Consider the following 115,032-nt stretch of genomic DNA (forward strand, 5'->3'; position numbering starts at 1 on the left):
AAACCCCCCCCCCCCCCCCCCGCGGGGGGCCCCCCCCCCCCCCCCCCCCCCCCCCCCCCCGCCCCCGCCGCCTAGACCGCGAGCATCCGGCCGACCCGCTCGTCGCGCAGGTCGTCCTTCTCGCCCGCGTGGACGACCGAGCCGCCCTCCAGGATCACGAACCTGTCCGCCAGCCGCAGGGCCAGCTCCAGGTACTGCTCGACGAGCAGGATCGCCAGGCCGCTCGCGTGCAGCCGCTCGATCGCCTCCTCGATCTCCAGGACGATGTTGGGCTGGATGCCCTCGGTCGGCTCGTCCAGGATGAGCATCTTCGGCCGGGTCACCAGCGCCCGCGCGATCGCCAACTGCTGCTGCTGGCCGCCCGACAGGAAGCCCGCCTTGCGCTTCAGCAGCGGGACCAGCCTCGGGAACGCCTCCAGCGCCTCGTCCAGCGCCTTCCGGTCCCGGTGCCGGGTCGCCTCCAGCGTCACCTGGAGGTTCTCCTGGACGGTCAGCTGCGGGAACGTCTCGTGGCCCTGCGGGACGTAGCCCATGCCGAGCCTGACCCGCTCGTGGGTCCTGAGCCGGGTGACGTCCTCGCCCTGGAAGGACACCTTGCCCGCCGTCGGGGACAGCACGCCCATCACCGAGTTGAGCAGCGTGGTCTTGCCGACGCCGTTGCGGCCCATCACACACATGAGCTGCCCGGCGTCCACCTCGAAGTCGACGCCGAACAGGACCCTGGCCCGGCCGTAGGCGGCCTCCAGGCCCTCGACCTTGAGCATCACGCGGCGTCCTCCTTCTTGCGGCCCAGGTAGACCTCCTGGACGCGCGGGTCGGCCTGCACGGCCGCCACGTCGCCCTCCACCAGGACGGTGCCCTCGTGCAGGACGGTGACGGTCGAGGCGTACCTGCGCAGGAACTCCATGTCGTGCTCGATGACGATCACCGTGTGGTCGCGCGCGATCTCGGTGAGCAGCTCGCCGGTGCGCTCCCGCTCGTCCTTGCTCATGCCCGCGACGGGCTCGTCGAGCAGCAGGAGCTTGGGGCCCTGCGCGATGAGCATCCCGATCTCCAGCCACTGGCGCTGGCCGTGCGACAGGATGCCCGCGGGCCGGTCGGCCAGGTCCTGGAGGCCGATCGTCTCCAGCGCGGCCGCGACCTCGTCGGAGACGCCCCTGCGCCGGCGCAGCAGCCGGACCAGCGGGCTGCGGAACGTCGCGGCGAGGTCGATGTTCTCCAGGACCGAGAGCTCCTCGAACACCACCGAGGTCTGGAACGTCCGGCCGATGCCCATCCGGACGATCTGGTGCTCCTTGCGGCCGATCAGCGACGTGCCCGCGAACGTCACGGTGCCCGACGTCGGCTTGGTCAGCCCGGTGATCACGTCGATGAGCGTGGTCTTGCCCGCGCCGTTGGGGCCGATGAGGAACCGCAGCTCCCCCTCCCCCACGGTCAGGTTCACCCCGTTGATCGCCTTGAAGCCGTCGAACACGACCATGAGGTCGCGCAGCTCCAGCAGCCCGGACTTCGGCGCGTCCCCGACGGTCTCGGACGCGACGGTCTCGGCGCCGCCGATCTCCGTCTCCCCGGTCTCGGCGCTCATACGGGCACCTCCTCCTTGACTCCCGGCTCCGGCGCGGGGGCCGGGGCCGTCCTGAGGGCGCGGCGGCGGGCGACGAGGTCGCCGATCTGCCCGGCGAGGCCCGCGATGCCCTTGGGCGCGACCAGGATCACCAGGATGAACAGGCCGCCCTGGATGTAGATCCAGCCGTCCGGCATGCTCTCGGAGAACGTGGTGCGCGCCCAGTTCATGAGCACGCCGCCCAGCAGCGCGCCCGCCAGCGAGAACCGGCCGCCGATGGCGACCGCGACGAGCAGCTCGATCGACGGGACGACGCCCAGCAGCGCCGGCGAGATGATCCCGACGACCGGGACGTACAGGGCGCCGGCGATGCCCGCCATGGCCGCCGACGTCGCGAAGACGATGGTCTTGACCGTCGCCGGGTTGTAGCCGAGGAAGCGGACCCTGTCCTCGCCGTCGCGGATCGCCACGAGCAGGCGGCCGAACCGGCTGCGGACGATGTGCCGGGCCACCAGGTACAGGACGCCGACCGCGATGACGACGATGAAGTAGAACGTCGTCTTGGTCGAGTCCTCCTCGGGGTACATGCCGAAGATGTCGTAGAAGTTGGTGAGGCCGTTGGTGCCGCCGGTGAGGCCCTGGTTGCCGACCAGCCAGATGACGAACGCCGCGGCGAGCGCCTGGCTGAGGATGGCGAAGTAGGCGCCGCGCACCCGCTGCCGGAACACCAGCACGCCGAGCGCGGTCGCCACCACGACGGGCAGCACCACGACCATCGCGAGCGCGAACACCGGGTTGCGGAACGGCTCCCAGATCGCGGGCAGCTCCTCGACGCCGCTCCACGTCATGAAGTCCGGCAGGCCGTTGTCGCCCGCCTCCGTCAGCTTGAGGTGCATGCCCATGGCGTAGCCGCCGAGGCCGAAGAAGACGCCCTGGCCGAGCGTCATCATGCCGCCCTGGCCCCAGGCGAGGCCGATGCCGAGCGCGGCGATGGCCAGGCACAGGTACTTGGCCAGGAGGCTGAGCCGGAACGGGTCGAGCGCGGCGGGCGCGACGGCGAGCAGCAGCAGCGCCACCGAGACGAACACCACGTAGCCCCGGTACTTGCCGGTGAGCAGGGCCTTGCCCCGCGTCAGGGCGCTCATGTCAGGGCCCGGGAGCGCATGACGAACAGGCCCTGCGGACGGACCTGGAGGAAGGCGATGATCGCGGCGAACACCACGACCTTCGCGGCGCTGGCGTCCGTCCAGAACTCGACGTAGGACTGGAGCATGCCGAGCGCGACGGCGGCGAGCACCGCGCCGCGCAGCTGGCCGAGGCCGCCCGCGACGACGACGAGGAAGGCGTCGACGAGGTAGTTGGTGCCGAGCGTCGGGCCGATCGGGCCGGTGAGCGTGAGCGCCACGCCCGCGACGCCCGCGAGGCCGGAGCCGATGAAGAAGGTCAGCTGGTCCACCCGCTCGGTGACCACGCCGGAGCAGGAGGCCAGTTCGCGGTTCTGCATGACCGCGCGCATCCTGCGGCCCTGCTTGGAGCGGTTCATGTAGGCCCAGATCGCCACGACGCAGGCGACGGCGAGCGCCATGATGAACAGCCGGGTGTAGGGGATGGCGACGGAGCCGAGGGTGAGCCGCCCGTCCAGCCATGACGGCGCGGTCACGTTGACGTTGGGGGCGCCGAAGATGTCGCGCGCGACCTGCTGGAGCACCAGGCTGACGCCCCAGGTGAGCAGCAGGGTGTCGAGTGGTCGGCCGTAGAATCTTCGGATCGCGAAACGTTCCAACACGAGGCCCATGAGGCCGGCGACGAGGAACGCGACGGGCAGGGCGGCGAGCACGGCCTGGCCGCTGAAGACGCCCTGGAGCATGTACGCGGTGTAGGCCCCGGCCATGATGAACTCGCCGTGGGCCATGTTGATGACGCCCATCTGGCCGAAGGTGAACGTCAGGCCGAGGGCGATGAGCAGAAGCGCCCCGGCGATGCTGAGTCCGATCGGCAACTGGCTGAGCATGGTCCCCCTCCTTTCCTTTCTCCCTGCGGAGTCTTTGTCCATGCGGAAGGCCACCCGGCGTCGGTGCGCCGGGTGGCCCCGTGTTCAGGTGACCTCGCTGTGGGGCCTAGGAGAGACCGGCGGCCCAGGGGTAGTCCTTGAGGTACGGGTCCGGCTTGATCGGCTCACCGGAGTTCCACACCTCCTTGATGAGGCCGTCCGGCTGGATGACGCCGATCCGGGCGGTCTTGTAGACGTGCTGGGTGGCGCCGTCGATCGTGACCTTGCCCTCCGGCAGGTCCAGCGCGATGCCGTCGGCCGCCTTCTTGACGGCCTCGACGTCGGTGCTGCCCGCCTTCTCGACGGCCGCGGCCCACAGGTAGACGGCGTTGTAGCCGGCTTCCATCGGGTCGGAGGTGACCTTGTCGGCGCCGTACTTGGCCTTGAACGCCTCGACGAACTTGGTGTTCACGTCGCCTTCGGTCGTCTGGTAGTAGTTCCAGGCGACGGGCTGGCCGACGATGTTGTCGACGCCGATGCCGCCGACCTCCTCCTCGGCGATGCTCACCGAGAGGACGGGCAGGGTCTTGGCGCTTCCGCCGGCGGCCTTGAACTGCTTGAAGAAGGCCACATTGCTGTCACCGTTCAAGGTGTTGAAAACGGCGTCGGGCTTGGCCGCCATTACCTTGGAGACGAGCGTGCCGTATTCGGTGTGGCCGAGCGGGGTGTATTCCTCGCCCAGGACCTCCAGGCCGTTGGCCTCGGCGTAGGCCTTGATGATTTTGTTCGCGGTACGCGGGAAGACGTAGTCGCTGCCGACCAGGAAGATCTTCTTCTTGCCCTCGGACTTGAGGTAGTCCAGGCCCGGGATGATCTGCTGGTTGGTGGTCGCGCCGGTGTAGAAGATGTTCGGCGAGGACTCCAGGCCCTCGTACTGCACGGGGTACCAGAGCAGGCCCTTCTCCTGCTCGAAGACCGGCAGCATGGCCTTGCGGCTCGCGCTGGTCCACCCGCCGAAGACGGTGGCGACCTTGTCGCTGCGGATGAGCTTGCGGGCCTTCTCGGCGAAGGTGGGCCAGTCGGAGGCTCCGTCCTCGATGACGGGCACGATCTTCTTGCCGAGCACGCCGCCCTTGGCGTTGATCTCTTCGATCGCCATGAGCTCGGAGTTGTGCACCGTGACCTCGCTGATGGCCATGGTGCCGCTCAGGGAGTGCAGGATGCCGACCTTGATCTCATTGGCGTTCGCGCTGCTGCCGGACTCTTCCTCGGTGCCGCCGCAGGCGGTCAGCGCGAGTGCGGAGGCGGCCATGAGCACCGCCATTTTCCGCAGGGGGGTAATGCGCACTTGCTCTCCTCGGGCGTGGTTCCCCGTTGTTTGTCGGGAACAACCTCTGGGACCCGTATTTCGAGCATCCGGTCATCATGTTAATTGCGCATTACCGAAGTACCACCATGTGAACAAACGGTGAATCATGGCGCGTTGAGGAGTCTCACCCTGCGGGAAGTACTGAAAGGTTACTTTTCAGATGAGGATGGAAAGGCAGGTCACACTGCCTTCGCGCGCCTCGAACTGGCCGATGTCAAGAACCGTGACTCGCCAGCCGTCGGCGCGCAGCCGGGCCGCGGTGCGCGGCGCGCTCGCCGCGACCATCACGTGGTCCTCGCCCAGGACCAGCACCCGCGCGCCCGCGGCCTCGGGCGCGACCCGCAGTCCGGGCAGGCCGGAGGTGTCCACGAAGTCGGGGGCGCCGATGAGGCTGCCGTCGGGCAGCGCCGTCATCGCGGTCTTGAGGTGCAGCGCGCCGGTGACCTTGACGCCGACGACCCTGCGGCCCGGCATCAGCGGCGCGAACCGGCACAGCGCCTCGTCGTCGGTGCGGCCGGAGCGGCCCACGTACCAGGTGTCCCCGGCCAGGAGCACGTCGCCGCCGTCCAGGGTGCAGCCCTCGCCCAGGGCGCGCACCTCCACGCCCAGCTCGCGCAGCGCCCGCTCGGTCCCGGCGACCTCGGGACGGCGCTCGGGCGCGCCCGGATTGGCCAGGATCGCGGTGTCGCCGCAGACGACGGCGGTGTCCTCGACGAACACCGCGTCCGGGCAGTCGTCGGCGGGCTCCACGTAACGCACGTCAAAACCGGCGGCGTCGAGCGCGGCGACGTAGGCGTCGTGCTGGGCCCGCGCCGCGTCGAGATCCACCGGCGCGCGGCCGATGTGCGTGACCAGGCCCTCGGCCAGCCGCGGGCCCGGCGCCCGTACCAGGGCCGTCCGTCCCCGCCGCGCCGGGGCCGCGATCATCGGGACGCGCCCTCGGTGGTGGTCAGGATCACGCCGAGCGCGTGCGCGTGGCTCATGCCGAGCGCCTCGGCGACCCGGTGCAGGGCGTCCCGCTGCGTGCCCGACAGGGGGTCGCCCGAGGCCAGCGCCACCCTGACGACCTGGGCCAGGAACCACTCCTTGGCCTCGACCGCGAGCTGGGCGCCCGTCGTGGCGATCTCCTCGCGGTGGAAGGACTCGGGCATCTCCAGGTCGCCGACCAGCTCGTCGGGGCCGTAGGCGTCCTCGCCGTAGCCGCGCACCACGTCCACGGCGCGGATCCGGGCGGCGGTGGACGTCGGGTCTCCGGCGGCGAGGGCGAGGCAGCAGGCGGCGCGGGCGGCGGCGGGCAGCGCCGCCTCCATCCGGGCGGCCGTCGGCGTCCGCAGCGCCCCGGTGTTGAACCGGGTGCGGCAGGAGCGGCACTCCACGGTCTGCCCGAGCCTGGCCAGCGGGATCACCGGCAGGAAGAACACGGACACGTACCTGCGGCCCGCCCTGCGGCGGTAGCGGCGGTCGCCGCCGCACGACGGACAGTGGAACATGCCCTCACCGACGGTCCGGAAGCAGACCGACACACCGAGCAGGACGACCATCGGGCTCTCCCTTTCCGAGGGGTGCGGATTTCAACGTACAGAGGGACCCGGCACCATGTGGGCGATATGCCCACAGACGTACCGAGGCGCCAGGGTATCCGTGGCGAACGGCTGCTCCCGCCCGTCCGCGAAGATGACCAAGGACGGCCACCGGACCGGGGGGCGGGCACCCCCGGCGAAGCGGGGTAGATCGCCTCGAATCGCCCGCACGAGGCGTCCACCGGTAGCCTCCTTCCGCGATGAAGACCCGCCTCCCGCTCTCCGCCGCAGCGCTGCCGCTGCTGACCGGCCTCGCGGCGTTCGCCGCCGTCTGCTGGCGGCTCGGCACGCCCTCGCTGTGGCGGGACGAGGCGGTCACCGCCGAACTCGCGGGCAGATCACTGCCGCAGCTCGCCCGGGTGCTCGGCGAGATCGACGCCGTGCACGCCGCCTACTACGTGCTCATGCAGGGCTGGACCGCCGTCGCGGGCGACTCGGTGATCGCGCTCCGGCTGCCGTCGGCGCTGGCCGCCGCCGTCGCGGCAGGGCTGACCGCCGCGCTGGGCCGCGAACTGGCCTCACCACGGGCGGGCGTGATCGCCGGGCTGCTGGTCGCGGCGTCCCCGTTCGTCGCGCGGCACGCACAGGAGGCACGCCAGTACGCGCTCGTCATGGCCCTCGCCGTCCTGGCGACCTGGCTACTGCTGCGGGTTGGGAGCCGCATCGGGTGGGCCTGGTATGCGGTGGCGGTGGTGCTGCTGGGGGCGGCGCATCTGTTCTCGCTGCTTCTGCTGCCCGCCCATCTGATCACCGTCCTGCTGACGCGTCGGGCGGACTGGCGGTCGTGGGTGGTGGCGACGGGGGCGGCCCTGGTGCCGCTGGCGGGCCTCGCCTACGTGGCGGCGGGGCAGCGCTACCAGGTCGGCTGGATCACGGAGCCCACCTGGAAGAACGTCAGCAACCTGCTCGAAGGGCTCGGGTGGGGGCCCTACTTCATGGCGCCCGCCCTGCTGTTGGCCGTCTACGCGGTGGCGAGGCGGTCACCCGTGGCTGCCGTGGCGGTGCCGTGGCTGGTGCTGCCGCCCGTCCTGCTGCTCGGGGTCTCCCTCGCCTCTCCGCTCTACGTGCAGCGGTACCTGCTGTTCTGCCTGCCCGCGGCGGCCCTGCTCGTCGCCGCCGGGCTCGACCTGCTGCCGTGGCGGCCGCTCGCCTACGCGGGCCTGGCCGCCGCCGTCCTCGCCGCGGGACCCGCCAACCTCGACGTCCGGCGACAGCAGGCGCGGGTGGACGACCTGCGCACGCTCGCCGACGTCGTCACCGAGCACCGGCAGAAGGGCGACGGCCTCGTCTTCACCGACGTGCGGTTCCGGCCCCTCCTCGCGACCTACCCCACGGCCTGGGAAGGGCTGCCCGACGTCCTGCTGCGCCGCTCCCCCGTCAGGACCGGCGACCTCAAGGGCGCGGAGATCGCCAAGGCCGCCTACCCGGACGCGCTCGCCCCCTACGCGCGGGTGTGGCTCGTGGACAACCGTGTGGCGTTCCTGCCCGGCTCCAAGGCGGCGGCGCCCGCCAAGCGCGCGGCGCTGGACGAGGCGGGCCTCACCCTCGTCCGCGAATGGAAGTACAAGGGAGGCAAGGTCGGGCTCTACGAGCGGACCGGGCCGCCCGCCGAACTGCCGGAACTGCACGAGCGCACGGCCGTGCCCCCGGCCGCCGACCAGTAGCGCTCAGGCGTGCTCAGTCGTAGAAGCCGAGGCGGCGGAGCTGCTTGGGGTTGCGCTGCCAGTCCTTGGCCACGCTGACCTGGAGGTTCAGGTACACGCGGGTGCCGAGCATCGCCTCGATCTGCTTGCGGGCGCGGGTGCCGACCTCGCGCAGCCGCTCGCCCTTGCGGCCGATGAGGATGGCTTTCTGGCTGGGCCGCTCGACGAAGACATGGGCGTAGATGTCGGTCAGGTCGGTTCTGCCGGGCCGGATCCCCATCTCGTCCACCACCACCGCGATCGAGTGCGGGACCTCCTGCTGCACGCCCTCCAACGCCGCCTCCCGGATGAACTCGGCGGCGAGGATCTGCTCGGGCTCGTCGGTGAGGTCGCCCTCGGGGTAGAGCGGCGGACCCTCGGGCAGCCTCCCGATGAGCACGTCGGCGACGACGTCGAGCTGGTACGGGTCGGGCGAGGCGCCGCCCAGCCCCGCGACCGCCGAGACCGGCACGATCTCGGCCCAGGAGCCGAGCGCGTCCACCGCCATGAGCTGCTCGGCCAGCGCCTGCGGGGCCACCTTGTCGGCCTTGGTGACGATCGCGACGACCGGTGTGTCCTTGATCTGGGCGAGTTCACGGGCGATGTACCTGTCGCCGTCGCCCACCTTCTCGTCGGCGGGCACGCAGAAGCCGATCACGTCCACCTCGGTGAGGGTGCCGCGGACCAGGCTGTCGAGCCGCTCGCCCAGCAGCGTGCGCGGCCGGTGCAGGCCCGGCGTGTCCACGATCACGAGCTGGGCGTCGGGGCGGTGCACGATGCCCCGGATGGCCCGGCGCGTCGTCTGCGGGCGGTTGCTGGTGATCGCCACCTTCGCGCCCACCAGCGCGTTCATGAGCGTCGACTTGCCCACGTTGGGCCGCCCGACGAAACAGGCGAAACCGGATCTGAACTCGGGCTGGTCTGACGTCGTCACGTTCCGATTCTCCCGTATCCGGACCGGTGGCCCGACCGTCGCCCGGCCCGCCGCCCGGCAAGCGGCCCGCAAGAGCGCCGCAAGAGGGCGCGGCGACAGTGGTGCCATGACACCCGACCGACCCCACCGACCCGAACGACCCGACAGCGCCGCCGCGCCGGACCTGCGGACCCTGCGGATCGTGCACCGGGCGATGCGCGCCGAGACCCGTCGGCTCGCCGCGCTCGCCGCCGAGCAGGGCGACCTGCCGTTCCCGCCGGAGCGGGAGGCGGCCCTACGGCGTCACCTCGGGCACCTGCTGGCCGAGGTGCACGGCCACCACACCAAGGAGGACACCGTCCTGTGGCCCGTGATCGCCGCGGCCGCGGGGGCCGCGATCGACCTCGGGCCGCTCACCGACGACCACAACGCCATCGAGCCGTGCCTGGCCGCCGTCCGGGACGGCCGGGGCGTCGCCCGCGCCAAGGCGCTCGCCGACCTCCGGGACCTCCTGGACGAGCACATCACCGACGAGGAGGCGACCGTCTTCCCGGTCGTCCGGCGCTACGTCACGGCCGCCGACTGGAAGCGGTGCGAACAGCGCATGGCCAGGGGCGCGAGCCTCGCCCAGCTCCGCTGGACGCTGCCCTACCTGGCCTCGCACTGCGCCCCGGACGACCTCGCCGTCCTCACCGCCCAGGCCGGGCCCGTCTTCCGGCTCCTGCTCCGCCTGACGCGGCCGTCCTACGAGCGGCTCCAGCGGGCCGTCTACGGGGCCGGCTGAGCCAGGCACCTCTCCTCCCAGTACCGCGACCCGGCCTTGCGCGCGGCCTCAGCGCCGCGCGCGTACAGGTCGGACGCCGACGGCAGGCCGAGGAAGGCGGCCGCCTCGCCGAGCACCCATCCGGCGGGGCAGAGCGCGACGGCCCCGGTGCTCGTGCCCACGTACAGGTCGGCGTAGGACAGCAGCCGCGTGTAGGCGGTCTCGACGGCCGCCCTGTCCTTCACCGCCATCGCGGCCAACAGCCGGAGCGCGCCGCTCAGGTCCTCGATGTAGTCGGCGCGGATCTCCTCGGCGGGGTCGAACACCGCGCGCGCCTCGTCCACCCTGCCGTTCTCGGCGAGCGTGAGCACGTACGCGTCACGGGCGGCGCCCGCCGGGATCATCGCGTACAGGACCGCCGCGTCGTCCACGAGTTCGGCGATCCGGCCCTGGGTGAGCCGGATGCTGAGGCGGCCCGCCCAGGCCATGCCGATCTCGCCGCCGAACAGGCTGTGCTTGACCATGCTCGCGAGGACCGTCTCGTAGGCCGCCTCCGCCTCGTCCAGCCGTCCGGCGAGGGCGAGGTCCATGCAGGGCGCCCAGGCGGCGATGCCGACGAGCAGCGCCATCTGGTACCGCTCGGCGAGCCGCAGGCCCTCGTCCAGCTGCTGCCGTGCCGTCGCGAAGTCCAGCTTGCCGAGGGCGACCTTGTGCAGGCACAGGTGCGCGAGGGCGAGATGCTGGCCGAGCCCGTGCGCCCGCGCCACGTCGATCGCCTCCCGCGCGATCTCCTCCCGCAGGGCGAGGTCGGCGGCGCCGCGGTGCCGGTTGGTGTAGAGGCTGTGCAGGGCGGAGGCGAGCAGCTCCCCGCCGCCCAGTCCCCGGGCGAGCGCGACGGCGAGCACCGCCGTCTCGCCGCCCCTGTCCTCCGGGTGGCTCTCCAGCTCGAACGCCAGCGACGTGAGCAGCCTGACCTTCGTCTCGCCGTCGGGCAGCCGCTCGATCGTCTTGTCCATGAGCGCGACGAGTTCCTCGTCGCGCTGCCCGTAGCGGCGGATGTTCCACAGCGGGAACGCGTCGAGGGAGCCGAGGACGCGGGCGGTCAGCTCCGGGTCGTCCAGCTCCCGCAGGGTCGGCAGCGCGCCCTGCCTCAGCTCCCGGGCGGGCATGAACTCCCCCGACAGGACGAGCGCGCGCACGAGCCGCGCGGTCAACTCCATGCCCTGGCGCGGGTCGCCTTCGGCGCGCGTGTGCGCGTCCAGGGCCGACGTCCACAGTTCGACGGCCGTCGGGTGGGCGAACCTGCGTTCGGCGGCTTCCGCCGCGCGGGCGGCGTGGTGGGCGGCGCGGGCGAGGTCGGTTCCGGCGGCCAGGTGGTGGTGGGCGAGGGCTGAGGCGTCGGCGGAAGGCAGGTCCTCCAGGACCGCCGCGACCCTTCCGTGGAGGCGGGCCCTGCGCAGGCCGGACAGCTCGGCGTACAGGGTGTCGCGGACCAGGACGTGCGCGAACCTGACGCGGGAGCCGTCCTCGGCCAGCAGGCCCGTCACCAGAGCGGCCTCCAGCGCTTCCAGGACCGTCTCCTCATCGACGGCGCAGACGGCCGTGAGGAGATCCGGGTCGACGTCCCTGCCGATGACCGAGGCGGTGCGCAGGACCGTCCCGGCCGTCGCGGGCAGCCTTGAGACGCGGCGGCGCAGCACGTCACCGACGCCGGAGGGCACCTCGCGCAAGGCCGCCTCGGGCCCTTCGGCGTCGAGCAGGCGGGCGGTCTCCCTGACGAAGAACGGATTGCCGCCGGTGCGCTCGGCCACGGCGGTGAGCACGTGCGGCGCCACCTCCCGGCCGCAGACCCGCGTGACGAGGTCCGCGACGGCGTCGGCGGAGAGCCCGTCGAGCTCGACCCGGACGGGCTCGTGCCGGGCCAGCGACGCGAGCGTGTCGGTGAGCGCACCGGTCTGCTCCGTCGGCCGGTAGGTGCCGACGAACAGCACGTCCGGCGCCTGCTCGGGCAGGCCCGCGAGCAGGCCCAGGGTCTCGGCGTCGGCCCGGTGCAGGTCCTCCAGCACGACGACGAGCGGCGTCTCGGCGGACAGGCCCGCCAGATACCGCGCGACGGCACGGTGCAGCCGGAACCTGGCCACCGACAGGTCGCCCGCCGGGACGAGCGCGTCGTCGTCCAGGAGCGGGGCGAGGGCGTCGGCGAGCGCGTCCGGCACCGGGTGCCTGGCGTGCAGCGCGCGCAGCAGCTCGGCCCACGCCCACGCGGCGGGCGCGCCGTCCACCTCGGGCGCGCGGCCCCACGCCTGGCGCCTGCCGTCGGCGGCGAGGTCACGGCACAGCCGTTCGGCGAACGCCGTCTTGCCCGCGCCCGCCTCGCCCGTCAGCAGCACGACCCGCCTTCCCGCCCGGACGGCGGCCAGCACCTCGGCGAGTTCGCTTTCGCGGCCCAGGAGGGGTTCGCCCTCGGGCTCCGGCTCGTGTGCGCGCGGCGTCCGCCGGACCAGCGAGACCGGCTCGCCCACGGTCAGCTCCGCGGCCTGCCGCAGGATGTCCTGTTCCAGCCGTTGCAGGGGCGGGCCCGGATCAACGCCCAGCTCGTCGGCGAGCAGCGCGCGCACCTTGCGCAGCGCGGCGAGCGCGTCGGCCTGGCGGCCCGCCTGGTAGAGGCCGAGCGCCAGCAGCCGCCAAGGCTCCTCGCGCAGGGGGAAAGCCGCCGTGTGCGCCTCAAGGTCGGGCAGCGCCTGCGCGGCCGCCCCGGCCCGCAGCATCGCCGCCGCCCTGCGCTCCACCGCCGTCAGCCGCAGCTCCTCCAGCCTGACGCCTTCGGCCTCCGCCCACGGCAGGTCGGCGAACTCGGCGTAGGCCGGGCCGCGCCACAGGTCGAGCGCGGCGTCCGCGCACTCCCACGCGGCGCGCGGCTCGGCGCTGCGCCGCACGAGGTCCTCGAACCGCCAGACGTCCACCGCCGCGTCGTCAAGGCGCAGCGCGTAGCCGGGCGGCCGGGTGACGAGCACCGTGGCGGGCGTGCGCGGCGGCCTGTCCGGCTCCAGGGCGCGGCGCAGGTGCGACACAAAAGCCTGCACCCCGGCCAGCGCCCGCGCCGGGGCCTCGCCCGGCCACAGGTCGTCGATGAGCCGCTCCACCGGCACCATCCGGCCGCGCGCGGCGACCAGCCGGGCGAGGACGGCGCGCTGCCGGGTGCCGCCGAGGTCGGCGGGCCGGCCCGCCACGCGGGCTTCCAGTGCGCCCAGGGCGCGGATCTGAACCATCTCGCGGGCATCATAAAACGCCACGGGGTCCGGGCGCTCACGAGCGCCAGGACCCCCGACGAACCCACTCACCCGACGAGCTCCAGCTCGTCCTTGCGGGCGCTCTCACCGTGCGCGTCAACCTTCGGCAGCACCCGGTCGAGCGAGGCGGGCAGCCACCAGTTCCAGCGGCCGAGCAGGGCCATCGCGGCGGGCACCAGGACCAGCCGGACCAGCGTCGCGTCCACCGCGACGGCGACGGCCAGGCCCACGCCCATCTGCTTGATCACCACGCCCGGATCGAGCACGAACCCGGTGAACACCGCGATCATGATCAACGCGGCGCTGGTGATGATCCGGCCCGTCGCGGCCAGGCCCGACACGACCGAGCCGCGCGCGTCGCCCGTCCGCAGGTATTCCTCGCGGATCCGGGACAGGAGGAACACCTCGTAGTCCATCGAGATCCCGAACAGGGCGGCGAACATCAGCGGCAGCACAAAGCTGGACACCGGGACGCCGTGCGGCAGGCCCATCAGGTCGGTGCCCCAACCCCACTGGAACAGCGCGGTGACCACACCGTAGGCGGCGCCGATCGAGAGCAGGTTCATCGCGGCCGCCTTGAGCGGCACCACGATGGACCGGAAGACGAGCAGGAGAAGCACACACGACGTGCCGACGACCACCAGGATGACGATCCACAGGCGAGACGTGACGATGTCGTCCACGTCGGCGTAGACGGCGGTGAGCCCGGTGACGTCGCCTCCGTGCGGGCGGACGGCGGCGCGGACGTCCTCCAGAAGCGGGATGATCCGCTCATCCTGCGGGCCGAACTCGGGCACGACCGCGATGGCGGCGGCGTCACCGCCCGGCGAAAGCACCGGCTCGGCCACCGACGCGACGCCTTCCAGGCCCGCGAGCCGCTCCTTGACGGCCGCCGGGTCGGCCGCCTTGTCCTTCAGGTCGAGCGCGACGATGAACGGGCCGTTCGCGCCGGGACCGTAGGCGTCGGCGATGAGGTCGTACGCCTGCCTGACCGTCGTCGAGGACGGCTCGGAACTCGCGTCGCTCGGCCAACTGCGCATCGCCAGGGCGGGCGCGCAGAGCGCCAGCAGCAGGGTGAGCGCGGCCAGCAGCCACGGCACCGGGCGGGCGCCGACCCGCCGCGCCCACGCGGCGACCTTCGGCGACGCGACCGCGACGGGCGCGCCCGCCCGCTCCCGGCGGCGCAGCACCCGCCGTCCGGCCAGACCCAGCAGCGCGGGCAGCAGCGTGACGGCCGAAGCGACGGACGCGGCCACCACGAGCCCCGTCGCATACCCCATGCTGACGAACGCGGGCAGACCGGCGAAGACCAGCCCGCACAGGGCGAACAGCACGGTCATCCCCGCGAACACCACGGACTTGCCCGCCGTGGCGTTCGCCGACGCCGCCGCCTCCGGCACCGCGTCGCCCGCCGCGAGGTTCTCCCGGAACCGGGTCAGCACGAACAGCGCGTAGTCGATGCCGACGCCAAGACCGATCATGATCGCGAGCGTCGGCGTTGTGGTGCCGACCTCGGTGACGGCCGCGAGCAGCGTGATCCCCGAGACGCCCACGCCGAGCCCGGTGAGCGCGACGGCGAGCGGCAGCCCCGCCGCCGCGACCGACCCGAACGCCAGGAACAGGATCACCAGCGCGGCCGCGACCCCGACCGCCTCGGACGTGCCCGACGGCGCCGACACGTTCTCCGGCAACTGCCCGCCGAACTCCGTCCGCGCGCCGGGGACACGCGCGGCGTCCTCCAGCGCGGCCAGGCTCTCCTTCGGCTCCAGATCCGTGACCGGCAGGTCGTAGCGGACCGTCAGGAGCGCCGTGCGGCCGTCGGGGCTGGGCGCCGGGCCCTCGACCCCCGCCACGTGCGGCAGCGCCGCCAGACGCGTCCTGACCGTCGCCAGCTCGGCCGCGTCCAGCGGGCCCGCGCCGTGCACCACGACCCGCGCCTCGGCCCCGGCCATCGCCGGGAAGCGCTCGGTCAGCAGGTCGGTCGCCCGCTGCGAGCCGCTGCCCTCCAGCCGGTAGTCGTCCTGCAGCGCACCGCCCAGCGCGGCCGCGAGGCCCGCGAAGACGGCCACCGCGAGGACCCACAGACCGATCGTCCGCCAGGGCCGCCGCGCGGCCGACCCTCCCAGGCGGTACAGCAAGCGTGACATCTCTGCCCTTTCTCCAAGGTGGTCTTGTCCTGATCACCTTGGAGAAAGGCCCTTGCGCACCGGTTGCCCCCGACTTGCGTGTTCACTTGGCCCGGAGGCCAGGCGCATGTCAGAGGGTGACGCGTACCGTGCCGTCTGGGGCGGCGACCAGCACCGGGGCGGTGGCGCCCAGGTCGCGGACGGCGGTGATGTCCGGGTCGGCGCCCGCGGTGACTACGGCGGCCGCCTCCAGGGACTCGGCGCCGCTCGCCACGGCCATGGCGACGGCCGTCTGGAGCGCGGTCAGGTTCAGGCTGGGCAGCGCCACCGTGGAGGCGGTGTAGGTGCGGCCCGTCTCGTCCCGCACCGCGGCGCCCTCCGCGGCGCCGTTGCGCGCGCGGGTGGCGCGCGCGAGCTTGATGAGCTTCTCGTCCTCGGGGTTCACGGGCTCACCTTAGCGGCGCGTTCCAGCCGGACGGCGGCCGCCTCCGCGGCCGTCGCGGCCGGGCCCTCCTGGCCGGGGCGCAGCAGCGCCGGCCCCGCCACCAGCAGCAGATCGCCGCCCACCCGGTGCACGACCACCTCGTAGCTGATCCGCATGCCCTCCGGCGTCTCCTGCCGGTAGGCGACCGCCGCGGTGTCGGCCGCCGCGAGCCGGGGCTGGCGGGCGTGCGCCCGGCCCAGCCTCAGCACCCCCTGGCCCGCCGCCGCCTCCACCACCTGGCATCCCGCGATGAACCGCCGCGCGTCGGCGACCGCCTTGCGGGCGTCGGCCTCACCCAGCCGCAGCACCCGCTGGCTGAGCGTCGCGCTGGGCTCGGCCCGGTAGAACGCCGTCTGCGCGCGCGGCGCCGAGATCCGCTGGCCCCTGCCGTCGGCGAGGGCGAAGAGGTCGGCGCAGTCGCGGTCGAACGGGACGACGCCGCGGAACACCTCCTGCGGCTCGGCGGGCAGGAACCCGTGCGGCGCCTCGGCCGCCGTCAACAGGGCCGCCTCAGGCCCCTGCGGCGGCGGCGCGGGCGCCGCCTCCCGCGTCCCGCAGCCCACGACGGACGCCGCGACGGCGACGCACACGGCACAGCACATGACGCGCCCCATGGAACCCCCCCGAACTCCCCGCCGTCGGCAGAGACGTTCCCGTGGCCCCGGCGCGTCAACCCTCGGCGGCCTCCGGCGGCAGCGGCTCGACCAGCACCGTGGAGATCCGGTTGCGCCGCCCGGCCAGGCTCTCGGCCGTCAGCCGCAGGCCCGCCACCTCGGCCGTGGACCCGGCGATCGCGACCCTGCCGAGCGCGTGCGCGAGCAGACCCCCGACCGTCTCGACGTCCTCGACCTCGATGCGCGCGCCCGTCAGCTCGGCCAGCTCCTCCACGCCCATCCGCGCGGTGACCCGGATCGAGCCGCCCTCCAGGCGCTCCACGCGGGGCGCCTCGTTGTCGTACTCGTCGGCGATCTCCCCGACGATCTCCTCAAGGATGTCCTCGATCGTCACCAGGCCCGCGGTGCCGCCGTACTCGTCGATGACGACGGCGACGTGGGTGTGCTCCGCCTGCATCTCGCGCAGCAGGTCGTCCACCGGCTTGGAGTCCGGCACGAAGGTCGGCTCCCGCATCAGCGCGGCCACCCGCTCGCCCGACGCGTCCTCGGTGGACTCGTGCAGCCGCCGCACGACGTCCTTCAGGTAGGCGACGCCCACAACGTCGTCCTCGTTCTCACCCGTCACCGGGATCCGCGAGAACCCCGAGCGCAACGAAAGCGACAGGACCTGCTTCAGCGTCTTCTCCCGCTCGATGAACACGATGTCGGTGCGCGGCACCATCACCTCGCGCACCACCGTGTCGCCCAGCTCGAACACCGAGTGGATCATCTCGCGCTCGTCCGGCTCGATCAGGCTGCGCTGCTCGGCGAGGTCCACCAGGTCGCGCAGCTCCGCCTCGGTCGCGAACGGGCCCTCCCGGAACCCCCTGCCGGGGGTGAGCGCGTTGCCGAGCAGGATCAGCAGCCGCACCAGCGGGCCCAGCACCCGGGCCAGCGGATGGACGACCACCGCGCCCGCCAGCGCCACCTTGTCGGCGTGCTGGATGGCCAGCGTGCGCGGGCCCACCCCGACCAGCGTAAAACTCACCAGGATCATGATGAGCGCGGCGACCACGTAGGCCCGCCACGTCTCGTCGAGCCAGCCGATGCACAGGTCCGCGACGATCACCGTCGCCGACACCTCGCACGACGTGCGCAGCAGCAGGAGCAGGCTCACGTAGCGCGCGGGATCGGCGACGACGGCCGACAACTGAGCCGACCCCAGCTCCGCCACCCGCACCCGCGACACCCGGGACAGTGCCGTCTCGGCGCTCGCGAACAGCCCCGCGAAGATCACCAGCAGCACGCTGACGGCGACCATCCACAGCTGGGTGTTCAGCGCGACTCCCGCCAGCTCGCCAGCAGCTTCGCCTGGAGGCCGAACATCTCGGCGTGCTCCTCGGGCTCGGCGTGGTCATAACCCAGCAGGTGCAGGATGCCGTGCGTGCACAGCAGCTCCAGCTCGTCCTGGGTGGCGTGGCCCGCCGCCCGCGCCTGCCGCTCGGCGACCGCCGGGCACAGCACCACGTCGCCGAGCAGCCCCGGATCGGCGGTGCCGTCCTCGGTGCCGCCCGACAGGTGGCCGGGCCGCAGCTCGTCCATCGGGAAGGCCAGCACGTCCGTCGGTTTGTCCTCGCCCATCCACTTCAGGTTCAGCTCGCGCATCGCCGGTTCGTCCACCATCAGCAGCGACAGCTCGGCCTGCGGATGGATGCGGAGCTGGCCCAGCACGTGCCGGGCCAGCGCGACCAGCGTCACCTCGTCGGCGGTGGCCGACGACTCGTTCAGCACCTCGATGCTCACCGGCGTCCCCGCTCCCGGCGCGGGCCGCGCGGGCCGCCACCGGGCGGCTGCTCGGCGTCGAACCGCGCGTAGGCGTCCACGATGTCGGTGACCAGCCGGTGCCGCACCACGTCGCCGCTGGACAGGCGGCAGAAGTAGATGTCCTCCACGCCCTCCAGGATCTCCTGGACGACGGACAGGCCGCTGCGCTGCCCGGACGGCAGGTCCACCTGGGTGACGTCGCCCGTCACCACGATCTTCGAGCCGAAGCCGAGCCGGGTGAGGAACATCTTCATCTGCTCCGGCGAGGTGTTCTGCGCCTCGTCCAGGATGATGAAGGAGTCGTTCAGGGTGCGGCCGCGCATGTAGGCGAGCGGGGCGACCTCGATCGTCCCGGCCTGCATCAGCTGCGGGATCGAGCCCGGATCGACCATGTCGTGCAGCGCGTCGTACAGCGGGCGCAGGTACGGGTCGATCTTCTCGTACAGGGTGCCGGGCAGGAAGCCCAGCCGCTCGCCCGCCTCGACGGCCGGGCGCGTCAGGATGATCCGGTTGACCTTCTTCTCCTGGAGCGCCTTCACCGCCTTGGCCATCGCCAGGTACGTCTTGCCGGTACCGGCGGGGCCGATGCCGAACACGACGGTGTGCTGGTCGATCGCGTCGACGTAGCGCTTCTGGTTGACGGTCTTGGGGCGGATCGTCCGGCCGCGCGAGGAGAGGATGTCGTGGCTCAGCACGTCGGCCGGACGGCCGGAGCCGCGGAGCATCGACACGCTGCGCTCGACCGCGTCCGGGGTGAGGGCGGTGCCCTTGCCCAGCAGCTCCACCAGCGCCGCGAACAGCTCGGCGACCAGCTCCGGCTCGGTGCCCCCGGTGACGGTGATCTCGTTGCCGCGCACGTGGATGTCGCTGTCGAACGCCTTCTCCACCACCGCGAGCAGCTCGTCGCCGGAGCCGAGCAGCGCGACCATCGGAAGGTCGTCGGGAACGACGATCTTCATCTGGGCCCGGGCGCCGGTTCTGCCGGCGCCGCCTTGGGAAGTCTTTGATTCGGTCATCTGCCGGCCGCGGGCGGCCACAAAACCCCTCTGCTGCGTGGTTTCCGGTCCTGCTGACCATCGTACCGACCGGGGGCCGCCCCGCGCGCGTCCAATTACCGGGGATTCGCGGCGTTCCCGCTGCTCATCCGCCCTTTTTCGCTATCCGGGGGGCCAGTTCAGACCCCGGCCGCCCAGCAGGTGGGCGTGCACGTGGAACACCGTCTGGCCCGCGCCCGACCCCGTGTTGAACACGACCCGGTACCCCGAGGCGTCCACACCCTCGGCCTTCGCGACGGCCGCCGCCTGCGCCGCGACGGCGGCGAGCGCCTCGGGGTGCTCGGCCAGCGCCGCGAAGTTCGGCACATGGATCTTGGGGATCACCAGCACGTGCACCGGCGCCTGCGGGTTGATGTCGCGGAAGGCGAGCGTGTGCTCGGTCTCCGAGACGACCTGCGCGGGCACCTCGCCCAAAATGATCTTGCAGAAGAGACAGTCCACGAAGCCCTCCGTCCTCACGTCCGAGCGGCATGCTATCGACTGCGGGATACACGACTCGCACGGCGCGGCGGTACTTCGTCTGGTTATGGTGGCAGTTGGCGGCGTACCCCCGATGCGGCTGGACGGCTGAATGCGGTTTGGTAAACCGGACGACGAGGGCGGGCGTCCCAGTGATGTGACCGAGACGCTCCTGGCCCCGCCCCGGGCGGTGACCGCCGCGTGGGACGCCGACCAGGCCGTGACCGCGCTGTACGGGGCCGAGTACCGCTCCCTGGTCCGCCTCGCCGTCCTCCTGGTGCGTGACACCGCGACGGCGGAGGAGGTCGTCCAGGACGCTTTTGTGGCGATGCACGGGGCCTGGCGCAGGCTCCGCGACCCCGACAAGGCACTCGCCTACCTCCGGCAGTCCGTCGTCAACCGGGCGCGGTCGGTGCTGCGGCACCGCGCCGTCGTCGAGAAGTACGCGCCCAAGGGCCTGCCCGACGTGCAGAGCGCCGAACACGGCGCCATCATCGAACTGGAGCGCGACGCGGTGATCCGCGCGCTGCACGGGCTTCCGCCCCGCCAGCGCGAGGCGCTCGTGCTGCGCTACTACGCCGACCTTTCCGAAGCCGAGATCGCCGCCGCCATGCGCATCAGCCGGGGCGCGGTGAAGAGCCACACGGCGCGCGGCATGGCCGCGCTCCGCAACGTCCTGGAGCAGTCATGACCAGCGGCGACCCCTACGCCGACGCGCTCCGCCGCGCCCTGCGCGCCGAGGCGGACCAGGTCATGCCGTCGCCCGACGGACTCGGCCGCATCCGCGAGCGCACCTCCGCCCGCCGTCCGCTCCCCTGGGCCGCCTCGGGCTGGAAGGGACTCCTGCTCGCGGCGGCCGCCGCCGTCGCGACCGGCACCGTCGCCGTCACCGCGACACCCGCCGCCTACCACCGGTTCCTCTCCCCCGGCACCGAGACCGTGCCGGAACAGCACCCCAAGACCGCGGCGCCCACGACCTCGGGTTCCAACGGCGTCATCGGCCCCGACGGCGCGCCCACCCCCTCTCCGACCTGTCTCTCGCCCTACGGGACGCCTTCTCCCTCAACGCCCTCCCCTTCGCTCTCGCCCTGCCCTCCTTCCCTCACCACAACGGCCGTGCCGCAGCCGCCCGCGCCCAGCCCGTCGTCCCAGGTGCCGCACCCCTCGCCCGCGCCCGCCACGCCCGCGCCCTCCGGCACCCCCCAGCCCTCGCCGCCCGCCGCCACGCCCGACCCGACGCCGCCCGCCGACACCACACCCACACCCGCCCCCTCGACGGCGCCGCCCACCCCCACCGCGACCCTCACCCCCTCCTGACCCCCGAACCGGGCGAGGAGCCGCCCCGGCCACCCGGGTTCTGGCCGGGGCGCGCCCCCTCCCCTCCCCACCGGCGCACCGCCCGCTGATCGGCCGGGCCGCGCCGTGCGGCTACCAGCGGCCGGTTTTGGCCAGGAGGACGGACGCGGCGGCGACCCCCGCCGTGGACGTCCGCAGCACCGTGGGGCCGAGGAGGACGTGCCCGGCGCCCGCCTCCGCGAAGGCCGCCAACTCCTCCGGGGAGATCCCGCCCTCCGGGCCCACCACCAGGACGATCTCGGCGGCGCCTGCCACGTCGATCCCGCTGAGCGGTTCGGCGGCCTCCTCGTGCAGCACCAGGGCCAGGGGGGCGGCGGCGAGACGGGCGGCGACCTGGGCCGTCGTCTCCAGGTCGGTGATCCGTGGGAAGTGCGTGCGGCGTGACTGCTTGGCCGCCTCGCGCGCGGCGTTCCGCCACCGGCCCAGGGACTTCTCCCGCCGCTCGGCCTTCCACTGGGTGATCGACCGGGCGGCCGCCCAGGGCACGATCACGTCGACCCCCGCCTCGGTCATCACCTCGACGGCGAGCTCGCCCCGCTCGCCCTTGGGCAGCGCCTGCACCACGGTGATCCGAGGCTCCGGCGCCTTCTCCTCCCGCCGCTCCCTTACCTCGACCTCGATCCGCTCCTTCCCGACCGCCGCCACAACGCCGAGCACCGCCCGGCCTCCCCCGTCCGTCACCACGACCTCCTCCCCCACCCGCAACCGCTTCACCGTCGCCGCGTGCCGCCCCTCGGCGCCCTCGACCACGACCCGTTCCGCCGCCAGCGCGGCGGCCTCCACCACAAAAACCGGAGCACTCACCCCGCCATCCTCCCAGCTCCGCGCCACCCCCGCTCGCGCCCCTGTGGATAACTCCGCGAGTCCCGGCGCACGGCCAAGCCCTGTGGGTGAGCTGGGGCAATGGGGGTGGAGTGGATATTTCGTGCATGATATGTTTTGTGGCATGAGTCACTCTTCCGTAACCCCCTCCGTCGCCGAGCTGACGGACCTGACGGGCAAGGTCGCGCTGGTCACCGGCGGCGCGCAGGGCATCGGCCTCGGGATCGTCCGGCGGCTGCACGAGGTCGGCGCGAACGTCGTGATCGCCGACATCAACAAGGAGACGGCCGAGCAGGCCGCCGCGGAGTTCACCGCCGACCGGGTCAAGGCCGTCGTCGGGGACGTGAGCAACGCCGACGACGCCGCGGCGATCGTCAGGGCGACCGTCGAGGCGTTCGGCGGGCTCGACATCCTCGTCAACAACGCGGGCATCTTCCCCGGCGCCGCGTTCGTGGACGTCGACCCCGAAGTCGCCCGGCGCACCTTCGAGGTCAACCTCCTCGGCGTCCTCGTCGTCTCCCAGGCGGCCGCGCGGCAACTGGTCGAGCAGGGACGCGGCGGCCGGATCATCACCGTGAACTCCGTCGAGTCCGTCAACCCCTCGGTACTCGGCCTCGGCCACTACTCGGCGTCCAAGCACGGTGTGCACGGCCTCATCAAGACGATGGCCCTGGAGCTCGCCCCCCACGGCATCACCGTGAACAACGTCTGCCCCGGCGGCACCCTCACGCCCGGCCTCACCGGCCTCCTGGACGACGACACCATCGCCGCCATCGCGGCGCAGAACCCCCTGGGCCGCCTCGCCGAGGCCGACGACATCGCGCGGGCCGCGCTGTTCCTCGCCTCCGACCTGGGCTCCTACCTCACCGGCACCCAGATCGTCGTGGACGGCGGCCGCACCCTCCGCGGCGCCATGTACTGAACCATCCGACAGACGCAAGACGCACCGCGGCCCGCGCCCCTCTCAGGGGGACGCGGGCCGCGGTCTCAGGGGTTGTCGTAGCCGTCGCGGTAGGCGTCGGCCACGTCGTCTCTTCAGGTGTGGAAGGCGTCGCGCAGGCGGGAGAAGAAGCCCTGCTGGCCGGGGGCGAACTTGCCGGGAGGCCGCTCCTCGCCACGGAGGGCGGAGAGCTGGCGCATGAGGTCCTCCTGCGCCTGGTCCAGCTTGGTGGGGGTCTCGACGTTCACGTGGATCATGAGGTCGCCGCGCCCGCTGGCGTTCAGGTGGCGGGCGCCCCGGCCGTACAGGGGGATGACCTGGCCTGACTGGGTGCCGGGCCTGATGTCGATCTCTTCTGCGCCGTCGAGGGTCTCCACCGTGAGGGTGGTGCCCAGGGCGGCCGCCGTCATGGGGATCTGGACGGTGCAGTGCAGGTCGTCGCCCTCCCGCTCGAAGATCGGGTGCTGGCGCTCCACGATCTCCAGGAAGAGGTCGCCGGCCGGGCCGCCTCCGGGGCCCACCTCGCCCTCGCCCGCGAGCTGGATGTGGGTGCCGTGCTCGACGCCCGCCGGGATCTTGACCTTGATCGTCCGCTGGGTGCGCACCCTGCCCTCGCCGGAGCACTCCCGGCACGGCGTCCGGATGACCGACCCGTAGCCGCCGCACTGGGGGCACGGACGGGACGTCATCACCTGGCCGAGGAAGCTCCGCTGCACCTGCTGGATCTCACCCCTGCCGTGACACATGTCACAGGTGTCGGGGTGCGTTCCGGCCTCGGCGCCGCTGCCGGAGCAGACCTTGCACACCGTGGCGGTGTCGATGGTCAGCTCGCGGGTGGTGCCGAACGCCGTCTCCGCGAGGTCCAGTTCGACGCGCAGCGTGGCGTTGCGGCCCCTGCGCGCGCGCGAGCGCGGCCCGCGCGCCCCGGCCTGGCCGAAGACCGCGTCCATGAGGTCGCTGAACGGGAAGCCCGCCCCGAAGCCGCCGCCGAACCCCCCGGCGCCGCCCCCCGGCGCGAACGGGTCGGCGCCGAGGTCGAACATCTCCTTCTTCTTGGGGTCCGACAGGACTTCGTAAGCCTGCGTGACCTCCTTGAACTTCTCCTGGCTCTCGGCGTCGGGGTTGACGTCCGGGTGCAGTTCGCGGGCCAGGCGGCGGTAGGCCTTCTTGATCTCGTCGGGAGTGGCGCCACGGCCCACTCCGAGAATCGCGTAATAGTCGCGCACTTACTTCCCCGCCAGAATCTGTCCGACGTAACGTGCCACAGCGCGTACCGCTCCCATCGTTCCGGGGTAGTCCATGCGGGTGGGTCCGAGAACCCCGAGGCGGGCCAGCGCCTGCCCGTCCATCCCGTAGCCTGCCGCGACCACGGAGGTGGAACGCAGGCCCTCCATCTGGTTCTCGGTGCCGATCCTGACGGTCAGGGTAGCCGGATCCCCGGTCTCCCCCAGCAGTCTCATCAACACCACCTGTTCCTCCAGGGCCTCAAGGACGTCCCTGAGGCTCCGGGAGAAGTCCACGTGGGCGAGGTTCGCCGCCCCCGCGAAGACGATCTTCTCCTCGTTCCGTTCGACGAGGGTCTCCAGCAGGACCGAGAGCACCGCCGCCAGGACCGGCCTGTCCTCGGCCTGGACGCGGTCGGGCAGGTCCTCGACGGCGAGAGGCACGTCCGCGAACGAACGGCCGTCCAGGCAGGTGTTGAGCAGGGCGCGGAGCTGGGCCACCGAGTCGTCGGAGACGTCGTTGGCGACCTCGATCACGCGCTGCTCGACCCGCCCGGTGTCGGTGATCACCACCAGCATGAGCCGGCGCGGCGCCATCGGGACCAGCTCGATGTGCCGGACGCTGGACCGCACGAGCGACGGGTACTGCACGACGGCCACCTGACGGGTGAGCTGCGCCAGCAGCCTGACGGTCCGCGAGACGACGTCGTCGAGATCGTAGGCGCCCGCGAGGAACGACTCGATCGCCCTGCGTTCGGCCGCCGACATGGGCTTGATCGTGGACAGGCGGTCCACGAACAGGCGGTAGCCCTTGTCGGTGGGGATGCGGCCCGCGCTGGTGTGCGGCTGGGTGATGTACCCCTGCTCCTCCAGGACCGCCATGTCGTTGCGTACCGTGGCGGGGGAGACCCCCAGGGCGTGCCTGTCGGCGAGGGCCTTGGACCCCACCGGTTCGTTGGTGGAGACGTAGTCCTCGACGATGGCGCGGAGAATGGCCAGCTTGCGGTCGTCCAGCAACGCGCTCACCTCCTCGCACTCCCAGCCTTTGAGTGCCAAGTGTACGGTCCTGTCCGGAGAACTCGATGTGCGAGAGTCTGGGGCATGTCCTGGGAAGAGGTCGCCGATCGCTGTTTCCGCCGCCGCCACGGCAGGTTCGACGTGACCGTGGGCGTCGTCACGGGACGGCTCGGCACCGTGCTCGTCGACACCGGGGCGTCCCCGGCCGAGGGCTGGGAACTGCGGGCGGAACTGCGCGCGCTCGGCGTCGGCGAACCGGTCGCGGTGGTCACCACCCACGGGCATTTTGACCACTGCTTCGGGAACGCCGCTTTCACCGGGCTGTTCTGGGGCCACGCGGGCCTTCCGGAGTACCTGAGGCGCGAGGTCTGGATCACGATGGCCGCCGACGACCCGGACTGGGCGCGGAGCGTCGCCGGAACCGAGGTGCCCGCCCCCACCCAGACGGTCTCGGGCACCGCGGTCATCGACCTCGGCGACCGGCTCGTGGAGATCCACCACCTGGGGCGCGGCCACACCGGGCACGACCTCGTCGTCCAGGTGCCCGACGCAGGGGTCCTGTTCGCGGGCGACCTCGTGGAGGAGTCGGGCCCGCCCGCCTACGGAGGCGACAGCTTCCCCCTGGACTGGCCGCTCACCCTGACGCGGCTGCTCGACCTCCGGCCCGAGGTGATCGTGCCGGGGCACGGGGAGCCGGTGGACCGCGCGTTCACGGCCCGGCAGCGGGACGCCGTCGCGGCGGTCGCCCACGGCGTCCGGGAGACGTTCGACGCGGGCCTGGACCCCGTCCAGGCGCTCACCGCCCACGACTGGCCCTACGACCCGCTCCGGCTCCTCCAGGCCGTGCGGCGGGGGCACGCGCAACTGGCTCCCCCGTGGGAATGAGTTCTGCTGGGTGATTCGCCGCCCGGCCCGCGCGGGTTAGGGTCGGGACGTGCGCAGCAAGGACTATGGACAGGACGTGCTGGCCGGGAACTGGCGGCTCCCCAGGAAGGGGACCATCCCGGAGGTTCCGGCCGAACGTGATCTCGTCGTGGAGGACCCCGACAGCGGGTTCTGCGGCGCGGTCGTCGCCTGCGGCAAGGACGAGGTCACCCTGGAGGACAGGTTCGGCAAGCGCCGCGTCTTCCCCCTCGCCCACGCCGGGTTCCTCATCGACGGCAGGCCCGTCACCCTCGTCCGTCCCGTCCCCAAGCAGACGGGGCCGCCGCGCAGCGCGTCCGGGTCCATCGCGGTGCAAGGGCACCGCGCGCGGGTGGCCCGGGAGAGCCGGATCTACGTCGAGGGCGTGCACGACGCCGAGCTGGTGGAGCGGATCTGGGGCCACGACCTACGGGTCGAGGGTGTCGCCGTGGAGTTCCTGGAAGGGATCGACGACCTGCCCCTCATCGTGGAGGAGTTCGAGCCGGGTCCCGGAAGGCGCCTCGGCGTCCTGGTGGACCACCTCGTGCCGGGCTCCAAGGAGTCGCGGATCGCGGCCCGGATCACCAGCCCCCATGTGCTCATCTGCGGGCACCCCTACATCGACGTGTGGCAGGCCGTGAAGCCGTCGGCCCTGGGCATCCGGGCGTGGCCCGAGGTCCCCAAGGGGTTCGACTGGAAGGAAGGCGTCTGCGCCCGGCTCGGCTGGCCCGGAGACACCCGGGCGGCCTGGCGCCGCATTCTCGGATCGGTACGTACTTACGCCGATCTGGAACCGGAGCTGCTCGGACGCGTCGAAGAACTGATCGACTTCGTCACCGCTCCCGAGGAGTGACACCCGTGGCCCGCCGCAACCGTCCCCAGCCCACCCCGACCGTCCGCCTGCCCGACGGCTTCAACGCCGGATACGTCGACGGCCCCACCACCCCCGACGAGCGCCAGTGGGCGCTCACCGCCTACATCGGCCAGTTCCTCCTGTGGGCGCTGCCTCCCGCGTACGTGTACGTGACGAAGAAGCGGCGCTCGGCCTACGCCCGCCACCACGGCCGCCAGGCGCTCAACCTGGCGCTCACCACCGGGATCGGGGTGTCGGTGTCGCTGTTCCTCACCCAGTGGTTCCCGGTGCTCCAGTGGGTCGCCTACGGGTGGGTCGCCCTGGCGATGGGCCTTGTCGTCTTCAGCGCGACCCGCGTCAACCGGGGGGCCTGGCACAAACTGCCCGCGCTGGTGGCCTGGCCGCTCATCAAGTGAGGTCGCGGACCACCGCGTCGGCGAGGAGACGGCCCCTGAGGGTGAGGACGGCGTTGCCGTCCCTGCGCTCGACGAGGCCGCGCGCCTCCTGCTCCTTGACGGCCTCCGCGTCCAGGAGGCCGAGCGGGCAGCCCTCGCGTAGGCGGATCTCCAGGAGGATCCGCTCGACCTTGCGCGTCTCCTCGTTGAGGATCTCGCGGGCGTGGGCGGGCGTCTGCCCCTGGGCCAGGCGGGCGGCGTAGGCGGCGGGGTGCTTGACGTTCCACCACCGGGTGCCGCCCACGTGGCTGTGCGCGCCGGGCCCGGCGCCCCACCAGTCGGCGCCCTTCCAGTACAGGACGTTGTGCGCGCACTCGCCGCCCGGACGCGCCCAGTTGGACAGCTCGTACCAGGACATTCCGGCGGAGCCCAGGAGTTCGTCGGCCATCAGGTAGCGGTCGGCCATGGCGTCGTCGTCCGGCTCGTCCAGCTCGCCGCGTCTCACCTGCGCGGCGAGCTTCGTCCCCTCCTCCACGATCAGCGCGTACGCCGAGACGTGGTCGGGCCCGGCCTCCAGCGCCGCCTCCAGGGAGGCCCGCCAGTCGTCGTCCGATTCGCCCGGCGTGCCGTAGATCAGGTCAAGGTTGACGTGCCCGAACCCCGCCGCCCTGGCCTCCCGGACGACGAGCGGCACCCGCGCGGGCGTGTGCGTGCGGTCCAGGGCCGCCAGGACGTGCGCACGGGCGCTCTGCATCCCGTAGGAGATCCGGGTGAAGCCCGACGCGCGCAGGCCGTCCAGATAGGCCCTGTCGACCGTCTCGGGGTTCGCCTCGGTCGTCACCTCGGCGCCCCTCGCGAGCCCGAACTCGGCGTCGACCGCGGCGAGGATCCGGCCGAGATCGCCGGGCGGCAGCAGGGTCGGGGTGCCACCGCCCACAAAGACCGTCTGCACCGGCAGCTCCACGCCGCCCAGGACGCGCCGTGCCAGCCGGATCTCCCCGATCACCGTGTCGGCGTAGGACGCCCGGGACGCGCCCGGCCCCAACTCCTGCGCCGTGTAGGTGTTGAAGTCGCAGTAGCCGCAGCGCGTCACACAGAACGGGACGTGGACGTAGAAGCCGAACGGCCGCTCCCCCAACCCGGCCAGGGCCGAGCCGGGCAGCGAGCCGTCGACGGGTACCGGATCCCCTTCGGGCAGCGTGGCGGGCATGCCCCCAGTCTCGCAGCGCCCGGCCCGTGCTCGGGCCGGCCCGACCGCGTCAGGTGCCCTGGAGGAACGGCGGAAGGGCGCGGCCGGGAGCGGCGGGCAGCACCGTCAGGGTGCCCGGCTCGCCCGGCGGCTGGTCGAGCCGGATGACCCGGCCCGGATAGGCGCGCTGCGCGGTGGCGACGTCCCGCTCGTCCCACCGGCCGTAGAAGACGGGGCTGCCGTCGTGCAGCTCGATCTTCTCCGCGCCGGTCGGCCAGCGGCGGAAGAAGGCGGCGACGTCGAACGCCTCGTCGGCGGCGGGCAGGTCGGGCCCGTTGGCAGAGGACATGTGCGCTCCCTCGACCGGGCCGCGCCACGCCGGAAGGCCCCGGAACAGCGCGTCCGGCCGGATCTCGATCTCGAACGGTTCGGTGAGCCGCACCGCCTCGCCCCACCCGACGGACGCGACCCGCGTGTAGCCGTGCCCGTCCAGCCGGAACACGTGGACGCGCACGCCCTCTCCGGGCCCGGCACAGCCACGTCCCGGATCGACGACCCAGTACCAGGGCACCCCCGCGCCCGCGTACAGGACCATCTTGGCGCCGAAGTCACGGACCCTGGACGCCTCCGAGACGACCTCGACCGCCAGCAGCGGCGCCCCGTCCAGGTAGGCGCCGCCCGCGCCGTCCGGCACGATCATCAGGTCGGACGGGACGAGTGTGCCGTCGCCGAGCCGGGCCGCGGTGCCCATCGCCGTCCGCAGGCCGCCGGGTTCGGCGACCATCAGCGGCACCACAAGGTCGGCGGCGAGCATCTGGTGCAAAAGAGTGTGACCCACGACGGACAGTCTTCACCCGCCGACGCATCGTCACCACGGGATCACGCGGATTGGGTGGGACTCGATCCGATCACGGGAGCTCGACGCCGGTGACCGTCGTCAGCACCACCACGGCGTCGCTGAGCGCCGTCACCCCGTGCCGCTCGTGCGGGATCCTCGTGACCCCGCCTTCACCGACCTCGATGTCACCCCCGTCGGCGGTGATCCTCACCCGTCCCGCGAGGACCTGCAGGCTGGCCGCCGGGGGCGCGGCGTGCTCCTCCAGCCGGGCGCCCTCCGACAGCGCGATCACCGCCTGGCGCAGCGGGCCGTCATGCAGGAACAGATGGGCGCTGCGCCCGTTCTTGTCGGACTTGGCCTTGGCCAGATGCTCGTCCGCGAGCGCCTTGAGATCGGTCATGGCGGAGAGATTCCCTGCGGCGGGCGACAGCCAAACGGGCCCGGCGTCACCCGTACCTGTCGCCGCGATCCGGGCGGTAGGCGCGCTTCCACGACGGGCCGCGCCAGTAGTGGTTCGCCGCCGCGATCGTCGCGAACTCGGCGGCGACGACCTCGCCGCTGACCCGCGGCTCGGCCTCCGGGCGCAACCGCAGCAGCGTCCGCGTCGCCATCTCGATCGCCAGCGCCCTGCCCTCCTCGGGCGTGTCCGTGATCAGCGAGCCGCCCGGCACGAGTTCGTCCATGCCCGATGCATCCCACCTGCGGGGGCGGGCGCAAACCCGCCCCGCCGACTCACTTGACCAGCGGGTAGGCCAGCGCCTTCGGGAACGCGTACCACTCGCCGCGCGACGCGCCGACCGCGGCCAGCACCAGGAAGACCAGTTCCAGCAGCGCGAACGGGAAGTACAGCAGCGCGCCGAGCCCGAACGTGACGATCGCGACGATCCCGATCACCACCGACCATCCGATCGCGGTGATCGCCAGGTTCAGCGCCTGCGCCGAGTGCCACCTGATGAACGTCGACCTGTCCTTGTAGACCAGGTAGACGACCAGCGGCACCAGGAACCCGAAGACGAGCTGGCCCAGATGCGAGGCGATCGACCACAGCCGCTCGTCCGACGGCGACACCGGCGCGCCGTAACCGCCGTAGGGCTGCTGGCCGGGCACGTACGGGCCGCCCGGCGCCGGGCCGGGACCCGGCGGCTGGTAGCCGCCCGGATACGTCGGCTGCCCGTACGGGCCGGGGCCGGGGCCGGGGCCGGCGCCCGCGCCCGGGAACGGGGGCTGGGTGGGCTGCTGGCGGTAGGGGTCGTTGGGGTCCCAGGCGGGGCCGCTCATCACGTCAGCTCATTTCTTGGGCTTGTCGGCCGAGGAGCCGGTGGAGAGGGCGGCGACGAAGGCTTCCTGGGGGACGTCGACCCGCCCGATCGTCTTCATCTTCTTCTTGCCCTCCTTCTGCTTCTCCAAGAGCTTGCGCTTACGGGAGATGTCACCGCCATAGCACTTGGCGAGAACGTCCTTCCGGATCGCGCGGATGTTCTCGCGGGCGATCACCCGGGCGCCGATCGCGGCCTGGATCGGCACCTCGTACTGCTGGCGCGGGATCAGCTCCTTGAGCTTCGTCGTCATCATCAGGCCGTACTCGCGCGCCTTGTCGGCGTGCACGATCTGGCTGAACGCGTCCACCGACTCACCCTGCAGCAGGATGTCCACCTTGACGAGCTTGGACTCCTGCTCGCCCGACGGGTCGTAGTCGAGGCTGGCGTAACCACGGGTACGGGACTTCAACTGGTCGAAGAAGTCGAAGATGATCTCACCGAGCGGCAGCGTGTACTTGATCTCCACACGGTCCTCGGACAGGTAGTCCATGCCCTGCAGGACGCCGCGGCGGCCCTGGCACAGCTCCATGATCGTGCCGATGAACTCGCTCGGCGTCAGCACCGTCGCCCGGACGACCGGCTCGTACACGTGGGCGATCCTGCCGTCCGCCGGGTACTCGCTCGGGTTGGTGACGGTGTGCTCCTCGCCGTTCTCCATGACGACCCGGTAGATGACGCTCGGGGCCGTCGAGATCAGCGCCAGGTTGAACTCGCGCTCCAGCCGCTCCCTGACGATCTCCATGTGCAGCAGGCCGAGGAAGCCGCAGCGGTAGCCGAAGCCGAGCGCGAGCGACGTCTCGGGCTCGTAGACCAGGGCCGCGTCGTTGAGGCGGAGCTTGTCGAGCGCGTCGCGCAGCAACGGGTAGTCGTCGCCGTCGATCGGGTACAGGCCCGAGTACACCATCGGCCTGGGGTTGTCGTAGCCGCCGAGCGCCTCGGGGGCCGGACGCGAGGCCATCGTCACCGTGTCGCCCACACGGGCCTGCCTGACGTCCTTGACGCCCGAGATCAGGTAGCCGACCTCGCCCACGCCGAGGCCCTCGGTGGAGATCGGCTCCGGCGAGATCACCCCGACCTCCAGGGTGTCGTGCGCGGCGCCCGTGGACATCATCAGCGACTTCTCGCGGCGGGTGATCCTGCCGTCCACCACCCTGACGTAGGTGACGACGCCCCGGTAGGTGTCGTAGACCGAGTCGAAGATCAGCGCGCGGGCCGGCGCGTCCGCGTCGCCCACGGGCGCCGGGACCTCCGCGACGATCTTGTCGAGCAGCTCCGGCACGCCCGCGCCCGTCTTGCCCGAGACGCGCAGCACGTCCGCCGGGTCGCAGCCGATCAGGCCGGAGATCTCCTCCGCCACCTTGTCCGGCTGCGCCGCGGGCAGGTCGATCTTGTTCAGGACCGGGATGATGTGCAGGTCCGCCTCGATCGCCATGTACAGGTTCGCCAGCGTCTGCGCCTCGATGCCCTGCGCGGCGTCCACCAGCAGGATCGCGCCCTCACAGGCCGCGAGCGACCGGGACACCTCGTAGGAGAAGTCGACGTGGCCCGGAGTGTCGATCATGTTCAGCACATGGCCGTCCCACGGCAGCCGGACCGCCTGCGACTTGATCGTGATGCCGCGTTCCCGCTCGATGTCCATCCGGTCCAGGTACTGGGCCCGCATGGAGCGGTCGTCGACGACCCCCGTCAGCTGCAGCATGCGGTCTGCCAGGGTGGACTTGCCGTGGTCGATGTGCGCGATGATGCAGAAGTTGCGGATCACTGCGGGATCGGTGTGGTTCGGTACGGGCGGCACGCGGATCCTAGGTTGACGTCGAGACCTACGCCTTCCATGGTCCCATGTCCACGCCCATGCTCCGGCAGGGGCCGCCCACCGGGTTGGGGGTCGGGCGCGGACATTGGTACCCTTACGTTTCTGCGTGTGTGGGTGCGTGTGTCTCCGTACCCGCAGATCCGACCGGCTGCCGGATCTCCGCGCCCCATCCGTACGTTGACACCCAATCGAGGCTTCCTTCAGTGGCGAACATCAAGTCCCAGATCAAGCGGAACAAGCAGAACGAGAAGGCGCGGCTGCGCAACAAGGCGGTCAAGACCGAGCTGAAGTCGGCCATCCGCAGGTTCCGCGAGGCCGCCGCCGCGGGCGACGCCGAGGCGACCCAGACCGCGCTGCGCCACGCCAGCCGCAAGCTGGACAAGGCCGTCAGCAAGGGCGTCATCCACAAGAACCAGGCGGCGAACCGCAAGTCGGCCATCGCCAAGCAGGCCGCCGCGCTCGCCAAGTAAGCCGGACCCTTCCGGCTCTTTTCGGACCGTTCGCACAAGATGCGGGCGGTCCGTTGTGTTTTTTCCGAGATGCGCGCACCCGGCGTTCCGTCCTAGGCTCAAAGACGCATGGACGAACAGCGAATCATCAAGGTCTCCAAATACCTCTCCCGGCACCTGCGCCACCAGCCCGAACGGATCGGGCTCCGGCCGGACAGGGCGGGCTGGGTCGACGTCGTCGACCTCCTCGCGGCCTGCCGCCGCCACCGGATGGCGCTCACCGAGGACGAACTGCTCGAAGTCGTCGCCCGCAACGACAAACGGCGGTTCGCGCTCTCCCCCGACGGGCTGCGCATCCGGGCGAGCCAGGGCCACACCATCACCGTGGACCTCGAACTGCCGTCGGCGCCGCCACCCGACGTCCTCTACCACGGGACGGTCGGCGCGGCACTGCCCACGATCTTCCGGGACGGGCTGCGGCCGATGGCGCGGCACGCCGTCCACCTGTCACCCGACGTGCCGACCGCGCGGCGGGTGGGGGCACGCCGGGGCCGTCCCGTCGTCCTCGAGGTGGACGCGGCACGGATGGCCGCCGACGGGCACCTGTTCCAGGTCACCGACAACGGCGTGTGGCTCACCGGGCACGTCCCGCCGCGCTACCTCGACGTCGCCGGGTTCGTGCCCGAACAGACAGGGCCCACCGGCCAGGGATAGCCCGTCAGGGCCGCCCGGTCAGGGGTAGCCGATGGCCTCTTCGACGTCCCGCCACGTCAGGGTCGGGATCACCCAGTCCGGAGCCGGCTCCTCCTGCGGGCCGAACAGGTAGCGGTACGGCACCACGTCGCGGATCGCCCGGTGCACGTCCATCCGGTCGTCGATCATGTGCGTGATGCCGAGCTCCGCGCAGTGCGGCGCCTTCTCCTCACGGAGGCGGCAGTACCTGATGCGGTCGCGTGGAATGCCCGTCCTGCCGTAGAAGTCGTGGTGCTCCAGCCACGCCAGCGACAGCGGCTCGGCCTCCTCGCTGATCCGCGAGATCACCCACGCCCGGCCGTTGAAGCGTTCCACGAGACGCGGCAGCACCTCGAACGCGCCCTCGATCAACGGCATCCGCCGCGGATCGTCGAGGAACACCCGCCCGTCCGCGTTCCGGTTGGCCCCGACCACCACACGCCCGAGGTCCACCCCGAGCCTCGCCTCTCCCATGACTCCACCTTGTCCAGCCCGCGAACCGGCCGCAACCGTTTCTTGGACAACGAGACCGTGTCGCGTCCCACCCGCGTCCGGAACTGAGAATCTCCGCACGTCAGCGGGCGGCTCTCGCTGCGACGATCTCCTGTACCGCGCGCTCCAGGGCGTAAGCCGGATCGGCGGCCCCGCCCTTCACCGCGGCGTCCGTCTCCGCGACGACGATGAGCGCGCGCGCTATCCCGTCCGGCGACCAGCCGCGGACCTGCCTCTGGAGCCGCTCGATCTTCCACGGCGGCATGCCCAGCTCCTTGGCGAGGGCGAAACTCTTGCCACGCGCCCCGTTGACCTTCGCCAGGCCGCGCACCCCCTGCGCCAGCGCGCTGTTGACGAGCACGGCGGCGACCCCTGTGTCGAGCGCCCAACGCAGTTGCTCCAGCGCCTCACCCAACCGTCCCTCCACCGCGGCGTCCGCCACGGTGAAGCCGGAGACCTCCGCCCTGCCCCGGTGGTAGCGGGCGACGGCCGCGTCGTTGATCTTGCCGCCGGTGTCGGAGACGAGCTGGGAGCAGGCCGCGGCGATCTCCCGCAGGTCGGTGCCGACCGCGTCGAGGAGCTGCTGGGCCGCCGTCGCGCCGATCGAGCCGCCGAGTCGGCGGATCTCGGCGCGCAGGAAGTCGAGCCGCTCGCCCGCCTTGGTGACCTTCGGGCAGGTGATCTTGCGGGCGCCCGCCTTCGTCCACGCCTCAAGCAGCGCCTTGCCCTTGACGCCGCCCGCGTGCACGAGCACGAACACGATGTCGTCGGCGGGGGACTTCACATAGCCGGTCACCTCGGCGGCCAGGTCCTTGCCGAGGTCCTGCGCGGCGCGGACCACGATGACCTTGCCGCCGCCGAACAGCGACGGCGACGTCAGCTCCTGCAACCGGCCGAGCTCCATCCCGGACGGCACCAGATCCACGACCTCGGTGTCCGGCTCCCGTCGCCGCGCCTCCCCGACGATCTCCCCCACCGCCCGCTCCACGAGCAGCTCCTCGTCCCCCACGACCACCGTCACCAAGTCCACCCCCCCAGAATGCCACCACCCCCACCCTGCCCCAGCCCACTTCCCCGTCTCCCCCTCCCGCCCAGACGGTGACGCGGGTGCCGTCCAGGGAGACGCTCATCCGTCATCGTCTGCCCGTCGTCACGGTGACTCGGGTGCCGTCGAGGGAGACGGCGACGTCCCCGTGCAGGTCCGTCCGGTAGACGCGGGTGTGCCGCAGCATGCCGAGCGTGCGCGCGGCGGGATGCCCGTACGTGTTGTCGCCCCCGACCGAGATCACCGCCACCTTCGGCGCCCCCTCCCTGAGGAACTCCGCCTCCTGCCGCGCGCTTCCGTGGTGCGGGACCTTCAACACGTCGATCCGTGGCACCCTCCCCCGCAGCGCCCGCTGCGCCTCCTCCTCCAGATCCCCCGCCAGCAGCACCGTCAGCCCCTTCCACCGGGCCACCAGCACCACGCTCGCGTTGTTCACCGCCGTCCCGTCCGCGTCCCCCGCCAACGGCACCCCCACCCGAGGCCCGATCACCTCGACCGTCACCTCCCCCCGCGTCCACCGAGCCCCCAACACCGCCCCGACCAACCCCGGCCCACCCGCCCGCGCGAAGGCGGCGCGGTGTTCGGCGGTGCGGGGGCTGAGGGGGCTGTGCACGAGGGCGGTGGTGCGGCGGCCGCGCAGCACGCCGGGCAGCCCGGCGAGGTGGTCGGCGTGCGGGTGGGTGACGACGACGAGCGGCACCTCGCGGACGCCGAGACGGCGCAGGCAGCCGTCCACGAGCGCCGGGTCGGGCCCCGCGTCGACGACGACGGCGCGGCCCGGTGCCGCCCACAGCACCAGCGCGTCGCCCTGCCCGACGTCGCACGCGACGAAGCGCCAGCCGGGCGGCGGCCATCCGGGCGCGGTGACGCGCACCGCGAGCGCCGCCACCAGCACCCCGGCCAGCGCTGCCGCCGCGAGCCGCCGCGCCCACCGGAGCCGGACCGCCGCCACCGCGACGGCGCTCGCCACGGCCAGCAGCAGCGCGCCGCCGAGCCCGCCCGGCCATGGCAGCGTCGGGTAGGGCAGGGCCGCGAAGGCGTCCGCGACCGCGATCACCCAGGAGGCGGCCCATCCGGCCGGCGTCGCCGCCCAGCGCGCCCCGTCCGCCCAGAACGGCGCGACCGCCGCGGCGACGACCCCGCAGACCGTCGTCACCGCGATGCCCGGCGCGGCCAGCACGTTCGCGGGCACCGCCGCGAGTCCCACCTCGCCCGACATCAGCACCAGGACCGGCCCGACCGCGAGTTGCGCGGCGAGCGGCACCGCGACGGCCTCGCTCAGCCCGCGCGACAGCCCCCGCGCCCGCAGCCAGTCCCGGATGCGGGGCCCGAGCACCAGCAGCCCGGCCGTCGCCGTCACCGACAGGACGAACCCATACGAACCGGCCAGCGCCGGGTCCACCAGCATCAGCACGATGACGGCCCCGGAGAGCGCCGCCACCCCCTGCCGCTCCCGCCCGGTGAACAGCGCGAACAGCCCGATCGCCCCCATCACCGCCGCCCGCAGCACACTCGGCTCCCCGCCCACCACAAGAAAGAACCCCACCCCGACCACCCCCGCCGCCACCACGCCACCCCGCACCCCGAGCCCAACCCACCTCCCGACCCACAGCACCGCCGCCGTCAACAACGAGAAGTTCGCCCCACTCACCACAAGGCAGTGCACCAGCCCGGCCGCCCGGAACTCCTCATGAATCTCCACCGACAACCGAGACACATCCCCCACCACCATCCCGGGCACCACCCCCCGAGGCCCCTCCCCCATCCCAGAAACCGCCCCCCGCAACCCCTCCCGCACCCCCTCCGCCCACCGCAACACCCCTCGAGCTTCCCCCACCACCACCGCCTCCCCCCGAGCCAACACCACCGCCCCCACAAACGCCCCACCCCCCACCACAAACTTCCCCACCCCCCGAACCCTCTCCCCCACCCGCACCCTCTCCCACCCCCCAACCCCCCCACCCCTCTCCACCGCCAAAACCACAACCCCCACCCGATCCACCGTCCCCCCACCCACCCCAACCCCTTTCACCGTCCCCCCACCCACCCCAACCCCCTCCGCCGTCCCCCCACCCACTCCAACCTTCTCCGCCACTCCAACCCGCCCCGTCTTCCCCACATCCACCCCCACCCACTCAGCCCTCCCCTCCACCACAACAACCCCCTTCCCCGTCCTCCGCCCCTCCCGAGTCACCACGATCTCCACCTCCGCCACCCCCTCCCTCTCCGCCACCCCCCGCACCACCGACCCCTCCACCCTCTCCACCCGAACCCCCACCCCCACCGCACAAGCCGCCCCCACCACCAAAACCCCACCCACCACCCCCCACCCCCGAAAAACCCCCACCAATCCCCCCACCCCCAGCACACCCCCCACCAGAACCGCCCCCCACCCCCACCCAACCCACCCCAACCCCACCGCCACCCCCCAAACCCCAACCGCCACCCCCGCCAACCCCAAATCCACCCCACCCCCCTCTCCCTCCCCACCCACAGCCCCTCCCCTCTCAACCCCACCCACAGAACCCCTCCTCCACCCAACGCCCACACCCCAGTCCCTCCCACCCCCACTCACAGACCCCCTCCTCCCACCCCAAGCCCTGCCCCACCCACCCACAACCCCTCCACCTCCCTGCTCAACCCCACCCGCAAGCCACCCCACCCAACCGCCTCCCGTCCCCCGCCAGGTACCGAGCACAGAACCCAACAACACCCACCCGGTACAGAGACAGGACACCCCTGCTCACACCTCAACCACCGGCCCCTGTAACGCCCTCCCGCGACCAGCTTTCGTCCGCGAACGAACCAAGTAGCTGGACGCTACCTCTGGCCCCCACCTGCGGTCGTCTGGCCGAGCCTCGGGGACCACCGACTCAGCCGCCAGCACCCCTGATATCCGGCAAGCAGAGCCGAGACCACTCACCGACGCCGCATGAACCATCCACGCCGCAACAACGAACCGGCAACCCCGGTTGTCGGTGAGCGAAGTCGGCGACCACTCGCCCGGTCGATCCCACGCGCGCAACCCGCGACGCGACAACGAACCGCCCTACCGCCGAGCGAAACACCCGGAAGCATCACCCACCACCGAAACCCACGTGCCCCCTACGGACTCCGACTCCGACTCCGATCACATGCTCCAAGCTCACAGGCCGCCAACTCAGCCACCAGCGACCCCCGGTATCCGGCAAGCGGAGCCGCGACCACTCACCGACGCCGCGTGAGCAATCCGCGCCGCCACGGCGAACCGCCCTACCGCCGGACAAAGCACCCGGAAGCATCGCACGCCCCCAAACCCCACGCACCCCCTGCGGACTCCGGCTCCGACAGCGATCGCCTGGCCCAAGCTCACAGGCCGCCGCCTCAGCCACCAGCGACCCTGGCGTCCGGTAAGTAGAGTTCTCGACCGCTCGCCGACGCCGCATGAGTAATCCGCGACGCCACGGCGAACCGCTCTACCGCCGGGCGAAGCACCGGAGGCATCGCCCGGCGCCGCAACCCGCGTGCCCTCGGCAGACTCCGGCTCCGACTGCGGCCGTATGGCCCAAGCTCGCGGGCCGCCGACTCAGCCACCAGCGACCCTGGTTGTCGGTGAGCGGAGTCGCGGCGCGGCCACTCGTCCGGTGGATCCCGCGCGGGCAATCCGCGACGCGACAGTGAACCGCCCGGCCGCCGGGCGAAGTGCCCGGAGCATCGCACGCCGCTGAAACCCGCGTGTCCTCGGCGGGCTCTGGCTCCGGCTGCGGTCGTGTGGCCCAGGCTCGGGGCCGTCGACTCAGCCACCGGCGGACCTGGTGTCCGGTGAGCGGAGTTCTCGACCGCTTGTCGACGCCGCGTGAGTAATCCGCGATGTGGCGGCGAACCGCTCTGCGGCCGGGCGAAGCACCGGAAGCGTCGGCCGGCGCTGGAACTTGCGTGCCCTTGGCGGGCGGGTGACGGGGCCGGGTGGGCGGGGGCGTGGTGTGTGCTGGTGGTGTGGGGGGCGGATTGGGCTCGCATGGCTCTCCCTGTGGGGGTTGGGGCGGAGTTTGTGTTCGGGCTCGTGGGCGGGCGGGGTGTGGGAATCGGGCGGTGGGGGCTGCGGGGTGACGGGTTGGAATGTGTGGGGGCTGGATGGGCTGGGCTCGTATGGGTTTCCTTGTCTGGCTGAGGTGGGGTGGGTGGGATAAGACGGTGATGTGGGGGGTGAGGTCGGCGTAGCGGCGGGGGCCTATGCCGGTGACGTTGCGGAGTTGGTCTGGGGACTGGAAGGGGCCCTGGGTGGTGCGGTGGGCGATGATGCGTTGGGCCAGGACGGGGCCTATGCCGGGGAGTCGTTGGAGTTCTTCGGCGGTGGCGGTGTTGAGGTTGACGGGGGTGGGGGTGGCTGGGTCGGAGGCGGCTGCCGGGGTGGTTGAGGTGGTGGGGGGTTTGCCTATGGTGATCTGTTCGCCGTCGGTGACCTTGCGGGCGAGGTTGAGCGGGCCCACCTGGGCCTTGGGGCGGAGGCCGCCGGCGGCGGAGACCGCCTCGTGGACTCGGGAGCCGGGAGACAGGGTGACGATGCCTGGGCGGCGGACGTTACCGGCGACGTGGACGATGAGTTCGGCTGTCGGCTGCTGGGCGGGGACAAGATCGGGCGGCGCGGTGGCGGGGGCCTCCGTGGCGGACTGGACGTAGGAGTCGGACGCGGGCCGGGTGGTCCAGAAGAAGACGCCGGTCGCGATGACCGCCGTCAATGCGACGAACGCCAGGGCCCGGACGCCCGTGATACCCGGATCCAGCCGTTCCATCAGCGACGCCACCGCCGAGCGCGACGGGAACCCCAGACGACTCGCACGCTCCGGAGATCTGCGACGAAGCACCGAACCCCCACCGTCCCCCGACCAGGGCCCCTTCCCCGACTCGGAATCCTCAGCCCACAGCCCTTTCTCCGACTCGGGCTCTCCTCCCCGCATCCCCATCGCCGACCCGGACGTCACACCGACGCCTCTGGGGGCGTCATAGCTTCCCGGCGCCTCATAACTCCTCGGGCCGGGCGGCGGAGATCCGGGGCCGCGCGGGACGCCGCTGCCGGAAGGCTCGCGCGCGGAGTGCCACGGGTCAGCCCTGGAGGGCGTTCGTCTGGCCCCTTCACCGTGGGATGCCGGAGATACCGGACGGCCGCGCGGGACGACGCGGCCGGACGGCTCGGGCACGGAGTGCCACGGGTCGGCGGTAGCGGGGGCACGCGTGCTCCCCTCGCTGAGGGATACCGGAGGCACCGGGCGGCCGTGTGGGACGACGCGGCCGGATGACTCGGGGCCGGAGCGCCATGGGTCGGGGTCGGAGTGCCACGGGTCGGGGGTGTGGGGTGCTCGCATGGTCTCCTCGCTGTGGGATGCCGGAAAGCTGCGCGGTGTCGGGAAAGTGTGGGTGCGCGTGGAGAGAGGGGCACCGGATGGGGGTGTCGGGGCGGTGCCGGTCAGCCCGTGGGGTGGGGTGCCCGGGAACGTCGCCGTGGGTGGGCGCGCGTGGGTGGGCACGTGCGGGGGTTCCGCACGGCGGGGGCCCTGGGTGGTGGGGTGGCGGGACCAGGTGCCCGTTGGGGTGCGCGGCGCGGACGGGGGCGGCCAGGGGCTCCGGGTCTGCCAAGGCGGCGCGGTGGGGTGAAGGGTTGCCGGAGGGGGCCAGGGGGGTGCGGGTGGGGAGTGGTCCCAGCGGAGGCCGGATTTGGGCGCGCGGGGGCGGAAGGGGGTGCGGGGGGTGGTGGGGGCGGAGCGCAGGTGGGCGCTCGGCGGGAGGGACGAGAGAAGAATGGTGTCGTTCATGGGAACGACGTTAAAACGCGGCCGGAAGTCATGGGCGACCGAACCGGATTCTGTGGATAACCGGTTGCGTTAGGGGTGCGGGGCGATCGAGACGCCGAGCATGCCGGGCCCCACGTGCGCGCCGATGACCGGCCCTACCTCGCGCAGGTGCAGCGTGCGCAGCGACGGGATGCGGCGGCGCAGCCGGTCGGCGAGGTTCTCGGCCCGCGACGACGCGGCGACGTGCTGCACCGCGACGTCCACCGGCTCCGTCCCGGCCCGCGACACCGCGAGGTCCTCCAGCCGCGACAGCGCCTTCGCCGACGTGCGTACCTTCTCCAGTGGAGCGATCCGCCCGTCCGCGAGGTTGAGGAGCGGTTTGACCATGAGGGCCGAGCCGAGCAGCGTCGCCGCCGCGCCGATCCGGCCGCCGCGCCGCAGGTGTTCGAGGGTGTCCACGTAGAACAGCGCGCTGCTGGCCGCCGCCCGGCGTCGCACCACCGCGGCGACCTCGGCGAGGCCGGCACCCGCCTCCGCGGCCTCCGCGCCGGCGAGCGCGGCGAAGCCGAGCGACATCCCGATGGTGCGGCTGTCGACGACCTCGACGGGCACCGGCGCCTCGGCCGCCGCCATCCGGGCGCACTCCAGCGTGCCCGACATGTCGCCCGACAGATGCACCGACACGATCGCGTCCGCCCCCGCGCCGGACGCCGCCTTGTAGGCGTGCGCGAACCTGTCCGGCGATGGACGCGACGTCGAGACGGGCTGCCAGGAGCGCAGTGCCTCGGCCGCGTCGGCCGAGGTGATGTCCACCCCGTCGTCCCGGACGGTGCCGCCGATGATGATCTGGAGCGGCACCACGCCGATGCCGTACCGGGCGAGGAGTTCGGGGGGCAGATAAGCGGAGGAATCCGTAACTATCGCAACACCCATAGGGGCAACCTACCGCGTGACCGTTAACCGGTCGTCACATCGGCGTGACCGTGATGCTGCCGGTTCCGGTCTGCCGAAACACGCACGCCACGGGAACTCCGGTGCGGAGCACCCCGTGGGAACGCTCCGAAACCGGTCAGAGGCGGACGAATCAGGGTTGGACGGGCACGCCGCCGCGCCACACGCGGTGCGCCCGCAGCCCGTACGCCCAGGCGAACGCGCCCTCGTGGTCGGCGTCCCACAGGACGATGTCTGCGTACATGCCGCGCGCCAGCGTGCCCCTGTCGTTGACGCGCAGGGCGGCCGCGCCGCCGATGGTGGCCGCGCGCAGCGCCTCGGTCGCGCTCATCCCGAACATGGCGACGGCGAGGCCGATGACGAGCGGCATCGAGGTGATGCCGCTCTCACCGGGGTTGTGGTCGGAGCCGAGCGCGACGGTGACGCCGCGGTCGAGCATGGCGCGCACCTGCGGGACGCGGCCGTGCCGCAGCGCGGTGGCCGGGCAGACGGTCGCGGCGACGCCCGCGTGGGCGAGCGCCTTGATGTCCTCGTCGGTGGCCTCGGTGAGCAGGTCGGCCGAGGCGCAGCCGATCTCCGCGGCGACCTGGGCGGCGCCGCTGCGCTCGGACATGCACGCGTGCAGGCGCGGCTTCAGCCCCACCTGCTGCGCGGTGTACAGGATGGCGCGCGCCTCGTCCGCGGTGAAGTGGCCTTCGTCGCAGTAGACGTCGCAACTGTCGGCGCCGGCGGCGTGCGCGTCGATGGTCCACTGGCGGACGGCGTCGACGTAGTCGCGGCGACGGCCGAAGTACTCCGGCGGGAGCACGTTGGCGGCCAGGAACGTCGCGTGGATGCGCGGCATCGCCGGCTCGTTCTCCAGCGACCGCAGCATCCGGATGTCGGCGAGTTCGCCGTCGCGGGTGAGGTGGAAGCCGGTCTTGGCCTCGACCGTCGTGGTGCCCGACATCACCCACGCGCGCAGCCGTTCGCGGACGGCCGAGCACAGCGTCCACGGGTCGGTGCCGCGGGTGACCGTGACGGTCGAGCCGATGCCGCCGCCCGCCGAGGCGATCTCCTGCGGGCTCGCCCCGCTGGTGCGCATCGCCAGTTCCGCCCAGCGGTTGCCCGCGTAGACGGGGTGGGCGTGCGCGTCGATGAGGCCGGGGGTGACCAGCCCGCCGCCGAGGTTCTCCACGTGGTCGACGTCGACGATGTCGTTGATGACGCCGGGGACGCTCGCGGGAAGGTCGGCGGACGGGCCCGCCCACACGATCCTGTCGTTGTGGATGAGGATGGCGGCATTGCTGCAGACATCGGTGCCCGTCCACAGGCGTCCGATGTTCGTCAGCAGACGAACCGTCATAGTCGTGTCACCGAACCGTCCGCTGGGAGGGGTCGACCGGGAGCGTCAAGAGCCACCTGCTCTCGCTGATGCCGTCCGGCTGGCTGCCGAAGGGCGGTACTTGGCCGCTGCGTCGACGCGGGCGCCGAGCATCGGGACGACGAGACCGGAGATATCGGTTTCGTCACGGTAGTGCACGTCTGGCCTGCGAGACAAGCTCTTGACACGACCAACGTGGCACGGTCCGTCCGAGTTCCTCAGCGTAGTGCGCGAGCCCGTGAAACGTGGGCGAAACGTAGGAGATTCACTGACCCGAAGGGGCCACCTCGAAGCGCTCCAGTTCGGCGGCCAGCGGGCGCGGCACCCGGGCGATGATCTCCGTCCCGTCCTCGCGGTGTTCGATCTTGGTGACCTCGCCCTGCTCGTGGATCCGCGCGACGAGCGCGCCCTGCGCGTACGGAAGGAGCACGTGCAGCTCACGGTCGAACTCGGGCAGGTCGGCCTCGATGAGCTCAAGCAGCCGGTCGATCCCCGCGCCGGTGCGCGCGGAGACGGTGACGCTGCGCGGGAACTCGCGCTGGAGCCGGTTCAGCACCAGCGGGTCGGCGGCGTCGGACTTGTTGATGACGATGAGCTCGGGCACCTTGGCCGCGTCGACCTCCGACAGCACCTCGCGGACCGCCTCGATCTGCGCCTCGGGGTCGGCGTCGCTGCCGTCCACGACGTGCAGGATGAGGTCGGCCTGGGCCACCTCCTCCAGGGTGGAGCGGAACGCCTCGACGAGCTGGTGCGGCAGGTGCCTGACGAACCCGACGGTGTCGGCGAGCGTGTAGGGGCGCCCGGACGGCGTCACGGCCTTGCGGACGGTCGGGTCGAGCGTGGCGAACAGCGCGTTCTCCACGAGCACCCCGGCGCCCGTCAGACGGTTCAGGAGCGAGGACTTGCCCGCGTTGGTGTAACCGGCGATGGCCACCGCGGGCACCTTGCGGGCGCGGCGGACGGCCCTCTTGGTGTCGCGGGTCTTGGACATCTCGGCGATCTGCCTGCGCAGCTTGGCCATCCGGGTGCGGATGCGCCGCCGGTCCAGCTCGATCTTGGTCTCGCCGGGGCCGCGGCCGCCGATGCCGACGCCGCCCGCGGCGCGGCCGCCGACCTGCCGGGACAGGTTGCCGCCCCAGCCGCGCAGGCGCGGCATCAGGTACTGCAGCTGCGCGAGCTCGACCTGGGCCTTGCCCTCGCGGGACTTGGCGTGTTGGGCGAAGATGTCGAGGATCAGCGCGGTGCGGTCGATGACCTTGACCTTGGAGATGTCCTCAAGGGTGCGCAGCTGCGACGGGGTCAGCTCGCCGTCGGCGATGACGGTGTCGGCGCCGGTGGCCAGGACGACGTCAGCGAGCTCCTCGGCCTTGCCGGACCCGATGTAGGTCGCGGGGTCGGGCTTGAGGCGGCGCTGGATGAGCCCCTCCAGGACCTCCGAGCCCGCCGTCTCGGCGAGCAGGGCGAGTTCCCGCAGCGAGTTCTCGGCCTGGGTGAGGGTGCCTTCGGTCCACACGCCGACGAGGACGACGCGTTCCAGCCGGAGCGCGCGGTACTCCACCTCGGTGACGTCGGCGAGTTCCGTGGAGAGGCCGCTCACGCGCCGCAGCGCGTGGCGTTCGGCGAGCTCGTACTCGCCCGTGGTTTCGGGGCCCTCGTAGGCGCCGAACTCGTTGTTCAGGGTCATGTTCCTCCTGGTTCACTCAACGCCGCCGACCGGCGGGTTCTTCCCCAGCCTGCCACGCGGAGGTGACGATCTCACCTCGATTTCCGCGCGCTGACCTCGCCCCCCGCCCCGGGACGCCCCCCGCTTGGACGCGCCGGGCACCGGTCGGCTAGTCTTTTCATTACTCAGAAGTAGGTTTTCGTCTAGTGAAAACCAGCCCGGACAACTCCAAACCGGGCGGCATCCACCGCACGGATGTGAACGATCCCGAGACACGACAGGAAGGTCCCGAGATGGGCGTTGAGGTCACCGGACCAAGGAACGAGCGCTTCGACGAGATCCTCACCCCCGAGGCCCTGCAGTTCGTGGGCGCCCTGCAGCGCGAGTTCGGCGAGCGCCGCCTGGCGCTGCTCGCCAAGCGCGCCGAGCGGCAGGAGGCACTGAACAACGGCGGCACGCTGGACTTCCTGCCCGAGACCGCGGGCGTCCGCGCCGACGACACGTGGCGCGTCTCCGAGCCCGCCCCGGGCCTGGAGGACCGGCGGGTCGAGATCACCGGCCCCACCGACCGGAAGATGACGATCAACGCCCTCAACTCGGGCGCCAAGGTGTGGCTCGCGGACTTCGAGGACGCCAACACGCCGCTGTGGAACAACATGATCGAGGGCCAGCTCAGCCTGCGCGACGCCCTCGACCGCACGATCGACTTCACCGACGAGCGCACCGGCAAGTCCTACGCGCTGCGTCCCGACGAGGAGCTGGCGACGATCGTCGTCCGCCCGCGCGGCTGGCACATGGAGGAGAAGCACGTCACGGTCGACGGCAAGACCGTGTCGGGCTCGCTCTTCGACTTCGGCCTGTACTTCTTCCACAGCGCGCGTAGGCAGCTCGCCAAGGGCAAGGGCCCGTACTTCTACCTGCCGAAGATGGAGTCGCACCTGGAGGCCCGCCTCTGGAACGACGTCTTCAACCTCGCCCAGGACACCCTGGAGATCCCGCGCGGGACGATCCGGGCGACCGTCCTCATCGAGACGATCCCCGCCGCGTTCGAGATGGAGGAGATCCTCTTCGAGCTGCGCGACCACTCCGCCGGCCTCAACGCCGGCCGCTGGGACTACCTGTTCTCGGTGATCAAGAAGTTCCGCTCGCGCGGCGCCCAGTTCGTCCTGCCGGAGCGCAACGCGATCACGATGACCGCGCCGTTCATGCGCGCTTACACCGAGCTGCTGGTGCGTACCTGCCACAAGCGCGGCGCCCACGCGATCGGCGGCATGGCCGCCTTCATCCCGTCCCGCAAGGACGAGGAGGTCAACCGGATCGCGTTCGAGAAGGTCCGCGCCGACAAGACCCGTGAGGCGGGCGACGGCTTCGACGGCTCGTGGGTGGCGCACCCGGACCTCGTCCCGGTCTGCCGCGAGGTCTTCGACGGCGTCCTGGGCGACAAGCCGAACCAGCGCGACCGGCTCCGCGAGGAGGTCCGCGTCTCCGCCGCCGACATCCTGTCGGTGGACAAGACCCCGGGTGAGATCACCGAGGCGGGTCTGCGCAACAACATCGACGTGGCGCTGCGCTACCTGGCGGCGTGGCTGAACGGCTCGGGCGCGGTCGCCATCCACAACCTGATGGAGGACGCGGCCACCGCCGAGATCTCCCGCTCGCAGGTGTGGCAGTGGATCAACAACGGCGTCAAGCTGCCCGACGGCACGCTCATCACCAAGGAGCTGGTGAACACGCTCCTGGACGAGGAACTCGCCAAGATCCAGGAAGAGCTGGGCGACGCCTACAACTCCGACCGGTACAACGAGGCGGTGGCGCTCTTCAAGGAGGTCACCCTCGCCGACGACTACAGCGAGTTCCTCACCACGCCGGCTTACGTCCGCTTCCCGTAAGGAGCGCACCGATGCTCCAGGGTCTGGCCGAAGAACTCCGGCGCGTCCTTCGGCCGGACTCTGTGATCGACGACCCCGTCCGGCTGCGCACCTACGAGTGCGACGGGCTGACCGTCCACCGGGCGCGGCCGGGCCTGGTCGTGCTGCCGGAGGCGGCCGAGGAGGTCGCCGCGGTGGTCCGCGCGTGTGTGGCGCGCGGCGTCCCTTACGTCGCGCGTGGCAGCGGCACCGGCCTTTCCGGCGGTGCCCTGCCGCGCACGGACGGGGTCCTCGTCGTGACGTCGAGGATGCGGCGCATCCTTGAGATCGACTTGGACGACCAGAGGGCCGTCGTCGAGCCCGGGGTCATCAACCTGGACGTGTCCAAGGCCGTCCGTCCCGACGGCTACCACTACGCGCCGGATCCTTCGAGCCAGCAGATCTGCTCGATCGGCGGGAACGTCGCGGAGAACTCGGGCGGGGCGCACTGCCTCAAGTACGGGTTCACCGCCAACCACGTGCTCGCCTGCGAGATCGTGACGCCCGAAGGCGAGATCGTCACCCTGGACGACGGCCCGGGGTACGACCTGCTCGGCGCGTTCGTCGGGGCCGAGGGGACACTCGGGATCACCACGAAGGTGACGGTCCGGCTTACCCGCAACCCGGAGGTCGTGCAGACGCTCCTGGCGGCGTTCTCCTCTATCGAGCAGGCGGGCGAGGCCGTCAGCGCGATCATCGGGGCGGGGATCGTCCCGGCGGCGATCGAGATGATGGACGCGCTCGCGATCGAGGCGGCCGAGGCTGCTGTCGCGTGCGGGTACCCCGAGAACGCGGGCGCGGTGCTCATCGTGGAGCTGGACGGCCCGGAGCCCGAGGTCGCCCACCAGTTCGCGCAGGTCAAGGCGCTGTGCCTGGACGCGTTCGAGCAGCGCGTGGCCCGTGACGACGCCGACAGGGCGCTCATCTGGAAGGGCCGCAAGTCGGCGTTCGCCGCGGTCGGGAGGATCTCCCCGGCCTACATCGTCCAGGACGGCGTCGTCCCCAGGACGTCGCTTCCGCGCGTCCTGGCGAGCATCGACAGGCTGTCGCGGGAGTCGGGCGTCAAGGTCGCCAACGTGTTCCACGCCGGGGACGGCAACCTGCATCCGCTCGTCCTCTTCGACGACGCGGAGGAGGGCGCCGAAGAGCGTGCCGAAGGCGTCTCGGGCGCCATCCTCGACCTGTGCATCACGCACGGCGGCTCCATCACCGGCGAGCACGGGGTGGGCGTGGACAAGGCGCGGTACATGCCGCGCATGTTCACCGACGCCGACCTCGACACGATGCAGCTACTGCGCTGCGCCCTGGACCCGGCCGGGCTGTGCAACCCCGGCAAGGTCTTCCCTACGCCGCGCCTGTGCGGCGAGATCCCGCGCGTGCGGCGGGGCGAACCGGAGGGGGAGCTGTACTGATGTCGGCGTCAAGGCCGGGCGGCCCCGGCGACGAGGTCCTCGGTGTCCGCCCGGTGCGCGTGGAGCGGCCTGAGACGGTCGAGGAGGCTGCCGAGGCGCTGCGCCGGGCCCACGCCGAGGGGCTGACCGTCGTGCCGCGCGGCAACGGCACACGGCTGCACTGGGGCGGTGTCCCGCGCTCGTGCGACGTGCTGCTGGACACCCGGTCGCTGGACCGGGTCGTCGAGCACGCGGCGGGCGACCTCGTCGTCACCGTCGAGGCGGGGGTTCCGCTGGCCCGTCTCGCGGAGGTCCTCTCCCCGGCAGGGCAGCAGCTCGCCTTGGACTCCCCCGTCGAGGCGACCGTGGGCGGCGCCCTGGCCACCGCGTCGGCGGGCCCGCGGCGCCTCCTGTACGGGACGCCCCGGGACCTCCTCATCGGCGTGACGGTCGTGCGTGCCGACGGCGCGATCGTCAAGTCCGGAGGCAAGGTCGTGAAGAACGTCGCCGGATACGACCTCGGGAAGCTCTACACGGGTTCGTTCGGCACCCTGGGCCTCATCGTGCGCGCCTCCTTCCGCCTGCATCCCGTGCCCGCACAGCATGCCTACGTCACGGTGTCGGGGAGGGAGCCCCTGAAAGCCGTCCTCGCGCTGCTGCACTCCCCGCTGGTGCCGAGCGCGATCGAGCTGGACGGCGACGCCTCAGGGTCCGAGGTCGTCGCGCTGTTCGAGGGTTCCGCCGCCCAAGCGCGCGCGGCGGAGGCCGTCAGGCTGCTCGGAGGCGACGCCCGTGTGGGCGAGGAACCCGCGTGGTGGGGCGCCTACCCCGAGGGCGAGGTGCTCGTCGAGCTGCGGGCCAAGCCCAGCGAACTGCCGGACGTGCTCTCGGTGGGCGGCGTCCGGGTACGGGGCTCGGCGGGCAGCGGCGTCTGGTTCCTCGCCGTCCCCGCGTCGGAGGCGGCCGAACTGGTGGTCCGCCTGCGCGCGCGCTGGACGGCGATCGTGCGTCACGCGCCCGTCGCCCTGCACGACGAGCTCGACCTGTGGGGCCCGTCTTCCACGCTCGCCCTGACGCGCAGGGTGAAGGACCAGTTCGATCCCGGCCACCGGCTTTCTCCCGGCCGCTTCATCGGAGGTGTCTAGTGTCCGAGGCCACGCCCGACGCGGGCGCGGGCGCCCCGACCGGGGACGACCCGTTCGGCGCGCTCCTGGACGACTGCGTCCACTGCGGCTTCTGCCTTCCGACCTGCCCCACCTACGTGCTGTGGGGAGAGGAGATGGACTCTCCGCGCGGGCGCATCCACCTCATGGCCCAGCACCACGAGGGCACCCCGCTCACCCCGGAGATGGCGGGCCACTTCGACGCCTGCCTGGGCTGCCTCGCGTGCGTCTCCTCCTGCCCGTCCGGCGTCCAGTACGACAAGCTGATCGACCACACCCGCGCCGAGGTCGAGCGGGAGCATCCGCGCACGGTCCCGGAACGGGCGCTGCGCGCGGCGATCTTCGCGCTGTTCCCGTACCCGCGCCGCCTGCGGGCCGTACGGGGCCCGCTGCGGCTCTACCAGGCCAGCGGGCTCGGCAGGGTCGTCCAGCCCGTCCTGGCCCGGCTCAGCCCCTCCCTGGCCGCGATGGAGCGGCTCGCGCCCCCGCTCGGGCGGGCGCGGCGGCTGCCGGAGCGGATCGGGGCGCGCGGCGAGCGGCGCGCCGCCGTCGGGATGCTCACCGGCTGTGTGCAGCGTGAGTTCTTCCCGCAGGTCAACTCGGCCACCGCGCGCGTGCTGGCGCTGGAGGGCTGCGACGTGCTCGTGCCCAAGGGACAGGGCTGCTGCGGGGCGCTGTCCTTGCACTCGGGGCGCACCGAGGAGGCCAAGGCGTTCGCCAGGGCGACGATCGAGGCGTTCGAGCGGGTGGACGCGATCGTCGTCAACTCGGCGGGCTGCGGCTCGGCGATGAAGGAGTACGCCGCGCTCTTCGCCGACGAGCCCGCCTGGGCGGCGCGCGCCGCCGCGCTGAGCGGCAGGACGCGGGACTTCTCGGAGTTCCTCTCCGAGCTCGGCCCGCGCGCGCGACGACACCCCGTGGAAGTCACCGCCGCCTATCACGACGCCTGTCACCTGGCGCACGGCCAGGGCATCCGCAGCCAGCCGCGCGAGCTCCTCAGGGGCGTCCCCGGCCTGGATCTGCGCGAGGTGGCCGACCCCGACGTCTGCTGCGGCTCGGCCGGGACGTACAACCTTCTCCAGCCGGAGGCTGCCGACGCGCTCGGTGAGCGTAAGGCGATCCAGGTAGGCGCCACGGAAGCCGAGCTGTTGATAGCGGCCAACCCGGGCTGCACCGCTCAGATCGCGTCCGCGCTGGCCCGGCGGGGCACGGAGATCGCGGTGGCGCATCCGGCGCAGGTGCTCGACGCGTCGTTGCGCGGGCTCGGCGCCACGCCACTCCTGTCACACCCTGATCAGATCGCACGGACAACCATGCGCTAGGCTCCGGACGAGCTCCCCAGATTGGACGTTCCAATGTCTGGATCGCACCGTTCACCAGGAAGCCGGCGCAAGAAGCGGAGCCGCAAGGGCACCGTCGTGGCCGCCACGGCACTCGTCGGCCTGCTCGCCGTCGCGGCGATCGCCGCGGGCTCCTACATCGCCCGCCAGACCGGCGCCGGCGCCGAGGAGCCCGCTCCCGGCGCCGCGGGGCTGCCCCGGCCCGCCACCGGCGAGCCCCTGACGCTCACCGACACCGACGGCCACAGCTACCGGATCTCCGCCGTCGCGGCCGGCCGCGCCGAGGACGGCCGCGCGTACGCCGAGTACGTCATCGCGAACGCGGGCGACGCCCAGGTGCCGCTGGAGACTCCGGGCGACCTCTTCGTCGCCAAGGACAAGTCGACGGCCACCGCGTGCATGGAGCAGCCGGGAGCACCCTCCGACCTCTGCACCCCGCCCAACTCCACCGAGGTGCTCGGCCCCGTGGACGGCTCCCCCGACGTCGTGAGCGACGGCGTGGACGAGTACATGCCCCCGCACGCGGAGTATCTCGTCCGGATCATCACCGACGACGAGGTCCAGGAACTCGGCGCCGACGACATCGGGTTGTACGTCTGGAACGTGAGGTTCATTCAGGACCGCAAGGCACGGCTCGTCACCCTGCCCTGACTTACCCCCATTTGTCCCCCCACCTGGGGTTTTCTCCCGGTTTGGGGTAGGCGCGGGGCGGATCGCTCCACTATGCTGCTGCGCCACCCACCCCTTTCCTCACTCCCCGGGAACCTCCTTGTCAGGCAGCCACCGCAGCCACCGCGCCATGCCCGCGCGGCGTAAGAAGACGAGCGGCGGACCGGCCGTCCTGGTCGGCGTCTCGCTCGCCGTCGTCGCCGTCACCGGCGCGGCGTTCCTCCTCCTCCGCCCCGACGGCTCGGCCGCCGAGGGCGGGCCCGGTTCGACCGGGAACGCCGCCGTCACCGGCCTTCCCACCGTCCCCAAGCCCAAGACCGGCACCCCGCTCAACGTCACCAACAGCGAGGACGTCGCCTACTCGCTGGCCGCCGCCGAGGCGGGCATCGACGACGAGGGCCACGCCTACATCGACTACGTCATCACCAACAAGAGCGAGGAGACCGCCCCCTACGAGGCGCCCGCCCAACTGTTCCTCCCCGAGGGGGACGCGGGCACCGACAGGTGCGCCGACCAGGAAGGCACCGACCCCGGCCTGTGCAGCCCGCCCACCACAAACGTGATCACGGGGCTGCTCGACCCGGCCAAGCCGCCCACCACCGAGGCGGGCGACACCTACATGCCGCCCGGCGCGGCGTTCCTGGTGCGCACCACGACCAAGGAGCCCGTCGCGGAGACGGCGAGCCCCGAGGATCTCAGGCTGTACATCTGGAACGTCCGCTTCATTCCGTCCCGGATAGCGCGCGAGATCCCGCTCCCCTGACGTCGTCCCCCTTGCGGAACCCGATGTCCTCGTAGGACAGGCTCGCCAGGCCGGTCGCCCCGATGTTGGCCAGGCGGGCGTCCACCGCGACGAGCTGGGGCCGCTGGTACAGGGGGATGACGGCGGCCGTCCGCCACAGGAGCGTGTCCGCGCGGCCCACGAGACGGCGGCCTTGCGCGGGGTCGAGGGTGCGGCCCGCCTTGGCCAGGAGCGTGTCCACCCTCGGGTCGCCCGCGCCCGTGAAGTTCTGGCCGCCGTCCGTGGTGAACACCGAGGTCATCCAGGAGACGGGGAACGGGCCGCCGAGCCAGGAGAACGCGACGATGTCGAAGTCGCCGCGCGCGACGTACTGGGCGATCATCGTGTTCGGCGGCACCGGGCGCAGCACCACCCGGACGCCCGCCTCCGCCAGGAGCGCCTGGACGAGTTCGGCTTCTTCCCGGTAGGCGGTGTTCCCCGCCGGAATGACATAGCTGAGCACGGGACGGGCACCCGCGAGCAGCCGCCGGGCCTCGGCCAGGTCGCGGGCGGGGGCGCGATCGCGGTAGCCGGGCTGGCCCGCGACGAAGAAGTGGCTGCCCAGGGTGCGCACGGGGGCGTCCAGGCGGCCCAGGGCGGCCCTGGCGAGCAGTTCCCGGTCCAGGGCCAGCAGGACCGCCCTGCGGACCCGAGGATCGGCCAGGGGGCCGCGCGCGGCGTTGAGGGTCAGGTGCTTCCAGTCGGCGCCCGCCGCGCGCCGCACCCGCGCCCACGGCAGCGACCCGGCCCGCAGGTACGCGCCGACGTCGCCGCCCACGTCGAGCAGGTCGATCTCCCGGTTCGCGAACGCCCCCGCCCTGGCGGCGGCGTCCAGGGCGCGGAAGCGGATCTCGGCGAGCCTGGCGGGCCGCCCCCACCAGCGCGGGTCGCGCTCGACCGTCACCGTGCCCGCCCTGGCGTCCAGCGCCCGCACCTTGAAGGGGCCCGCGGTGACGGGTATCGCGTTCAGCCAGCCGCGGTCGAAGACGACGGGATCGGCGGACGTCGAGGCCGGGTACAGGGGGCTGAACAGCGCCTTCCAGTCGCCGAACGGCCTGCGGAAGACGACGACGACTTCCCCGTCCCGCTTTCCCGCGCGTACCTTCGCGATCTCCGTGTAGCCCGTGGCGGACGCGATCGGGAACCGCTCGTCGCGTCCGGAGAGGGCCCGCGCCTGGGCGGCGAAGTCACGCACCCCGATCCGGCGGCCGTCCGACCACCGCGCCGCCGGGTTCACCCGGTACCGCACGGTCTGCGGAGAACGCCGGATCACCCGGGCGTCGAGCAGATAGTCCCGATCCGGTGTGACGCGGCCCGTGTCGTCGGACTTCATCGGATACGGCAGGACCGCCCGCAGCACGAGGTCGGCGGCCCCGTCCATGCCGCCCACATGGTGGAAGTTCCACTGCGCCGGAAACGCGGGCAGCGGCCACCGCAGCACCCCGCCGTCCCGCACCTCCCCGCGCGCCGCGGGCCCCAGATCCGACGCCCCGGCCTCCGCCACGGGCACCCGCGCCACCGGCGCGCACCCCGCCACCACCACAACCCCGATCAGCCACCCGACCCCTACCCGTATCAGCCGGGCAAGACGGCCGACCCCCAGGGGGCGGGCCGGGGCGGGTCGTGGGGTGGACCTCATGGGGTGGTCCTTCCGGCGTGCAGCGTGAGGGTGCGGTCGGCCAGGGCGGCGAGGACGTCGGCGTCGTGCGAGACGAGGAGGCAGGACAGGCCGAGGCGGGCGCGCAGGTCGGCGAGCAGGGCGACGACGCCCGCCTTGGCGCCGGGGTCGAGGGCGGAGACGGGCTCGTCCAGGAGGAGCAGGCCCGGCGCGAGGGCCAGCGCGCGCGCTATCGCGACGCGCTGGCGTTGGCCGCCCGACAGCGCGTGCGGGTGCCGGGCGGCGAGCTCGGGAGGCAGCTCCACAAGGCGGAGGAGTTCCTCGACCCGGCCCTGGACGGGCCTGCCGTGCACGCGCAGAGGTTCGGCGACGGTACGGCCGACCGTCATCCGCGGGTCGAGGGACGCCCACGGGTCCTGGAACACCGGCTGGATCCGCGCCCGCAGCGCCCGCCGCTCGCGCCGCCCGAGCCCGCCGGTGTCCCGCCCGTAGACGGCGATCGTGCCCCGCTCGGGCGCGGCGAGCCGCAGCACCTCCCGCAGCAGCGTCGTCTTCCCCACGCCCGAGGCCCCCGCCAGCCCCACGATCTCCCCCGGCCCCACCTCCAACGACACCCCGTCCAGCACCCGCCTCCCACCGACCGTCCGCACCAACTCCCGCACCACCAACACCGGAGGCCCACAAGCCGCTCCGCCCCCCGCGCGCACACGAGCACCGCCCGAAGCCAACACGGAAGGCGCACCACCCAAAGCCACACGCCCAGAGCCGCTCTCCAATGGAGTCACCGAATCCAAGGACGCACCCTCCACCGAAGGCCCGGCGTCATCCGAGGAACCACGCCCAAGGCCGGTCTCGAATGGACCCACCGAATCCAAGGGCGCACCCCCCACCGAAGGCCCCACGTCGTCCGAGGAACCGCACCCGGGGTCGGTCACCGTGGGCGCGTCGCCAGGCTCGGGCCCGTGCGGGAAGCGGTGGGCGGGGTCAGGTTCCGTGAGCACGCCACCGGGCTCGGACTCGGGCGGGGAATGCTGAGCGGGGTCAGTTGCCGTGGGCGCGTCGCCGGAGGTGGGGGTGAGGGTGCCGTGTTGGAGGGTGAGGACGCGGGTGGCGCGGTGGGCGACGAGGGAGGTGTCGTGGGAGATGAGCAGGAGGGTGCTGCCGGAGTCGCGGCACAGGGCGCACAGGAGGTCCATGACCTGGTCGCGGACGGCCGGGTCGAGCGCGGCGGTCGGCTCGTCGGCGACGACCACGGCGGGGCGGTGCGCGAGCGCCATCGCGATGAGGACGCGCTGGCGCTGGCCGCCCGACAGCTCGGCCGGGTAGGCGCGGTACCTGTCGGCGGGGATGCCGACCCGGACGAGGAGTTCCACGGCCCGCGCGCGGGCCCCGTCGCGTCCCGCGTGCACCCGTACCGCCTCGGCTACCTGCGCGCCGACCCTCCGCACCGGCGTCAGCGCCGCGAGGGGGTCCTGGGGGATGAGCGCGATGGACGCGCCACGCAGCCGCGACCAGGCACGATCACCCAGGCCGTGCACAGGCCGTCCGGCGAGGTGGATCTCACCCGCGCAGGTCGCGCCGCGCGGCAGCAGCCCGAGCAGCGCCAGCGCGACGGCCGACTTGCCCGCCCCCGACGGGCCCGTCAGCGCGACGACCTCTCCGGCGCGCGCCTCGAAGCTCGCGCCGCGCACCGTCTCGCGTCCCTCGTAGGCGATCCGCAGATCACGCACGCGCAGGTTCACCTTTCCTCCAGCGCGCGGTGCAGGCCGTTGCCTACGAGGTTGACGGCGAGCACGAGGGCGACGAGCAGGAGCGCGGGCGGCAGGAACAGCCACGGCTGCACGGTCGCGACGGGCGTGCCCTCCGCGATGAGCGTGCCCAACGAGACGTCAGGGGGCCGCACCCCGAACCCGAGGAAGGCGAGGCCGCTCTCCCCGAGGATCGCCAGCCCGACGTTGACGGCGGCGTCCGCGACGAGCAGGCCGCCCAGGTTGGGCAGGATGTGCCGGAGCACGATGCGCGCGCGCGACGCCCCGAGGTACTCGGCGGCCAGGACGAACTCGCGGGCCCGCAGCGAGCGCGTCTGGGCCCGCACCGCCCGCGCCGTCAGCGGCCACAGCAGGACGGCGAGCAGCAGCACGAGCTGCGCCGAGGACGCCCCCTCCGGGGCCACCACGGCCACCAGGAGGACCCCGGGCAGCACGAGCAGCAGGTCGGTCGCGCCCATGAGGATCCGGTCGGCCAGGCCGCCCGTGAGGCCCGCGAACGCGCCGACGACGGCGGCGACGGCGGTGGCGAGCACGCCGGCGGCGATCCCGAGCAGGAGCGAGGCGCGCATCCCGCGCATGGTCAGCGCGAACACGTCGCGGCCGGTGCCGGTGGTGCCGAACCAGTGCCGCGCCGACGGGCCCTCGCGCAGCGCCGTCAGGTCGAGTTCGCGCCAGCCGTCGCCGCCGCGCGTCAGCGCGGCGAGCCCGAGCACGCCGAGCACCAGCAGCCCTGCGAGGACTGCCCTGTCCCGCCGTATTCCGGGCCACGCTCGTGTGACGGAAGCCGGGGCGCTCACACGCGGCTCCGTGACGCGCGCGCCGTGGCGGGGTCGAGGAAGCGGTGCGCCGCCGCCGCCAGGAGGGTCCCGGCCGGGACGGCGACGGCCGCGACGGCCGTGCACGCGGCGACGGGGTGCGGGTCGGAGGCGCGCAGCGAGTCGAGCATCCAGGCGCCCATCCCGTGCCTGCCGAAGGCCGTCTCCACGAACGCCGCTCCCAGCAGCAGGAATCCGAGCCCGTAAGCGAAGTAGGTGGTCGTCGGCACGAGGGCGGTGCGCAGGCCGTGTCCGAAGTACGCGCGGTAGAGGCCGAGTCCGCGTGCGCGCGCGGCCCTGACGTGTTCGGCCTCGGCCACGTCCCGCATGAGCGCCTGCTGGTAGCGGCCGAACAGGGCGAGGTGTCCGAGCGCGACCGTCAGGGTGGGCAGCAGCAGGTGCTGTAGGCGCGACAACGTGCCCGATCCCTCGCCCACCCATTGCAGCAGCGGCATCCCCGTCGCCGCGTTGACGTGCTCGGCCATGAGCTGCAGGAGGACGGCGATGACGAACACCGGTGTGGCCAGCAGCACGTGCGCGACGACGGTGAAGACCCGTCCCCCGGTGAGCGCGGACCACGCGCCGAGCGCGACCCCCGCCAGCGCGCCCAGGACGGTGCCGGGCAACAGCAGCAGGACGCTCGTGGTGATCCGTCCGGGCAGCTCTGCGGAGACCTCGGCGCCCTGCCAGGTCCGCCCGAAGTCGCCGCGCAGCACCCCGGAGGCCCAGGTGAGGTAGCGCTCGCCGAGCGGTGTGCGGTCGTTGAGGCCCAGGGCGGTCAGCTCGGCCTCGACGGCCGCCTGCGGGGGCCTGGGCTGCCTGCCTTCGATCCGTGCCCTCGGGTCGAGGCTCACCGCGGCGAGCAGGTAGCCGAGGCTGGCCGCGGCCGCCGCGAGGGCGAGCGCGACGACGCCGCGCCGCAAGAGGGGGAAGAGCACTGCCGCTCCCGAATGTAGCCAACGCTGAGCAAGTGGGATATCACGCTCAGCGACGCGCTCGGGGGGCGAAGTGGGGATCGGGCATGGAAGAAGGGGGCCGGTGGTCGTCCCCCGCCAAGAGTATGACCACCGGCCTTTTTCGGTTCGCGTCCCGGGGCTCCCGACCCGGGTGGCGCGTACCCCCTTACGCACTCCAAGGTAGGGGCCCGGCCATCCCGCCCCTAAGGGACAGGCGTCCCGTCCGCTCCGGGTCGGCCGGAGGGGACGGCGGCGGGACGCCGGGCGGCCCTCAGCGGGACGCTCAGCGGGCGAAGACCGCGGCCCACGCCTCGCTCGTCAGCGCGGCCAGTTCCTCGCCCTCGGCCTTGTCCAGGGCCTCGAACGCCTGCCCCACGAGCCGGTCGGTGACGGCCTCGGCGTCCCGCCACAGCGCGCGCTGCTCGTCGGTCGGCTCGGCGAACGGCTCGGGCCAGCCGAACCAGCGGGCCTGTCCCGGGCCGTCGTTGAGCGGCGACCCGCCGATGAGGACGGCCTGGAGCGGCGTCAGGCCCGCCGCCTTCACCGCGAGGAAGTGCAGCCCGCCGCGCAGCTCGCGCAGCGCGTGGGTGAGGTGCAGGACGCGGCCGCGAGGGTCGTCGTCCAGGGGCAGCGCCCGCCATCCGGCGAACAGGGGCGCGCCGGTCGGGTCGGCGTGCCGGACGACGGCGAGGAGCAGTTCGGCGAGCCGCTCCGCGCCGGTGAAGGCGGCGAGCTTGCGGCGGCCGAACTCCTGGCAGGCGCGCAGGTATCCGGCGGCGGCCTCGGCGGCGGGCATCGGCACCGACTCCCAGGCGTCGCGGACGGTGTGCAGGGGGAAGAACCCCGCGGCGGCGGCCACCACGTCGGCGTCCACGTCGCCGAGGACGCCGCCACGGCCCTTGAAGTAGGGGCCGAGGAACCCCTCGACGCCGGTGGTCGCACCGAACCGCTTGGCCTCGCGCGAGAACATGAACGCCCCGCCCACCTGCTGGACGTGGTCTTTCACCGCGGCTGCGACGGTCATCCTGGTCTCCTCACCACAAAACCGAATCATGTTCAGTCGTTGAGGCTAGGACACCCGGGTGACCCGCGCCAGACCCGGCCCCCCACGGCGCGGGGTCAGCGCAGGACGCCGTCCGCGACGAGGACGGCCGGGCCGCGCAGGAAACTCGTGGCGCCGTCGAAGAGCACGTCCACCCGGCCGCCGAGCACGTCGACCGTCCAGGACGAGGGCGCGCGCAGCGGGTCGAGGCCCGCCGCGACGGCAGCGGCGACGGCAGTGGCGACGGCGCCCGTGCCGCACGAGCGGGTCTCGCCCGAGCCGCGCTCGTGCACCCGCATCGTCACGTGCCGCTCCCCCACCGGGCGGAAGAACTCGACGTTCACGCCCTCGGGGAAGTCCACGGAAGAGAACTCCGGCTCCTCGGAGAGGTCGAGGGCGGCGACGTCGCTCTCGATGAGGCACGCCAGGTGGGGGTTGCCCATGGAGACCTTCAGGCCCCGGTGGACGGCCCCGCGCAGCACCGCCTCGCTCGGCGCGAACACCACGGGCGCGCCCATGTCCACGGTGACGTCTCCCGTCGCGCCCAGAGAGACCGCCTTGACGCCCGCCCGGGTGGCCACGGGGAAGTCGCCGGGGGCGGCGAACCCGGAGTCCACCAGGTACCGGGCGAACACCCGCAGGCCGTTCCCGCACATCTCGGCGAGGCTGCCGTCGGCGTTGCGGTAGTCCATGAACCACTCGGCGCCCTCGTCGGGCAGGCCCGCCGCCTTGGCCCGGACGACCCGCAGCACCCCGTCAGCGCCGATCCCCGCGCGCCGGTCGCACAGGCGGGCGACCTCGGCGGGCGGAAGGTCGAGTTCGCCGTCGGGGTCGGGGAGGATCACGAAGTCGTTCTCGGTGCCGTGGCCCTTCGTGAACCGGTGTCCTGAGGTGCTCATGTGCCGATCCTAAGGGCGCGGTCGAGCAGGTCGGGGGCGTCGTAGGGGAGCCAGTGGACGCGGGGGTCGCGCCGGAACCAGGACTCCTGGCGGCGGGCGAACCTGCGGGTGGCCCGGACGGTCTCCTCCTTGGCCCGCTCCTGGGTCCACTCCCCCGACAGGTGCCTGAGGACCTGGGCGTACCCGAGCGCCGCCGACGCGGTGCGCCCCTCACGCAACCCCTCCCCGGCCAGCCTTTCGACCTCCTCGACCAGGCCCTCCTTCCACATGCGCTCGACCCGCAGGGCGATGCGCTCGTCGAGTTCGGGACGCGGAACCGTCAGCCCGATCTGGACGGTCTCCGGATCGTGGTACCTGGGCTCGGGGAGGGAGGCCGTGAAAGGCCGCCCGGTGATCTCGACGACCTCCAGGGCGCGCACGATACGCCGGCCGTTGGACGGCAGGATGGCCCGCGCCGCCTGCGGGTCGGCCTCCCTGAGCCGCGCGTACAGCGGCCCGGAGCCGACCTCCTCCAGCTCGGCCTCAAGGCGGGCCCGTACCTCCGGATCCGTCCCGGGGAACTCCATGTCGTCGATGGCGGCCCTGACGTACAGCCCCGACCCTCCGACGAGGACGGGCACCCGGTCCCGCCCCCGGATCTCCCCGATGACGGCGCGCGCCAGCTCCTGGTACTCCGCGACGCTCGCCGGACGGGTGACGTCCCAGAGGTCGAGCAGGTGGTGCGGGACGCCCCCGCGCTCACCGGGGGTGAGCTTCGCCGTCCCGATGTCCATGCCCCGGTAGAGCTGCATGGAGTCCGTGTTCACGCACTCGCCGTCGAGGCGGCGCGCCAGCTCGACGGCGAGGTCGGACTTTCCCGCTGCGGTCGGGCCGACGACGGAGATGACGTTCACGGATGATCAGTGTCCAGACGGGTAGTAACAGCATGAGATCGGGCGACGGGGCGTACCGTGCCGCCCGAACCAGTATCGGGGGGAAGCCGATGAGCATCGTGCAGAAGTTCATGGACATCCTGGGCAAGCACGCCGACAAGGCGGACTCGGCCATCGACAGGACCGGCGACATGATCGACAAGAAGACCGGCAACAAGTACAAAAGCCAGGTCGACTCGGCACAGCAGAAGGCGAAGGACACGGCCCGCCAGATGGCTGACAAGCAGCGCCGTCAGAGGTAGCCGCGCGGGCTAACGCCAGGAGGCGGCGAAGTAGCCGACGCCGTAAGGCGCCTCGTCCGCAAGCAGCGTCGCCTTGTACCGGCGTCCTTCCGCCGCGCCCGCGAGCACCTGCCACGCCGCCCGCCCGGCCGCCGTCAGCTCCCGTGCCAGCGCGGGGTCGAGCCGGCCGAGCGCGGCGGCGTCGGCTTCCCCGAGCGCGCGCGCTATCTCCCTGTCGTAGGGCGCGGCCCGCTCGTCCAGGTATCCGGGCGCCTTCTCGTCCCGGCAGGCCGAGCCGTCTCCCATGACGAGCAGGGCGACGTCCCGCGCCGCGAGTGCCCTGCCCAGCTCCAGGCACTCGCGCGCGGGCGCGTCGAAGGAGACGGCCTGGAAGGCGGACGGCGCAAGGCCGTCCAGGAGCCACCGGCCCACGGTGAGGGACAGCGGGAGCACCGGCTCCCCCTCGCCGACCCGCAGGTCGAGGCCGTAGGGCGCGAACGTGCCCGACGCCGTCCCCGGGAAGCGCTCGGTGCGCTCCGCGCCGCCGACGACGACGAGCGCGGGCGCGTCCAGCAGCGGCGCGACCGCCGCGCGGCAGGCGGCGCGCAGCCCGGCCAGCTCCGGCGCCGCCGCACCGGCCAGCTCCGGCACGAGCAACGGCGGATGCGGGCACACCGCCGCCGCGATCAGCATCCGGCGCCCCTCACGGGCACGTGGCGCACGCGGAGGCGGCCGGAGCGGGCGCGGGAGCCCCGACCCGCGGCATGCCCAGCGAGACCGCCGTGCCGCGCTCAGGAGCCGCCTGACGGGCCTCCCAGGCGTCGCCCGCGCGGGTGCGGCGCACGCCCCGCACGGGCGCGTCGGCGAGCAGGTGGTGGGGCGCGGCGTAGGTGACCTCGACGGTGACCATGTCGCCGGGCCGCACCGGCCCGTCCGGACGGGTGAAGTGCACGAGCCGGTTGTCGGGGGCGCGGCCGGACAGGCGGCGGGTCGCGGCGTCCTTGCTGCCCTCGCCCTCGGCCACCAGCACCTCGAGGGTGCGCCCGACCTGCTTCTTGTTCTCGTCCCAGGAGATCTGCTCCTGCAGCTCGACCAGCCGCTCGTACCTCTCCTGGACGACCTCCTTGGGCACCTGCCCCTCCATCGTCGCCGCAGGGGTGCCGGGGCGCTTGGAGTACTGGAAGGTGAAGGCGGAGGAGAAGCGCGCCTCCCGCACGACGTGGAGGGTCTGCTCGAAGTCCTCGTCCGTCTCGCCGGGGAAGCCGACGATGATGTCGGTGGTGATGGCCGCGTCGGGGATCGCGGCGCGCACCCGCTCGATGATGCCCAGGTAGCGGTCCTGCCGGTAGGAGCGGCGCATCGCCTTGAGCACCGGGTCCGAGCCGGACTGGAGCGGCATGTGCAGGGACGGCATCACGTTGGGCGTCTCGGCCATGGCGGCGATGACGTCGTCGGTGAAGTCGCGCGGGTGCGGCGAGGTGAAGCGGACCCGCTCCAGGCCGTCGACCTGCCCGCAGGCGCGCAGCAGCTTGGCGAAGGCGGCGCCGTCGCCGAACTCCGAGCCGTAGGCGTTGACGTTCTGCCCGAGGAGCGTCACCTCAAGGACGCCCTCGCCCACGAGCGCCTCCACCTCGGCGAGGATCTCGCCCGGCCTGCGGTCCTTCTCCTTGCCGCGCAGCGAGGGCACGATGCAGAAGGTGCACGTGTTGTTGCAGCCGACCGACACCGACACCCAGGCCGCGTAAGGCGACTCGCGCCGGGTGGGCAGCGTGGAGGGGAAGACCGACAGCGACTCCTCGATCTCCACCTGCGCCTCCTGCTGGACGCGGGCGCGCTCCAGCAGGACGGGCAGGGCCCCGATGTTGTGGGTGCCGAACACCACGTCCACCCAAGGGGCGCGCTTGACGATGGTGTCCCTGTCCTTCTGGGCGAGACAGCCGCCGACGGCGATCTGCAGACCGCTTTCGGCCTTCTTGCGAAGATGCCCGAGATTCCCGTACAGCCGGTTGTCGGCGTTCTCGCGCACCGCGCACGTGTTGAAGACGATCACGTCCGGCTCGTCCGCCGCCCTGACGTAGCCCGCCGACTCCAGCAGCCCGGCCAGGCGCTCGGAGTCGTGGACGTTCATCTGGCAGCCGTACGTGCGGATCTCGTACGTGCGCGGGGCCGCTCCGGCGGGCGCGGCGGCGGCCGGGCGCGGGGACTCAACAGTGTTCATGGCGTGCCCCAGCGTACCCGTGGAGGGCGTCACGTACGGAACCAGAGGAGATGACGGAAAGGAGCGGATGATACGGCTAACCGGCCCGCGATAACACTCCTGTGATCAGATCGGTATCGGCGAGTCCCTCCCTTCCCGTGATCGTGTCACGTACCGTCTCGCCGTATGACGGCAAAAGGCGGCCCCCTGGTGGCTCTGGAGAACGTCAACAAGCACTTCGGCGAACTCCACGTGCTCAAGGACATCAACCTCGAAGTCGCCCACGGCGAGGTCGTGGTCGTCATCGGGCCGTCCGGCGGAGGCAAGTCGACGCTCTGCCGGACGATCAACCGGCTGGAAACGATCGACTCCGGCACCATCACCCTCGACGGGGAGCCCTTGCCCGCCGAGGGCAAGGCGCTGGCCCGGCTCCGCGCGGACGTCGGGATGGTCTTCCAGTCGTTCAACCTCTTCGCCCACCGGACGATCCTCCAGAACGTCACGCTCGGCCCCCTCAAGGTGCGCAAGGTCCCGCGCGAGGAGGCCGACAAGGAGGCGATGGAACTCCTTGACCGGGTGGGGATCGCCGCGCAGGCCGCCAAGTACCCCGCCCAACTGTCGGGCGGCCAGCAGCAGCGGGCGGCGATCGCCCGCGCGCTGGCGATGAAACCCAAGCTCATGCTCTTCGACGAGCCCACGTCGGCCCTCGACCCCGAGATGGTCGCCGAGGTCCTCGAGGTGATGACCGGCCTCGCCGAGGCCGGCATGACCATGATCGTGGTCACCCACGAGATGGGCTTCGCGCGCAGCGCGGCCCGGCGCGTGGTGTTCATGGCGGACGGCCAGATCGTCGAGGAGGCCGCCCCCGAGTCCTTCTTCACCGCGCCCAGCAGCGACCGGGCCCGCGACTTCCTGTCGAAGATCCTCCGCCACTAGGCGGTTCCACGACAGGACGCCCCCGACAGAACCCCCTCCGCACCACCGGACTGAAGGGAAGCATCCATGCGACGCATCGTCATGGCGCTGGCCGCTCTCGCGCTCGGCGCCTCGACCCTGGCGGCGTGCGGCGGCGACGACAGCGCCTCCGACCTCGCCACCAGGGCCAAGGAAAGCAAGAAGATCAAGGTCGGCATCAAGTTCGACCAGACGGCGCTCGGCGTGAAGAAGCCCGACGGCACGGTCGAGGGCTTCGACGTCGACGTCGCCAAGTACGTCGCGGGCAAGCTCGGCGTGCCCGAGAGCGGCATCGAGTGGATCGAGACGATCTCAGCCAACCGCGAGCCCTTCATCCAGCAAGGGCAGGTCGACATGGTCGTGGCGACCTACTCGATCCTTCCCGAGCGCAAGGAGAAGGTCACCTTCGCGGGCCCGTACATCGTCGCCCACCAGGACATCATGGTCCGCGGCGACGACGCCTCCATCACCAAGGTGGAGGACCTGAAGGACAAGCGGATCTGCCAGGCGTCGGGGTCCAACTCCTACAAGCGCATCACGGACCCGCCGCCGAACGGCCGTGACATCCCGGCCAAGCTCGTCCCGGCGGGCAGCTACTCCGAGTGCATCGCGAAGCTCTCCGGCAACACCCTGGACGCGGTCACCACCGACGACCTGATCCTCGCGGGCTTCGCGTCGCAGGGAGGCGACTTCAAGATTCTCGGCACCCCATTCACCGACGAGAAGTACGGCATCGGCATCAAGAAGGGTGACGTCGCCACCTGCGAGGCGATCAACACCGCGCTGTCCGAGATGTACTCCGACGGCACCGCCACCCAGCTGCTCCAGAAGTGGTTCGGCACCGCCAAGGGCCTCCAGTTGCCCACCGCGGTCCCGCCCGCCGAAGGCTGCTCCTGACCCCCACCGGCGTGAGCGGAGGACGCACCGAGCATGGAAGCGCTGTTCGACAACCGTGAGGCCATCCTCGCGGGCTTCTGGGCCACCATAAGGCTGGCCGCGATGAGCGCGCTGCTGTCACTCGTCCTCGGGACGCTGCTGGCGGCCCTGCGCGTCGCCCCGGTGCCGGTGCTGCGCTGGAGCGGGACGGTCTACGTCAACGTCCTGCGCAACACCCCGCTCACGCTGGTGCTGCTGTTCTGCTCCTTGGGCATCAGCAACACCCTGCAACTCAACTTCGACGTCTATGACCCGTCCTTCAACGGGTACTGGCTGGCCATCGTCGGGCTCACCGCCTACACGGCGACGTTCGTGTGCGAGACGCTGCGCTCGGGGATCAACACGGTGCCGCTCGGGCAGGCCGAGGCGGCCCGCGCTATCGGGCTGACGTTCTTCCAGTCGATGCGGCTGGTCATCCTCCCGCAGGCGTTCCGCGCGGTCATCACGCCGCTCGGCAGCGTGCTCATCGCGCTCACCAAGAACACCACGGTGGTGATCGTCGCCGGATACGCCGAGGCGGCCTTCGTCATGAAGGAGATGCTGTACGAGAGCACGGGCGGCACCCTGGAGATCTTCCTGGGCTTCGCCCTCGGCTTCGTCGTCCTCACCCTGCCGATCGGCTTCCTCACCGGACGGCTCGCCAGGCGCCTGGAGGTCAAGCGATGAGCGCGGGGGTCCTGTTCGACGCGCCGGGGCCCAGGGCGCGGCTGCGGCACAACGTCCTCACCCTCGTCGGCGTCGTCGGCCTGCTGCTCATCGGCTGGTTCGTGTGGCGGCGGATGTCCCAGGCGGGCCAGTGGGACGCCGACCTGTGGACGCCGTTCCTCGACCCGCAGGTCTGGACGGGCCTCATCCTGCCGGGCCTGTGGGGCACGCTGACGGCCGCGGCGGTCGCCGCGGTACTCGCGCTGGCCTTCGGCGTCGTGTTCGGCCTGGGACGGCTCTCGGACCACGCGTGGCTGCGCCTGCCGTCCGCGTGGATCGTCGAGTTCTTCCGCGCCGTCCCCGTGCTCATCATGATCTTCTTCGCCCAGTACGGGACGTTCGCGCTCATCGGCGAGGTGCTCCCCGCGTTCTGGGCCGTCGTCATCGGCCTGACCCTCTACAACGGCTCCGTGCTGGCGGAGGTGTTCCGCTCAGGGGTCCTCGCGGTGCCGCGGGGCCAGTCCGAGGCCGCTTACGCGCTCGGCCTGCGCAAGGGCGAGGTGATGCGCCTCGTGCTGCTTCCGCAGGCCGTCACCGCGATGCTCCCGGCGATCGTCAGCCAGATGGTCGTCCTGCTCAAGGACACCGCGCTCGGCTACATCATCAGCTACGAGGACCTGCTGAACGCGGGCTTCAGGACGGTGCCCGCCAACTTCGGCAACATCATCCCCGCGGCCATCGTGGTGGCGCTGATCTACATCGTGATCAACCTCGCGCTGGGGTGGTTCGCGACGCGCCTCGAAGCCCGGAGCAGGCGCAGCCGGAAGTCCACGGCGGCCCCGGTCACCGCGCCTCCGCCACCCGGTGCCTGATCACGTTACTTTCAGGTGGCAAACGCCCTGTCTTGGCTCCAATGGGCCTCCCCATGCGGGACGATTCCGGTATGACCGCTCGCGTGACCCCCTTCGGATCCTGGCCCTCTCCGATCTCCGCAGCCGACGTCGCCCGCACCCGCGTCCGGCTGAGTTTCCCCACCGTCATCGGCGACGACGTCTGGTGGCAGGAGAGCCGTCCGGAGGAGAGCGGCCGCACGACGGTCATGCGCAACGGACGCGAGGTGCTGCCTCCACCGTGGAACGCGCGCACCCGGGTGCACGAGTACGGCGGCAAGTCCTATCTGCCGACCCCGCGCGGGCTCGTCTTCGCCAACTACGAGGACCAGCGCCTGCACGTCCTCACCCCCGGCGACGCCAGGCCGCGCCCCCTGACGCCCGAGCCCGCGATCCCCGGAGGGCTCCGCTACGCCGACCTGGTGCTGTCGCCGGACGGCGCGGAGATCTGGTGCGTGTGCGAGGGGCATGTGGCGGCTCCGGCGGTGGAGGGCGCGCCGGTCCCCCCGGCGGGCGTGCGGCGGGCGATCGTGGGCATCCCGTTGGACGGGCGGGCGGCCAACGATCCGGGCGCGATCAACGAGATGGTCACCGGCAGCGACTTCTACGCCTCCCCGATCCCCTCGCCCTCCGGCGGTCACCTGGCGTGGGTGCAGTGGAACCACCCGAGGATGCCGTGGGACGGCACGGAGCTGCGCGTCGGCGTCCTCGACCAGGGCAGGGTGGTGTCCCCCAGGACCGTCAAGGGCGGCATGTCGGAGTCGGTGCTGGCGCCGCTGTGGCGGGACGACACGAGCCTCTACGTCGTCTCCGACTGGCCCGGCTGGTGGAACGTCTACCAGGTCGGCCTGTACGGGGAGTCCCCGCAGGCGCTCTACCCGGCCGAGGAGGAGTTCGCCGGCCCTCTGTGGACGCTGGGCGGGATGCCTTACGCGATGCTGGCGGACGGCCGCCTGGCGGTCCTGCACGGCGAGGGAGACCAGAAGCTCAGCCTGTACGACCCGGACACGCTCGAACTCGAAGCGCTCGACCTGCCCTACACCGACTGGCAGCTGAGCCTGTCAGCGGACGGCTCCACCATCGTCGGCATCGGCGCCTCCCCCGCGCAGCCCTCGTCCATCGTGCGGATCTCCGCGGCCGACGGGCGCGCCTCGGTGCTGCGCCGCGAACTCGACAGGGTGCCGCCCGAGACGTACCTGCCCGTGCCGCGCGCCGAGGTCTTCGAGGGCCAGTTCGGCAGGCCCGTGCACGCCCTGGTGTGGGAGCCCGCCAACCCCGACGCGGTCGCGCCGCAAGGCGACCTGCCGCCGTACGTGGTGTGGGTGCACGGCGGCCCCACCGCGCGCTCCTCCGGCACGCTCAGCCTGGAACGCGCCTACTTCACCAGCAGGGGCATCGGCGTCATCGAGGTGGACTACGGCGGCTCCACCGGCCACGGCCGCGCCTACCGGGAGCGGCTGCGCCGCCAGTGGGGTGTCGTCGACGTGGAGGACGCCGTGTCGGTCGCCACGGCCATGGTGCGGGCCGGGCGGGCCCACCCCGAGCGGCTGGCCATCCGGGGCGCCTCCTCGGGCGGCTGGACGACGCTGGCGGCCGTCACGTCCGGCACCGTCTTCAACGCCGCCACGTCGTACTTCGGCGTCAGCGACGCCACCACCCTGCTCGCCGAGACGCACGACTTCGAGTCCCGCTACCTGTTCGGCCTCATCGGCCCGATCCCCGGCTACGAGCGCGCCTACGAGGAGCGCTCCCCCCTGCACCGGGCCGCGCAGACGTCCTGCCCGGTGCTGCTCCTGCAGGGCCTGGACGACCCCGTCGTGCCGCCCGCCCAGTCCGACGCGTTCGCGCGCGCGCTCGGCGACAACAAGATCCCGTACGCGTACCTGGCGTTCCGCGGCGAGTCCCACGGCTTCCGCCGCGCCGAGACCCTCCAGACCTGCCTGGAGGCCGAACTGTCCTTCTACGGGCAGACGCTCGGCTTCCAGCCGCTCGGAGTGCCCGTCCTCAAACTGACCGAGGGCCGCGCCGCCTGAACCCGTCCGCCTACACCGTCACGCGGGCGCCGGGACGGTCCCGGCACCCGCGCGGCGCTGGCAGACTGGTCGACGTGAGGCTGACCGCGTTCTGGGAGAAGATGGACCGCCAGTTCGGCGCGGCCTACGCCGCCAGTGTGGCCAAGGACCACGTGCTCGCCGAACTGGGCGGCCGCACCGTCGACCAGGCGTTCACCGACGGCGTCGACGCCCGCACCGTCTGGCGCGCGGTGTGCGCCGCCTTCGACGTGCCCGACCGGCTGCGCTAGACCACCGCGAACGCGGTGACCAGGCCGATCATCACGTGTGTGACGGCGAGCAGGCGGGTGCCGGGCTGCAACTCCGCCTCCTTGCACAGCTCCCTGATCTTCAACCCGATCACCCGGTCGAAGACGAGCATCGCCACGATCTGGGCGACGATCCCGACGACGCCGTAGACGGCCGTCGCTATCAGGCCCTCCAGCAGCGCGGCGTCCGTCGCGTAGATCGACGCGGCCACGATCACGCCGACGGCGACCATGCCCGCGCCCGCCAGCAGCGTCGCGTTGGGGTTGCGGTCGTGGCGGATCACGGCGGCGAGCCGGCCCGGGGTCGCCAGGTCGACGACGTAGTAGCCGACGAGGAACAGGACGAGGCCGAGGGCCGCGTAGGCGATGATCGCCAGGACGTTCTCACCCAGGATCGCGGTGAAGGAGCTGCCGCTGTCGAGGAACATGTGTGGGTCTTCCTTACGGGGGCTGCGGGAATCTGACGGGGGTCTGCTGTGCGGGCTACAGGGGGATCCGGTGCGGGACGAAGGAGGAGGTGTCGTCGGTGATGAGGCTCGACGTCTCCCGGATGCCCAGTCCCGCCGACTCGTCGGCCACCATCCAGGCGCCCAGCACCGGATGCTGCCCGTCGAACTCGGGAAGCGGGACGAACTCCTGGAAGACGTGCCCTTCGGCGCCGTAAGCCCCCGACGTCTCCGTCCGGTAGGAGGGGGTCGTCACGGCCATGCTGGCGCCCTCCCGTCCCAGGAGCGGCTTGCGGATGTGGGAGACGAGGTCGCGGGGGCCGTCCAGGTAGGCGGGGAGCAGATTGGGATGGCCCGGGAACAGCTCCCACAGGACGGCGAGGATCGCCTTGTTGGACAGGAGCATCTTCCACATCGGCTCGACCCAGTCGGCCTCGTCGGCGAACTCCCCGAACGGCTCGCTGACGATCCACTCCCACGGGTAGAGCTTGCAGAGCGTCTTGATCTCCGCGTCGTCCATGTCCCGGTAGTACTCGCCGTCCCAGCCGACGTGCTGCATCGGCGTGGGCACGCCCGTCCGGCCCGCCTGCTCGGCCGTCTCCTGGAGGTAGGCGATCGTCATGAGGTCCTCGCCCGACGCGTCCAGCTCCGTCCAGGCGAAGTGCACGGGGCCGGGCCGCAGAGGCATCTCACGCCAGCGGTCCACAAGGCGCTCGTGCAGGGAGTTCCACTGGTCGTCGGACGGGAAGACGTCCTCCTTCCAGTACCACTGGACGATCGCCGCCTCCACGAGCGACGTGGGGGTGTCGGCGTTGTACTCCAGCAGCTTCCCGGGGCCGCCCTTGCCGTCGTAGTGCAGGTCGAACCTGCCGTACAGGTGCGGGTCGCGGCGCCGCCACGACGCCTCGACGGCAGGCGCGTACCGCTCGTCGACGCCGAGCAGCTCGTACCTGCCCGTCTCCACGATGTGGCCCGCCGCCTCAAGGCACATCCGGTGGAGCTCCTCCACCTGCTCCTCAAGGCTGAGCACCTCGTCCATCTCCAGCACGTAGTGGACGGACTCGTCCCAGTACGGCCGCGTCAGGTGCTCCGGGTGCACGGCGCGGTGATAGGCGAGGCCGTGCTCCTCGATCGTCTTCTCCCAGCCGTCACGCGGCTGAGAGCGCTCCCTGCGCACCGGCTCAGCCTCCGCCGCCGCCGGACCAGCCGAAGCCGCCGCGCAGCGTCGTGCCCGACTTGGTCTTGATGCTGCCGTTCTTCGGCTTCAGCGTGCTCCCGCCCTTGACCGTGGCGCCGCCGGACGAGCCGCCGTAGTACCACCGGTAGTTCGAGGAGTAGCTGTCGTTGCAGTTGTAGTCGCTGACGACGCGGTAGCTGCCGTTGGAGAGCGGCCTGTTCTCCACACAGGTGGCGGTGTGCGAGCTGCCGCAGGCGGTCAGCGACATCGACAGGGTGCCGAGAAGGCCGATCTTGACGGCCCTTGAGCTCATGCGGCGCTGCGGCATGCGGGGGGTCCTTCCGTGGAAAGCTGTGCGGCGGCAGTTTAGAGCTTGCGCATTGCGCAGCGAATACGACGCGTCAGACGAATAACCGGTTCATCGCGATTCCCCGCGAACGGTGTGCGCGCGCCTCAGGCGGGGTCCGGCAGGTGGAAGTACAGGTCGGCGACGTCGGCGTCGGTGTGCAGGTCGCTGACCTGGCCGTCGCCGACCTCCACGACGCGCCACACGCCGTCCGCGCGGCGCGCCAGATCGGTCGTGACGAACCGGCAGCCCAGCGCGCGCACGGCCGGCCTGACCTGGTCGAGGTCGGGCGCCACCCCGGCGTCGGGGTTGTCGGGGTGCGGGCCGACGAGCACCGGGTCGCCGTCCACCCACCACACGCGCGCCTCGGACGTGGAGTACTCCTCGTAGGCGCGCAGCACGACGCCGCCGGACAGGAAGTCGTCCTGGAGCTCCACCATCCGGGCGACGACGCGGGCGAGCGCCCCGGTGTCGGCCGGGTCCGGCACGAAGCACGCCTCGTCCCACTCGTGCTTGCGCGACTTCACGTAGTCCTTCACCACCAGCGGGCCGCGCGGCAGCCGTGCGGCGGCGACCGCCAGCGGGGCGGGCGCGGGCGCCTGGCGCGGCAGCAGCGGCAGCCAGACGCTCGCCGGGGTGAGCCCGGCGAACGTGTCGTACCAGCCGGGCAGCTCGTGCGCGCGCTGGTAGCCGTCCGGGGGGGTCATCAGCGGGGCGCCGCGCGCCGCGAGCGCCTTGGCCAGCGCGTGGTACTCGGCGGCCGTCAGCATCCAGCCCCGGTACCACAGGCCCCCGATGCCGCGCGGGACCCGGCGCACCGCCTCGGCGGCGTCGCCGCTCCGCAGCATCTCGAGGTCGAGCAGCACGGGGGCACCCCCGGAGGCCCGCACGGTCTCGGCCTCGCGGAGGAAGTGCTCGTCGACGCGCCGAGGATGGAGCGGGTCGGCGCAGAAAAGGACGGTCAGGGTCATGGCGCCCCACAGGTGATCGTCTGCTGCGCCGTCAGGGTACGTCGCGGCATGCCCGGAGCGCAGCAGGATTTCGGACTCGCACCCGCCTCGGGGGGCGGCTGGATCCGGCCGCGCCGCGCCGGGCGCGCCGGATGTCGCGGAGTTATCCACAGGATGCGCGTGTGATCGAATTTATGTTCGGTACAGTTCTGGTGCGCGGGGACCCCGATTCTGTCAGTGGGCTCTCGTAGCGTCGGTCAGGACATGACGAAGAAGCAACCGACCCGACAGGGGCACACGATGGCAGCAAACGACCGCGAGAAGGCTCTGGAGACGGCCCTCGCCCAGATCGAGCGGCAGTTCGGCAAGGGCTCGATCATGCGCCTGGGCGACGAGGTCCGCGCGCCCATGGAGATCATCCCGACCGGCTCGATCTCCCTGGACATCGCGCTGGGCATCGGCGGCCTGCCGCGCGGCAGGGTCGTGGAGATCTACGGCCCCGAGGCCTCCGGCAAGACGACGGTGGCGCTGCACGCCGTCGCCCAGGTGCAGAAGACCGGCGGCATCGCCGCGTTCGTCGACGCCGAGCACGCCCTGGACCCCGACTACGCCGAGAAGCTCGGCGTGGACACCAAGGCGCTGCTGGTCTCCCAGCCGGACACCGGCGAGCAGGCGCTGGAGATCACCGACATGCTGATCCGCTCCGGCGCGGTCGATCTTGTCGTCATCGACTCGGTGGCGGCCCTGGTGCCCCGCGCCGAGATCGAGGGCGACATGGGCGACAGCCACGTCGGCCTCCAGGCCCGGCTGATGTCGCAGGCGCTGCGCAAGCTCACCGGCGCGATCAACCAGACCAAGACCACCGCGATCTTCATCAACCAGCTGCGCGAGAAGGTCGGCGTCATGTTCGGCTCGCCGGAGACGACCACCGGCGGCCGCGCGCTGAAGTTCTACGCCTCGGTCCGGCTCGACGTGCGCCGCATCGAGACGCTGAAGGACGGCACCGAGCCGGTCGGCAACCGGGTCCGGGTGAAGGTCGTGAAGAACAAGGTGGCGCCGCCGTTCAAGGTCGCCGACTTCGACCTGCTGTACGGGCACGGCATCAGCCGCGAGGGCGGCCTGATCGACCTCGGCGTCGAGCACGGCTTCGTCCGCAAGTCCGGCGCCTGGTACACCTACGAGGGCGACCAGCTCGGCCAGGGCAAGGAGAACGCCCGCAACTACCTCAAGGGCCACCCCGAGACGGCCGACGAGATCGAGAAGAAGATCAAGGAGAAGCTCGGTGTGGGCCCGCGGGTGGACGCCCCCGCCGACGCCGCTCCCGCCGCCGTCCCGCCGCCCGCCGAGGCCCCCGCCGCCCCGGCCCGCCGCACCCGCACCGCCTCCGCCCCCAAGCCCGGCGACTGACCCCGCGGCTCGTCATGTCCGGCCGTCCGCCCTCCGGGGCGGGCGGCCCGCAGACCGGCGGAACACCGAGGGCTGTCGGGGTACGGGAGAAGGGGGGCGGAGGTGGCGCAGCGGCGCAGGCGGGAGCCGGAAGAGGTGCGGCCGCCCGCGGATCCGGAGGCCGCCGCGCGGGAGATCTGCCTGCGGCAGCTGACTCTGGCGCCCAGGACGCGGGCGCAACTGGCGGAGGCGCTGGCGCGCAAGGCGATCCCCGAGGAGGTGGCCGAGCTGGTGCTCTCCCGGTTCACCGAGGTGGGGCTGATCGACGACGAGGCGTTCGCGCAGGCATGGGTGCGGTCCCGGCACAACGGCAAGGGCCTGGCCCCGCGCGCCCTGTCGGCGGAGCTGCGCCGCAGGGGCGTCGCCGACGAGACGGTCCGGGAGGCCGTCGCCGACCTGCACCCGGAGGAGCTTGCGGAGGCGGCCCGCGCGCTCGTCGCCCGGCGGCTGCCCGCGACGGCCGGTCTCGATCCGGCCCGCCGCACCCGCCGCCTCGTCGCCATGCTCGCCCGCAAGGGCTACTCCCCCGGCCTCGCCTACCAGGTCGTCCGCGAGGCGCTCGCCGACACCGCCGAGGACGAACCTCCCTTCCCCGACGACCCCTGAGCCCCCCCAGACGGGCACGGCGGTGCCTGTTCTTGTCCGGGGGCAGGAGGGTGCCGGGCGGCGGTGGAGCGGGGTTCGGGCTGGTCGGGGTGGGTGGGGCGGGGATTTTGTCGGTGGGCCGGGGGAGGATGGGGTCATGGTGGAAAGGGATGGCGGGAGCGGGTTCTCGGCGGCCACGCGCGAGTGGTTCGCCGGGGCGTTCCAGGCGCCCACGGCGGCGCAGGAGGGCGCCTGGCAGGCGATCAGCCGGGGCGAGAACACCCTGGTGGTGGCGCCGACGGGGTCGGGCAAGACCCTCGCCGCGTTCCTGTGGTCGCTGGACGGGCTGGCGTCCGAGCCGGTGCCGGAGGACGCCTCCCGGCGCTGCCGGGTGCTGTACGTGTCGCCGTTGAAGGCGCTCGCGGTGGACGTCGAACGGAACCTGCGGGCGCCGCTCACCGGGATCCGGCACGCGGCGCGGCGGCTCGGGCTGCCCGAGCCGGACATCAGGACGGCGATCAGGTCGGGCGACACCCCGGCCGCCGAGCGCCGCCGCCAGATCACCAGGCCGCCCGACATCCTCATCACCACACCCGAGTCGCTGTTCCTGCTGCTCACCTCGCGCGGCAGGGAGTCGCTGCGCGGCGTGCGGACGGTGATCGTCGACGAGGTGCACGCGGTGGCGGGCACCAAGCGCGGCGCCCATCTCGCGCTGTCCCTGGAGCGTCTCGACGCGCTGCTGCCACAACCCGCCCAGCGCGTCGGGCTGTCGGCGACGGTCCGCCCGCTGGAGGAGGTGGCCGCGTTCCTCGGCGGCGCCCGCCCCGCGACGATCGTGCGCCCGCCCAGCGAGAAGTCCTTCGACCTGCGCGTCGTCGTGCCCGTCGAGGACATGGCCGAGGTGCCGCAGGCCGGTGCGGACCCGCGCCAGCGCTCCATCTGGCCGCACGTCGAACAGGAGGTCCTCGACCTCATCGCCGCCCACCGCTCCACCCTCGTCTTCGCCAACAGCCGCCGCCTCGCCGAACGCCTCTGCGCCCGCCTCAACGAACTGGCCACCGAACACCTCTTCGGCCCCCTCGACGAACACCACTCCCCCGCCGTCACCATGGCCCAGGCCGGCACCACCAAACCCCGCCCCACCCACCCCGACCCCTGGACCCGGCACGAGCACGACCCGTCCGACGCCGAGGAGACCCCGGACGCGGACGCGCGGGGGGTCGGCGGCGGTGAGGAGGCCGACGCGTGGGCTGACGTTGCGGGTGGGGTGGAGGAGGGGTTGTGGGTGGCGGATGAGGCGGGGGGCGGGGAGGAGCGGCGTGGGGGGTTGGGGCGGGTGGATTTTGCGGGGGTGGAGTTGGGTGGGCGGGCGGACGGGCGGCTTGACGCGTTGGTGCGGCGGGTGGTGCGGGACGGGGTGGTGGAGGTGGCGCGGGCGCATCACGGGTCGGTGTCGAAGGAGGAGCGGGCGGGGATCGAGGACGCGCTGAAGGCGGGAAGGCTGCCCGCGGTGGTGGCGACGTCCAGCCTGGAGCTGGGAATCGACATGGGGGCCGTCGATCTTGTGGTGCAGGTGGAGTCGCCGCCGTCGGTGGCGGGCGGGCTGCAGCGGGTCGGCAGGGCCGGGCACCAGGTCGGCGCGGTGTCGCGCGGAGTGATCTTCCCGAAGTACCGGGGCGATCTGGTGCAGACGGCGGTGGTGGCCGAACGGATGCGGGAGGGCGCGATCGAGGCGCTGCGCTACCCGCGCAACCCCCTGGACGTGCTGGCCCAGCAGATCGTCGCGATGGTCGCGATGGACGAGTGGGACGTCGACGAGCTGGCGGCCGTGGTCAAGCGCGCCGCGCCGTTCGCGGGGCTCACCCGCAGCGTGTTCGAGGCGACCCTCGACATGCTCGCGGGCCGCTACCCGAGCGAGGAGTTCGGCGAGCTGCGGCCCCGCCTGGTGTGGGACAGGGTCGCGGGCGTGCTGCGCGCCAGGCGCGGCGCCCAGCGCCTCGCGGTGGTGAGCGGCGGCACCATCCCCGACCGCGGCCTGTTCGGCGTGTTCCTCGTCGGCGAGAAGTCCTCGCGGGTGGGCGAGCTGGACGAGGAGATGGTCTACGAGTCGCGCGTCGGCGACGTTTTTGTGCTGGGCGCCAGCTCGTGGCGGATCGAGGACATCACGCCCGACCGGGTCCTCGTGTCCCCGGCGCCCGGCCGTCCGGGCAAACTGCCGTTCTGGCACGGGGACTCGCCGGGCCGCCCCGCCGAGCTGGGCCGTGCCCTCGGCGCGTTCACCCGCGAGGTCGCCGCGATGCCGCAGGAGCGGGCGTTGCAACGCGCCGCCGAAGCGGGGCTCGACCCCTGGGCGGCGGAGAACCTCGTCTCCTATCTGGCCGAACAGAAGGAGGCCACGGGCCGCGTCCCCGACGACCGGACGATCGTCGTCGAGCGGTTCAGGGACGAGCTGGGCGACTGGCGGCTCGTCCTGCACTCGCCCTACGGGGCGCTGGTGCACGCGCCCTGGGCGCTGGCGATCGCGGCCCGCCTGCGCGAGCGGTACGGCAGCGACGCGCAGGCCATGCACGCCGACGACGGGATCGTGCTGCGCGTCCCGGACACCGACGAGCCGCCGCCCGGCGACCTGTGCGTGTTCGACCCCGACGAGATCGAGCGGATCGTCGTCGCCGAACTCGGCTCGTCGGCGCTGTTCGCCGCCCGGTTCCGGGAGTGCGCGGCGCGCTCGCTGCTGCTGCCGCGCAACCGGCCCGACCGGCGGATGCCGCTGTGGCAGCAGCGCCAGCGCGCGGCGCAGCTACTCGCGGTCGCCGCCAGGTACGAGACGTTCCCCATCATCCTGGAGACGGTCCGCGAGTGCCTCCAGGACGTGTTCGACGTACCCGGCCTGATCGACCTGATGCGGAACGTCGCGACGCGGCGGGTGCGGGTCGCCGAGGTGGAGACCCCGACGGCGTCGCCCTACGCGCAGTCCCTGCTGTTCCGCTACGTCGCCGCGTTCATGTACGAGGGCGACTCCCCGCTAGCCGAACGCAAGGCCCAGGCGCTGTCCCTGGACTCCTCTCTCCTCGCCGACCTGCTGGGCCAGGCCGACCTGCGCGAACTCCTGGACGCCGACGTCCTCACCGAGACGGCCGCCGAACTCCAGCGCCGCACCCCCACCCGCCAGGCCCGCGACCCCGACACCCTCACCGACCTCCTGCGCGCCCTCGGCCCCCTCACCACCACCGAAGCCTCCGCCCGCACCCGCCTCCACCCCCCACAACCGGCCGACGGTGCACACCGGGAAGCGCCGGAAGGGGCTCCGACGGTCTTCGACGCGGGCGGTCCGGACGGCGGAGCGACGCCGCCCGGCGCGGCCGACCTGCCCGCAGCCGTGCCGAACGGCTCCACGCTCGACGCCGGTGCGGCCGACAGGGCCGTGGCGGGGTCGGGGGGTGAGGGGGATGTGGCTGATGAGGTAGGTGTGGCCGGGGTAGTTGAGGAGTGGCTGGTGGGGTTGGAGCGGGAGCGGCGGGTGATCAGGGTGCGGGTCGGCGGGGCGGAGAGGTGGGCGGCGGTGGAAGACGCCGGGCGGCTGCGTGACGCGTTGGGCACGCCGTTGCCGGTGGGGATCCCCGAGGTGTTCCTGGAGCCCGCCGAGGATCCGTTGGGCGGGCTGCTGCTGCGGCACGCGCGCACGCACGTGCCGTTCACCGCGGCGTCGGCGGCCGCGCGGTACGGGCTGGGCCAGGCGGTGGTCGTGGAGACGCTGCGGCGGCTGCCCCAGGTGGTCGAGGGCGAGTTCACCCCGGAAAGGTCGGGCACCGAGTGGGTGGACGCCGAGGTGCTGCGGATGCTGCGGCGGCGCTCACTGGCCCGGCTGCGCGCCGAGGTGGAGCCGTCGCCACCGGAGGCGCTGGCCAGGTTCCTGCCGCGCTGGCAGGGCGTCGGCGGGCGGCACGGCGGCCTCGACACGCTCGTCGCGGCGATCGAGCGGCTCCAGGGCTCGGCGGTGCCCGCCTCCGCGCTGGAGACGCTCGTGCTGCCCTCGCGGGTGCGCGGCTACACCCCGGCGATGCTCGACGAGCTGACGTCCTCCGGCGAGGTCCTGTGGGCGGGCAGGGGCGCCCTGCCGGGCGGCGACGGCTGGATCTCCCTCTACCTCTCCGACACCGCCCCGCTGCTCCTCCCCCCGGCCCTGGAACTCACCCTGACGCCCGCCCACGAGGCGGTCCTCGACGTGCTCTCCGACGGCTCGGCCCCCTTCTTCCGCACCCTGTCCGACCGGCTCAACACCCCGCGCCGGGCGAACGACCTCGACGCAGCCACGACGGGCGACGGCCTCCCGGCGCGCCGGAACGGACGGCCGCCCGATCCCGAGTCGGGCGACGCCGGAGCGGGCCGGAGCGCGCGGGTGGACGACCGTGAACTCGTCCAGGTCCTCTGGGATCTGGTGTGGGCGGGCCTGGTGACGAACGACACACTGGCGCCGCTGCGGGCCGCACTGGGCGGCGGCAAGCCCGCGCACCGGGCCGCCACCGGGCGCCGGGGCAGGCCGGTGCTGCCGAGCCGCACCGGGCCGCCCGCAGCGGCGGGCCGGTGGTGGCTGGTGCCCGCCGCCGCCGAGGACCAGACGCGCAGGGCGCACGCCCTCGCCGAGACCCTGCTCGACCGCTACGGGGTGGTGCTGCGCGGCTCGGTGGTGGCCGAGCACACACCGGGCGGGTTCGCCGCCGTCTACCCGGTGCTGCGCGCGTTCGAGGAGTCGGCCCGGTGCCGTCGCGGCTACTTCGTGGAGGGCCTGGGCGCCGCGCAGTTCGCGCTGCCCGGCGCCGTCGACAGGCTGCGCTCGCACCGCGCCCCCGAGCCGGGCAAGCCGCGCGCCGACGTGCTGGCCGCCGCCGACCCGGCGAACCCGTACGGCGCGGCGCTGCCCTGGCCGGAGACGGAGGGCGGGCACCGTCCGGGCCGCAAGGCGGGCGCGCTCGTCGTGGTGGTGGACGGCGTGCTCACGCTCTACGCCGAGCGGGGCGGGCGGACACTGCTCACCTGGAACGCCCCGGCGCTGCCCGGCGCGGTGGCGGCGCTCGCCGCCGAGATCCGGGGCGGCGCGCTCGGCGCGCTCACCGTGGAGCGGGTGGACGGCGCGCCGGTCCTGGAGAGCCCGCTTGCCGCCGTCCTGGAGGGCGAGGGGTTCCATCCGACGCCGAAGGGCTACCGGCTCCGCCGCTTACCTGACGGGAGCCCCCACCCAGGGCGGGACCTCCGACCCTGGGCGAAATGTCGCACATTAAATAGTTTGAAGAAATAGACGCCCCTAGTCTGGAATGGGACCTCCAGCCCCGCTGTTGGGACCTAAGACAGGGTCACGGATCATCCCGACGGGGGACGCTGAAGTCGTCCTCCCGGTTGAGGTGACGGATCACGGATTCTGTCACTGTGAACTGGTAGGGATAGAAGATCTCCGGGCTGTACGGGCCCGGCCGAAAGCAAGGGGGAGGCGGCATGACACCTACCGCTCGCTGGGCCCAGGCCCGGCGCCGCAAGCTCCGCACCATCTCCCGGACCGTCCGCGACCGCGCCCAGACCGACCCGCGCAGGACGGCGGCCCCGACCCCCGTCACCCCCGACGAACCCCCAGTCCCGCAGACCGCCTGACCCGGGTCTCCCTCACTCAGGGCGGCCCCCACCTCACTCAAGGCTGCCCGCCCCGCAGTTCGAGGCCGCCCGCACCCTCAATCGCGACCGTCCGCTCGGGATTCAAGACCGCCCACACCTCATCCACGGCCACCATGCCGACCGCACGGCATTCGAGGCCGCCACACCTCGTCCATGGCCGACCGCACCGCGTTCGAGGCCGACCGCACCCTCAATCGCGATCGTCCGCACGGGGTTCAAGACCGCCCGCACCTCATTCACGGCCACCCGCACGGGGATTCGAGGCTGTCCGTGCCCTCATTCATGGGTGCTATGGCCGACCGCACGGCATTTGAGGCCGCTCGCGCCTCGTTCATGGCCGTCCGCGCGGCATTTGAGGCCGTCCGCAGCGTGCGAGGCGGCCTTTGTTCTTTCGCGTGTCCCGGCCGAATTCCCGCCGTGACGGAATTCACCTGGCGAGGGTGCCGCAGAGGGCTGTCCGGTGCTTCGGGATCGCGCGGTGGGGAAGGCCCGGTCAGTCTGTTGTGGTGGAGAACACTTCTTCGCGGGCGTGGGCCACGGCGGTGTCGAGTGCGCCCTGGAGGACCGGGGTGGTGGTGACGCGGCCGGGTACGACGTTGGGCCGTGTCGGGGAGATCCGCGCCACCGCGTGTTCGATGCGGCGCGCCAGCGGGGTGCCGCCCGCGGCGCCCAACGCGCCCGTGACGACGACGAGGCCGAGGTCCAGCACGATGTTCACCGCGGCCACGCCGAGCGCCAGACGGGTCGCCAGGGCGTCCAGGAAGGCCGCCGACGCGCCGGTGTCGTCGGCGGCGGCGTCCGCGACCGCCTCCAGCGCCGACTTTCCGGGCATCCCGTGCTCGGCGGCGAGCGCCGCGACGGCGTCCGCGCTCACCAGCGAACCGAACCCTCCGGCCAGCGCGGGCTGCTTGTAGGTGACGGACTCGGTGACGCCCTCAGGCAGCGCCGCCCCAGGCACCGGCAGGTAGCCGATCTCCCCTGCGCCGCCGGAGACGCCCCGGTGCAACCGGTCGCCCATCATGACCGCGAGGCCGATGCCCCGGTCGATCCACACGAGCGCGAAGTCCTCGACGTCGCGGGCGGCGCCCCGGGCCCGTTCGGCGACGGCGACGAGGTTGACGTCGTTCTCGATGAGCACGGGCCGCCCCAGGTCGTCGCGTAGGCCCGCGAGGACGCCTTCGTGCCACGCGGGCAGGTCGAAGGCGAACCGCACGTCTCCGGTCCGGGGGTCGACGACGCCGGGCGTCCCGATGACGCACGCGTGCAGCTGGGCGACGGGCACCTTGGCCAGCAGGCTCGCCTTGGCGACCGCCGCGTGCACGCTGGCGACCGGGTCGGCCCCGCCGTCCAGCGCGACGGTGGCGCGCGCCCGCTCCGCGCCGGTGATGTCGGCGATGCCCGCGATGACCGCGTCGGGCCCCACCTCCAGCCCGGCGACGAACGCCGCGGAAGGCACAACGCCGTACAGCGCCGCGTTGGGCCCGCGCCCTCCGGCCTGCTCCCCCACGACCTCGACGAGCCCACGTTCCTCCAGCCGCGCGAGCAGCTGGGAGGCCGTCACCTTGGACAGGCCGGTTCGGTCGCCGATCTGCGCCCGGGTGAGCGGCCCCTCGCCGATGAGCAGTTCCAGCGCCGCCCTGTCGTTGAGTTCACGGAGCAGGCGGGGCGTCCCCGGCCGTCGCGCCATGTGGTCCACCTCGTCACTCGGGTCCCGGACAGCAGATCAGTAAAGTTTGTTACTAGATTAGCGAACCCGGGACGATGCCCCGCCAACGCCGCCGCTCACGCGGGCCCTCCGGCGTCGACGGCACCACCCTGACGTATCGGAGACGCGAAAATGATCTCAACGGGGTCACGGTTTCCGCGCGGACCGGAAACCAGATCTACTATTCCGCTCCAATTGGTTTCTCAAGGCTGCTCTACCGGGGTGGTGGTGAAACCTGCCCCCGGCACAGGGGATACTTGGTCACATGCGACTGTCTGCCAGGGTTGATTACGCGCTGCGGGCCGCCTCGGAGCTGGCCGCAGCGGCCGAGTCCTCGACGGGGGGGCACCCGGTGACGGCCGTCCAGCTCGCCGAGACCCAGGCGATCCCTCCCAAGTTCCTGGAGAACATTCTGGGGCAGCTGCGCCGCTCCGGCATCATCCGGAGCCAGCGCGGCCCTGACGGGGGCTACTGGCTGGCCAAACCCGCCTCCCAGATCGCACTCGCCGACATCATCAGGGCCATTGACGGGCCCCTGCTCGGCGTGCGCGGGGAGCGTCCCGAGGACGTCGGCTACAGCGGTGCGGCACGCGCCCTCCAGGAGGTGTGGATCGCGTTGCGCGCCAGCGAGCGGGCCATCCTCGAGGCGGTGACCCTTGAGCACATCGCGTCGGGTGAACTGCCGGAGGCGGTCCAGCGGCTGACGTCCGATCCGGCCGCCTGGAGCAGCCCCACCTTCACCTGAGGGCTCCCCGGGCCCACCTGTCCGTGGCCGCTTCCGGCCCCCGTCCCCGCGCCAGCGTGCCCGGGGACTTTTTCTCACCCCCTGTTGAACGCGTTCAAAAGCATGGGTTACGGTGAAGCGCCGTTGAACACGTTCAGAACTTTGGGGGTGGTCCTGTCGACGTCCTGGTGGACCTCCTGGTCTGTGCGGGAATGCTGGCGATCGTCCCACTGGGCCTGTCGCTGCTGGACGCCGCGCGACTGCGCCCGGTCTGGCTCGCCGGGGCCGTCCCCGGCGCGGTGAGCCTGTGGCTGCCGCGCGGGGCCCTCGCCGCCGCGCTCGCCGCCCTGTACGCGGCGGCGGCCGCCGTCCTGCTGGTGGAGGCCCTGCGTCGCCTGCCGCGCGCCCTGCGCGACCCGAGGGAGCTCGCCTTCGCGACGGCCCTGGGCTCGCCCGCCGTCGCGGCGGTGGCCCTGGTCCCGGAACGCGCCGGGCACACCCTGCTCGGCTATCCGCCGGTCATGCTGGAGCTCACCGTCGCGCACTTCCACTTCGCCGGGTTCGCCGCCGCGCTCGTCGCGGGGCTGGTCCGCCGGCCGGAGACGGGCGCGGCGGGCCGGTGGGCGGCCCTGACCGTGCCGGCCGGGACGCTCGCGGTACTCGGCGGCTACTTCGTCGGCCAGTGGGCGGAGTTCGCCGGGGCCGTGGTGCTGACCGGCGGGATGTGGCTCACCGCGCTGCTGTGCTGGCGCACCGGACGGGCCGCGTTGCGCGTCGCGGGCGCGGTGCTCGTCCCCACGATGCTCCTCGCCCTGTGGTACGCGTTGGGCGAGGCGGCCGGGATCCCCCACCCCGGCCTGGCCTGGATGACGGCCACCCACGGGGTCGCCAACGCGCTCGGCTTCGGACTCTGCGGGGTCCTCGGCTGGCGCCTGCTCACGAAGGAAGCCCCATGACGTTCACCTACCCCGAGGTCGGCGCCACCGCCAGGAGCCCTCTGCCGGACGGCTACGCGCACCTGTACGTGCGCAAGGAGATCGGCCGGGGCGAGGCCGCCTATCAACGCGCGTCCGAGGCCCTGATGACGTTCGCGATGCACCGCCGCATCCCGGTCGGCGTAAGGGCGTCGGCGCCACGCGCGGCGGAGGGCGTCACCGTGACGGTCACGCTGGGCGGCGTCGTCAGAGCGCCCTGCGAGATCGTCTGGACGGCTGACGGCCCGCGCCGCACCGGCTGGGCCTACGGGACGCTCCCGGGCCACCCCGAGAGCGGCGAGGAGTCCTTCCTCGTCGAACTGCACGACGACGGCGCGGTCACCCTCACCGTCACCGCCTTCAGCCGCCCCGCCTTCGCCCCCCTCAGGCCGTTCCAGGCGCTCGTCCCGCCGCTCCAGCGCCTCTACGCCCTCCGCTGCGCCGCCGTCCTGCGCGCCCTCAACCGCCCCTGACCGGAGACGTGCGAAGGCCGCGCCCCGTCGTGAGCGCGGCGCGCGGCCTTCGGTGCGGGGCCTACCGGGATGGCTGGCGCTGATCCCTGCTGATCTCTACAACGCCGACGGGCTCCCCCGTATGCCCGTGGGGAGCCCGTCGATCCGTCGTCTGCCACCATCTGAAAAAATCGGTGCGGCCAGGGGACGTCCTCGTCGCCGTCAGGCCGCGACCATGTCCCCCCGGAAGGCTTCCCCGGCGATCGCTTCGGGCGAGTCGGGTACCGAGGAGGCCGGGATGGTCTCGGAGATGCGCTCGTGCTGCGGGGCGCCGGCCATGACCGGTTCCGCCTGAAGCTCGGCGAGCGCGAGTAGATCGGACACTTCTCTCAGGACGTGCGACAGCGGCACGCCCAACGCCTTGCAGATCGCCGCGAGCAGCTCAGAAGAGGCTTCCTTCTGACCGCGTTCCACCTCAGAGAGATATCCCAACGACACCCGGGCCGCGGCGGACACCTCGCGGAGGGTGCGACCCTGGCGCAGCCGGAGCTGCCGCAGAACGTCCCCCAGCAGCTGGCGAAGCAGGACCATCGCTCGCTCCCTCCCCATCGTGCGGACCATCTGACGGTTCCACCGTACCCGTCTCAGACCTGAGCTTGGCAGAGCCGGGAAATCGTGTTCGCTGCGAACGTAACGCCGTATTCAGCTCAAACCTTCCAGATCTTCCTGATCCTCTTCCCATTCCCGGATCATCGCAACCCTCAAGAGTTCGTGTCGGAGCAGGTCCAGAGCGTGAACGACGGTCATCTCCCGGACCAAGGGACGGGCGCGTGACCCATCCCTGGGCAAAGTCAAGGCAGGGGTGAGGGAACGCGACACCTCGGGCCCCGCCACCCCGATATGTACGGTTCCGACCGGTTTGCCGTCCTGGGGTTCGGGTCCTGCGACCCCCGTCACGGCCAGGCCCCACGTCGCGCCGAGCCGCGTCCTGGCGCCCTCGGCCATGGCGACCGCCACGTCCGGATCCACCGCGCCGCGCTCGGCCAGCAGATCCTCCGGCACCCCCAGCAGGGCCGCCTTGAGCGGCGTGGCGTAGGCCGTCACCCCGCCCCGGAAGGCCGCCGACGACCCTGGCGCGCCCGTCAGCTCCGCGCCCAGCAGGCCCCCGGTGAGGCTCTCGGCGACGGCGACGGTCTCGCCCCTGTCGATCAGCAGCCCGAGGACTCCCGTCGCGAGGCCCGCGTCCCTGCCCTCCCCGTAGACGGCCTGACCGAGCCGCTCCCGCGCCAGCGTGGCCGCGGCGCGCAGCGCCTCGGTGGTCTCGGCGGTGATCCTGACGTCCACCCGCGCCGGGTGGGGCAGGTAGGCCAGGGTGACGCCGTCGAGCTTCTCCACCGGAGCGAGCCGCCCCGCCAGCACCGTCTCCCAGACGCCCGCCGTCCGCAGCGTGAGGACGTGCGGGACGCGCGGCGCGCGCAGCTCCGGCAGCACCGTGCCGGCCATGATCGCGCGCATCTCCGACGGCACTCCCGGCAGCGCGTACACGGGCTTGCCTTCGACGACCATCCCTATGCCGGGTGCGGCGCCCGCCGGGTTGGGCAGCTTCCGCGACCCCTCGGGCAGGTCGGCCATCCGCAGCGCGGACGCGCGCAGCCGCACCCCGTAGGCGGTCGAACGCTCCCGGATCGCCCGCTCGGTCGCGGGGTCGCGCCTGAGGCCGACGCCCGCGAGCGCGGCCAAGGCGTCCCGTGTGAGGTCGTCGTAGGTGGGGCCGAGCCCTCCGGTGATCACCAGGCTGTCCGCCCTGGACAGCGCCTCGGTGACGGCGGAGGTGATCTCCTCCAGGGTGTCCCCGACGACGGCGGAGCGCGTCACCGTGACACCCGCCCTGGTGAGCTCCGAGCCCATCCAGGCGGCGTTCGTGTTCACCACGTCGCCGATGAGCAACTCGTCCCCGACCGTCAACAGTTCCACGCGCACAGGGCTCACCCTAGTGCGGCGCGGCGGCGCGCGCCGAGGTACTCCAGGCCCGAGACGACGGTCATGACGACGGCCGCCGCCATCAGCGCGGACCCCACGATCCCGGTGTCCACCGGCAGCAGGTAGACGAAGATCGCGAGCATCTGCAGCGCCGCCTTGTACTTGCCGAGCTTCTCGGCGGCCACGACGACGTCGCGGCGCAGCAGGACGAGCCGGTGCAGGGTGATCGGGATCTCACGGGCCAGGATGATCGCCGTCGCCCACCACGTCAGCTCGCCGTTCAAGGACAACCCGACAAGGGCGCCCCCCGTAAGCAGCTTGTCGGCGATCGGGTCGACGATCTTGCCGAAGGTGGTGATCTCCTTGCGGCTGCGCGCGATCCGCCCGTCGGCGTAGTCGGTGAACGCGGCGACGACGAACAGCGCGAGCGCGGTGAGCCGCCAGGCGGTGCCCTCGGTGAGGACGAGGATGGCGAAGAACGGGGGGACGAGGGCGATGCGCAGCACCGTGAGCGCGTTGGCGATGTTCACGGTGCGCACCCGCCGATCCTGCGGTGCCGTCACGGACCCGGGACCTCGGTGCCGGAGGAGACCTCGCCGTACAGGTCGACGCCCTCGGAGCCGGTGATGACGGCCGTCACCAGGTCGCCCGCAGCAAAACCGTCTCCTTCGACCGTCGTGCTTCCGTCGACCTCGGGAGCCTGGTGGAAGCCGCGGCCCTCCCAGACGCCCGGTTCGACCTCTCTTTCGACGAGGACGGCGATCTCCGTGCCGATCCGCTCCTCGGCCCGCTGGTCGGTGAGCTCCTCGGCCAGCGCGCTCACCTCGGCGAGACGGGCGGCGACCTCGTCGGGGTCGAGCTTGCCGTCCAGGGTGGCGGCCTCGGTGCCGTCCTCGTCGGAGTAACCGAACACGCCGATCGCGTCGAGGCGGGCGGCCTCCAGGAAGCCGGTGAGGTCGGCGAGCTCGGCCTCGGTCTCGCCGGGGAACCCGACGATGAAGTTGGACCGCACGCCCGCCTCGGGGGCCAGCGCCCGGATCTGGGCGAGCAGGTCCAGGAACCGCGCCGGGTCGCCGAACCTGCGCATCCGGCGCAGGACCGTCGCGCTGGCGTGCTGGAAGGACAGGTCGAAGTAGGGGACGACACCCGGCGTCCCTGCGATCACCTCAAGGAGGCCGGGCCGCAGCTCCGCCGGTTGTAGGTAGCTCACCCGCACGATGTCCACCACCTGCGTCAGCTGAGGCAGCAGCTTCTCCAGCGCGCGCAGGTCGCCCAGGTCCTTGCCGTAGGACGTGGAGTTCTCGCTGACCAGGACGACCTCGCGGACGTCGTGGGCGGCCAGCCACTCGGCCTCGGCGAGGATCTCCTCGGGCCTGCGCGACACGTAGGAGCCGCGGAAGGCGGGAATCGCGCAGAAGGTGCAGCGGCGGTCGCAGCCGGAGGCGAGCTTCAGGGGCGCGACCGGCCCTCCGCCCAACCGCTTGCGCAGCACCCGGGGCCCGGACGCCGGGGCGACCCCCACGGGGAGGTCCTCGGCCGTGGCTCCGTGCCCAGGCACGTGGACGTGCTTCGCGGACCGCTCTACGGGGGTGATCGGCAGCAGCGTCCTTCGGTCGCGCGGCTTGTGCGGGGCCAGGGCGCGGCCCTCCACCACGTCGTCGAGGCGGGCGCCGATGGCCGTGTAGTCGTCGAAGCCGATCACCGCGTGCGCCTCGGGCAGCGCGTCGGCGAGTTCAGCGCCGTACCGCTCGGCCATGCAGCCCGCGGCGACGACCTTGGCCCCGGTGTCGTGCGCGGCCAGCAGGGTGTCGATCGAGTCCTTCTTGGCCGCGTCGATGAATCCGCAGGTGTTCACCAGGACCACGTCCGCGCTCTCGGAGCCCTCCTGGAGCGTCCATCCGGACGCCTCAAGGCGGGCGGCGAGTTCTTCGGAGTCCGTCTCGTTGCGGGCGCAACCGAGGGTGACCAGGGACACGGTTCGGGGCTCGGGCATGCGTCTAAAGGTAGTGGGCGCCGGGCCCCGCCCGTGACTCAGGAGGCGCCGAGCTTGTCCCCGTCGAAGAACAGCCGGACGACCTGACCGTCCTTGCCGGGCACCCCGAGGTCCTTGCCGTTGACGGTGAGGACGACCCCTCCGGCGTTGCCGAGCGTGATGCCGACCTTCTTGCCGGTCCAGCTTCCGGTCTTGCCCTTGGCGAGGGTGCCCATGAACAGCTTGTCCCCGTCGACCGGCTCGACCCGCACCCACGCCTGCGCGGTGGCGCGGATCTGGACCAGCACGTGGCCCTTCTTGACCGGGACGGCCGCGACCGCCTCCGGCCCCGGCGTCGCGGCGGCGGGCGACGCGGTGGCCGTCACGGTGTCCTTGGCGACGACGGGGGTGGCCCGCTCCGCACGGTCACCGCTGAAGAGCTGCACGATGCCCCACACGGCCACCAGAGCCAGCACTGCGGCCATGGCGGCGCTCCAGTTGGTCTGGCGCCTCTCCTTGAACCTGAGGGGCGTCTCGGGCTCGAAGGCGGTCGCCGCGGCGATGGTGCCGCCGGGGGCGCCCCCGTGGGTCTCGTCGTACTCGCGGATCAGCGGGTCGGCGTCCACGCCGACCACCTTGGCGACGCTGCGGATGTGGCCGCGGGCGTAGAAGTTGCCGCCGCACAGCGAGAAGTCGTCCTGCTCGATCCCGCGGATCACCGTCTCGCGGATCCGGGTCCGTTCGGCGATGTGCATGACGGTGAGACCCGAATCACGACGTGCCTGACTCAGGACTTCACCGATGCTCATGAGAGAAACCTCCACCGCGACGCTGTCATGATCAGTCTAGAACCGTGATCTCCACCGTTCAGTAAGCTTCCGCTCCGTTTTCGAGTCACGAATTGAGCAAGGCGAGCACCTCGGCGAGCCCGTCGGGCTTCACCAGGACGTCGCGCGCCTTGGAACCCTCGGACGGCCCGACGATGCCGCGGCTCTCCATCAGGTCCATCAGGCGGCCCGCCTTGGCGAACCCGACGCGCAGCTTGCGCTGGAGCATCGAGGTCGAGCCGAACTGGGTGGACACGACGAGTTCGATCGCCTGGACGAGCAGTTGAAGGTCATCGCCGATCTCCTCGTCGATCTCCTTGCGGGGCCCGGAGTCCGCCTGCACGTCCTGCGCGTACTCGGCTTCCATCTGGGCCTTGCAGTGAGCGACGATGCCCGCGATCTCCTTCTCGGAAACGTAGGCGTTCTGCAGTCGCATCGGCTTTGACGCGCCCATGGGGAGGAACAGGGCGTCACCCTGCCCTACGAGCTTCTCCGCGCCCGGCTGGTCGAGGATCACCCGGCTGTCGGCGAGGGACGAGGTGGCGAAGGCGAGCCGTGAAGGCACGTTCGCCTTGATCAGCCCGGTGACGACGTCGACGGACGGCCGCTGGGTGGCCAGGACGAGGTGGATCCCGGCCGCGCGCGCGAGCTGGGTGATCCGGACGACGTGGTCCTCGACGTCGCGGGGGGCGACCATCATGAGGTCGGCGAGCTCGTCCACGATCACCAGCAGGTACGGGTAGGGGGTGTAGACGCGCTCGCTGCCGGGGGGCGCGGCGAGCTTGCCCGCCCGGACCGCCTTGTTGAAGTCGTCGATGTGCCGGAAGCCGGACGCCGCGAGGTCGTCGTAGCGGCGGTCCATCTCCCCGACGACCCAGCCGAGCGCCTCGGCGGCCTTCTTCGGGTTGGTGATGATCGGGGTGATCAGGTGCGGGATGCCGGCGTAGGCGGACAGCTCGACCCGCTTGGGGTCCACCAGGATGAGCCGTACCTCGTCCGGCGTGGCGCGCATCAGGATGGACGTGATGAGGCCGTTGATGCAGGTGGATTTACCCGCGCCGGTGGCGCCCGCGATGAGGATGTGCGGCATCTTGGCGAGGTTCGCCACGACGGTGCGGCCTTCGACGTCCTTGCCCAGGCCCACGAGCATCGGGTGCTGGTCGGTGGCGGCCACCTGGGAGCGGAGCACGTCACCGAGGGAGACGAGGTCCTTGTCGGTGTTGGGGATCTCCACCCCGATGGCGGACTTGCCGGGGATCGGGGAGATGATCCGGACATCCTGCGACTTGACCGCGTAGGAGATGTTCTTGGTGAGCGCGATGACCTTCTCGACCTTGACGGCCGGGCCCAGCTCGATCTCGTAGCGGGTGATCGTCGGGCCGCGGGTGAACCCCGTGACCTGGGCGTCCACGTCGAACTGTTCGAGCACCCCGGTGAGGGCGTTCACGACGACGTCGTTGGCCTTCGTGCGCGGCTTGATCGAGGATCCGGCCTTGAGCAGGCCCGGTTCGGGCAGCCTGTAGCCCTCGCCCGTCGCGCCGATCTGGAGCTGCTCCGCGCTCGTCGGGGCGGGGCTGGGGTCCGGGAGGACGGCCGGGGCGGCGACGTCCAGGGAGGTCGGCTCGCCGGGGGTGTCGGGGCCGAGGGGGTCGTCGCCGAAGATGTCCTCGGACAGCGGGGGCCGTCCCGGCTTCTCCGGTTCGACGACGGGGGTGTCGTAGGGGCGGGTGTGGCCTCCGACCTCGAACTCCTCGGTCGGCTCCGCTTCGTCGTCCTTGTCCTTGCCCCTGCGGCGGCGCCGCTTGGGCCTGCCCTCGCCCTTGCCGTCCGCGTCGCCGGAGTCGTCAGAGTCGTCGGGCTTGCCGCGCCTGCCCGGCTTGTCGTCGCGGTCCTTGAGCATCGCGAAGCGCATCAGCTCGTCGAACCTGTCGGGGATGCGGTGGACGGGCGTCTTGGTGACAACGAGGAGGCCGAAGAAGGAGATGAGGAGAAGGAGAGGCACCGCCACCCATGCCGACAGGAGCGTCTCCAGCGGCGCGGAGACGAGCCAGCCGAGCACGCCGCCCGCCTTACGGACCGCGTCCATGTCGGCCGGGGCGGGGCTGCCCGCGGCGATGTGCACGACGCCCGCGATACCGAGGAACAGCGCGCTGCACCCGATCGCGATACGGCCCGCGTCCTCGTGCCGTTCGGGGTGGCGCAGCGTGGACCACGCCAGGAACGCCAGCAGCAGCGGCAGGCCCATGGCGAACCTGCCGATGCCGCCGCGGATGATCGTCTCCAGGACCTCGGTGAACCAGCCGCGCGGCGTCCACCAGGTCACGGAGGCGAAGACGATGGCGACGCCGAGCAGGGCAAGGCCCGCTCCGTCCCTGCGGTGTTCCGGTTCCAGTTCGCGCGCTCCGTCTCCGTAGGCTCGGAACATGGAGCCGACTCCCCTCGCGGTCAGCGTCCAGAGCCCGGCGAGCATCCGGAAGAAGCCGAGGAAGAGCCTGCTGAACGGCCCCGGGCCGCGCGCCGCGGGCGCCGCCCCACGGGGCTGACGCCCCCGGTGCGGCTCCCGGGCGGGAGGGCGGCGACGTGTCGCGGGGGTCTTGCCGGCGGTCCTGGAGGACCCGCCGCGCGAGGAGTTCCGCGTACCTCCGGACGCACGTGAGGCCATGCGGATGAGCGTAACCCGCGACACAAGAGCAACCAAGAACAAAACGGGCGCGTGTCGCCCTCAGGACGCCTCAGAACGCCTCAGGGCTCCCCGAGGTGCTTGCGGAGCCCGTCGAGGTCCAGGACGACAATGCGCCGCCAGCGCGTCCGGATGAGGCCGCGCACCCGCCACTCGCGCAGCGCGCGGGCGACGGTCTCGCGGGAGGCGTCGACGCAGCTGCCCAGTTCGTTCTGGGACAGCGGGGGCAGCCGGATGCCCTCGTCCTCGGGGATGCCGCTCTCCTCGGCGAGGGTGAGCAGGAACCTGGCGAGGCGGGCCGCGCCGTCGTGGCTGCCCAGCGCCACGATGCGGCTGTCGGACTGGGCGAGTCTGCGGCTCGCGGTGCGGTAGATGTGCCGCCACGCGTGCGGGTGCTCGTCGAGGAAGGCGCTGAACCTGCTGCGGGTGACCGAGAGGGCGGTCACCGGGTGCAGCGCCGTCAGCGTCGCGGTGCGGGGGGAGCCGTTGAGCAGCCCCGTCTCGCCGACGAGTTCACCGGGACCGCGCACGGCGATGACGACCTCGCGGCCGTCGACGTCGCCGACGGAGACCTTCGCCCAGCCGTGGCGCAGGATGAGCACCTGATCGGGCCGCTCGCCCTGGAGGAGGAGCCGCGCCCCGGTGGCGAACGTGCGGATCCGGCCGCCCCGCTGGAGCGCCTCGCGGGCGGGCGGGTCGAGACTGCTCCAGAAGTTCTCGGGCCGGGCTGGTTCGGGGGGAGCCATACTCTATTTGACTACGAATTCCCGCCGGGCGATCCCCCGTCTGTAAGGAATTCGCAACGAACGTCCGGAAGCGCACGTTCGTCACGCGGCCGCCACCGGCGCGTTTCCCCCGCGCCCGGCCTCCGCTGTGGGGCGGGTCACACGGCGAGGCCGACGGCGAGGAGCGCGCCGAAGACGAGCTGCACCCTTCCCGTCTCGCCCAGCACCTCGATGAGCTCCTTGCCCTGCGCGCCGTGAAGGACGCGACGGGAAGGCGCGATCGTCAGGGGGGCGCACAGAAGCGCGATCAATGCCCACGGGCGGGCTATCGCGATACCGAGCACGATCGTGAACGGCATCGACAGGCAGAGCGTGAACAGCACCCGCGAGACGGTGTCGCCCAGGACGACGGCGAGGGTGCGCTTGCCCGTCATGGAGTCGGTGTCCAGGTCGCGGATGTTGTTGACGACGAGCATCGCGCACGAAAGCAGGCCGACCGGGACGGCGGCGGCCCAGGCCGTCCAGGGCAGGTACTCCAGTTGGACGTACACGGTGCCGACGACGGCGACGAGCCCGAAGAAGACGAACACGGACAGCTCGCCCAGGGCCCGGTACCCGTAGGGCCGCGACCCCCCGGTGTAGAACCATCCGGCGGCGATGGCGGCGGCGCCCACGAGCAGCAGCCACCACGACGTCACGGCGGCCAGGACGAGCCCGGCGACGGCCCCGACGCCGAACGCGATGAACGCGGCTGCGAGGACTTGCTTGGGCGGCTTGGCTCCCGAGCCCGTCAGGCGCAGCGGCCCTACGCGCTCGTCGTCGGTGCCCTTCACGCCGTCGCTGTAGTCGTTGGCGTAGTTCACCCCGACCTGGAGCGCGAGCGCGACGAGCAGGGCCAGCGCGGCCCGCCACCACACCGGGTGGCCCTCACCGACAGCGAGGCCGGTGCCTACGGCGACGGGGACGACGGCGGAGGGCAGCGTTCGAGGGCGGGCGCCCGCGATCCACAGGTTCATAGCTCTTTTCCGCGCAGGCGCAAGGTCAGGATCAGTCCGATGGCGAGGATAGCGGCGGTCACGAGGGCGGCGTGCCCGGTCGCGGTGGCCAGGCTCTCGATCGCGGCGGCCGACTGCTCGGGGTCGAGCGCGGAGATCGTGGTGCCGACGCTGGCCTGGAGCTCGTCGGCCATCTGTGCGTCACCCGTCCGGGCCTGCATGGCGTGGCCGAGGCTGGTAGCGAAGACGGTGCCTATGCAGGCGATACCGAGGGCGCTGCCTATCTGCCGCGACGTGGACTGGGTGCCGGACGCCTGCCCGGACTGCCCGACCGGCACGTCGGCCAGCGAGACGTTGGTGAGCTGCGCCGAGGTCATGCCAAGGCCGAGGCCGTACAGCAGCATCCAGGGGGCGAGGCCGAAGCCGGTGGTGCCCGCGTGCGTCGTCAGCCCGATCGCGAGAACGGCGGCGACCTCCATCGCCATGCCGTACTGGACGACGCGGGCGGCGCCGAGCCGGCGGGCGAGGCGGGCCGCGGTGCCGCCGGACAGGAACGAGCCGATCGCCAGCGGCAGGATCGCCACGCAGATCTGGAGCGGGGAGTCGCCGTGCGCGCCCTGCAGGAACAGGGGCAGGATGAACAGGAGGCCGAGTTCGCCGACGCTGATGAGGGAGGCCGCGGCGTTGCCGCGCCGGAACGTGGCGATGTGGAACAGCCGCAGGTCCAGCATCACCGGCTTGCCCGCGCGCGCACGGCCGCGCTCCACCAGCACGAACGTCACAAGCAGCCCGATGGAAGCGGCCAGCGCGACCGGCACCGGCGAGATCGGCCAGCCCGGCAGCGCCTCACTGGCCCGCCACCAGCCGTAGGTCTGGCCCTCGATCAGGCCGAACACCAGCGCGCCGAGGCCGAGCGCCGAAAGCACGCCGCCCTTCCAGTCGAGGCCGCGCGGCCCGGACGCGTCACGCGTCTCGGGGATGTACTTGAGGACGCCCGCGACGAGCAGGAGCCCGAGCGGCAGGTTCACGGTGAACGCCCATTGCCAGCCGTGCGAGGTCGCCAGCCAGCCGCCCAGGAGCGGGCCGACCGCCGTCATGCCGCCGATCATGGAGCCCCACACGCCGAACGCGATCGCCCTGTCGCGGCCGTGGAAGAGGCTGTTCACGGTGGAGAGCGTCGCGGGCATGATCATGGCGGCGCCGACGCCCTGGAGCGCGCGCGAGGCGATGAGAGCGGTCGCGCTGCCTGAGGCGGCCACAAAGAGGCTCGCCACGACGAACACGGCGGTGCCCATGACGAACATGCGGCGGCGGCCGTACACGTCGGCGAGGCGGCCGAAGCTGATCATCAGCGCCGCGAAGACGAGGGAGTAGATCGACGTCAGCCACTCCGCCTGGGTGGCGCGCAAGCCGATCTCGTCCACGATGCTGGGGAGCAGCACGCTGACGATGGTCGCGTCCACCACGATGAGCGACACCGCGAGGCTGATGACCGCGAGGCCGAGCCAGCGGCCCTTCCCGACGGGCGCGAGGACCGCCTCTTCTCGCAGGTCGGCGGTCGTGGGCGCGCTCATCTTCATCCCGGGCTTCGGAGAGGTGACGGATCGGGCCCCAGCCTATTCCCGTGCCCTGAGCGCCCGGAACGGCCCCCTCCGCCTCCCGCGCCGGGGGCCGTTTCCCCAGGTCACACCAGGGGGCGCTGGTACGTCTCCGGCCCTTCGGCGGCCAGTGGAGGAAGATCGGGGACGGGCGCGGGGGCGGCCCGACCCCGGCCGCGCGAGGCGCGCTGCGTCCAGGCGACGCACAGCAGGACGGCGAAGGCGGCGAGCACGGTGAGGGGTTCGAAGGGCTCACCGAGCAGGAGCGCGGCCCACACGAGCGTCATGAGGGGCTGGAGGAGCTGGATCTGTCCCGCGCGGGCGATCCCGGCCCGCGCGAGCCCCGCGTACCAGGCGAAGAAGCCGAGGAACATCGAGAAGAAGGCGACGTAGGCGAAGCCGGCGAGGGCGCCCGGGGTCCACACCGGGTCGGTGGTGGCGAGGAGGACGAGCGTGACGGGGACCGTCAGGGGGGCGAACAGGACGAGGGCCCAGCAGACGACCTGCCAGGGCGGCGTCGTCCTGGCCATCCGGGCGCCTTCGGCGTAGCCGAACGCGGCGAAGACGAGCGCCCCGACGAGCAGGAGGTCGGCGAGCGTGAAGGCGCCGCCGCCCTGCCAGAGCGTGAACACGGTCACACAGGCGGTGCCGGACAGGGCGGCGGGCCAGAAGCCGCGCGCGGGCCGCTCCCCCGCGACGAGGACGGCGGCGACGGCAGTGGCGGCGGGCAGCAGGCCGACCACAACGGCCGCGTGCGACGCCGTGGCGCCGAACTCCAGGGCGAGCGACGAAAGCACGGGGAAGCCGAGGATGATCCCGAAGCCGGTCAGGAGGAGCCTGCCGATGTCCTTCGGGAGCCGTGCGCGCGCGGCGGCCAGTGCCAGGGCGGCGGGGACGGCGACGAGCGCGGCCCTGCCGACGCCGATCAGGTAGGGGTCGAGGCCCTCCAGGGCCAGCACCGTGGCGGGCATCGTGACCGAGAACGTCAGCACGCCGACGAAGGCGAGGAGGAGCGCTATCGGATCAGGTGGAGTAGCGCTATCGTTGTCCCTCATGTACCACGATAGCAGTGTCGGCGCACTCGCTACCAGGCTCCGGCACGAGGCATCAGGGCTGCGAGCCGGTTCACGGCTGCCGTCGAGCAGGGCGCTGACCGAGCGCTACCGTGTCAGCCCGGTGACGGTCTCACGGGCGCTCGCCCTGCTCGTCGCCGAGGGTGTGGTGGTCACCCGGCCAGGCAGCGGCACCTTCGTCGCCGAGCGCAAGGAGGCGCGCGGGTCCGCCGACCGCGGCTGGCAGAACGCGGCCCTGGGCGAGCGCAGGGTGGACGCCTCAGGGGTCGCGCTCGGCCTCCTGCCCGTCCCGGCGGGCGTCGTCCCGCTCATCGGGGGCTACCTGCCCGAGAGCCTGCGGCCCGAACGCGCGCTCGCGGCGGCGGGGGCGCGGGCGGCGCGACGGCCCCGCGCGTGGGGCGCCCCGCCGCCCGAGGGGCTGCCCGAGCTGCGCGCCTGGTTCGCCGGACGGGCCGGCTGCGCCCCCGACGACGTGCTCGTCTCCGGCGGCGGCCAGGCCGCGCTCTGGCTCACGCTGCGCGCGATCGTGCCGCCCGGCGGGCCCGTGCTGGTCGAGTCGCCCACCTACCCCGGCGCGACGGCGGCGGCCCGCGCCGCCGGTTTTGTGCCCGTGCCCGTCCCGGTGGACGGCGAGGGCGTGCGCCCCGAACTGCTCATCGAGGCGTTCGCGCGGACGGGAGCGCGGGCCTTCTACTGCCAGCCCACCTTCCACAACCCGACGGGCACCGTGCTCTCCCCCGCGCGTAGGGAGGCCGTCCTGGCGGCGGCGCGAGAGGCGGGGGCCTTCGTGATCGAGGACGACTTCGCCAGGCACCTGGCGATAGGCCCCGCGCCCGCGCCGCTCGTCGCCGGGGACGCCGCGGGGCACGTCGTGCACATCGCCTCCCTCACCAAAGCCACGGCGCCGTCCCTGCGGATCTCCGGGATCGTCGCGCGCGGCCCGGTGGCCGAACGGATCCGCGCGGGCCAGCTCGTGGAGTCCTTCTTCCCCGCCGCGCCGCTCCAGGAGACCGCCCTGGAGTTCGTCTCCTCCCCCGCCTGGCCCCGGCACCTGCGGGCCGTCGCGGCCGAGCTGCGGCGGCGCAGGGACGCGCTGGCCGCCGCGCTCGCCGCGCACCTGCCGGAGGCCGAGGCGGCACCGCCGCCCGGCGGCCTGTACCTGTGGGCGCGGCTCCCGGACGGCGTCGACGACGTCGCCCTGGCCGAGACGGCGCGCGCGCACGGGGTCGCGGTCGCCCCCGGACGTCCGTACTTCCCGGCCGAGCCTCCCGCGCCGCACCTACGGCTCAGCTACTGCGCGGCCGAGGACACCGCCGCCCTCACCGAGGGCGTCAGGCGGCTGGCGGACGCGCTGCGCGCCACGCGGTAGCGTGGCCGCCCATGACGGACGTCGGCGTCAGGGACGCCAGGATCGGTGACACCGCGGCGATCGCCGAGATCCAGGTGCGCGCGTGGGGGGCCGCCTACGCGCCCTTCATGCCACCCGAGCCGCTCGCGGAGATGACGGCCTCGGCCGCGCCGTGGCGGGAGCGCTGGCTTGCCGCCGTCACCGAACCGCCCTCGCCCCGGCACCGGGTGCTCGCCGCCGTCGCGGAGGGCGTCGTCGTCGGGTTCGCCGCGTTCGCGCCCGCCGAGGACCCCGACCAGGAAGCCGACGCCGCCGAGCTCGTCACCCTGGCCGTCGATCCGGCCCGGATGCGCGAAGGGCACGGGAGCCGCCTGCTCGCCGCCGTCGCCGACCTGCTGCGCCAGCTGTCGTTCCAGACGGCCGTCACCTGGGTGTTCACCGAGGACGCGGCGCTGCGCGGCTTCCTCGAACCGTCCGGGTGGGCCCCCGACGGCGCCACGCGGACCCTCGCGCTCGGCAGGCCGGTCGAGATGATCAGGCTCCACACGTCCCTCGCGTGACGCCGCGCCCCGGGGCGGCTCCGGCGCGTCCCGGCCGCCGCCGTTGCCGATTCGCAACCGAACAGGTCGGGGAATTCGCGTAATCCACGTAACAAGCTCGGGGAAGCCCGCGATAGCGGGATAGACGCCGCTTGCTCCGCGTACCCCCGAGCGTGGAGCGGGCGGCGTCTCCTGCTTCCCGGGCTGTGTCCGCTTGACCCCGGGCCCGATCGAACACGGTTTTCCACAGGTCGGCGGGCTCCGGCACACCCGTGTCCGCCGCGCGGGGTACGGTTCGGTGCATGGCACCCAGCACAACACCCGACGCTCCGTTCGGCAGGATGCTCACCGCGATGATCACCCCGATGCGCGCGGACGGCTCCGTCGACGTCGACGGCGCCGCCGAGCTCGCCGCCCATCTGGTGGACGAGTGCCGCCACGACGGCCTGGTGATCAACGGCACCACCGGTGAGTCCCCCACCACGAACGACGCCGAGAAAGAGAGCGTCCTGCGCGCGGTCGTCGAGACCGTGGGCGACCGGGCGGTCATCGTGTTCGGAGCCGGCAGCAACGACACGCGGCACAGCATCGAGCTGGCCGGGATGGCCCAGCGGGCGGGCGCCGACGGCCTGCTCACCGTCTGCCCGTACTACAACAAGCCGCCGCAGGAGGGTATCTACCGTCACATGACGGCTATCGCCGATGCCTCCGACCTTCCCGTGATGCTCTACGACATCCCGGGCAGGGCGGGCGTGCCGATCGAGAGCGAGACCCTGATCCGGCTGGCCGCACACCCCCGGATCGTCGCCGTCAAGGACGCCAAGGCCGACCTCTTCGCCTCCTCCCAGGTGATGGCGGCCACCGACCTCGCGTACTACTCCGGCGACGACAACCTGAACCTCGCCTGGCTGTCCCAGGGGGCCGTCGGGTTCGTCAGCGTCGTGGGCCACGTGGCGGGCGCCGAACTGCATGAGATGATTGAGCTCTACCGGTCCGGTGACGTCACCGGAGCGCTGGCTATCCACCGCCGGCTGCTCCCCGTCGTCACCGCGATCATGACCAGGACCCAGGGGGTCATCGCGGTCAAGGCCGCGCTGAGCCTGCTGGGCAAGCCCAGCGGGGTGGTGCGCGCCCCGCTCGTGGACGCGACGCCGGAGTTCACGGCGCGACTGCGCGAAGACTTGATCACAGGGGGTATCAAAGTGGAGGCCGCTGAGTGAGTTCGACCGGGGGTGGCGCATGAGCCACCCGCATCCCGAGCTGGGCCCGCCGCCGGCGCTGCCGCAGGGCGCCCTGCGGATCGTCGCGCTGGGCGGGCTCGGCGAGATCGGCCGCAACATGGCCGTCTTCGAGTACGACGGCAGGCTGCTGATCATCGACTGCGGCGTGCTCTTCCCCGAGGAGGAGCAGCCGGGAGTCGATCTGATCCTGCCGGACTTCGAGTACATCCGCGACAGGCTGGGCGACATCCAGGCGGTGATCCTCACCCACGGGCACGAGGACCACATCGGCGCCGTCCCGTACCTGCTGCGCGAGCGCCCCGACATTCCCCTCGTCGGTTCGCGGCTCACCCTCGCGCTGGTCGAGGCCAAGCTCACCGAGCACCGGATCAAACCGAACCTGCAGGTCGTCGCGGACGGCGAGCGGCGCACGATCGGGCCGTTCGAGTGCGAGTTCCTCGCCGTCAACCACTCCATCCCGGACGCGATGGCGGTGGCGGTCCGCACCCCGGCCGGGCTCGTCGTGCACACCGGCGACTTCAAGATGGACCAGCTCCCACTGGACGGCAGGCTCACCGACCTCGGCACGTTCGCCAGGCTCGGCGGCGAGGGCATCGACCTGCTGATGTCGGACTCGACCAACGCCGAGGTGCCCGGGTTCGTCACCAACGAACGCGACATCTCCGGCGCCATCGACAACGTGTTCCGCACCGCCCAGGAGCGGATCATCGTTGCCTGCTTCGCCTCCCACGTGCACCGCGTCCAGCAGGTGCTGAACGCCGCCGTGAAAGCGGGGCGCAAGGTCGCCTTCGTCGGCAGGTCCATGGTCCGCAACATGGGCGTGGCGCGCGAACTGGGCTACCTGGAGGTGCCGGACGGCCTGCTCGTGGACGCCAAGGCGCTGGACGACCTGCCACCCGAGAAGATCGTCCTGGTCTGCACCGGGTCGCAGGGCGAGCCGATGTCCGCGCTGTCCCGGATGGCCAACCGCGACCACCACCAGATCCGGATCACCGACCGCGACACCGTGATGCTCGCCTCGTCGCTGATCCCCGGCAACGAGAACTCGGTCAACCGGGTGATCAACGGGCTGACCCGGTGGGGCGCGCGCGTCGTGCACAAGGGCAACGCCCTCGTCCACGTGTCCGGGCACTCCTCGGCGGGCGAACTGCTCTTCCTGCTCAACCTGACCAAACCGTCCAACTTCATGCCGGTGCACGGCGAATGGCGGCACCTGCGGGCGCACGCCAAACTCGCCGCGCTCACCGGGGTGCCCGACGAGAACATCGTCATCGCCGAGGACGGCGTTGTGGTGGACCTCGTCGACGGGCACGCGCAGATCACCGGCGCCGTCCCGGCCGGGTACGTCTACGTGGACGGCTCCAGCGTGGGCGAGATCACCGAGACGTCGCTCAAGGACCGGCGCATCCTCGGCGAGGAGGGGTTCGTCTCCGTCGTCGTGGTGATCGACTCCTCCACCGGCAAGGTCATCGCGGGTCCCGAGATCCACGCGCGCGGCGCGGGCATCGGCGACGAGGACTTCCGCGAGGTCCTCGACCGGATCGACGGGGCGCTGGCCGAGGCCGCCGCCGACGGGATCGCCGACGGGCACCAGATCCGGCAGAAGATGCGCCGCACGGTCGGCAAGTGGGTCAACGAGTCCTACCGCCGCCGTCCGATGATCGTCCCCGTCGTCATCGAAGCCTGACCGGCCCCGGGTCCCGCCGTCACCCCAACACGACGGGACCCGCCCGGTCCGGCCCGCGAGGCCCTAGGCTCCGACCAAGGACCCCCGAGCCGCAGAGGTGCACCATGGCCGAACCGCTGAGACCGGACGACCCGGTCGCCCTCGGGCCCTACCGGCTGCGGGAGCGCCTGGGGGCCGGAGGCATGGGCACCGTGTTCCTCGCCGAGGGCGCCGACGGGCGAAGGGTCGCCGTCAAGGTGATCAACCCCGGCGTCGCGGGAGACGCGGAGTTCCAGACCCGGTTCCGCCGCGAGGTGGCGGCGGCGCGCCGGGTCCGCAGGTTCTGCACGGCGCCCGTCCTGGACGCCTCGGTGGACGCGCCGCCGCTCTACGTCGTCACCGAGTACGTCGCGGGGCCGACGCTGCAGGAGGCGGTCCGCCGCGACGGGCCGATGCGCGGCGCGGACCTCGAAGGTCTGGCCGTCGGGATCGCGACGGCGCTGTCGGCCATCCACGACGCGGGACTCGTGCACCGCGACCTCAAGCCCGCGAACGTGCTGCTGTCGGCGGTCGGGCCGCGCGTCATCGACTTCGGCATCGCGCGCGCCGTCGACGTCGAGGGTGTCACCGCGACGGGCCAGCTCCTCGGCACGCCCGCCTACATGGCGCCCGAGCAGATCACCGGCGAGCCGGTCTCGCCCGCCACCGACGTCTTCGCCTGGGCGTGCGTCGTCGCCTACGCGGGCACCGGCCGCGCCCCCTTCGCCGGCGCCACCCTCCCCCAGATCCTCTACCGCGTCGCCCACGACCCGCCCGACCTCACCGGCCTCGACCCGGCCCTCCTCCCCCTCGTCACCGCCGCCCTCAACAAGTCCTCCACCACCCGCCCCACCGTCCCCGACCTCCTCACCCACCTCACCGGCCGCCCCGACCCCACCACCCCCACATCACCACCCCCCAACCCTCCGCACCACGACCCCCCAACACCCACCACCGACGGACGCGCGGCAAGCCCCGTCCCCCCACCGGTCGGCTCGCCCTACGAGACTCCGGCAGCACCCACGACAGACGGACGCGCGGCCGGCCCCACGTCACACCCGGACGGACGGCCGCACCACGACGCACCGGCGGCGCCCACCGCCGAAGGGTGGGCGGCGAGCCCCGCCACTCCGTCGGGCGGCCCGCCGCACCACGGCACCCCGGCGACACCCACGACAGACGGACGGGTGGCAGGCCCCACGTCGCCCTCGGGCGAGCGGCCGCGCTACGACGCGTCGGCGGCGTCCGGCGGCGATGGGTGGGCGGCGGGGCCCTCGGCTCCGGCGGGCGGTCCGGCGCGCTACGACGGGCCCGAGAGCGCTGCTGGCGGGCGGGTGGTGGGGCCTGCGGCGCCTTCGGGCGGGCTGCCGCGTCATGACGTGACGGCGGGGGCTTCCGGGGCTGAGGACTCCGGGGCTCGGCGCGGGTACGAGGCGGAGGGAGCGCCTGGGGGCGGGTGGGCGGCGGGTCACGGGGCCGGGTATGGGGCGGGGCGGGAGGTTCCGCCGCCTTCGCCGGGGCCGGGGGCCACGGTGCCGGGCGCCGCTCAGGGGACGCAGGGGGCCTGGGGGGGCGGTGTGGGGCCTGGGGCGGGAGGTGCGCCGCGAGGCGGGCAGGCGGGTTCTGGGGGGCGGCGGCGGGCGCGGGTCGTGTTGGCGGTGGTGCTGGCGCTGGTGGTGGGGGCCGGGGTGTTGGTGGGGCTGTCCGGGGTGTTCGGCGACAACCCGGACAGCTCGCCCTCCTCGACCGTCGGCGACGACCCCGACCGGGCGCTGGAGGAGGTGCCGCAGACGTTCGTCGGCACCTGGGAGGGCCATGTCGAGCAGGGCGGCGCCAACGTGAACTCGTTCACCGTGACGGTGCGGATCGAGGGCGGCGCGCGCGGCTCCCACGTCGGCGGCACCAGCTACCCCGAACTGTCGTGCACCGGCGCGCTCACCCTGGTGCACGCGACCTCGCGGTTCCTCTCGGTCACCGAGACCATCACCGCCGGAGGCTGCGCCCCCACCTCCGACGTCACCGTCACCTACGAGGACGACGTGCTCCGCTTCGAGTTCACCGACTCCAGGGGCAACCACGGCAACGGCGAACTCACCCGCGTCGGCAACCGCTGAACCCGGCCGCCAATGAACACAGCTACCAGGTGATCTCGGGTTGGCCGGAGTCGGCGAGTGCCTTGTTGGTCTTGCTGAAGGGCTGGGTGCCGAAGAAGGTGCGGGCCGAGAGCGGGCTCGGGTGGGCGGACTCGTGCACGACGTGGTGGGGTGCCGTCACCAGTGCGGCCTTCTTGCGGGCGTAGGCGCCCCACAGGATGAACACGACGCGGGTGGGCTTGGCGTTGAGGGCGCGGATGGCGGCGTCGGTGAACTCCTCCCAGCCCTTCTTGGCGTGTGATCCGGCCTCGCCCGCGCGCACCGTCAGCACCGCGTTGAGCAGCAGCACACCCTGGTCGGCCCAGCGGGAGAGGTCGCCGCTGGTGCCGGGCGGCACGCCGAGGTCGGCGGCGAGCTCCTTGTAGATGTTGCGCAGCGACGGCGGCGGCTTGACGCCCTCGCGGACGCTGAAGCTCATCCCGTGCGCCTGGCCGGGCCCGTGGTACGGGTCCTGCCCGAGGATGAGGACCCGCGCGTCGGCAAGGCGGGTGCGGTGGAACGCGGCGAAGAGGTCGTCGCGGGGCGGGTACACCGTGCCGGCCGCGTACTCCGCCTCGACGAAGGAGCCGAGGGCCGCGGTGGCGAGGGGATCGAGGTCCATGGCGTCCCGCCAGTCCCCCGGAAGCTGCTCGATCAAGTCCATGCGCCCGACCCTAGCCGCCGCCACTGACAAAGCCGGGGTAATCGCGTGTGCCGTACTTGATCCCGTTATGGTCGTGCCCATGCGCCCCCTGGTGACCGCCGTCGTCGTCCTGCTCGCCGCCACGGGATGCGCCGCCGACTCCGGCGGGCGGGCCACCCTGCGCGTCCTGGCCGACGCCGCGCTCGCCGAGGTGTTCGCCGACCTGACGGCCGTCTACCACCAGCACACCCCGCACGTGGCGTTCCGCCTGGACGTCGGCACCCGCGACCTGGCCGACGAGGTGGAGCACGCCGACGTCGTCGCGACGAGCGACACCGCGTCCCTGGAGCCGGTCAGGAAGGACCTGGGCACCCCGCACATCGTGGCGAGCAACGCGCTCACCATCGCCGTCGCGCCGGGCAACCCGCAGAAGCTCACCGGGGTCAGGTCGCTCTCCCGGCAGAAGCTGAGGGTCGTGCTCGGCACCTCGGTGGGCCCGCTCGGCAGGTACTCGCGTGAGGTGCTCACCAAGGCGGGCGTGCCGGTGCGGATCCGCTCGGAGGAGGTCGACTCGCGGGCCGTGCTCAGCCTCGTGCGGGCCGGACGCGCCGACGCGGGCCTGGTCTACATCACGGACATGAAGACGGCGGGGGCCGCCGCGAGCAGCGTGGCGATCCCCGCCGTGTTCAACGTCAAGGCGCTGTTCCCGGTGGCGCCGGTGGCCGGGTCGCGGCACCTGCCGGAGGCCACCGCGTTCGTCGCCTGGCTCACCGGGGCCGAGGCCCGCGCCCTGTTCCACAAGTACGGCTTCCAGGCCCCCTGACGGGCGCTCGGGGCCGTCCGGGGCGCTCGGTCCAGGTCAGTCCAGCGTCGAGGGCAGCCCGCCCGCGCACAGCTCCCCGCGGGACGCGCCGGAGCGCAGCGCGGCCAGCACCGACGGGTGGGGCTGCGCGAACACCTCCAGGTAGTCGATCTCGCCGCGCGCGGGGTCGGGCCGGTAGGCGAGCACGTCCTCGTCGGTCGAGAACCAGGTGCGCAGCCCTGGACGGTCGCCGCGCGGGTCGAGCCGAACCCATCGCCCTTCGAGGTTCACCGAGACGATCCCGTGCAGCACGAACCCCCCGGCGTCGTCGGAGAGCCGCTGGTAGCCGAACCCCGAAGGGACGCCCGCCAGACGCAGCAGCGCCACGTACAGGTGGTCCTTGGCGTAGCAAAGGCCGGTGCGTTTCTCCAGGACGTCGGAGGCGCGCCAGGGCACGTCCTCGTCTCCGGCGTCGGCGGAGTGCCGTACCTCGTCCCTGACGAAGTCGAACGCGGCGTGCGCGTAGGCGGCGTCCCCGTCCGGGAAGGTGGAGGACAGCGCCTGGATGGCGGGGTGCTCGAAGTCGACGGCCTCGGATTCGGCGAGGAAGTCCCACGGCTCCCCGACGAAGATCGGCGCGCGCACCGGACGGCTCACAGCCCGAGCAGCGGTTCGAGGCCGATGGTCAGCGGATCGGGCAGGTCGGCGACCTTGCGGACGCCGAGCAGCACGCCCGGCATGAACGACTCGCGGTTCATCGAGTCGTGCCGGATCGTGAAGATCTCGCCGTGTCCGCCGAGCAGCACCTCCTGGTGCGCGACGAGCCCCGCGAGCCGCACCGAGTGGATCCGCACGTCCTCGACGCTCGCGCCGCGCGCCCCGTCGATCTCGGTGGTGGTGGCGTCGGGCATGGGCGCGCATCCGGCGGCCCGCCGGGACTCGGCGATGAGTTCGGCGGTCCGGTAGGCGGTGCCGCTGGGGGCGTCGGCCTTGTTCGGGTGGTGCAGCTCGACCACCTCGACGGACTCGAAGAACGGCGCGGCCCTACGCGCGAAGTCCATCATGAGGACGGCGCCGACCCCGAAGTTCGGCGCGATGAGCACCTTCGCGCCGGGCTTGGCGGCCTGCCAGCGGCGCACCCGCTCGACCCGGTCGGGTTCGAACCCGCTGGTCCCGACGACGGCGTGGACGCCGTGCCCGATGAGGAACTCCAGGTTGTCCATGACGACGCCCGGGTGGGTGAAGTCCACGACGACCTCGGCGGCCGTGAGCGCGTCCAGGGGGTCGCCCTGGTCGACGACGGCGACCAGCTCCGTGTCCGCCGCGCCCTCCACCGCACGGACGACCTCCGAGCCCATCCGGCCCTTCCCGCCCAGCACCCCGACCTTGATCATGGAACCCTCCCGGCCCTTTACAAACCCACTCAGAAAGTGCACACTTACCGGGGGTGGGAACCGGGCCAACGCGCCGGCCCGGCTCCCGCACCCCGTCACCGCCGCGACGTCACACGGCGAACTCCCTGCCTTCGAACGGCCCGATGACGGTCAGTGTCGGCCGCTGCTCCAGCAGGGCGGCGGCGAGCGCGTTGACCTCGTCCAGGGTGACGGCGTCGATCCGCGCGAGCACCTCGTCCACCGGCATCAGCCTGTCGTAGACCAGTTCGGCCTTGCCGATCCGGCTCATCCGCGACCCGGTGTCCTCCAGGCCGAGCACCGTGGAGCCGCGTAGCTGTCCCTTGCCGCGCGCCAGCTCCTCCGGGGTGAGCCCGCCTACGGCCGCCTTGACGAACTCCTCCTGGCAGATCTTCAGCACCTCGTCCACCTTGGCGGGCTGGCAGCCCGCGTACAGGCCGAACGCGCCGGTGTCGGCGTGCTGCGAGGTGTAGCTGTAGACGGAGTAGGCGAGCCCCCGCTTCTCCCGGACCTCCTGGAAGATGCGCGAGGACATGCCGCCGCCGAACGCCGCGTTCAGCACGCCGAGCGCGAACCGCCGCTCGTCGCTGCGGGCGATCGCCGGGACGCCCAGCACCAGGTGCGCCTGCTCGGTGTCGTCCACGATGAGGCGGGTGCCGCCGCCCAGCGTCGGGGTGGGCTCCCCGCCGATCCGCGGCGGGGTGGGCCGCGCGTCGCCGCTCAGCCGCCCCGCGAAGGCCCGCTCGACGAGCTTGACGACGTCCTCGTGCTCGACGTTGCCCGCGACCGCCACGACGAGGTGGGGCGCGGTGTAGTGCGAGTGGTAGTAGCGGGCGATCCCGTCGCGCTGGAGCGCGTTGATGGTCTCCACGGTGCCCAGGATCGGCCTGCCGAGAGGCGCGTCCCCGTACAGCGCGAGAGAGAACTCGTCGTGGATGAGGTCGGACGGGTCGTCGTCCCGCATCGAGATCTCTTCCAGGATGACGCCGCGCTCGGCCTCCACGTCGTCCGCCTCGATGAGCGAGGAGGTGAGCATGTCGGAGACGATGTCCACCGCGAGCGGTAGGTCGGAGTCCAGCACCCGCGCGTAGTAGCAGGTGTACTCCTTGGCGGTGAAGGCGTTGAGGTCGCCTCCGACCGCGTCCATCGCCGCGGAGATGTCCAGGGCCGAGCGCCGCTCGGTGCCCTTGAAGAGCAGGTGCTCCAGGTAGTGGGTGGCGCCCGCGTCGGCGAGGTCCTCGTCGCGCGAGCCGATCCCGGCCCAGATGCCGAAGGCGACCGACCGGACGGTCGGCATGGTCTCGGTGACGACCCGCAGGCCGCCGGGCAGCACGGTCCGGCGGACGACGCCGACCCCGTCCGTGCCGGGATGGAGGGTGACGGTGCTGCCGGGCTCCTGCTCGACGGCTGCGATGCTCACTGCTGCTGCCTTTCGACGGCCGGTGGTGGTGGCCGCCGGGGCGGCCTGGGGGCCAAGCGCAGACCGACCGGTCCGCCGCGCGAGGGGCGGAACCGGCCGGTCGGCATGGCTGGGTGGATCAGGAGTTGCGGTCGGCGCGGTCGCCCCGGTCGGAGGCCGGTCGACGGGTCCGGGTGCGGCGCTGGCGCGGCCCGGAGTCGCCGCCGTCGCCCACGGGAGCCGACTCGGCCGGAGCCTCGCCGCCGTCACCGGACGGCGCGGCCGCCGCCTCCTTCTCGATCACCTCGACCGGGACCAGCGACAGCTTGCCGCGCGGGTCGATCTCGGTGACCTCGACCTGGATCTTGTCGCCGACCTTGATGAAGTCGTCGACGTTCTCGATCCGCACGCCGCCGTGCAGCTTGCGCAGCTGGGAGACGTGCAGCAGGCCGTCCTTGCCGGGCATGAGCGACACGAACGCGCCGAACGTCGTCGTCTTCACGACGGTGCCCAGGTAGCGCTCGCCGATCTCCGGCAGGTGCGGGTTGGCGATCGAGTTGATCGCCTGCCGCGCCGCCTCGGCCGCCGGGCCGTTGGTCGCGCCGACGTAGATCGTGCCGTCGTCCTCGATCGTGATCTCGGCGCCGGTGTCGGCCTGGATCGAGTTGATCATCTTGCCCTTCGGGCCGATGACCTCGCCGATCTTGTCCACCGGGACCTTGATCGTGATGATGCGCGGCGCGAACTCGCTCATCTCGGCGGTGCCCTCGATGGCGTCCTCCATGACGTCGAGGATCGCCAGGCGGGCGCCGCGGGCCTGGCGCAGCGCGGCGGCCAGCACCTCGGCGGGGATGCCGTCGAGCTTGGTGTCGAGCTGGAGCGCGGTGATGAGGTCGCGGGTGCCGGCGACCTTGAAGTCCATGTCGCCGAACGCGTCCTCGGCGCCGAGGATGTCGGTCAGGGTGACGTACTCGCCGCCCTCGTGGATGAGGCCCATGGCGATGCCCGCGACGGGCGCCTTCAGCGGCACGCCCGCGTCCAGCAGCGACATCGTGGAAGCGCAGACCGAGCCCATCGAGGTCGAGCCGTTGGAGCCGAGCGCCTCGGACACCTGGCGGATCGCGTAGGGGAACTCCTCGCGCGTCGGCAGCACCGGCAGCAGCGCCCGCTCGGCGAGCGCGCCGTGGCCGATCTCGCGGCGCTTGGGCGAGCCCACCCGGCCGGTCTCACCGACCGAGTAGGGCGGGAAGTTGTAGTTGTGCATGTAGCGCTTGGTGCGCTCGGGGTTCAGCGTGTCGATCGTCTGCTCCATCCGGAGCATGTTCAGCGTGGTGACGCCCAGGATCTGGGTCTCGCCGCGCTCGAACAGCGCGGAGCCGTGCACGCGGGGCACCACGTGCGCCTCGGCCGACAGCTGCCGGATGTCCTTGACGCCACGGCCGTCGATGCGGACGCCGGCGCTGATGATCCGCTCACGGACCAGCTTCTTGGTGAGGGCGCGGATCGCCGCCGGGATCTCCTTCTCGCGGCCCTCGAAGCGCTCGGCGAGCTTCTCGACGGTGATGGCCTGCAGCTCGGCGAGGCGCTCCTCGCGCTCCTGCTTGCCCGCGATGGTGAGCGCCTCGGCGAGGTCGCCGGCCAGCTCGGCGGTGACGGCCTCCAGCACGTCGCCCTCGTAGTCGAGGAAGACGGGGTACTCGGCGGTCTCCTTGGCCGCGACCCGGGCGAGTTCCTCCTGCGCCCGGCACAGCTCCTTGATGAACGGCTTGGCCGCCTCCAGGCCCTGCGCGACGGTCTCCTCGGTCGGGCCGACGGCGCCGTCCTGGACCAGGCCCAGGGTGCCGGTGGTGGACTCGGCCTCCACCATCATGATCGCCACGTCGCCGTCGGGCAGGGTGCGCCCGGCGACGACCATGTCGAACGTGGCCTTCTCCAGCTCCAGGTGGGTCGGGAACGCCACCCACTGGCCGTCGACCAGCGCGACGCGGACGCCGCCGATCGGGCCGGAGAAGGGCAGGCCCGCCAGCTGGGTGGACATCGACGCGGCGTTGATCGCGGCGACGTCGTACAGGTGCTCGGGGTGCAGCGACATGACCGTCACCACGACCTGGATCTCGTTGCGCAGGCCCTTGACGAAGGACGGGCGCAGCGGCCGGTCGATGAGACGGCAGGTCAGGACCGCGTCCTCGGACGGGCGGCCCTCACGGCGGAAGAACGAGCCGGGGATCCGGCCCGCCGCGTACATGCGCTCCTCGACGTCCACCGTGAGGGGGAAGAAGTCGAGGTTGTCCTTGGGCCGCTTGGAGGCGGTCGTCGCGGACAGGATCATGGTCTCGTCGTCAAGGTAGACGACGGCCGAGCCGGCGGCCTGGCGCGCGAGACGGCCGGTCTCGAAGCGCAGCTTGCGGACGCCGAAGGCGCCGTTGTCGATCACGGCTTCGGAGCTGTGCGCTCCATCGATGCGGACGGCATCTGACACGGGAAACCTCCTGGTTTCGTCGCTCCCCGCTCCACGTGTCCCTCGCCCGAGATTCCCCGCCGGTCTTCGATCGAAGCCCGCGGATCCTGGATCCGATGGCCACTACCGAGGACCGGCCCTCGAATGCGTCGGAAAATACGTTCGCGGGCTTACATGTGTTTATTCCACGATTTTCAGTTGTCTAGCACTGAGGGAGTGGCCCGGATGGCGGGCCACTCCCTCAGGGACGCTAGCGGCGCAGACCGAGGCGCTCGATCAGCTGGCGGTACCGGCTGATGTCCTTGTTCTGCAGGTACTTGAGCAGCCGGCGGCGGCGGCCGACCAGCAGCAGCAGCCCACGGCGGCTGTGGTGGTCGTGCTTGTGCGCCTTGAGGTGCTCGGTGAGGTCGTTGATCCGCCGGGTCAGCAGCGCGACCTGGACCTCCGGGGATCCGGTGTCACCCTCACTGGTCGCATACTCGGCGATGATCTGGTTCTTGACGGCGGTGTCCAGGGACACGTGACTCCTTAGATGTGCTCGACACCCGCAGCCCGGCGGATACCGCCGTGTGGCCGCAGTGTGCGTTCTCTCTCCACGAGGCCCGCCGCTATGAGGGCGCAGCGGGCAGCGCCGGGACCGCGATCCCGGTGACTACTTACCGTATCACGGCGATCCGGGGGTGGATGACCGTCCGCCCCGCGCGTGTGGATCAGGGACGGCCGGTGATCTCCCGGGCCACCTCGACGTCGCGGTTCATCTCGGCGACGAGGTCGTCGATCGAGTCGAACTTGAGCATGCCGCGGATCCGGGCGGTGAAGTCGACGCCGACGTGCTCGCCGTAAAGGTCCAGGTCGTCACGGTCCAGGGCGTACGCCTCGACCGTCCGGGCCACGCCCTCGAAGGTGGGGTTCGTCCCGATGGAGATCGCGGCGGGCCAGCGGGCGCCCGGGTAGCGCTCGGAGTCGCAGACCAGGAAGCCCGCGTAGACGCCGTCAGCGGGGATCGCGGTGTGCGGCAGGGACTCCACGTTGGCCGTCGGGAAGCCCAGCGCACGGCCGCGCTGGTGGCCGCGCACGACCACACCCTCGACCCGGTGCGGGCGGCCCAGCTCGTGCGCCGCGTCCTCGACCCTGCCGTCGGCCAGCGCGGCCCTGATGGCGGTGGAGGAGATGGTGTCGCCGTCCGCGAGCAAAGGGACCCCCTCGGCCTCGAAGTCGTACTTCTCGCCCAGCTCGCGCAGCAGCAGGACGTCACCCTTGGCCTTGTGGCCGAACCTGAAGTCCTCGCCCACGATCACCCGTGACGCGTGCAGCCGGTCCACCAGGACGGACTGGACGAACTCGTCGGGCCCCATCCGGGACAGCTCAAGGGTGAACGGCAGCACCATGACCGCGTCCACGCCCAGCTCGCCGAGCAGCTGGGCCCGGCGCGCGCCGGACACCAGGAGCGGCGGGTGGCTGCCGGGGCGCACCACCTCGTCGGGATGCGGGTCGAACGTGATCACCACGCAGGGCAGTCCGAGGTCGGCGGCCAGGCGCGCGGCCCGCCCGACGACCTTCTGGTGCCCCTGGTGGACGCCGTCGAACACCCCGATGGTGACGACCGATCTGCCCCAGTCTCGGGGGACCTCGTCAAGGCCGTACCAGCGCCGCACCTGCTCGCTCCCTCAGTCTCGTGTGAGCCCGTCCACCGGGACAAGCCTGCCATGGGCGGCCCGGCGGCCCGCACTCCGCCTCCCCTTACGCGGAACCCTGTGCGGAACTCTACTGCGGGGGACTCTACCGAGCCGGAGCGGCGGCCCCGTGCCGCTAGGCCCGGTAGACGACCAGGGACACCGCCACGTAGTGGCAGACATAGGCGGCGATGGTGAAGGCGTGGAACACCTCGTGGAAGCCGAACCAGCGCGGCGACGGGTCGGGGCGCTTCCTCGCGTAGATCACGCCGCCCGCGCTGTACAGGGCGCCTCCGACGACGATGAGGACGCTCGCCGCGATGCCCGCGCCGGTCAGGAAGTCCGGCAGCGCGATGACGGCGAACCAGCCGAGGGCGATGTAGGCGGCGGTGGCGAGCCAGCGCGGCGCGCCGAGCCAGCACGTGCGGAAGATCACGCCCGCGATCGCGCCCGTCCAGACCCCCGCCAGGATGACGATCCTCGTGGTGCCCTCCAGCGCCAGGAGGGCGAACGGCGTGTACGTCCCGGCGATGATGAGGAAGATGTTGGCGTGGTCGAACCTGCGCATGGCCGCCTCGCCGCGCGGGCCGAACTGGTTGCGGTGATAGGTGGCGGAGATGCCGAACAGCAGGCCCGAGGTGACGGCGTAGACGGCCGCGCCTATCCGCGACTGGAGGGTGGGGCCGAAGGTGACGAGCACCAGGCCGCCGATCAGTGCGGCGGGGAAGGCTCCGAGGTGGAGCCAGCCCCTGAGCCTAGGCTTGAGCTGCGCGTCGGCGATGCGCTCCAGCGTGGCGACCATTGCGTCGGGTACCTCCCACAGGCACGAAGCGGGAAAAGCTACGTACCCGTAGGTTACGCCATCGTAGGTTGACCCGATAGGTGATCCCGGCTACCGCACGGCGTGTCAGGAGACGACCACCTAGCGCGGCGTCAGGAAACGAACACAGCGAGGGGCTTGGCCTTGCCGCCCCTCTCCTCCACGAGGGAGAGAAGGCTCCCGTCGGGCCCGAAGACGCCGATGGGGCCCTCACCGAGCCCGAGGGCGGGCAGCCTGCCCCCGTGACGCACCAGGGCCGCCTCCTCCTCCGTGACGTCACGGCGGGGGAAGGCGGCGGCCACGGCGTCCCCGATGGGCAGGATCACGCAGTCCTCGGCCAACTGCTCCAGGGTCCGCGCCTGATCCAGCCCGTACGGGCCGACCGCGGTGCGGCGCAGGGCCGTCAGATGCCCTCCGACGCCCAGGGCGGCCCCCAGGTCCCGCGCGAGCGCCCGGATGTAGGTACCCGAGGAACACGCCACGGTGACGTCCACGTCGACCACGTCGCCGTCCCGGCGGACCGCGCGGACGTCGAAGGCGTGCACCGTCACCGGGCGGGCCTTCAGCTCGACGTCCTCGCCCTGCCTGGCCCGCTTGTAGGCGCGCTCCCCGTCGACCTTGATCGCGCTCACCTGGGGCGGCACCTGCTGGATCAGGCCGGTGAGCGCCTTGATCCCGAGCGTGATCTCCTCGTCCGTCACGTGCCCGGCCGGGACGGACCCGGTGGGCTCGCCCTCGGCGTCGTCGGTGTTCGTGGTCCGGCCGAGCCGGATCGACCCCTCGTAGACCTTGCTGGTGAGGGCGAGGTGGCCCAGCAGCCGGGTCGCCTTCTCCACGCCGACGACGAGCACACCCGTCGCCATCGGGTCGAGCGTCCCGGCGTGGCCGACGCGGCGGGTCCCCGCCAGGCGGCGCATCCGGGCGACGACGTCATGGGACGTCCACCCGGCGGGCTTGTCCACGATGACCAGGCCGGAGACTGGGCTCACCACGATCCCTTTCACTCACGTGCTTGCGCGCCCTGCGGGCGGGTTCGCCCTGGGGGCGGCTACTTACGGTCGTCCTCTGATTCGACGCCGACGATCTCCTCGTCGAGGTCGTCGTCCTCGAACTCGTCGTCCTCTTCGTCGGACTTGTAGGGGTTGGCGTCACCCGCGTGGGTCGCGCCGACCGCCTTGGCCGCCACCTCGGCGTCCTGCTCCTTGGCCTTGGCCAGCAGCTGCTCGATGTGGTGGGCGTTCTCGATGACCTCGTCCGGCACGAACGTCAGCGACGGGGTGTGCCGGATGCCGGTCTTGCGGCCGACCTCCGTGCGGATGATCCCCTTGGCGCTCTCCAGCGCCGCCGCCGTGCCCGCCTTCTCCTCGTCGGTCCCGTACACCGTGTAGTACACGGTGGCGTCGCGGAGGTCGTTGGTGATCTTGGCGTCCGTGATCGTCACGAACCCGAGCCTGGGGTCCTTGACCCGCCGCTCCAGCATCTCCGCCACGATCTGCTGAATCCGGTCGGCGAGCTTGCGCGCCCGCGCCGCATCCACCATGGCACTACTCCTCGTCGTCGTAGATCCGCTGCCGCGCCGACAGCAGATCGATCTCCGGGCGGCCCGCGACGAGCCGCTCGCACTGCTCCATGACCGCCCGGCAGTTCCCCGCGGTCGCGGAGACCACGGCGATGCCGATCTCGGCCCTGCGGTGCAGGTCCAGATGGCCCGTCTCGGCGACGGCCACCGCGGGGAACCGCTTGTGCACCTCGGCGATGACCGGCCTGACCACCCCCCGCTTCTCCTTGAGCGAGTGCACGTCGCCCAACAGGAGATCAAGGGTCAAAGCTCCCACGAACATGTTCACCCGGTGTGTCTAGGAGAGACCTACACGTCCGCAGCCCCGGGCCGCTGCCTTCAACGGTAGGCGACATGGGAACGCCCCGGGGAAAAGGCCCCGGGGCGTTCTCTACGAACCGTCAGGAGCGGGGCTTCTCCCGCATCTCGAACGTCTCGATGACGTCGTCGATCTTCAGGTCCTGGTAGCCGATGCCGATACCGCACTCGAAGCCCTCGCGGACCTCGGTGACGTCGTCCTTCTCCCGGCGGAGCGAGGAGACGGTGAGGTTGTCGGCGATGACCCTGCCCTCCCGGACCAGCCGCGCCTTGCTGTTGCGGTTGACCGTGCCGGACTGGACCATACAACCGGCGATGTTGCCGATCTTCGGCACCTTGAAGATCGCGCGGATCTGCGCGGTGCCCAGCTGGACCTGCTCGAACTCCGGCTTGAGCAGACCCTTGAGGGCCGCCTCGACCTCTTCGATCGCCTGGTAGATGACCGAGTAGTACCGGATGTCGATGCCTTCGCGGTCCGCCACCTCCTGGGCGTTGCGCTCGGGCCTGACGTTGAAGCCGATGATGACCGCGCCGTCCGAGGCCACCGCGAGGTTGACGTCGTCCTGGGTGATCGCGCCGACACCGCGGCGGATGATCCGCAGGTTGACCTCGTCGCCCACGTCGATCTTGAGCAGCGAGTCCTCCAGCGCCTCGACCGAACCGGACACGTCGCCCTTGAGGATGAGCAGCAGCTCCTGGCGCTCGCCCTTCGACAGCTCGTTGAAGAGCTCTTCCAGGGAGTGCTTGGGACGGCTGCGCAGCAGCTCGGCGTTGCGCTTGCGCGCCGCGCGCTTGTCGGCGATCTGGCGGGCCATCCTGTCGTCCTCGACGACGAGGAAGCTGTCGCCCGCGCCCGGCACCGCGGTGAGGCCGAGGACCAGCACCGGACGCGACGGGGTCGCCTCGTCCACGTGCTCGCCGTTCTCGTCCAGCATCGCCCGGACGCGGCCGTGCGCGCCGCCCGCGACGATCGAGTCGCCGATGCGCAGCGTGCCGCGCTGGACCAGCACCGTGGCCACCGGGCCACGGCCCTTGTCCAGGTGCGCCTCGATCGCGACGCCCTGGGCGTCCTGGTCGGGGTTGGCCCGCAGGTCCAGCTCCGCGTCGGCGGTCAGCACGATCGCCTCGAGCAGGCCCTCGATGTTCTCGCCCTGCTTGGCGGACACGTCCACGAACAGGGTCTGGCCACCGAACTCCTCGGCCACCAGGCCGTACTCGGTGAGCTGGGCCCTGACCTTCGTCGGGTCCGCGCCCTCCTTGTCGATCTTGTTGACCGCCACGACGATCGGCACGCCGGCCGCCGTCGCGTGGTCGATCGCCTCGGTGGTCTGCGGCTTGACGCCGTCGTCCGCGGCGACCACCAGGACCACGAGGTCGGTGGTCTCGGCGCCACGGGCACGCATGGCGGAGAACGCCTCGTGACCCGGGGTGTCGATGAAGGTGATCTTGCGCTCTTCGCCGTCCACCTCGGTCGCGACCTGGTAGGCGCCGATGTGCTGGGTGATGCCGCCGGCCTCGCCCGCCACCACGTTGGCGTTGCGGATCGCGTCCAGCAGCTTGGTCTTGCCGTGGTCGACGTGACCCATGACCGTGACGACCGGGGGCCGCGCGGCCAGGTGCTCCTCGCCGCCCTCGTCCTCACCGAACTCGAGGTCGAAGGACTCCAGCAGCTCGCGGTCCTCGTCCTCGGGGCTGACGACCTGGACGTTGAAGTCCAGCTCGGCGCCCAGCAGCTGGAGCGACTCCTCGGTGACGGACTGGGTGGCCGTCACCATCTCGCCGAGGTGCATCATGATCGCCACGAGCGACGCCGGGTTGGCGCCGATCTTCTCGGCGAAGTCCGTCAGCGTGGCGCCCTGGGCGAGGCGGATGACCTTGCCGTTGCCCCGGGGCGCGTTGACGCCGCCGATGGCCGGCGCCTGCATGTTGTCGAACTCTTGACGCCGCTGCTTCTTGGACTTGCGACCACGCGCCGGACGGCCGCCGGGACGGCCGAAGGCGCCCGCCGTGCCACCACGGCCACGGCCGCCGGGGCCGGGACGGCCGCCGAAGCCACCGCCGCCACCGGGACGGCCGGCACCGCCGCCACCACCGGGGCCACCGCCGCCGGGACGCGCGAAGCCGCCGCCACCGCCACCGGGACGGCCACCGCCGCCACCGGGACGGGCGAAGCCGCCACCGCCGCCACCGCCGCCGGGACGGCCACCGCCGCCACCGCCACCGCCGCCACCACCGGGACGCGGACCGCCGGGGCCACCCGGACGGGCGCCCTGCTGCGGGGGCCGCGAAGGCATGTTCATCGGCGAGGGACGCGGACCGCCGCCACCGGGCCGGGGCGGCATGCCGGCCGGCGACGGCCGAGGGCCGCCCGGACGGTCGCCGCCCGCAGGCGGACGCGGG

General features: G+C 72.4%; 104 protein-coding genes (1 of these 104 only partly in view). 36 read left to right on the top strand and 68 right to left on the bottom strand.

What is annotated here, in order from left to right:
• Positions 1-71: 71 nt before the first annotated feature.
• The 7 genes from urtE to LO762_RS30720 form a co-directional block, all read right to left on the bottom strand.
• Positions 72-764, bottom strand: a complete 693-nt coding sequence (gene urtE, locus LO762_RS30690; protein ID WP_230619849.1) for an urea ABC transporter ATP-binding subunit UrtE — start codon at positions 762-764, stop codon at positions 72-74.
• Complete coding sequence (urtD, locus tag LO762_RS30695; RefSeq protein WP_230619850.1) at positions 764-1,480, bottom strand: urea ABC transporter ATP-binding protein UrtD; 717 nt, start codon at positions 1,478-1,480, stop codon at positions 764-766. The genes urtE and urtD overlap by 1 nt, the downstream gene beginning before the upstream one ends.
• A 101-nt stretch (positions 1,481-1,581) precedes the next feature.
• Positions 1,582-2,709, bottom strand: a complete 1,128-nt coding sequence (gene urtC / locus LO762_RS30700) for an urea ABC transporter permease subunit UrtC (RefSeq protein WP_230619743.1) — start codon at positions 2,707-2,709, stop codon at positions 1,582-1,584.
• Positions 2,706-3,575 (bottom strand): urea ABC transporter permease subunit UrtB, encoded by an 870-nt coding sequence (urtB, locus tag LO762_RS30705; RefSeq protein WP_230619744.1) that lies wholly within the window; start codon positions 3,573-3,575, stop codon positions 2,706-2,708. The genes urtC and urtB overlap by 4 nt, the downstream gene beginning before the upstream one ends.
• Positions 3,576-3,681: 106 nt before the next feature.
• Positions 3,682-4,878, bottom strand: coding sequence for an urea ABC transporter substrate-binding protein (gene urtA / locus LO762_RS30710; RefSeq protein ID WP_230619851.1), 1,197 nt, complete (start codon positions 4,876-4,878; stop codon positions 3,682-3,684).
• Positions 4,879-5,079: 201 nt separating this feature from the next.
• Positions 5,080-5,850 carry a dimethylarginine dimethylaminohydrolase family protein gene (locus LO762_RS30715; protein WP_230619745.1) on the bottom strand — a complete coding sequence of 257 codons (771 nt, stop codon included), beginning with the start codon at positions 5,848-5,850 and terminating at the stop codon, positions 5,080-5,082.
• Positions 5,847-6,464: a zinc-ribbon domain-containing protein gene (locus LO762_RS30720; RefSeq protein ID WP_230619746.1), complete on the bottom strand. Its 618-nt coding sequence runs from the start codon at positions 6,462-6,464 to the stop codon at positions 5,847-5,849. The genes LO762_RS30715 and LO762_RS30720 overlap by 4 nt, the downstream gene beginning before the upstream one ends.
• Positions 6,465-6,703: 239 nt before the next feature.
• Between LO762_RS30720 and LO762_RS30725 the strand changes: the two genes are divergently transcribed.
• The gene (locus tag LO762_RS30725; protein WP_230619747.1) at positions 6,704-8,167 is read left to right on the top strand and encodes a glycosyltransferase family 39 protein; all 1,464 of its coding nucleotides are present in this window, start codon (positions 6,704-6,706) and stop codon (positions 8,165-8,167) included.
• Between the two features lie 13 nt (positions 8,168-8,180).
• Here LO762_RS30725 and era read toward each other — a convergent pair whose 3' ends face one another.
• Entirely contained in the window at positions 8,181-9,119 is a 939-nt protein-coding gene (era, locus tag LO762_RS30730) for a GTPase Era (RefSeq protein WP_230619748.1), read from the bottom strand.
• A 106-nt stretch (positions 9,120-9,225) separates the two neighbouring features.
• On the opposite strand from era, the gene LO762_RS30735 reads away from it, so the two are divergent.
• On the top strand, positions 9,226-9,882 hold the full coding sequence (locus LO762_RS30735; protein WP_230619749.1) for a hemerythrin domain-containing protein: 657 nt from the start codon (positions 9,226-9,228) through the stop codon (positions 9,880-9,882).
• Here LO762_RS30735 and LO762_RS30740 read toward each other — a convergent pair.
• From LO762_RS30740 to LO762_RS30775, 8 genes are all read right to left on the bottom strand, one after another.
• Positions 9,867-13,130 (bottom strand): AfsR/SARP family transcriptional regulator, encoded by a 3,264-nt coding sequence (locus LO762_RS30740; RefSeq protein ID WP_230619750.1) that lies wholly within the window; start codon positions 13,128-13,130, stop codon positions 9,867-9,869. The two genes, LO762_RS30735 and LO762_RS30740, sit on opposite strands and share 16 nt — an antisense overlap.
• 68 nt (positions 13,131-13,198) lie before the next feature.
• Complete coding sequence (locus LO762_RS30745; RefSeq protein ID WP_230619751.1) at positions 13,199-15,298, bottom strand: MMPL family transporter; 2,100 nt, start codon at positions 15,296-15,298, stop codon at positions 13,199-13,201.
• A 109-nt stretch (positions 15,299-15,407) separates the two neighbouring features.
• On the bottom strand, positions 15,408-15,722 hold the full coding sequence (locus LO762_RS30750; protein ID WP_230619752.1) for a cytidine deaminase: 315 nt from the start codon (positions 15,720-15,722) through the stop codon (positions 15,408-15,410).
• Positions 15,719-16,375 carry a hypothetical protein gene (locus LO762_RS30755; protein ID WP_230619753.1) on the bottom strand — a complete coding sequence of 219 codons (657 nt, stop codon included), beginning with the start codon at positions 16,373-16,375 and terminating at the stop codon, positions 15,719-15,721. The genes LO762_RS30750 and LO762_RS30755 overlap by 4 nt, the downstream gene beginning before the upstream one ends.
• Before the next feature lie 55 nt (positions 16,376-16,430).
• The gene (locus tag LO762_RS30760) at positions 16,431-17,675 is read right to left on the bottom strand and encodes a hemolysin family protein (RefSeq protein ID WP_230619754.1); all 1,245 of its coding nucleotides are present in this window, start codon (positions 17,673-17,675) and stop codon (positions 16,431-16,433) included.
• 14 nt (positions 17,676-17,689) lie between these two features.
• Positions 17,690-18,157 carry an rRNA maturation RNase YbeY gene (ybeY, locus tag LO762_RS30765; RefSeq protein ID WP_230619755.1) on the bottom strand — a complete coding sequence of 156 codons (468 nt, stop codon included), beginning with the start codon at positions 18,155-18,157 and terminating at the stop codon, positions 17,690-17,692.
• Positions 18,154-19,137: a PhoH family protein gene (locus LO762_RS30770; RefSeq protein ID WP_308104843.1), complete on the bottom strand. Its 984-nt coding sequence runs from the start codon at positions 19,135-19,137 to the stop codon at positions 18,154-18,156. Before LO762_RS30770 ends, ybeY begins: the two co-directional genes overlap by 4 nt.
• Positions 19,138-19,335: 198 nt before the next feature.
• Positions 19,336-19,674, bottom strand: coding sequence for a histidine triad nucleotide-binding protein (locus tag LO762_RS30775; RefSeq protein ID WP_230619757.1), 339 nt, complete (start codon positions 19,672-19,674; stop codon positions 19,336-19,338).
• A gap of 175 nt (positions 19,675-19,849) precedes the next feature.
• Between LO762_RS30775 and LO762_RS30780 the strand changes: the two genes are divergently transcribed.
• A complete protein-coding gene (locus LO762_RS30780; protein ID WP_374201608.1) occupies positions 19,850-20,383 on the top strand; it encodes a SigE family RNA polymerase sigma factor in 534 nt (177 codons plus the stop codon).
• Positions 20,380-21,009: a hypothetical protein gene (locus LO762_RS33255; RefSeq protein ID WP_230619860.1), complete on the top strand. Its 630-nt coding sequence runs from the start codon at positions 20,380-20,382 to the stop codon at positions 21,007-21,009. The genes LO762_RS30780 and LO762_RS33255 overlap by 4 nt, the downstream gene beginning before the upstream one ends.
• Before the next feature lie 111 nt (positions 21,010-21,120).
• Here the strand turns inward: LO762_RS33255 and LO762_RS30790 are convergent, their stop codons facing one another.
• Positions 21,121-21,852, bottom strand: coding sequence for a 16S rRNA (uracil(1498)-N(3))-methyltransferase (locus LO762_RS30790; RefSeq protein WP_230619759.1), 732 nt, complete (start codon positions 21,850-21,852; stop codon positions 21,121-21,123).
• 142 nt (positions 21,853-21,994) lie between these two features.
• Here LO762_RS30790 and LO762_RS30795 point away from each other — a divergent pair, with 142 nt between their 5' ends.
• Positions 21,995-22,792: an SDR family NAD(P)-dependent oxidoreductase gene (locus tag LO762_RS30795; protein ID WP_230619760.1), complete on the top strand. Its 798-nt coding sequence runs from the start codon at positions 21,995-21,997 to the stop codon at positions 22,790-22,792.
• A 113-nt stretch (positions 22,793-22,905) separates the two neighbouring features.
• Here the strand turns inward: LO762_RS30795 and dnaJ are convergent, their stop codons facing one another.
• Positions 22,906-24,036, bottom strand: coding sequence for a molecular chaperone DnaJ (dnaJ, locus tag LO762_RS30800; protein WP_230619761.1), 1,131 nt, complete (start codon positions 24,034-24,036; stop codon positions 22,906-22,908).
• Entirely contained in the window at positions 24,037-25,050 is a 1,014-nt protein-coding gene (gene hrcA, locus LO762_RS30805) for a heat-inducible transcriptional repressor HrcA (RefSeq protein WP_230619852.1), read from the bottom strand.
• Positions 25,051-25,134: 84 nt separating this feature from the next.
• On the opposite strand from hrcA, the gene LO762_RS30810 reads away from it, so the two are divergent.
• The 3 genes from LO762_RS30810 to LO762_RS30820 are packed head-to-tail and all read left to right on the top strand — an operon-like array spanning position 25,135 to position 27,222.
• Positions 25,135-25,935 carry an MBL fold metallo-hydrolase gene (locus LO762_RS30810; protein ID WP_230619762.1) on the top strand — a complete coding sequence of 267 codons (801 nt, stop codon included), beginning with the start codon at positions 25,135-25,137 and terminating at the stop codon, positions 25,933-25,935.
• Between the two features lie 49 nt (positions 25,936-25,984).
• Positions 25,985-26,806 (top strand): DUF3097 domain-containing protein, encoded by an 822-nt coding sequence (locus LO762_RS30815; RefSeq protein ID WP_230619763.1) that lies wholly within the window; start codon positions 25,985-25,987, stop codon positions 26,804-26,806.
• A 5-nt stretch (positions 26,807-26,811) separates the two neighbouring features.
• Entirely contained in the window at positions 26,812-27,222 is a 411-nt protein-coding gene (locus LO762_RS30820; protein WP_230619764.1) for a DUF4870 domain-containing protein, read from the top strand.
• Here the strand turns inward: LO762_RS30820 and hemW are convergent.
• The 6 genes from hemW to lepA form a co-directional block, all read right to left on the bottom strand.
• The gene (gene hemW / locus LO762_RS30825; RefSeq protein ID WP_230619765.1) at positions 27,215-28,411 is read right to left on the bottom strand and encodes a radical SAM family heme chaperone HemW; all 1,197 of its coding nucleotides are present in this window, start codon (positions 28,409-28,411) and stop codon (positions 27,215-27,217) included. The genes LO762_RS30820 and hemW overlap by 8 nt on opposite strands.
• A gap of 49 nt (positions 28,412-28,460) precedes the next feature.
• Positions 28,461-29,228 carry a Uma2 family endonuclease gene (locus LO762_RS30830; protein ID WP_230619766.1) on the bottom strand — a complete coding sequence of 256 codons (768 nt, stop codon included), beginning with the start codon at positions 29,226-29,228 and terminating at the stop codon, positions 28,461-28,463.
• Between the two features lie 70 nt (positions 29,229-29,298).
• Complete coding sequence (locus tag LO762_RS30835; RefSeq protein ID WP_230619767.1) at positions 29,299-29,628, bottom strand: cupin; 330 nt, start codon at positions 29,626-29,628, stop codon at positions 29,299-29,301.
• A gap of 46 nt (positions 29,629-29,674) precedes the next feature.
• A complete protein-coding gene (locus tag LO762_RS30840) occupies positions 29,675-29,911 on the bottom strand; it encodes a hexameric tyrosine-coordinated heme protein (RefSeq protein ID WP_230619768.1) in 237 nt (78 codons plus the stop codon).
• 49 nt (positions 29,912-29,960) lie between these two features.
• Positions 29,961-30,506, bottom strand: a complete 546-nt coding sequence (locus tag LO762_RS30845) for a DUF4870 domain-containing protein (protein WP_230619769.1) — start codon at positions 30,504-30,506, stop codon at positions 29,961-29,963.
• A gap of 9 nt (positions 30,507-30,515) precedes the next feature.
• A complete protein-coding gene (gene lepA, locus LO762_RS30850; protein WP_230619770.1) occupies positions 30,516-32,342 on the bottom strand; it encodes a translation elongation factor 4 in 1,827 nt (608 codons plus the stop codon).
• 221 nt (positions 32,343-32,563) lie between these two features.
• Here lepA and rpsT point away from each other — a divergent pair, with 221 nt between their 5' ends.
• Both rpsT and LO762_RS30860 read left to right on the top strand, forming a co-directional pair.
• A complete protein-coding gene (gene rpsT / locus LO762_RS30855; protein WP_230619771.1) occupies positions 32,564-32,830 on the top strand; it encodes a 30S ribosomal protein S20 in 267 nt (88 codons plus the stop codon).
• Positions 32,831-32,938: 108 nt separating this feature from the next.
• Positions 32,939-33,523 (top strand): RNA 2'-phosphotransferase, encoded by a 585-nt coding sequence (locus LO762_RS30860; protein ID WP_230619772.1) that lies wholly within the window; start codon positions 32,939-32,941, stop codon positions 33,521-33,523.
• A gap of 18 nt (positions 33,524-33,541) precedes the next feature.
• Here the strand turns inward: LO762_RS30860 and LO762_RS30865 are convergent, their stop codons facing one another.
• From LO762_RS30865 to hflX, 7 genes are all read right to left on the bottom strand, one after another.
• Positions 33,542-34,015: a hypothetical protein gene (locus LO762_RS30865; RefSeq protein WP_230619773.1), complete on the bottom strand. Its 474-nt coding sequence runs from the start codon at positions 34,013-34,015 to the stop codon at positions 33,542-33,544.
• Positions 34,016-34,115: 100 nt separating this feature from the next.
• Positions 34,116-35,063 (bottom strand): DNA polymerase III subunit delta, encoded by a 948-nt coding sequence (gene holA / locus LO762_RS30870; protein WP_230619774.1) that lies wholly within the window; start codon positions 35,061-35,063, stop codon positions 34,116-34,118.
• Positions 35,064-35,166: 103 nt separating this feature from the next.
• Positions 35,167-36,843: a ComEC/Rec2 family competence protein gene (locus LO762_RS30875; RefSeq protein WP_308104850.1), complete on the bottom strand. Its 1,677-nt coding sequence runs from the start codon at positions 36,841-36,843 to the stop codon at positions 35,167-35,169.
• Between the two features lie 1,690 nt (positions 36,844-38,533).
• Positions 38,534-40,867: a helix-hairpin-helix domain-containing protein gene (locus LO762_RS33785; protein ID WP_308104852.1), complete on the bottom strand. Its 2,334-nt coding sequence runs from the start codon at positions 40,865-40,867 to the stop codon at positions 38,534-38,536.
• Between the two features lie 69 nt (positions 40,868-40,936).
• Positions 40,937-41,779 carry a DegV family protein gene (locus LO762_RS30890; protein ID WP_230619776.1) on the bottom strand — a complete coding sequence of 281 codons (843 nt, stop codon included), beginning with the start codon at positions 41,777-41,779 and terminating at the stop codon, positions 40,937-40,939.
• Positions 41,780-41,930: 151 nt separating this feature from the next.
• Positions 41,931-43,142, bottom strand: coding sequence for an imidazolonepropionase (gene hutI / locus LO762_RS30895; protein ID WP_230619777.1), 1,212 nt, complete (start codon positions 43,140-43,142; stop codon positions 41,931-41,933).
• Positions 43,143-43,425: 283 nt separating this feature from the next.
• On the bottom strand, positions 43,426-44,844 hold the full coding sequence (gene hflX / locus LO762_RS30900; protein WP_230619778.1) for a GTPase HflX: 1,419 nt from the start codon (positions 44,842-44,844) through the stop codon (positions 43,426-43,428).
• A gap of 272 nt (positions 44,845-45,116) precedes the next feature.
• On the opposite strand from hflX, the gene aceB reads away from it, so the two are divergent.
• The 6 genes from aceB (at position 45,117) to LO762_RS30930 (ending at position 52,056) form a co-directional block, all read left to right on the top strand.
• Positions 45,117-46,712: a malate synthase A gene (gene aceB, locus LO762_RS30905; protein WP_230619779.1), complete on the top strand. Its 1,596-nt coding sequence runs from the start codon at positions 45,117-45,119 to the stop codon at positions 46,710-46,712.
• An 11-nt stretch (positions 46,713-46,723) separates the two neighbouring features.
• Positions 46,724-48,142, top strand: a complete 1,419-nt coding sequence (locus tag LO762_RS30910; protein ID WP_230619780.1) for an FAD-linked oxidase C-terminal domain-containing protein — start codon at positions 46,724-46,726, stop codon at positions 48,140-48,142.
• Positions 48,142-49,266, top strand: a complete 1,125-nt coding sequence (locus LO762_RS30915) for an FAD-binding oxidoreductase (RefSeq protein ID WP_230619781.1) — start codon at positions 48,142-48,144, stop codon at positions 49,264-49,266. Before LO762_RS30910 ends, LO762_RS30915 begins: the two co-directional genes overlap by 1 nt.
• The gene (locus tag LO762_RS30920) at positions 49,266-50,606 is read left to right on the top strand and encodes a (Fe-S)-binding protein (RefSeq protein WP_230619782.1); all 1,341 of its coding nucleotides are present in this window, start codon (positions 49,266-49,268) and stop codon (positions 50,604-50,606) included. Before LO762_RS30915 ends, LO762_RS30920 begins: the two co-directional genes overlap by 1 nt.
• A 96-nt stretch (positions 50,607-50,702) precedes the next feature.
• The gene (locus LO762_RS30925) at positions 50,703-51,275 is read left to right on the top strand and encodes a hypothetical protein (protein WP_230619783.1); all 573 of its coding nucleotides are present in this window, start codon (positions 50,703-50,705) and stop codon (positions 51,273-51,275) included.
• A gap of 118 nt (positions 51,276-51,393) precedes the next feature.
• On the top strand, positions 51,394-52,056 hold the full coding sequence (locus tag LO762_RS30930; protein WP_230619784.1) for a hypothetical protein: 663 nt from the start codon (positions 51,394-51,396) through the stop codon (positions 52,054-52,056).
• Here the strand turns inward: LO762_RS30930 and LO762_RS30935 are convergent.
• The 7 genes from LO762_RS30935 to miaA form a co-directional block, all read right to left on the bottom strand.
• Positions 52,016-53,713, bottom strand: coding sequence for an ABC transporter family substrate-binding protein (locus tag LO762_RS30935; protein ID WP_230619785.1), 1,698 nt, complete (start codon positions 53,711-53,713; stop codon positions 52,016-52,018). The two genes, LO762_RS30930 and LO762_RS30935, sit on opposite strands and share 41 nt — an antisense overlap.
• Positions 53,710-55,422 (bottom strand): ATP-binding cassette domain-containing protein, encoded by a 1,713-nt coding sequence (locus LO762_RS33260; RefSeq protein ID WP_308104857.1) that lies wholly within the window; start codon positions 55,420-55,422, stop codon positions 53,710-53,712. Before LO762_RS33260 ends, LO762_RS30935 begins: the two co-directional genes overlap by 4 nt.
• 8 nt (positions 55,423-55,430) lie before the next feature.
• The gene (locus tag LO762_RS30950) at positions 55,431-56,258 is read right to left on the bottom strand and encodes an ABC transporter permease (RefSeq protein WP_230619786.1); all 828 of its coding nucleotides are present in this window, start codon (positions 56,256-56,258) and stop codon (positions 55,431-55,433) included.
• Entirely contained in the window at positions 56,255-57,214 is a 960-nt protein-coding gene (locus tag LO762_RS30955) for an ABC transporter permease (protein ID WP_230619787.1), read from the bottom strand. The genes LO762_RS30950 and LO762_RS30955 overlap by 4 nt, the downstream gene beginning before the upstream one ends.
• A 301-nt stretch (positions 57,215-57,515) precedes the next feature.
• Positions 57,516-58,256, bottom strand: coding sequence for a hypothetical protein (locus LO762_RS30960; RefSeq protein ID WP_230619788.1), 741 nt, complete (start codon positions 58,254-58,256; stop codon positions 57,516-57,518).
• A gap of 95 nt (positions 58,257-58,351) precedes the next feature.
• On the bottom strand, positions 58,352-59,173 hold the full coding sequence (gene dapF / locus LO762_RS30965) for a diaminopimelate epimerase (RefSeq protein WP_230619789.1): 822 nt from the start codon (positions 59,171-59,173) through the stop codon (positions 58,352-58,354).
• Positions 59,170-60,066 carry a tRNA (adenosine(37)-N6)-dimethylallyltransferase MiaA gene (gene miaA, locus LO762_RS30970; protein WP_230619790.1) on the bottom strand — a complete coding sequence of 299 codons (897 nt, stop codon included), beginning with the start codon at positions 60,064-60,066 and terminating at the stop codon, positions 59,170-59,172. Before miaA ends, dapF begins: the two co-directional genes overlap by 4 nt.
• A gap of 89 nt (positions 60,067-60,155) precedes the next feature.
• On the opposite strand from miaA, the gene LO762_RS30975 reads away from it, so the two are divergent.
• Positions 60,156-60,347: an antitoxin gene (locus LO762_RS30975; protein WP_230619791.1), complete on the top strand. Its 192-nt coding sequence runs from the start codon at positions 60,156-60,158 to the stop codon at positions 60,345-60,347.
• A 9-nt stretch (positions 60,348-60,356) separates the two neighbouring features.
• Here LO762_RS30975 and LO762_RS30980 read toward each other — a convergent pair whose 3' ends face one another.
• The gene (locus tag LO762_RS30980) at positions 60,357-61,019 is read right to left on the bottom strand and encodes a class III extradiol dioxygenase subunit B-like domain-containing protein (RefSeq protein WP_230619792.1); all 663 of its coding nucleotides are present in this window, start codon (positions 61,017-61,019) and stop codon (positions 60,357-60,359) included.
• A 10-nt stretch (positions 61,020-61,029) separates the two neighbouring features.
• Positions 61,030-62,544: a tRNA (N6-isopentenyl adenosine(37)-C2)-methylthiotransferase MiaB gene (gene miaB / locus LO762_RS30985; protein ID WP_255688111.1), complete on the bottom strand. Its 1,515-nt coding sequence runs from the start codon at positions 62,542-62,544 to the stop codon at positions 61,030-61,032.
• A gap of 165 nt (positions 62,545-62,709) precedes the next feature.
• On the opposite strand from miaB, the gene LO762_RS30990 reads away from it, so the two are divergent.
• The 6 genes from LO762_RS30990 (at position 62,710) to LO762_RS31015 (ending at position 68,250) form a co-directional block, all read left to right on the top strand.
• Complete coding sequence (locus tag LO762_RS30990) at positions 62,710-63,459, top strand: amino acid ABC transporter ATP-binding protein (protein ID WP_374201607.1); 750 nt, start codon at positions 62,710-62,712, stop codon at positions 63,457-63,459.
• Between the two features lie 66 nt (positions 63,460-63,525).
• A complete protein-coding gene (locus tag LO762_RS30995) occupies positions 63,526-64,374 on the top strand; it encodes a glutamate ABC transporter substrate-binding protein (RefSeq protein ID WP_230619793.1) in 849 nt (282 codons plus the stop codon).
• Positions 64,375-64,407: 33 nt separating this feature from the next.
• Positions 64,408-65,079: an amino acid ABC transporter permease gene (locus tag LO762_RS31000; RefSeq protein ID WP_230619794.1), complete on the top strand. Its 672-nt coding sequence runs from the start codon at positions 64,408-64,410 to the stop codon at positions 65,077-65,079.
• Positions 65,076-65,930: an amino acid ABC transporter permease gene (locus LO762_RS31005; RefSeq protein WP_230619795.1), complete on the top strand. Its 855-nt coding sequence runs from the start codon at positions 65,076-65,078 to the stop codon at positions 65,928-65,930. Before LO762_RS31000 ends, LO762_RS31005 begins: the two co-directional genes overlap by 4 nt.
• A 71-nt stretch (positions 65,931-66,001) precedes the next feature.
• A complete protein-coding gene (locus LO762_RS31010) occupies positions 66,002-67,981 on the top strand; it encodes a prolyl oligopeptidase family serine peptidase (protein ID WP_230619796.1) in 1,980 nt (659 codons plus the stop codon).
• Positions 67,982-68,055: 74 nt separating this feature from the next.
• Positions 68,056-68,250 (top strand): DUF3046 domain-containing protein, encoded by a 195-nt coding sequence (locus LO762_RS31015; RefSeq protein WP_230619797.1) that lies wholly within the window; start codon positions 68,056-68,058, stop codon positions 68,248-68,250.
• On the opposite strand, the gene LO762_RS31020 is transcribed toward LO762_RS31015, so the two are convergent.
• From LO762_RS31020 to LO762_RS31035, 4 genes are all read right to left on the bottom strand, one after another.
• Positions 68,247-68,696 carry a DUF350 domain-containing protein gene (locus tag LO762_RS31020; protein WP_230619798.1) on the bottom strand — a complete coding sequence of 150 codons (450 nt, stop codon included), beginning with the start codon at positions 68,694-68,696 and terminating at the stop codon, positions 68,247-68,249. The two genes, LO762_RS31015 and LO762_RS31020, sit on opposite strands and share 4 nt — an antisense overlap.
• A gap of 55 nt (positions 68,697-68,751) precedes the next feature.
• Positions 68,752-69,891, bottom strand: a complete 1,140-nt coding sequence (locus LO762_RS31025) for a glutathionylspermidine synthase family protein (protein ID WP_230619799.1) — start codon at positions 69,889-69,891, stop codon at positions 68,752-68,754.
• A 4-nt stretch (positions 69,892-69,895) separates the two neighbouring features.
• On the bottom strand, positions 69,896-70,219 hold the full coding sequence (locus LO762_RS31030) for a hypothetical protein (protein ID WP_230619800.1): 324 nt from the start codon (positions 70,217-70,219) through the stop codon (positions 69,896-69,898).
• A 125-nt stretch (positions 70,220-70,344) separates the two neighbouring features.
• Entirely contained in the window at positions 70,345-71,208 is an 864-nt protein-coding gene (locus LO762_RS31035) for an ATP-grasp domain-containing protein (RefSeq protein ID WP_230619801.1), read from the bottom strand.
• Between the two features lie 279 nt (positions 71,209-71,487).
• On the opposite strand from LO762_RS31035, the gene recA reads away from it, so the two are divergent.
• From recA to LO762_RS31055, 4 genes are all read left to right on the top strand, one after another.
• Positions 71,488-72,594, top strand: a complete 1,107-nt coding sequence (gene recA / locus LO762_RS31040) for a recombinase RecA (RefSeq protein WP_230619802.1) — start codon at positions 71,488-71,490, stop codon at positions 72,592-72,594.
• A gap of 102 nt (positions 72,595-72,696) precedes the next feature.
• A complete protein-coding gene (locus LO762_RS31045; protein WP_230619803.1) occupies positions 72,697-73,239 on the top strand; it encodes a regulatory protein RecX in 543 nt (180 codons plus the stop codon).
• Between the two features lie 136 nt (positions 73,240-73,375).
• Positions 73,376-78,511, top strand: coding sequence for a DEAD/DEAH box helicase (locus LO762_RS31050; RefSeq protein ID WP_230619804.1), 5,136 nt, complete (start codon positions 73,376-73,378; stop codon positions 78,509-78,511).
• A gap of 194 nt (positions 78,512-78,705) precedes the next feature.
• On the top strand, positions 78,706-78,858 hold the full coding sequence (locus LO762_RS31055; protein WP_230619805.1) for a hypothetical protein: 153 nt from the start codon (positions 78,706-78,708) through the stop codon (positions 78,856-78,858).
• A gap of 514 nt (positions 78,859-79,372) precedes the next feature.
• On the opposite strand, the gene LO762_RS31060 is transcribed toward LO762_RS31055, so the two are convergent.
• Positions 79,373-80,566 carry an ROK family transcriptional regulator gene (locus LO762_RS31060; protein ID WP_230619806.1) on the bottom strand — a complete coding sequence of 398 codons (1,194 nt, stop codon included), beginning with the start codon at positions 80,564-80,566 and terminating at the stop codon, positions 79,373-79,375.
• A 283-nt stretch (positions 80,567-80,849) separates the two neighbouring features.
• On the opposite strand from LO762_RS31060, the gene LO762_RS31065 reads away from it, so the two are divergent.
• From LO762_RS31065 to LO762_RS31075, 3 genes are all read left to right on the top strand, one after another.
• Positions 80,850-81,329, top strand: a complete 480-nt coding sequence (locus LO762_RS31065; RefSeq protein ID WP_230619807.1) for an Rrf2 family transcriptional regulator — start codon at positions 80,850-80,852, stop codon at positions 81,327-81,329.
• A gap of 167 nt (positions 81,330-81,496) precedes the next feature.
• Positions 81,497-82,264: a YndJ family protein gene (locus tag LO762_RS31070; protein ID WP_308104863.1), complete on the top strand. Its 768-nt coding sequence runs from the start codon at positions 81,497-81,499 to the stop codon at positions 82,262-82,264.
• A complete protein-coding gene (locus tag LO762_RS31075) occupies positions 82,261-82,755 on the top strand; it encodes a DUF1990 family protein (RefSeq protein ID WP_230619809.1) in 495 nt (164 codons plus the stop codon). Before LO762_RS31070 ends, LO762_RS31075 begins: the two co-directional genes overlap by 4 nt.
• A 201-nt stretch (positions 82,756-82,956) precedes the next feature.
• Here the strand turns inward: LO762_RS31075 and LO762_RS31080 are convergent, their stop codons facing one another.
• From LO762_RS31080 to LO762_RS31125, 10 genes are all read right to left on the bottom strand, one after another.
• The gene (locus LO762_RS31080; protein ID WP_230619810.1) at positions 82,957-83,325 is read right to left on the bottom strand and encodes a helix-turn-helix domain-containing protein; all 369 of its coding nucleotides are present in this window, start codon (positions 83,323-83,325) and stop codon (positions 82,957-82,959) included.
• Between the two features lie 111 nt (positions 83,326-83,436).
• A complete protein-coding gene (locus LO762_RS31085) occupies positions 83,437-84,714 on the bottom strand; it encodes a CinA family nicotinamide mononucleotide deamidase-related protein (RefSeq protein ID WP_230619811.1) in 1,278 nt (425 codons plus the stop codon).
• A 5-nt stretch (positions 84,715-84,719) separates the two neighbouring features.
• Positions 84,720-85,253, bottom strand: a complete 534-nt coding sequence (gene pgsA, locus LO762_RS31090; protein WP_230619812.1) for a CDP-diacylglycerol--glycerol-3-phosphate 3-phosphatidyltransferase — start codon at positions 85,251-85,253, stop codon at positions 84,720-84,722.
• A gap of 20 nt (positions 85,254-85,273) precedes the next feature.
• On the bottom strand, positions 85,274-86,707 hold the full coding sequence (rimO, locus tag LO762_RS31095; protein WP_230619813.1) for a 30S ribosomal protein S12 methylthiotransferase RimO: 1,434 nt from the start codon (positions 86,705-86,707) through the stop codon (positions 85,274-85,276).
• A 38-nt stretch (positions 86,708-86,745) separates the two neighbouring features.
• Positions 86,746-87,495 carry a helix-turn-helix domain-containing protein gene (locus LO762_RS31100; RefSeq protein ID WP_230619814.1) on the bottom strand — a complete coding sequence of 250 codons (750 nt, stop codon included), beginning with the start codon at positions 87,493-87,495 and terminating at the stop codon, positions 86,746-86,748.
• Between the two features lie 85 nt (positions 87,496-87,580).
• On the bottom strand, positions 87,581-89,938 hold the full coding sequence (locus LO762_RS31105) for a DNA translocase FtsK (RefSeq protein ID WP_230619815.1): 2,358 nt from the start codon (positions 89,936-89,938) through the stop codon (positions 87,581-87,583).
• Between the two features lie 317 nt (positions 89,939-90,255).
• Positions 90,256-90,939: a Crp/Fnr family transcriptional regulator gene (locus LO762_RS31110; protein ID WP_230619816.1), complete on the bottom strand. Its 684-nt coding sequence runs from the start codon at positions 90,937-90,939 to the stop codon at positions 90,256-90,258.
• Between the two features lie 137 nt (positions 90,940-91,076).
• Positions 91,077-91,934, bottom strand: coding sequence for a 1,4-dihydroxy-2-naphthoate polyprenyltransferase (locus LO762_RS31115; protein WP_230619817.1), 858 nt, complete (start codon positions 91,932-91,934; stop codon positions 91,077-91,079).
• On the bottom strand, positions 91,931-93,487 hold the full coding sequence (locus LO762_RS31120; protein WP_230619818.1) for an MFS transporter: 1,557 nt from the start codon (positions 93,485-93,487) through the stop codon (positions 91,931-91,933). Before LO762_RS31120 ends, LO762_RS31115 begins: the two co-directional genes overlap by 4 nt.
• A 110-nt stretch (positions 93,488-93,597) precedes the next feature.
• Positions 93,598-94,566, bottom strand: a complete 969-nt coding sequence (locus LO762_RS31125; RefSeq protein ID WP_230619819.1) for a DMT family transporter — start codon at positions 94,564-94,566, stop codon at positions 93,598-93,600.
• Here LO762_RS31125 and LO762_RS31130 point away from each other — a divergent pair.
• From LO762_RS31130 to LO762_RS31150, 5 genes are all read left to right on the top strand, one after another.
• Positions 94,565-95,953, top strand: coding sequence for a PLP-dependent aminotransferase family protein (locus tag LO762_RS31130; RefSeq protein WP_230619820.1), 1,389 nt, complete (start codon positions 94,565-94,567; stop codon positions 95,951-95,953). The two genes, LO762_RS31125 and LO762_RS31130, sit on opposite strands and share 2 nt — an antisense overlap.
• Before the next feature lie 11 nt (positions 95,954-95,964).
• Positions 95,965-96,492 carry a GNAT family N-acetyltransferase gene (locus LO762_RS31135; RefSeq protein WP_230619821.1) on the top strand — a complete coding sequence of 176 codons (528 nt, stop codon included), beginning with the start codon at positions 95,965-95,967 and terminating at the stop codon, positions 96,490-96,492.
• Positions 96,493-96,773: 281 nt separating this feature from the next.
• Complete coding sequence (dapA, locus tag LO762_RS31140) at positions 96,774-97,691, top strand: 4-hydroxy-tetrahydrodipicolinate synthase (protein WP_230619822.1); 918 nt, start codon at positions 96,774-96,776, stop codon at positions 97,689-97,691.
• A gap of 19 nt (positions 97,692-97,710) precedes the next feature.
• Complete coding sequence (locus LO762_RS31145; RefSeq protein ID WP_230619823.1) at positions 97,711-99,399, top strand: ribonuclease J; 1,689 nt, start codon at positions 97,711-97,713, stop codon at positions 99,397-99,399.
• Positions 99,400-99,503: 104 nt separating this feature from the next.
• On the top strand, positions 99,504-101,531 hold the full coding sequence (locus tag LO762_RS31150) for a serine/threonine-protein kinase (protein WP_230619824.1): 2,028 nt from the start codon (positions 99,504-99,506) through the stop codon (positions 101,529-101,531).
• Between the two features lie 22 nt (positions 101,532-101,553).
• Here the strand turns inward: LO762_RS31150 and LO762_RS31155 are convergent, their stop codons facing one another.
• Complete coding sequence (locus LO762_RS31155; protein WP_230619825.1) at positions 101,554-102,213, bottom strand: uracil-DNA glycosylase; 660 nt, start codon at positions 102,211-102,213, stop codon at positions 101,554-101,556.
• A 79-nt stretch (positions 102,214-102,292) separates the two neighbouring features.
• On the opposite strand from LO762_RS31155, the gene LO762_RS31160 reads away from it, so the two are divergent.
• Positions 102,293-103,015 (top strand): extracellular solute-binding protein, encoded by a 723-nt coding sequence (locus tag LO762_RS31160; RefSeq protein WP_230619826.1) that lies wholly within the window; start codon positions 102,293-102,295, stop codon positions 103,013-103,015.
• Positions 103,016-103,051: 36 nt separating this feature from the next.
• Here the strand turns inward: LO762_RS31160 and LO762_RS31165 are convergent, their stop codons facing one another.
• The 11 genes from LO762_RS31165 to infB all read right to left on the bottom strand — a co-directional run.
• Positions 103,052-103,639, bottom strand: a complete 588-nt coding sequence (locus tag LO762_RS31165) for a transglutaminase family protein (RefSeq protein WP_230619827.1) — start codon at positions 103,637-103,639, stop codon at positions 103,052-103,054.
• Between the two features lie 8 nt (positions 103,640-103,647).
• Positions 103,648-104,388: a 4-hydroxy-tetrahydrodipicolinate reductase gene (gene dapB / locus LO762_RS31170; protein WP_230619828.1), complete on the bottom strand. Its 741-nt coding sequence runs from the start codon at positions 104,386-104,388 to the stop codon at positions 103,648-103,650.
• A 109-nt stretch (positions 104,389-104,497) separates the two neighbouring features.
• On the bottom strand, positions 104,498-105,826 hold the full coding sequence (locus tag LO762_RS31175) for a pitrilysin family protein (RefSeq protein ID WP_230619829.1): 1,329 nt from the start codon (positions 105,824-105,826) through the stop codon (positions 104,498-104,500).
• A 118-nt stretch (positions 105,827-105,944) separates the two neighbouring features.
• Positions 105,945-108,266: a polyribonucleotide nucleotidyltransferase gene (locus LO762_RS31180; RefSeq protein ID WP_230619856.1), complete on the bottom strand. Its 2,322-nt coding sequence runs from the start codon at positions 108,264-108,266 to the stop codon at positions 105,945-105,947.
• Between the two features lie 247 nt (positions 108,267-108,513).
• Positions 108,514-108,783, bottom strand: coding sequence for a 30S ribosomal protein S15 (gene rpsO / locus LO762_RS31185; protein WP_230619830.1), 270 nt, complete (start codon positions 108,781-108,783; stop codon positions 108,514-108,516).
• A 190-nt stretch (positions 108,784-108,973) separates the two neighbouring features.
• Positions 108,974-109,918, bottom strand: a complete 945-nt coding sequence (locus LO762_RS31190) for a bifunctional riboflavin kinase/FAD synthetase (protein ID WP_230619831.1) — start codon at positions 109,916-109,918, stop codon at positions 108,974-108,976.
• A 154-nt stretch (positions 109,919-110,072) separates the two neighbouring features.
• Entirely contained in the window at positions 110,073-110,738 is a 666-nt protein-coding gene (locus LO762_RS31195; protein WP_230619832.1) for a hemolysin III family protein, read from the bottom strand.
• Positions 110,739-110,869: 131 nt separating this feature from the next.
• On the bottom strand, positions 110,870-111,745 hold the full coding sequence (gene truB, locus LO762_RS31200) for a tRNA pseudouridine(55) synthase TruB (protein ID WP_230619833.1): 876 nt from the start codon (positions 111,743-111,745) through the stop codon (positions 110,870-110,872).
• A 59-nt stretch (positions 111,746-111,804) separates the two neighbouring features.
• Positions 111,805-112,296, bottom strand: coding sequence for a 30S ribosome-binding factor RbfA (gene rbfA, locus LO762_RS31205; protein ID WP_230619834.1), 492 nt, complete (start codon positions 112,294-112,296; stop codon positions 111,805-111,807).
• Between the two features lie 4 nt (positions 112,297-112,300).
• Positions 112,301-112,597 carry a DUF503 domain-containing protein gene (locus LO762_RS31210; RefSeq protein ID WP_230619857.1) on the bottom strand — a complete coding sequence of 99 codons (297 nt, stop codon included), beginning with the start codon at positions 112,595-112,597 and terminating at the stop codon, positions 112,301-112,303.
• Positions 112,598-112,715: 118 nt separating this feature from the next.
• Positions 112,716-115,032, bottom strand: partial view of a translation initiation factor IF-2 gene (infB, locus tag LO762_RS31215; protein WP_230619835.1) — the 3' portion only. 737 nt of this gene lie beyond the right edge of the window; only the last 2,317 of its 3,054 coding nucleotides appear in the window; its start codon lies beyond the right edge, outside the window; it ends in the stop codon at positions 112,716-112,718.

It is taken from the genome of Actinocorallia sp. API 0066, assembly GCF_020991275.1.
In the GTDB taxonomy this organism is placed as follows: domain Bacteria; phylum Actinomycetota; class Actinomycetes; order Streptosporangiales; family Streptosporangiaceae; genus Actinocorallia.

Coding starts and splice junctions, on each gene's coding strand:
- LO762_RS30745 (WP_230619751.1), bottom strand. CDS start 15,298: ATGTCACGCTTGCTGTACCGCCTGGGAGGGTCGGCCGCGCGGCGGCCC.
- LO762_RS30735 (WP_230619749.1), top strand. CDS start 9,226: ATGACACCCGACCGACCCCACCGACCCGAACGACCCGACAGCGCCGCC.
- hutI (WP_230619777.1), bottom strand. CDS start 43,142: ATGACGGTTCGTCTGCTGACGAACATCGGACGCCTGTGGACGGGCACC.
- LO762_RS31080 (WP_230619810.1), bottom strand. CDS start 83,325: ATGGTCCTGCTTCGCCAGCTGCTGGGGGACGTTCTGCGGCAGCTCCGG.
- dapB (WP_230619828.1), bottom strand. CDS start 104,388: ATGATCAAGGTCGGGGTGCTGGGCGGGAAGGGCCGGATGGGCTCGGAG.
- LO762_RS33255 (WP_230619860.1), top strand. CDS start 20,380: ATGACCAGCGGCGACCCCTACGCCGACGCGCTCCGCCGCGCCCTGCGC.
- LO762_RS30890 (WP_230619776.1), bottom strand. CDS start 41,779: ATGGGTGTTGCGATAGTTACGGATTCCTCCGCTTATCTGCCCCCCGAA.
- LO762_RS31035 (WP_230619801.1), bottom strand. CDS start 71,208: ATGACCCTGACCGTCCTTTTCTGCGCCGACCCGCTCCATCCTCGGCGC.
- hemW (WP_230619765.1), bottom strand. CDS start 28,411: ATGCCCGCCACGCTGCCCGAAGGGGATCCGGTACCCGTCGACGGCTCG.
- LO762_RS31135 (WP_230619821.1), top strand. CDS start 95,965: ATGACGGACGTCGGCGTCAGGGACGCCAGGATCGGTGACACCGCGGCG.
- LO762_RS30725 (WP_230619747.1), top strand. CDS start 6,704: ATGAAGACCCGCCTCCCGCTCTCCGCCGCAGCGCTGCCGCTGCTGACC.
- LO762_RS30865 (WP_230619773.1), bottom strand. CDS start 34,015: ATGGGAGAGGCGAGGCTCGGGGTGGACCTCGGGCGTGTGGTGGTCGGG.
- urtE (WP_230619849.1), bottom strand. CDS start 764: ATGCTCAAGGTCGAGGGCCTGGAGGCCGCCTACGGCCGGGCCAGGGTC.
- LO762_RS31115 (WP_230619817.1), bottom strand. CDS start 91,934: ATGAACCTGTGGATCGCGGGCGCCCGCCCTCGAACGCTGCCCTCCGCC.
- LO762_RS30760 (WP_230619754.1), bottom strand. CDS start 17,675: ATGGTCGCCGTCAGCGTGCTGCTGGTGATCTTCGCGGGGCTGTTCGCG.
- LO762_RS31065 (WP_230619807.1), top strand. CDS start 80,850: ATGCGACTGTCTGCCAGGGTTGATTACGCGCTGCGGGCCGCCTCGGAG.
- LO762_RS30975 (WP_230619791.1), top strand. CDS start 60,156: ATGAGCATCGTGCAGAAGTTCATGGACATCCTGGGCAAGCACGCCGAC.
- LO762_RS31125 (WP_230619819.1), bottom strand. CDS start 94,566: ATGAGGGACAACGATAGCGCTACTCCACCTGATCCGATAGCGCTCCTC.
- LO762_RS30720 (WP_230619746.1), bottom strand. CDS start 6,464: ATGGTCGTCCTGCTCGGTGTGTCGGTCTGCTTCCGGACCGTCGGTGAG.
- LO762_RS31075 (WP_230619809.1), top strand. CDS start 82,261: ATGACGTTCACCTACCCCGAGGTCGGCGCCACCGCCAGGAGCCCTCTG.
- LO762_RS30795 (WP_230619760.1), top strand. CDS start 21,995: ATGAGTCACTCTTCCGTAACCCCCTCCGTCGCCGAGCTGACGGACCTG.
- LO762_RS30875 (WP_308104850.1), bottom strand. CDS start 36,843: ATGGGGGAGGGGCCTCGGGGGGTGGTGCCCGGGATGGTGGTGGGGGAT.
- dapA (WP_230619822.1), top strand. CDS start 96,774: ATGGCACCCAGCACAACACCCGACGCTCCGTTCGGCAGGATGCTCACC.
- LO762_RS31005 (WP_230619795.1), top strand. CDS start 65,076: ATGAGCGCGGGGGTCCTGTTCGACGCGCCGGGGCCCAGGGCGCGGCTG.
- LO762_RS30770 (WP_308104843.1), bottom strand. CDS start 19,137: ATGAAGATCGTCGTTCCCGACGACCTTCCGATGGTCGCGCTGCTCGGC.
- LO762_RS33785 (WP_308104852.1), bottom strand. CDS start 40,867: ATGAACGACACCATTCTTCTCTCGTCCCTCCCGCCGAGCGCCCACCTG.
- rimO (WP_230619813.1), bottom strand. CDS start 86,707: ATGCCCGAGCCCCGAACCGTGTCCCTGGTCACCCTCGGTTGCGCCCGC.
- LO762_RS31155 (WP_230619825.1), bottom strand. CDS start 102,213: ATGGACTTGATCGAGCAGCTTCCGGGGGACTGGCGGGACGCCATGGAC.
- LO762_RS30810 (WP_230619762.1), top strand. CDS start 25,135: ATGTCCTGGGAAGAGGTCGCCGATCGCTGTTTCCGCCGCCGCCACGGC.
- LO762_RS30915 (WP_230619781.1), top strand. CDS start 48,142: ATGTCGGCGTCAAGGCCGGGCGGCCCCGGCGACGAGGTCCTCGGTGTC.
- LO762_RS31060 (WP_230619806.1), bottom strand. CDS start 80,566: ATGGCGCGACGGCCGGGGACGCCCCGCCTGCTCCGTGAACTCAACGAC.
- LO762_RS31210 (WP_230619857.1), bottom strand. CDS start 112,597: ATGTTCGTGGGAGCTTTGACCCTTGATCTCCTGTTGGGCGACGTGCAC.
- LO762_RS31150 (WP_230619824.1), top strand. CDS start 99,504: ATGGCCGAACCGCTGAGACCGGACGACCCGGTCGCCCTCGGGCCCTAC.
- LO762_RS31195 (WP_230619832.1), bottom strand. CDS start 110,738: ATGGTCGCCACGCTGGAGCGCATCGCCGACGCGCAGCTCAAGCCTAGG.
- LO762_RS31160 (WP_230619826.1), top strand. CDS start 102,293: ATGCGCCCCCTGGTGACCGCCGTCGTCGTCCTGCTCGCCGCCACGGGA.
- LO762_RS31000 (WP_230619794.1), top strand. CDS start 64,408: ATGGAAGCGCTGTTCGACAACCGTGAGGCCATCCTCGCGGGCTTCTGG.
- recA (WP_230619802.1), top strand. CDS start 71,488: ATGGCAGCAAACGACCGCGAGAAGGCTCTGGAGACGGCCCTCGCCCAG.
- LO762_RS30835 (WP_230619767.1), bottom strand. CDS start 29,628: ATGACCGATCTCAAGGCGCTCGCGGACGAGCATCTGGCCAAGGCCAAG.
- LO762_RS30845 (WP_230619769.1), bottom strand. CDS start 30,506: ATGAGCGGCCCCGCCTGGGACCCCAACGACCCCTACCGCCAGCAGCCC.
- LO762_RS31055 (WP_230619805.1), top strand. CDS start 78,706: ATGACACCTACCGCTCGCTGGGCCCAGGCCCGGCGCCGCAAGCTCCGC.
- urtD (WP_230619850.1), bottom strand. CDS start 1,480: ATGGTCGTGTTCGACGGCTTCAAGGCGATCAACGGGGTGAACCTGACC.
- LO762_RS30840 (WP_230619768.1), bottom strand. CDS start 29,911: ATGGACGAACTCGTGCCGGGCGGCTCGCTGATCACGGACACGCCCGAG.
- urtB (WP_230619744.1), bottom strand. CDS start 3,575: ATGCTCAGCCAGTTGCCGATCGGACTCAGCATCGCCGGGGCGCTTCTG.
- LO762_RS31110 (WP_230619816.1), bottom strand. CDS start 90,939: ATGGCTCCCCCCGAACCAGCCCGGCCCGAGAACTTCTGGAGCAGTCTC.
- LO762_RS30860 (WP_230619772.1), top strand. CDS start 32,939: ATGGACGAACAGCGAATCATCAAGGTCTCCAAATACCTCTCCCGGCAC.
- LO762_RS31145 (WP_230619823.1), top strand. CDS start 97,711: ATGAGCCACCCGCATCCCGAGCTGGGCCCGCCGCCGGCGCTGCCGCAG.
- LO762_RS31105 (WP_230619815.1), bottom strand. CDS start 89,938: ATGTTCCGAGCCTACGGAGACGGAGCGCGCGAACTGGAACCGGAACAC.
- LO762_RS31020 (WP_230619798.1), bottom strand. CDS start 68,696: ATGTTCCTCGACAGCGGCAGCTCCTTCACCGCGATCCTGGGTGAGAAC.
- aceB (WP_230619779.1), top strand. CDS start 45,117: ATGGGCGTTGAGGTCACCGGACCAAGGAACGAGCGCTTCGACGAGATC.
- urtC (WP_230619743.1), bottom strand. CDS start 2,709: ATGAGCGCCCTGACGCGGGGCAAGGCCCTGCTCACCGGCAAGTACCGG.
- LO762_RS31030 (WP_230619800.1), bottom strand. CDS start 70,219: ATGCCGCAGCGCCGCATGAGCTCAAGGGCCGTCAAGATCGGCCTTCTC.
- LO762_RS31130 (WP_230619820.1), top strand. CDS start 94,565: ATGTACCACGATAGCAGTGTCGGCGCACTCGCTACCAGGCTCCGGCAC.
- LO762_RS30755 (WP_230619753.1), bottom strand. CDS start 16,375: ATGGGGCGCGTCATGTGCTGTGCCGTGTGCGTCGCCGTCGCGGCGTCC.
- rbfA (WP_230619834.1), bottom strand. CDS start 112,296: ATGGTGGATGCGGCGCGGGCGCGCAAGCTCGCCGACCGGATTCAGCAG.
- LO762_RS30740 (WP_230619750.1), bottom strand. CDS start 13,130: ATGGTTCAGATCCGCGCCCTGGGCGCACTGGAAGCCCGCGTGGCGGGC.
- LO762_RS30980 (WP_230619792.1), bottom strand. CDS start 61,019: ATGCTGATCGCGGCGGCGGTGTGCCCGCATCCGCCGTTGCTCGTGCCG.
- LO762_RS30910 (WP_230619780.1), top strand. CDS start 46,724: ATGCTCCAGGGTCTGGCCGAAGAACTCCGGCGCGTCCTTCGGCCGGAC.
- dapF (WP_230619789.1), bottom strand. CDS start 59,173: ATGAGCACCTCAGGACACCGGTTCACGAAGGGCCACGGCACCGAGAAC.
- hflX (WP_230619778.1), bottom strand. CDS start 44,844: ATGACCCTGAACAACGAGTTCGGCGCCTACGAGGGCCCCGAAACCACG.
- LO762_RS30990 (WP_374201607.1), top strand. CDS start 62,710: ATGACGGCAAAAGGCGGCCCCCTGGTGGCTCTGGAGAACGTCAACAAG.
- urtA (WP_230619851.1), bottom strand. CDS start 4,878: ATGGCGGTGCTCATGGCCGCCTCCGCACTCGCGCTGACCGCCTGCGGC.
- LO762_RS30960 (WP_230619788.1), bottom strand. CDS start 58,256: ATGACCGTCGCAGCCGCGGTGAAAGACCACGTCCAGCAGGTGGGCGGG.
- LO762_RS30715 (WP_230619745.1), bottom strand. CDS start 5,850: ATGATCGCGGCCCCGGCGCGGCGGGGACGGACGGCCCTGGTACGGGCG.
- LO762_RS30995 (WP_230619793.1), top strand. CDS start 63,526: ATGCGACGCATCGTCATGGCGCTGGCCGCTCTCGCGCTCGGCGCCTCG.
- LO762_RS31100 (WP_230619814.1), bottom strand. CDS start 87,495: ATGAGCATCGGTGAAGTCCTGAGTCAGGCACGTCGTGATTCGGGTCTC.
- LO762_RS30935 (WP_230619785.1), bottom strand. CDS start 53,713: ATGAGGTCCACCCCACGACCCGCCCCGGCCCGCCCCCTGGGGGTCGGC.
- LO762_RS31010 (WP_230619796.1), top strand. CDS start 66,002: ATGACCGCTCGCGTGACCCCCTTCGGATCCTGGCCCTCTCCGATCTCC.
- miaB (WP_255688111.1), bottom strand. CDS start 62,544: ATGAACACTGTTGAGTCCCCGCGCCCGGCCGCCGCCGCGCCCGCCGGA.
- LO762_RS31120 (WP_230619818.1), bottom strand. CDS start 93,487: ATGAGCGCGCCCACGACCGCCGACCTGCGAGAAGAGGCGGTCCTCGCG.
- LO762_RS31050 (WP_230619804.1), top strand. CDS start 73,376: ATGGTGGAAAGGGATGGCGGGAGCGGGTTCTCGGCGGCCACGCGCGAG.